Raw genomic sequence first — 115,343 nt, 5'->3', positions numbered from 1 at the left:
GCAAGTCCATCGACTGGCCGATCTGCCAGTCAGTGACCATCGCGCACAGCTCTTCGGTCGGGCCATCGATGAAGGCTTGTTCTTCTTCGGTCAGTTGCACCTTGGGATAGGCCAGCAGTTTGTCCCAGTCCGGACGGCCGCTGAACAGCTCACCATCCCACCACACGGTGCCGGCATCGATCGCGTCGCGCTCGGTCTGCGACATCGGCGGCAGGGTTTTCTGGAACCAGTTGAACAGCGGCGCGGTGAAATGTTTGCGGCGCAGGTCAGGCAGCAGCAACGGCGCGGCGACCACCGCCAGCAGCACCCAGAACACCAGCAGCAGCCAGCCCGGTGCGTGACTGAAAATGCCCATTGCCAATAAGTAGACGGCAACGATGCCCAACGCGGGCAGCGGGGCGATACGCCGGTGGGCGATATACGCCACGCCGACAATCAAAACCAGTATCCACAACAACAGCATATTTCAGTCCTCCGTGAACCAAGGCAAATCGACCCTCCAGAGCTTAGACCGCATCTGCAAAACCGGGTGGTCAGACCAAGGTGATTGAAATCGTGGGAAACCCCGGATGGTGTTCGTAGGTTCGGTGGGCAACACGTGTGGGAAATCGTTCGGTGATCCCGCGTCTTTGCGTCCAAGTTTGGCCGAAACGTCGTTATCTCTGTGCTTGAGCTGTCGCTAGACTCCAGTTTCATCAAGGAGATTGTCGTCATGCACGAATATCTGAGTCCCGGCCGCTTCACCGATAGTGACCACCCGGCGGTGGTGGAGTTCGCTGAACGACACCGGGGTGCCAGCCGCGACCCGGTCGAGCAGGCGATCAATCTTTATTACGCCGTGCGCGAAGCGGTGCGCTACAACCCTTACACCTTCAGCCGTGATCCGCAAACCCTGCGTGGCAGCTATGCATTGGCGGCGGGGGAGAGTTATTGCGTGCCCAAAGCCACGCTGCTCGCCGGTTGCGCGCGGCATTGCGGGATCCCGGCGCGGATCGGTCTGGCCGACGTGAAGAATCATTTATCGACGCCACGTCTGCTCGAATTGCTGAAAAGCGACATGTTCGCCATGCACGGCTACACCGAGTTTTTCCTCAACGATCGTTGGGTAAAGGCCACACCGGCGTTCAACCAGAAACTCTGCGAACTGTTCAACGTCGCGCCGCTGGAATTCGACGGCATCAACGACAGTGTTTTCCATCCGTTCAACCGTGATGGCGCGCAATTGATGGAGTACCTGGTCGATCACGGCCAGTTCACCGATGTGCCGGAAACCTTCTTCTTCGAACACCTGGAAAAATGCTATCCGCACCTGTTCGGCGATCAGCAGCCACAACTGTTGGGTGACATGCACAGCGATGTAAGCCGCGTCTGATCCGGCGTATGCTGGCCGCCCACTCATTTGAAAAGAGGCGGTAATGCTGAAGATCTGGGGACGGAAAAACTCATCGAATGTCAGGAAGCCATTGTGGGCTGCCGAGGAACTCGGTCTGGCTTACGAGGCGATCGATGCCGGTGGCGCGTTCGGTGTGGTCGACACGCCGGAGTACCGGGCGATGAATCCGAACGGGCGTGTGCCGGTGATTGAAGACGACGGTTTCGTGCTGTGGGAATCCAACGCCATCGTGCGTTATCTGCTGGCTAAATATGCGCCTGATAGCGCTTGGTATTCAGCGGATCCGCAAGCCCGCGCCATCGCTGACAAGTGGATGGACTGGACCAGTTCGAGCTTTGCCGGGCCGTTCCGCACAGTGTTCTGGGGCGTACTGCGCACCCCGGCGGACAAGCAGGACTGGCCTGCGATCAACGCCGCGATCAAGGAATGCACCGAGTTGCTGAGCATGGCCGACGAGGCGCTGGTCAGCCAACCGTACCTGTCCGGAAAAGACATCGGCATGGGCGATATTCCACTGGGCAGTTTCATTTATGCCTGGTTCGAGATGCCCATCGAACGCGCCCCGCAACCGCATCTGCAAGCCTGGTACGAGCGCCTGAAGCAGCGTCCGGCCTACAAAAAAGCCGTTATGACCGCGTTGACTTAATACCTACTATCGACACACTTGACTGTACTTGTACGGCGGCGGCAAGCACCATTGCGCACTTGCGCTGCGGTTGGATCCATCGCCGCCGTCTCCTTTCTCCCTTCCATGGTGCGTAAATCAGATATGAGTTCCGCTCTGTCCATCCGGCAGCTAACCAAAACCTACGGCAACGGGTTCCAGGCCTTGAGTGGTATCGATCTGGACGTCGCCGAAGGTGACTTTTTCGCCTTGCTCGGCCCCAACGGTGCCGGCAAATCCACGACCATCGGCATTCTCTCGACCCTGGTCAACAAGACCAGCGGCAGCGTGAATATCTTCGGTCATGACCTCGACAAGAATCCAGCGCAGCTCAAGCGCTCGATCGGCGTGGTGCCGCAGGAATTCAACTTCAATCAGTTTGAGAAGACCTTCGACATCGTCGTCACTCAGGCCGGTTACTACGGCATTCCGGCGAAGATCGCCAAGGAACGCGCCGAGCAGTACCTGACGCAACTGGGCTTGTGGGACAAGCGCGATGTGCCGTCGCGTTCGCTGTCCGGCGGCATGAAGCGCCGTTTGATGATCGCCCGCGCGCTGGTGCACGAACCGCGTCTGCTGATCCTCGATGAACCGACCGCAGGCGTCGACATCGAGTTGCGCCGCTCGATGTGGACGTTCCTCACCGAGTTGAACCAGAAAGGCATCACCATCATCCTCACCACGCATTATCTGGAGGAGGCTGAGCAGCTGTGCCGCAACATCGGCATTATCGACCACGGCACCATCGTCGAGAACACCAGCATGAAACAGTTGCTGGGCCAGTTGCACGTCGAAACCTTCTTGCTCGATCTGAAAAACGACTTGAGCGTCACGCCGCAATTGCTCGGCTACCCCGCGCGGTTGATCGACAGCCATACCCTGGAAGTCCAGGTCGACAAATCCATGGGCATCACGGCGTTGTTCACTCAATTGGCGCAGCAGAACATCGAAGTGCTGAGCCTGCGCAACAAAACCAATCGCCTTGAGGAGCTGTTCGTGTCCCTGGTGGAGAAAAATCTGTCGAAGGTGGCGGTATGAGTTCTGAGTTACGTCCCAACCTCGTCGCCCTCAACACCATCGTTTATCGCGAGGTCCGACGCTTCACGCGGATCTGGCCGCAGACCCTGCTGCCGCCGGCGATCACCATGGTTTTGTACTTTGTGATCTTCGGTAACCTGATCGGTCGGCAGATCGGCGACATGGGTGGCTTCACCTACATGCAGTACATCGTGCCGGGGCTGATCATGATGTCGGTGATCACCAACTCTTACGGCAACGTGGTCTCGAGTTTCTTCGGCAGCAAGTTCCAGCGCTCCATCGAGGAATTGATGGTCTCGCCGGTGTCGCCGCACACGATCCTGATCGGTTATACCTGCGGCGGCGTGCTGCGCGGTTTGATGGTCGGCGTGATCGTGACGATTCTGTCGATGTTCTTCACCGATTTGCAGGTGCATCACCTCGGCGTGACGATTTTGGTGGTGGTACTGACGGCGACGATCTTCTCGCTGCTGGGCTTTATCAACGCCGTGTTCGCGCGCAACTTCGATGATATTTCGATCATTCCGACGTTCGTGCTGACGCCGCTGACTTATCTGGGCGGCGTGTTCTATTCGATCACCTTGCTGCCGCCGTTCTGGCAGACCGTATCGCTGGCCAACCCGGTGCTGCACATGGTCAACGCCTTCCGTTACGGCATTCTCGGTGTGTCGGACATCAAGATCGGCATCGCCATCACCTTCATGCTGGTGGCGACGGTGGTGCTGTACCTCGGTTGTGCGCGATTGCTGGTGAGTGGGCGCGGGATGCGTACCTGATCCACACGCAATCCCTGTAGGAGCTGCCGAAGGCTGCGATCTTTTGATCTTGAAGATCACAATCAAAAGATCGCAGCGTGCCGCAGCTCCTACAGATATTGGCCAGACCGCAAAAAACAAAAAGGCCTCCCATTGCGGAGGCCTTTTTGCATTGAGAATGTGTCGTTGGTCAACCCGTTGCTGCACATGGTCAACGCCTTCCGTTACGGCATTCTCGGTGTGTCCGACATCAAGATCGGCATCGCCATCACCTTCATGCTGGTGGCGACGGTGGTGCTGTACCTCGGTTGTGCGCGGTTGCTGGTGAGTGGACGCGGGATGCGTACCTGATCCACACACACACAATCCCTGTAGGAGCTGCCGAAGGCTGCGATCTTTTGATCTTGAAGATCACAATCAAAAGATCGCAGCGTGCCGCAGCTCCTACAGTTCGTGTCCAGATAAAACAAATCAAAACGGCCTCCCATCGCGGAGGCCGTTTTGCATTCAGGATTTGCGACTTTTCTTGCGCCGTGCCCACTGCCGCGCCACCCACCAACGCCAATACATCATCACCATAAAATAGGCGAGGGCACCGAGCACCAGTCCCACCACCACCGACCCCAGCAAAAACGGCTGCCACAACGTCGACAACTCACCGCTGATCCATTCCCAGGTCAACTCATCGGGCAGATGCCGCGCGGGTACATCCATCAACCACGCCCCGGCTTGATAGGTGCAGAAAAACACCGCCGGCATGGTGATCGGATTGGTCAGCCAGACCAGACTCACCGCAATCGGCATATTGCCGCGCACCATGACGGCAAGCGCAGCAGCCACCAGCATCTGCGCCGGAATCGGCAGGAAAGCGGCAAACAATCCGACCGCCATCGCCCGCGCGACCGAGTGGCGATTGAGGTGCCAGAGGTTCGGGTCATGCAGCAACTTACCGAGAAAGCGTAAGGATTTGTGTTCCCTGATGCTCGTCGGGTCGGGCATGTAACGTTTGAATAAGCGCCGGGGCATAAGGCTTCTCGGTCGGTTAAGGCGGCAAGTATGTCTGGATTCGATGAACCGCCCATTCAGACTTTGTGACAATTGTTGACGGCGCGAGTGCGCAACACCCGCTATGCCTAAGAACGGGACTCTCAAGGACGGGCTTATGCGCACAGGGATGATGGCGCTGGCAGTCGGTCTGCTGGCCCCGATGTTTTTACCGGCATTACCGCCGGTCGGGTTGATGCTGGTGTTGCCGGTGGTGGGTTTGATGCTGCTGCCGTTTCGCACCTATCCATTGGCGTTTTTATTGTTTGGCTTTACCTGGGCTTGTGTCAGCGCGCAATGGGCGCTGAATGATCGATTGCCCGCGCATCTCGACGGTGAAACCCGTTGGCTCGAAGGGCGGGTGGTTGGCTTGCCGCAAAATGCGGACGGCGTGGTGCGTTTCGAACTGGCCGATGCGCACTCGCGACACGAAAAACTGCCGTCGCTGCTGCGTCTGGCCTGGTACGCCGGGCCGCCGGTCAACAGCGGCGAGCGTTGGCGATTGGCGGTCAAACTCAAGCGTCCAGTTGGTTTGCTCAATCCGGATGCGTTCGATCACGAGGCGTGGCTGCTCGCGCAACGTGTCGGCGCGACCGGCACAATCAAGGATGGCCAGCGCCTGAGTGAAGCACGCTGGGCCTGGCGCGACAGCATTCGTCAGCGCTTGCTGGCAGTGGACGCGCAAGGTCGCGCCGGAGCATTGGCGGCGCTGGTGCTGGGCGACGGTTCGGGGCTCAGCCGTGAGGATTGGCAGATTTTGCAGGACACCGGCACCGTGCATTTGCTGGTGATTTCCGGGCAGCACATCGGTTTGCTGGCGGCGGTTATGTACCTGCTGGTCGCCGGGCTCGCGCGTTTTGGACTGTGGCCATTGCGCTGGCCATGGTTGCCGTGGGCCTGCGGATTGGCGTTCGCGGCGGCGCTGGGGTACGCCTTGCTCGCTGGTTTCGACGTGCCGGTGCAGCGCGCCTGCGTGATGGTCGGATTGGTGTTGTTGTGGCGCCTGCGCTTTCGTCATCTGGGTGCATGGTGGCCGCTGCTGCTGGCGTTCAACGGCGTTCTGTTGCTGGAACCGCTCGCCAGTTTGCGTCCGGGTTTGTGGTTGTCGTTCGCGGCGGTGGCGGTGTTGATTTTCACCTTTGGCGGCCGCTTGGGCGCGTGGCGTTGGTGGCAAACGTGGACGCGGGCGCAATGGTTGATTGCCATCGGTTTATGCCCGGTGCTGCTGGCGCTGAACCTGCCGATCAGTCTGAGCGGGCCGCTGGCGAATTTGCTCGCGGTGCCCTGGATCAGTCTGGTGGTGTTGCCGCCGGCGCTGCTCGGCACTGTGTTGTTGCCGCTACCCTATGTCGGCGAAGGACTGCTGTGGCTGGCCGGAGGTTTGATCGATTGGCTGTTTCGCGCGCTGGCACTGATTGCCGGGCAATGGCCTGCGTGGATTGCACCGTCGATATCGATCTGGGTGTGGATTCTCGGCAGTCTCGGCGCCGTGCTGTTGCTATTGCCACGCGGGGTGCCGCTGCGACCACTGGGCTGGCCGTTGTTGCTGATTCTGGTGGTGCCGCCGCGCGAGCGACTGGACGAAGGACTGGCCGATGTCTGGCAGCTCGATGTCGGCCAAGGCCTGGCGATCCTGATCCGAACCCGCCATCACACGCTGCTGTACGACGCCGGCCCGCGCTTCGGCGATTTCGATCTCGGTGAACGCGTGGTGCTGCCAGCCCTGCGTAAACTCAGCGTGGACAATCTTGATGTGATGCTGCTCAGTCACGCCGACGCCGATCATGCCGGCGGTGCGCTGGCGATTGCGCGGGGCATGAAAGTCGTCCGTGTATTGAGCGGCGATCCGCCGGGCCTGCCTGCCGAATTGAGCGCTGAGGCCTGCGAAAGTGGCGAGCAATGGCAGTGGGACAGCGTGCGTTTTCAACTGTGGATGTGGGCGGACGCCCGCGACAGCAATCAGCGCTCCTGCGTGTTGCAGATCGAAGCCAACGGCGAGCGTTTGCTGCTGACCGGCGATATCGATGTGCATGCCGAGCGCGTTCTGCTCGACAGTCCGTTGGCGGTGCCAACGCAATGGCTGCAATCCCCGCACCATGGCAGTCGTAGCTCATCATCCATGGCCCTGCTCAACGCGCTGAAGCCCGAAGCCGTGCTGATCTCCCGAGGCCACGGCAACGCCTTCGGCCATCCGCACCCGACCGTGCTGGCGCGTTATCGCAAGCAAGGCCTGCGCATCTACGACAGCGCCGAGCAGGGTGCCATTCATCTGCAACTGGGCCGCTTTCAAGCGCCATGGACGATGCGTCAACAGCGGCGTTTCTGGCGCGATCCGCCTGCGCTCGCCCGTTGATCGGTGCCAGCATGGATGGCACATCACGGTCGTCGGAGCGGCGGGTCTTAATCGCGGATCGGTATGGTAAAGTGGCGCACTTTTTCGAGGGGACTGTCACTGTGTGGGAATTGGTCAAATCCGGCGGCTGGATGATGTTGCCGATCATTCTGAGCTCCATCGCGGCCATGGCGATTGTCGCCGAGCGCCTGTGGACCCTGCGCGCCAGTCGCGTCACCCCCGAGCATCTGTTGGGCCAGGTCTGGGTCTGGATCAAGGACAAACAGCTCAATAAAGAAAAACTCAAGGAATTGCGCGCCAACTCGCCGCTGGGGGAAATCCTCGCCGCGGGTCTGGCCAACTCCAAGCATGGTCGCGAGATCATGAAAGAGTGCATCGAAGAGGCCGCCGCCCGCGTCATTCACGAGCTCGAACGCTACGTCAATGCGCTGGGCACCATCGCCGCGATGTCGCCGCTGCTGGGGCTGTTGGGTACGGTGCTGGGCATGATCGACATTTTCAGCGCCTTCACCGGTTCCGGCATGACCACCAACGCCTCGGTATTGGCCGGTGGTATCTCGAAAGCGCTGATCACCACGGCGGCTGGCCTGATGGTCGGTATTCCGGCGGTGTTCTTCCACCGGTTCCTGCAACGCCGCATCGACGAGTTGGTGGTCGGCATGGAGCAGGAAGCGATCAAACTGGTTGAAGTGGTGCAGGGCGACCGTGACGTCGATCTGGCCGAGGGCCGCGCGTGAAATTCCGTCGCAAACCACGGGAAACGATCGACATCAACCTCGCGTCGCTGATCGACGTGGTGTTTATCCTGCTGCTGTTTTTCGTCGTGACCACCACGTTTACCCGCGAAACCCAGTTGCGCGTTGATCTGCCGGAAGCCGTCAGCGGCTCGCCCGCCGAAGATCAGCAGCTCAAGCAGATCGACGTGGCCATCAGCGCTGAGGGCGTGTTTTCGGTGAACAACAAGATTCTGCCGAAAAACGATCTGGCGACGTTGATGGACGCGATGCAGAAAGAATCCAACGGTGACACCAATATGCCGTTGTCGATCAGTGCTGACGGCAAGACTCAGCACCAATCCGTGATCACCGCCATGGACGCGGCCGGCAAGCTCGGTTTCAGCCATCTGCGCATGACCACTGTCGAGGCGGCGCCCAAATCCTGATGAGCCTGTCCGATCGCTTGCTCGCCGCGTGGTATCAGGGGCACCCGGCCCTGACACTGTTACGGCCGCTGGAAATGTTGTATCGCCGCGTGGTGGTCAACAAGCGTCAGCGTTTTCTCGATGGCCGGGGCGAAATTTATCAGCCGCCCGTGCCATTGATCGTGGTCGGCAATATCACCGTGGGTGGCACCGGCAAAACGCCGATGATCCTTTGGTTGATCGAACACTGCCGGCGCAGCGGTTTGCGGGTTGGTGTGGTCAGCCGTGGTTACGGGGCGAAGCCTCCGCAATTGCCATGGCGCGTTGACGCGGATCAAACCGCTGACATCGCTGGCGACGAGCCACTGCTGATCGTCCAGCGCACCGGCGTGCCATTGATGATCGATCCCGATCGCAGCGCCGCCGTCAAAGCCTTGCTCGCCAGCGAACCGCTGGATCTGATTCTCTCCGACGATGGCATGCAGCATTACCGTCTGGCGCGAGACCTGGAGCTGGTGTTGATTGATGCCGCTCGCGGTCTCGGCAACAAGCGCTGCCTGCCGGCCGGGCCGTTGCGTGAGCCGATCGAACGTCTGCAGAGCGTCGACGGCGTATTGTTCAACGGTGCCACCGAAGATCGCGACGACGGTTTCGCTTTCCATCTGCAACCGACCGCGCTGGTTAATCTGCGCAGTGGCGAGCGCAAGTCGCTCGAGCATTTTGCGCCGGGTCAGAGCGTCCACGCGGTCGCCGGGATCGGCAATCCGCAACGTTTCTTCAATACCCTCGAAGCGCTAGACTGGCGCGCAGTCCCGCATGCATTTGCTGACCACGCTGAATACAGCGTGCAGGCGTTGAATTTCACACCGTCATTGCCGTTGGTGATGACCGAAAAGGACGCGGTGAAGTGCCGTGCCTTCGCTGCTGCCGACTGGTGGTATCTGGCGGTCGATGCCGTGCCGTCGCCGGCCTTCGTGGCCTGGTTCGACACACAGCTGATGCGCCTGATGCCCGATCGGCTTTTGCCTTAACTCATTTATCAGGGAAAGTTCATGGACACCAAATTGCTCGACATCCTCGCGTGCCCGATCTGCAAAGGCCCGCTCAAGCTCAGCGCCGACAAGACCGAACTGATCAGCAAGGGTGCCGGCCTGGCGTACCCGATCCGCGACGGCATTCCGGTGATGCTCGAAAGCGAAGCCCGCACCCTGACCACCGACGAGCGTCTGGATAAATGACCACCGCGTTCACCGTTGTCATCCCGTCGCGTTACGCCTCGACCCGTCTGCCCGGCAAACCGCTGCTGGACATCGCCGGCAAGCCGATGATCCAGCACGTCTGGGAACAGGCGAGCAAAAGCAGCGCGAGCCGCGTGGTCGTCGCGACTGACGATCCGCGCATCGTCGAGGCCTGCAAAGGCTTTGGCGCCGAAGTGGTGCTGACCCGTGAAGATCACAATTCCGGCACTGATCGTCTAGCTGAAGTCGCAGCGAAACTGGGCCTTGAGCCCGATGCGATCGTGGTCAACGTGCAGGGCGACGAGCCGCTGATTCCGCCGAGCGTGATCGATCAGGTCGCTGCCAACCTGGCCGCACACACCGAAGCGCGCATGGCCACGCTGGCCGAGCCGATCGAAGACGTGGAAACCCTGTTCAATCCGAACGTGGTCAAGGTCGTCAGCGACATCAACGGTCTGGCGCTGACCTTCAGCCGCGCGACTTTGCCATGGGCACGCGATGCCTTCGCCAAAAGCCGCGAGCAACTGCCGGAAGGTGTGCCGTACCGTCGCCATATCGGCATTTATGCCTACCGCGCCGGGTTCCTTCAGGACTTCGTGAGCTGGGGCCCGTGCTGGCTGGAAAACACTGAATCCCTCGAGCAACTGCGTGCGCTGTGGCACGGCGTGCGTATTCATGTTGCTGACGCGTTGATCGCGCCGCCGACTGGTGTCGATACCGTCGAAGACCTCGAGCGCGTTCGTCGCCTGCTGGGGGCCTGATGCGCGTTCTGTTTGTGTGCCTGGGCAACATTTGCCGTTCGCCCACGGCTGAAGGCGTGTTACGCCACAAGTTGCGCGCCGCAGGGCTGGCGGATCAGGTTGAAGTGGCGTCCGCCGGCACCGGTGACTGGCACGTCGGCAATCCGCCGGACAAACGCAGTCAGGCCGCCGCCAAAGTGCGCGGTTATGACCTGTCGGCGCAACGCGCGCAGCAAGTCAGCCGCGCCGATTTCGCCAGTTACGACCTGATTCTGGCGATGGACAACAGCAACCTGCGCAACCTCAAGGCCCTGCAACCGTCCACCGGCCGCGCCGAACTGGATCTGTTTCTGCGCCGTTATGCCGGGCTCGTCGATGAAGTGCCGGATCCGTATTACGACGGCGATCAAGGGTTCGAGCAGGTGCTGGATCTGATTGAAGCGGCTTGTGACCAATTGTTGATCGAAGTGAAGGGCCGGTTATGAGTTTGCAGGTGCAACCGCAGGTTTCCCTGAAACCGTTCAACAGTTTTGGCGTCGACGTTCGCGCGCAACTGTTCGCCGAAGCCCATAGCGATGGCGATGTTCGTGAAGCGCTGGCCTATGCCGTTGCTCATGATGTGCCGCTGCTGGTGATCGGCGGTGGCAGCAATTTGCTGCTCACGGCAGATATTCCGGCGCTGGTGCTGCGCATGGCTACACGCGGGATTCGTGTGATCAGCGACGACGGCAACCGTGTAGTGATCGAGGCAGAAGCGGGCGAACCGTGGCATCCGTTCGTGCAGCACACGCTGGCGCTAGGATTTTCCGGACTGGAAAACCTCAGCCTGATTCCTGGCACCGTAGGTGCTGCGCCGATGCAGAACATTGGCGCTTACGGTGTCGAGATCAAGGATGTCTTTGCCGGGCTCACCGCGCTGGATCGCCAGACCGGCGAGCTGCGCGACTTCAGCCTCGAAGAGTGCAACTTTGCCTACCGCGACAGCCTGTTCAAACAGCAGCCGGGGCGTTGGTTGATTCTGCGCGTGCGTTTCAAACTGGATCGCGTCGCCCATCTGCATCTGGAATACGGCCCGGTGCGTCAGCGCCTGACCGAGCAGGGCATCGAACAACCGACGCCGACCGACGTCAGCCGCGCGATTTGCAGCATCCGCAGCGAAAAACTGCCGGATCCTGCGGTGCTCGGCAATGCCGGCAGTTTCTTCAAGAACCCGCTGGTGTCGGCGGCCATCGTCGCGCAGATCAAAGCGCAGCACCCGGATGTGGTGGCTTATGCGCAGCCGGACGGGCAGATGAAGCTGGCGGCGGGCTGGCTGATCGAACGCGCCGGTTGGAAAGGTTTCCGTGAAGCCGATGCCGGCGTGCACAAATTGCAGGCGCTGGTGCTGGTCAATTACGGCGCGGCGACCGGCCTGCAATTGCTCGATCTGGCGCAACGTATCCAGAAAGACATTGCCGAACGTTTCAATGTCGACCTGGAAATGGAGCCCAATCGGTATTGAAGCAGCTGCGAGCTTCAAGCTTCTAGCGGCAAGCTACAATCTTGAGCGTGAGCCAGCTACTGCTTTTACTTGCAGCTTGAAGCTAAAAACTCGCCACTGAAAAGCCCTGTCTCAGCAGGGCTTTTTCGTTAATGTTGGGTTAACTTAGCGAGCTAACGATAACCGTCATTTGCTCCACCAAAGGCCCGGTGCAGACGTTCGCGTCGACACAAGAGAGCCTCATTAGCCTGAGTCGATCTGCGTGAACCACCGCCGATGCAACGGCGGCAGATTGCTCGACCCCATAACCACCAAAAATATGCGGGCGTGCCCATGATTACCCTGAAACTCAATGGCCAGGATCATTCTCTCGACGTCACGGAGGACATGCCGCTGCTTTGGGCGATCCGCGACGTTGCCGGTTACAACGGCACCAAGTTCGGCTGCGGCATGGGCCTGTGTGGCGCGTGCACCATTCATATCGATGGTTTGCCGGCGCGCAGTTGCATCACGCCGATCGGCTCGGTGATCGGGCAGAACGTCACCACCATCGACAACCTGCATGCCGATCCGGTCGGGCAAGTCGTCCAGCAAGCCTGGCTCGATACGGCAGTCGCGCAGTGCGGTTTCTGTCAGGGCGGGCAAATCATGTCGGCCACCGCGTTGCTCAAAACCAATCCAAACCCGAGCGACGAGCAGATCGAAGAAGCCATGGTCGGCAACATCTGCCGCTGCGGCACTTATAACCGCATCAAAACCGCGATCCGCCAAGCCTCCACGCATTTGAAGGAGGCGAAAGCATGAGTCGCCTTCCGAATGATTTCGCCCTGAGCAATCTCAGTCGCCGCGGTTTCCTCAAAGGCGTCGGCGCGACGGGCGCGTTGGTGCTGGCCGCGAGTTGGGGTTGGCAAGATGCGCTGGCCGACGAGAAAGAAAAGAAATTCGGCGCTGATGGCATGCCCAACGGCTGGATCGATGACCCGAAAGTCTACGTGAGCATTGCCGCTGACGGCACGGTCACCGTGGTCTGCAACCGTTCGGAGATGGGGCAGGGCGTGCGCACCAGTCTGACCATGGTCGTCGCCGATGAACTGGACGCCGATTGGGCCAAGGTCAAAGTGCAGCAGGCGCCAGGCGATGAAGTGCGCTTCGGTAATCAGGACACCGACGGTTCGCGCAGCATGCGTCACTGGTACGAACCGATGCGGCGTTGCGGTGCTGCAGCGCGGACGATGCTTGAACAAGCGGCGGCCACGCAGTGGAAAGTGCCGGTCGGCGAATGCCACGCGCAGTTGCACAAAGTCATTCACAAACCGTCTGGCCGTGAGCTGGGTTATGGCGAACTGGCCGCTGCCGCGAGTGCGTTGGCGGTGCCAGCGCGTGACAGCCTGCGCCTCAAGCAACCGTCGGAATTTCGCTACATCGGCAAGGAAGGCACCAAAGCCATCGACGGTGCCGATATCGTCAACGGCCGCGCGGTGTACGGTGCCGACGTGCATTTCGACGGCATGGTTTACGCGACCATCGCCCGTCCGGCGGTGTGTGGCGGCAAGGTCAAATCGCTGGATGACAGCGCTGCACTGAAAGTCCCCGGAGTGCTTAAAGTGCTCCAGATTGAAGGTCGTCCACTGCCTTCTGAATTTCAGCCATTGGGTGGCGTGGCGGTGGTGGCCAGCAATACCTGGGCTGCAATCAAGGGCCGCGAAGCGCTGAAGATCGAGTGGGACGACGGCCCCAACGCCAGTTACGACTCGATCGCCTATCGCAAGGAACTCGAAGCCGCGTCGCTGAAACCCGGCAAAGTGGTGCGCAACACCGGCGATATCGACAAGGCGCTGAGCGGCGCTGCCAGCACACTCGAAGCTTCGTATTATTTGCCGCATCTGGCGCAGGCACCGATGGAGCCAATGGTCGCCATCGCCCGTTACAAGGACGGTGTCTGTGAAGCCTGGGCACCGAGTCAGGCGCCGCAAGTCACCCGCGAACGCATTGCCGAACGCCTCGGGCTGCCCTTCGACAACGTCACCTTCAATGTCACGCTGCTTGGCGGCGGTTTCGGGCGCAAGTCGAAACCGGACTTCGTCGTTGAAGCGGCGATTCTCGCCAAAGAATTTCCCGGCAAGGCCGTGCGAGTGCAGTGGACGCGTGAAGATGACATCCACAACTCGTACTTCCACACCGTGTCCGCCGAATATTTGAAAGCAAGCGTCGGCAAGGACGGCATGCCGTCCGGCTGGTTGCATCGCACCGTGGCACCGAGCATCACCGCGCTGTTCGCGCCGGGCATGAACCACGAAGCGGCGTTCGAGCTGGGCATGGGCTTCACCAACATGGCCTACGCCATTCCCAACGTACGTCTGGAAAACCCCGAAGCGACCGTGCACACGCGGGTCGGCTGGTATCGCTCGGTGTCGAACATTCCTCATGGTTTCGCCATCCAGAGTTTCGTCGATGAGCTGGCGCACAAGGCCGGTGAGGATCCGCTCAAGTACCAGATCAAACTGCTCGGCCCGGATCGGCAGATTGACCCGCGCACCTTGAGCGAAGAGTGGAATTACGGCGAATCCCCCGAGCGTTATCCGATCGATACCGGGCGCATGCGCACCGTGCTGGAAACCGCTGCCAAAGCCGCCGGTTGGGGGCGTAAATTACCCAAGGGCCGTGGCTTGGGGCTGGCGGTGCATTACAGCTTCGTCACCTATGTGGCGGCGGTGATCGAAGTCGAGGTTAAAGACGATGGCACGCTGATCGTGCACAAAGCTGACATCGCCGTGGATTGCGGGCCGCAGATCAACCCTGAGCGGATTCGCTCGCAGTTCGAAGGCGCCTGCGTGATGGGCCTCGGTAACGCGGTGCTGGGTGAAATCAGCTTCAAGGACGGCAAGGTTCAGCAGGACAACTTCCATATGTACGAAGTGGCGCGCATGTCGCTGGCGCCGAAGGAGGTCGCAGTGCATCTGGTGACGCCGCCGGGCGACGTGCCGTTGGGCGGTGTCGGCGAACCGGGTGTGCCGCCGATTGCGCCGGCACTGTGCAATGCGATTTTTGCTGCCACGGGCAAGCGCATTCGTAACTTGCCCGTGCGTTATCAACTGCAGGATTGGCAGAAGGCGGACGCCTGATGGACAGTGTCGACCTCAATGTTCTGCGCAGCGTGCTCGAATGGCGCCGCGCCGGGCAGCGGGTGGTGTTGTTTAGCGTCGTGCAAACCTGGGGCACCGCGCCTCGGGCGCCCGGTGCGATGCTCGCCCTGCGCGAGGATGGCGTGGTGATCGGTTCGGTGTCGGGCGGCTGCGTCGAGGATGACTTGATCGCCCGCCTGCACGATGGACGGATTGCCAGCGACGGGCCGCCGGTGCAACTGATCACCTACGGCGTGACCCGCGAAGAAGCGGCGCGGTTTGGCTTGCCTTGCGGCGGTACGCTGCGCCTGACCGAAGAGCGGGTTGGCGATCCGCAGTGGGTCGCCGAGCTGCTCGCGCGTTGTGAAGCCCACGAAATCGTCGCCCGCGAACTGAATATCGAAACCGGTGAAGTGGTTTTGACAGCGGCGAGCAAAACCGATGCTCTGGAGTTCGACGGCAAGCTTCTGCGCGCGATTTACGGCCCGCGCTGGCGCTTGCTGTTGATCGGTGCCGGGCAATTGTCACGCTACGTGGCGGACATGGCGCGACTGCTGGATTTCGAAGTGCTGATCTGCGATCCGCGCACTGAGTTCGTTTATGGCTGGGAAGAGCAGCACGGTCGCTTCGTTAAGGGTATGCCGGATGAGGCGGTGTTGAACATTCAGACCGATGAGCGCACAGCGATTGTCGCGTTGACCCACGATCCGCGTCTGGATGACATGGCCTTACTGACCGCGCTGGATTCGCCGGCCTTCTACGTCGGCGCACTCGGCTCGCGGGTCAATAGTTTGAAGCGCCGGGAGAATCTGGCTCAGCTAGGCTTGTCGGTAGAGGCGATTGCTCGATTGCATGGGCCGATCGGTCTGCACATCGGCAGTCGTTCGCCGGCGGAGATTGCCTTGTCTTTGCTCGCAGAGATTGTCGCGATCAAAAACGGCGTTGAGTTGAAGCAGAAGAAACCCGTGGAGGGCGCATGAGCCGAACCATTGGCGTGATTGTGTTGGCCGCAGGCGAGGGCAGTCGCTTTCGCAAAGTGGCGGGTGCGGACAAGGATAAGTTGCTCGCCGATTGCGCCGGTCGCGATGGCGCGGTGCGCTCGGTGATCGAGCAGGTGCTGGTGAATTTGCCGGCGAGCCTCGACAAGCGTGTACTGGTCACGACGGAAGAACGACCGCAAGCGATGCGTATGGCTCAGGCGTATGGCTGTGAAGTTGTGACGATTGGCACGACCGGCATGGGCGACAGCATTGCGGCGGGAATTGCGACGTGCCCGCAAGCGGATGGCTGGCTGATTGTGCTGGGGGATATGCCGTTTATCTTGCCCTCGAGTATTGAGCGGGTTGTTGCGGCGATGGCTGATGATGCGGTGAGCGTGCCGGTGCAGGACGGTGAGTTTGGGCATCCGGTGGGATTTGGCCGGTCGTTTGGTGCGGGGTTGCTGGCGTTGAGCGGTGATCGCGGGGCCCGTCCTTTATTCAAGCAGGGCAGGGTGGTTGAGGTGGCGGTGGATGATCCCGGGGTGTTGTGGGATATCGATGTGCCAGAGGCTTTGGTTTTTAAATAACAGCAAGATCAAAAGATCGCAGCCTTCGGCAGCTCCTACAAGGGAACGCATTTCAAATTGTTGGAGCTGCCGAAGGCTGCGATCTCTTGATCTTTAAATGGCATAAAAAAAGCCCCGCCAGGCTTTCACCGGGCGGGGCTTTTTTACAGCTTCAGGAATCAGACGAGAGGTTTAGGCTCGTGTTCTTTTTCCTGGGCTTCTTCGTGATGCTCTGCTGCGTCTTGAACGGAGCGAGGCGCTTCAGCGATGACTGCTTCAACAACCGCTTGTTCAGCGACGACTTCTGCAACCGGAGCAGCAGCGGCAGCCTGTTCGGCTTCCTTCTGCAGGCGCTCTTCTTCACGCTTGCGACGACGCACTTCACGAGGATCGTTCGGTGCGCGACCGTTTGCAGCCAGAGCGCTGACCGGAGCCACTTCAGCCACCGGAGCAGGAGCTTCGACAACTACCGGCGCTTCGACGACTGCAGCTGGTTCAGCAACAACCACTGGCTCGGCAGCTTTGGTCTCTTCAACCACTGGAGCTTCGGCAACAGGCGCTTCGTACGCTGGTGCTTCGAACACTGGCGTCTCAACAACCGGCGCTTCAACCACTGGCGCTGGCGTTTCAGCGACAACCGGCTCGGCGACCCAGTTGAAAGCGGTCTGCTCTTCGCGAACTTCACGCACGGTTTCGGTCACGGTTTCAGCGACGGTTTCAACCACCGGCTCAGCAACCACGACTGGCGCCGGCTCTACCTGAGGCAGTGTTTCCTGAACAGGAGCCACTTCGACTTCCGGAGCAGCATCCACTTCTACTGGAGTGGTCGCTTCAACAACCGGCGCTTCCACTGGAGCGTTTTCCTGAACAGCAGCGGTGGCGCGTTCGGCTTGCTCAAAGGCTTGGGCTTCGGCCGGAGCGCTGATCACGGTGCTGGCAACGGCTGCGGTAACAGCCAGGCCGGCGGCCAGATCGGCAGTGCTTGGCTCTTCAGCGTTTTCGCCGGCTTCGGATTCTTCCGAACCTTCGATCACGTTGCCGTTGGCATCACGCTGACGCTCACGACGGTTGCTGCGACGACGCTGACCGCGCGAACGACGACGTGGGCGATCGCCTTCGGCGCTCTCCGAACCGTCTTCCGGCAGTTGCTCTTCGTTGGTGTTCACTTCTTCTTCAGCGACGGCAGCAGCGGCCTGTTCGGCGCGCGGTTGACGCTCTTCACGCGGCGGACGCGGTGCGCGCTCTTCGCGTGGCTGACGAACCGGACGCTCTTCAGCAGCCACCTCGGTGGTCACGGCAGGAGCGGCGTCGAGTGGCTCGCGCAGTTCACGTACACGTTCTTCACGCTCGCCACGTGGCTTGCGATCTTCACGCGGAGCGCGCGGTGCACGTTCTTCACGCGGCGCACGTGGCGCACGTTCTTCACGGGCGGCTGGCGCTGCTTCGGTACGGGCTTCACGCGGCTCGCGAACTTCACGGGCTTCACGAGGTTGACGCTCTTCACGCGGCTCGCGTGGGGCGCGTTCTTCACGCGGTGCACGCTCTTCGCGCGGTTTGCGTTCTTCATCGCGGCGACCATTACGGTTGCGGCTCTGTTGACGACCGTTGCGACGCTCTTCGTTACGGGCTGGACGCTCGGCAGCCGGTTTTTCAACCACGGCCGGAGCAACTGGCTCTTCTTTGGTAGCGAACAGGCTGACCAGCGACTTCACCAGACCTTTGAACAGGCTTGGTTCTGGCGCGGCAGCCGGAGCCGGCGCAGCAGCAGCAGGTGCGGCCACTTCGGTCGGCACCGGAGCGTTGGCGCGAGCCGGTGCAGTTTTGACCGCGGCTTCCTGGCGAACCAGGGTGCGGGTCGCGGCGGCTGGCTGAACTTCTTCAACTTCAGCAGCGGCGGCAGCGATTTCGTAGCTGGACTGGTTGGTCGCGGCTTCCGGGCTGTCGTCACGCAGGCGCTGAACTTCGAAGTGCGGCGTTTCGAGGTGATCGTTCGGCAGAATGACGATGCGAGCACGGGTGCGCAGTTCGATCTTGGTAATCGAGTTGCGTTTTTCGTTGAGCAGGAACGCGGCCACCGGGATCGGCACTTGTGCGCGAACTTCGGCGGTGCGGTCTTTCAGGGCTTCTTCTTCGATCAGGCGCAGGATCGCCAGCGACAGCGATTCAACGTCACGAATGATGCCGGTGCCGTTGCAACGCGGGCAAACGATGCCGCTGCTTTCGCCCAGCGATGGACGCAGGCGCTGACGCGACATTTCCAGCAGGCCGAAGCGCGAGATGCGGCCGATCTGCACGCGAGCGCGGTCGGCTTCCAGGCATTCGCGGACTTTCTCTTCCACGGCGCGCTGGTTCTTGGCAGGGGTCATGTCGATGAAGTCGATGACGATCAGGCCGCCGATGTCGCGCAGGCGCAACTGACGGGCGATTTCTTCGGCGGCTTCAAGGTTGGTTTGCAGAGCGGTTTCTTCGATGTCGCTGCCTTTGGTGGCGCGCGCGGAGTTGATGTCGATGGACACCAGGGCTTCGGTCGGATCGATAACGATGGAGCCGCCGGAAGGCAGTTCAACGACGCGCTGGAAAGCGGTCTCGATCTGGCTTTCGATCTGGAAACGGTTGAACAGCGGCACGCTGTCTTCGTACAGCTTGATCTTGCTGGCGTACTGCGGCATCACCTGGCGGATGAAGGTGAGGGCTTCGTCCTGGGCTTCAACGCTGTCGATCAGCACTTCGCCGATGTCCTGGCGCAGGTAATCGCGGATGGCCCGGATGATCACGTTGCTTTCCTGATAGATCAGGAATGGCGCGGAGCGATCCAGCGAGGCTTCTTTAATAGCCGTCCACAGTTGCAGCAGGTAATCGAGGTCCCACTGCATTTCTTCGCTGCTGCGGCCAAGGCCGGCAGTGCGCACGATCAGACCCATGTCGGCCGGTGCAACCAGACCGTTCAGCGCTTCACGCAGTTCGTTGCGCTCTTCGCCTTCGATGCGACGGGAGATACCGCCGGCACGCGGGTTGTTCGGCATCAGCACGAGGTAACGACCGGCCAGGCTGATGAAGGTGGTCAGGGCTGCGCCCTTGTTGCCACGTTCTTCTTTTTCGACCTGAACGATGACTTCCTGGCCTTCGCTCAGGACGTCCTTGATGTTGACGCGGCCTTCGGGGGCTTTCTTGAAGTATTCGCGGGAGATTTCTTTGAGGGGCAGGAAGCCATGGCGCTCAGAGCCAAAATCGACAAAGGCAGCCTCAAGGCTTGGTTCGATGCGAGTGATACGGCCTTTATAAATGTTGGCCTTCTTCTGCTCGCGTGCACCGGATTCGATGTCCAGGTCGTAGAGGCGTTGGCCATCTACCAGTGCAACACGCAACTCTTCGGGTTGAGTTGCGTTAATCAGCATTCTTTTCATGTAGTACCGTCGGTTTCCGGGCTGCCGGAAACGGCGTTCGGCACACACGACTTCTCACGGTCGGTGTCAGGTGCGTCGGGAGTGGTTGGCCATTCCCGTGTCCAGCGATATGCGGCCAATTGGGCCGATATAGCGACGTACGCGTCCTGCTTGCTGTGGCTACTTAAGCACTCAGTCAGGAGGAGGAATCAACCGTGGCTGTGGACGAGATGAAGCGTCTTGATAAAGCCTATTGCTACACAGTCCAGCGGTTGTGCATCTCCACCCTACACGTATCCCTGATAATTCGGGTGCTGCCGCGCGCAGAATCCGCAGCGGGTTGGCATTTACCGTGAGCTCCGAAAGGGGAGGTCACGCATCATGGCTAATCAGGCGGTGTTTCCGAAGCTTTCGCTCGGGGTCATCTGCGGTTGACTGCACTTTGTGAACTGGCCGTGAATATCTGCCTGTCAGGCGAGTAAAAACTCTGCTCGACGGTGTAATTCAGGCCTCATGTCACCTGCGCTTGTTACAACTGCAAACTCCACCGTTACGTAGCAAAAGCCCCGTAGGACGGCCTCGCGTCCTGGTGAATTGCGATGGTCAGGGCCGGTTTTTGACCGTGGTGCCGCTGTCCAGGCCGCTTTTGGCGGCGTTCGCGACTATAGCAGCAATGATTAAGTGCTTCAATTCCATAAAAATTGTTATCATCCGCGGCATGACAACTACTGCCCCTTCGACTCCAGGCGTTCAATTGCTTGAAGTCTCGCCGGAGTATGCCGGCCAACGAATCGACAATTTCCTTCTCGCCCGGCTCAAAGGCGTGCCCAAGACCTTGATTTACCGCATTTTGCGCAAAGGCGAAGTGCGCGTGAACAAGGGTCGAATCAAGCCCGAATACAAGCTGCAGGCCGGCGATATCGTGCGCGTGCCGCCCGTTCGCGTGCCTGAGCGCGACGAACCGGTGCCATTGGCCCAGGGTCTGTTGCAGCGCCTGGAAGCCTCGATTGTCTTCGAAGACAAAGCCCTGATCGTGATCAACAAGCCCGCGGGCATTGCGGTTCACGGCGGTAGTGGCTTGAATTTCGGTGTGATCGAAGCCTTTCGTCAGTTGCGCCCGGATACCAAAGAGCTGGAGCTGGTTCACCGTCTCGACCGTGACACCTCCGGCCTGCTGATGATCGCCAAAAAGCGCAGCATGTTGCGTCACCTCCACGAGCAATTGCGTGGTGATGGCGTCGACAAGCGCTACATGGCGCTGGTGCGTGGCAACTGGGCGACCTCGATCAAGAAAGTCAGCGCGCCATTGCTCAAGAGCAACCTGCGTTCCGGCGAGCGCATGGTCGAAGTCAACGAAGAAGGCAAAGAAGCCCTGACGATGTTCAAGGTGCTGCGCCGCTTCGGTGATTTCGCCACCATGGTCGAAGCCAAACCGGTTACCGGTCGCACCCACCAGATTCGCGTGCACACCTTGCATGCTGGCCATTGCATTGCTGGCGACAGCAAGTATGGCGATGAAGATTTCACCAAGGAAATCCGTGATCTGGGCGGCAAGCGTCTGTTTCTGCACGCTTACATGCTGACCGTGCCGCTGCCGGATGGCGGCAAGCTGACCTTGCAGGCGCCGGTCGACGAAATGTGGGCCAAGACCGTGGAGCGATTGAGTGCGCCCATCTGATTACAAGCTGCTGATTTTTGATTGGGACGGCACGCTGGCCGATTCCATCCATCGGATCGTCGAGGCGATGCACTCGGCATCCGGGCGTTCCGGTTTCGAGTTGCGCGATGATTTCGCCGTCAAAGGCATCATCGGCCTGGGCCTGCCTGAGGCGATCCGCACCTTGTATCCCGAGATCAGCGACGCCGAAATGACCTTGTTTCGCGAGTATTACGCTGATCACTACATCGCCGCCGAAGCCGTGCCTTCGCCGTTGTTCGAAGGGGTCGTCGAGTCGATGGCGTCGTTCCGCGAGCAGGGTTATCACCTGGCTGTGGCCACCGGCAAGAATCGCCGGGGTCTGGATCGAGTGCTCAAGGCCAATGGCTGGGAAGATTATTTCGATATCACCCGCGCTGCCGATGAAACTGCGAGCAAGCCGCACCCTCTGATGCTGGAGCAGATCCTTGCTCATTGCGGCGTGCGCGCCGAACAGGCGCTGATGGTTGGCGATTCGTCCTTCGATCTGCTGATGGCGCGTAACGCGGGGATGGATTCGGTGGCGGTCAGTTATGGCGCGCAATCGATCGAATCGCTGCAGCAGTTCGAGCCGCGCCTGTCGATCGACCGTTTTTCCGAATTGCATGCCTGGCTGGCGCAGCAGGCTTAATACGTTTTTGCTGGGGTGGATGGCATGACCGACGAATGGAAAGCACCAGCCAAGGCAGATGCCGACGGCGGTGACGAGAAAAGCTGGAAGCTGCTGGAGAAGACTCTCCTGGCCGGCGTGCAAGAGCAGCGCCGTTCGCGGCGCTGGGGGATCTTCTTCAAGCTGCTGACGTTTGTTTATCTGTTTATTGCGCTGATCCTGTTCACGCCGCTGATGGACATGGAAAAAAGCGCCACCCGTAGCGATAACTACACCGCGTTGATCGATGTCACCGGGGTGATCGCCGATAAGGAGCCGGCCAGCGCCGATAATATTGTCGGCAGTCTGCGCGCAGCGTTTGAGGACAAGAAGGTCAAAGGTGTCGTCCTGCGTATCAACAGCCCGGGCGGCAGTCCGGTGCAGTCAGGTTATGTGTATGACGAGATCAAGCGCCTGCGCGGCCTGCACCAGGATATCAAGGTGTATGCCGTGATTTCCGACCTGGGTGCCTCCGGTGCTTATTACATCGCCAGCGCGGCGGATCAGATTTATGCCGACAAGGCGAGTCTGGTCGGTTCGATCGGGGTGACGGCGGCCGGTTACGGTTTTGTCGGCACCATGGAGAAGCTTGGCGTTGAGCGTCGCACGTACACCTCGGGCGAGCACAAGTCGTTCCTCGATCCGTTCCAGCCGCAGAAGCCGGATGAAACGGCGTTCTGGCAGACGGTGCTGGATACCACGCACAAACAGTTCATCAATAGCGTCAAGCAGGGTCGTGGTGATCGTCTGAAGGACAAAGAGCATCCGGAGCTGTTCTCCGGGCTGGTCTGGTCGGGCGAGCAGGCGCTGCCGTTAGGTTTGATCGATGGGCTGGGCAATGCCAGCTCGGTTGCGCGTGACGTGATTGGCGAGAAAGAACTGGTGGATTTCACCGTTCAGGAATCGCCGTTTGATCGCTTCTCGAAAAAGCTTGGCGCCAGCGTGGCTGAGCAGTTGGCGATGTGGATGGGTTTCCACGGGCCTTCGTTGCGTTAATTCGTTGTAAAGATCAAAAGATCGCAGCCTGCGGCAGCTCCTACAGGGTTTTACATTCCCTTGTAGGAGCTGCCGAAGGCTGCGATCTTTTGTTTTTAAGGAATCTGCACACCCTCAGCCAATAACATGTCAATCAGCCGAATCAATGGCAGGCCGATCAGGCTGGTCGCGTCCGGCCCTTCAGTAGACTGAAACAAGCTCACCCCCAACCCTTCGGCCTTGAAGCTGCCAGCGCAGTCATAAGGCTGCTCGATACGCAGATAGCGCTCAATGCGCGCCTGATCGAGCTGGCGCATGTGTACGGTAAACGGCACGCAGTCGACTTGGCATTCACCGGTCTGGCTGTTGAGCAGTGCCAGGCCGGTCAGGAAGGTCACACTGGCGCCGCTGGCGGCCATCAGTTGCTCGCGGGCCTTCTCGAAGGTGTGCGGCTTGCCGATGATCTGCTCGCCGAGCACGGCAACCTGGTCAGAGCCGATGATCAAGTGCGCAGGATGACTGTCGGCCAGTGCCCGGGCTTTTTGTTCGGCGAGGCGTTTGACCAGTTCGATGGCTGGCTCGCCCGGACGATGACTTTCATCGATATCCGGCGAGGAGCAGACGAACGGCACGTGCAGTCTGGCGAGCAATTCGCGACGATATGTCGAGCTTGAAGCGAGTAATAAAGGCAGCATTCGTGTCTCCTGAGGCAGGTGCGAATTCTAGCGGAGGCGTGCAAGTGACGGACAGGGAACAATTTCCTTTGACATGGGTGGGTGCATCCCTATAATGCTGCGCCTATGTTGAATGACCCGATTCCACCTCACGTTGACCCGCGCAAATTGGCTGATCGTGGCACCACCCTTCAAGGTGAATTGCTGCTAGCCGATTTGAAGAGACTCTGCGACCCGCTTTCCGACGATGTCGGTACGGTGCAGGCGAAATTCGTTTTTGAACGAGATGAACGTAAATCTGTGGTGATCCACAGCTTTATCGACACCGAGGTCAAAATGGTTTGCCAGCGTTGTCTTGAGCTGGTCACCCTGCCGATCCACAGCGAATGCAGTTATGCTGTGGTGAAAGAGGGTGCGAATACCCAGTCGTTGCCGAAAGGTTATGACGTGCTGGAACTGGGCGAAGATCCATTGGATCTGCAGTCACTGATCGAGGAGGAGCTTCTGCTCGCCTTGCCCATTGTGCCTGCTCATCATCCGGAAGAATGCCAGCAGCCGGCGGGTCTCGATGAGCCCGAACCGAGCGAGGACGAGTCAACGCGGTCCAACCCGTTCAGTGTATTGGCGCAGTTAAAGCGTGACCCAAACGTTTAGGAGTTAATCAATTATGGCTGTTCAGCAGAACAAAAAATCCCGCTCTGCCCGTGACATGCGCCGTTCGCACGACGCTCTCGAGGCTAGCACCCTGTCTGTAGAAAAAACCACTGGTGAAGTTCACCTGCGTCACCACGTATCGCCAGAAGGCGTATACCGTGGCCGTAAAGTGATCGACAAGGGCGCTGACGAGTAATCACTTGTCCGCTCAAGTCATCGCGATTGACGCAATGGGCGGGGACTTCGGTCCCCGCAGCATTGTTCAGGCCAGCCTTGCTTGCCTTTCTGCTACGCCCTCGCTGCACCTGACCCTCGTCGGTCAACCCTCCCTTCTTGAAGAATTGATCCACGGCCAATCGGCTGCCGATCGCGCGCGCCTGACGATTGTGGGTGCCAGCGAAGTCATCACCATGGACGAAAAACCGACTCAAGCCTTGCGTGGCAAGCCGGACTCGTCGATGCGTGTCGCCCTGGAGCTGGTGCGTGATGGCAAGGCGCAAGCCTGTGTCAGTGCCGGCAATACCGGTGCGTTGATGGCGCTGTCGCGATTTGTGCTGAAGACCTTGCCGGGTATTGATCGCCCGGCGATGGTGGCGGCGATTCCGACGCAGAAGGGTTTTTGCCAGTTGCTCGATCTGGGTGCCAATGTCGATTGCAGTGCCGAGCATCTGCTGCAATTTGCGGTAATGGGTTCGGTGGCGGCGCAGACGCTGGGGATTAATCGTCCGCGTGTGGCGCTGCTGAATATCGGCACTGAAGACATCAAGGGTAACCAGCAGGTCAAGCTGGCGGCAACGTTGTTGCAGGCTGCTCGTGGCATCAACTACATCGGCTTCATCGAAGGCGATGGGTTGTATCGCGGCGAGGCGGATGTGGTGGTGTGCGACGGTTTCGTCGGCAATATTCTGCTCAAATCCAGCGAAGGCCTGGCGACGATGATTGCTGCGCGCATCGAGGCGCTGTTCAAAAAGAATCTGGCGTCCCGTGCAGTCGGTGCGTTGGCGTTGCCATTGATGAAGCGTTTGCAGGCGGATCTGGCGCCGGCGCGACACAATGGCGCAAGCTTTCTCGGCTTGCAGGGCATCGTCGTGAAAAGTCACGGTTCGGCCGGTGTTCAGGGCTTCCAGAGTGCGATCCAGCGTGCGCTGATCGAGATTCAAGAGAACTTGCCCGAACGTCTCCACGGTCGTCTGGAGGATTTGTTGTCTTAGGCGTTTTCGTCGGACAATGCTTAAATGTGACCGCCCGGTTCAAAGGGCCATCCAACTGTCAGTTTCTTGCGTCCCCAAGCGGGGCGTCATTTTCCGACGACAAGATCATTAGGGGCTTGTTACATGTCTGCTTCCCTCGCATTCGTCTTTCCAGGACAGGGTTCGCAGTCCCTCGGCATGCTGGCCGAGCTGGGCGCGCAATACCCGCTGATCCTCGAAACATTCCAAGAAGCCTCCGCTGCTCTGGGCTATGACCTGTGGGCACTGACCCAGCAGGGCCCGGAAGAGCTGCTCAATCAAACCGATAAAACCCAACCGGCCATTCTGACCGCTTCGATCGCCCTGTGGCGTCTGTGGCTGGCAGAAGGTGGCGCGCGCCCGGCCTTTGTTGCCGGTCACAGCCTGGGCGAATACAGCGCGCTGGTTGCTGCTGGCAGCCTGACGCTGGCTGACGCGGTCAAGCTCGTTGAGCGCCGTGGTCAACTGATGCAGGAAGCGGTTCCGGCCGGGCAGGGTGGCATGGCCGCCATCCTCGGTCTGGAGGACGCTGACGTGCTGGCAGCCTGCGCCGAAGCTGCGCAAGGTGAAGTGGTCAGCGCCGTCAACTTCAACTCGCCTGGCCAAGTCGTTATCGCCGGTGCCAAGGCTGCCGTTGAGCGCGCCATCGAAGGCTGCAAGGCCCGTGGTGCCAAGCGCGCGATGCCGCTGCCGGTAAGCGTGCCGTCGCACTGCGAATTGATGCGTCCGGCCGCCGAGCGCTTTGCCGAATCCATCGCCGCTATTAACTGGCAGGCGCCGCAGATTCCGGTGGTACAGAACGTCAGCGCGCAAGTGCCGGCTGATCTGGAAACCCTCAAGCGTGATCTGCTCGAACAACTCTACAAGCCAGTCCGCTGGGTTGAATCGGTACAGACGCTGGCAGCCAAGGGCGCGACCAATCTGGTCGAATGCGGCCCGGGCAAAGTCCTCGCCGGTCTGAACAAACGTTGCGCTGAAGGCGTGGCGACTTCCAACCTCAATACCCCAGACGCTTTCGCTGCCGCTCGCGCAGCGCAAGCCTGAATCAGGAGAAACTTGCATGAGTCTGCAAGGTAAAGTTGCACTGGTCACCGGCGCAAGCCGTGGCATCGGCCAGGCCATCGCGCTGGAACTGGGTCGTCAGGGCGCCATCGTTATTGGCACCGCGACCTCGGCTTCGGGTGCTGAGCGCATTGCTGCAACCCTGAAGGAAAACGGTATTCAGGGCACTGGCCTTGAGCTGAACGTGACCAGCGATGAATCGGTCAGCGCTGTGCTGGCGAGCATTCAGGAGCAGTTCGGTGCACCAGTGGCGATCCTGGTCAATAATGCCGGCATCACCCGCGATAACCTGATGATGCGCATGAAAGACGATGAGTGGTACGACGTGATCGATACCAACCTGAACAGTCTATTCCGCCTGTCCAAGGGCGTTCTGCGCGGCATGACCAAGGCGCGCTGGGGTCGAATTATCAGTATTGGCTCGGTAGTGGGTGCCATGGGCAACGCTGGCCAAGTAAACTATGCAGCCGCCAAGGCCGGTCTGGAAGGTTTCAGCCGTGCCATGGCGCGTGAAGTCGGTTCGCGTTCGATTACGGTCAACTCGGTAACCCCAGGGTTTATCGACACCGATATGACCCGCGAACTGCCTGAAGCACAGCGTGAAGCCTTGCAGACGCAGATTCCGCTGGGTCGTCTGGGACAAGCTCAAGAGATCGCGTCTGTGGTCGCTTTTCTTGCATCCGACGGTGCGGCATACGTCACTGGGGCTACAATCCCGGTGAACGGTGGGATGTACATGTAAGTAAAATGTGACGGATTGCTTCAAAAAAATGTCATACGAGCTGTCTAAAATCCGTTATAAAGCTGCAATCTATTTATAGGCAGAGGGCCACCGGGTTTGAGGAGTGAAGCTTTCAGTTGAAAAGCTGAAAAGTCTTTCTATACACTTACCCACTGGCCAGCTGCCTGAATTTGTCCATTAGGAGTGAAAACAAGGTATGAGCACCATCGAAGAGCGCGTCAAGAAAATCGTTGCCGAGCAACTGGGTGTTAAAGAAGAAGAAGTGGTTAACACCGCTTCCTTCGTAGAAGACCTGGGTGCCGACTCCCTTGACACCGTTGAGCTGGTGATGGCTCTGGAAGAGGAATTCGAGACCGAAATCCCTGACGAAGAAGCTGAGAAGATCACTACTGTACAAGCTGCAATCGACTACGTTACTAGCCACCAGGCGTAATAGTTTGTAATCGTTGTTTGCTGTCATGGAAAAACCGCACTGCCATCATGGCGTGCGGTTTTTTCTTTAGGCCTGATGCAAAGTCGTCGTCATTTGAAAAAGGAGAGTGCTGTGTCGCGTAGACGCGTCGTAGTCACCGGTATGGGTATGTTGTCGCCACTGGGCACGGATGTGCCGAGCAGTTGGCAGGGCATTCTGGCTGGCCGCAGTGGCATTGGTCTGATCGAACACACCGACCTTTCTGCCTATTCCACCCGCTTTGGCGGCTCGGTAAAGGGCTTCAATGTCGAGGAATACCTGTCGGTCAAGGAAGCACGCAAGCTCGACCTGTTCATTCAGTACGGTCTCGCCGCCGGCTTTCAAGCCGTGCGCAACTCCGGTCTGGAAGTCACCGACGCCAACCGTGAACGCATTGGCGTGGCCATGGGTTCGGGTATCGGCGGTCTGACCAACATCGAAGAAACCAGCCGTACCCTGCATGAGACGGGCCCGCGTCGAATCTCGCCATTCTTCGTGCCAGGCTCGATCATCAATATGATTTCGGGTTTTCTGTCCATCCATCTGGGTGCACAGGGGCCTAACTACGCCATCGCCACTGCATGCACCACCGGTACGCACTGCATCGGCATGGCCGCGCGCAACATCATGTACGACGAAGCCGACGTGATGATTGCCGGCGGTGCCGAAATGGCCGCGTGCGGTCTGGGCATGGGCGGCTTCGGCGCGTCCCGTGCGCTGTCGACCCGCAACGACGAGCCAACCCGTGCCAGCCGTCCGTGGGACAAGGGCCGTGACGGTTTCGTCCTGTCCGACGGTGCCGGTGCACTGGTGCTTGAAGAACTCGAACACGCCAAGGCACGTGGCGCGACCATCTACGCCGAGCTGATCGGTTTCGGCACCAGCGGCGATGCGTTCCACATGACCTCGCCACCGGCCGATGGCGCGGGTGCAGCACGCTGCATCACCAATGCGCTACGCGATGCGAAGATCAACGTCGACCAAGTGCAGTACATCAACGCCCACGGCACTTCGACTCCGGCCGGCGACCTTGCCGAAGCCAACGCGATCAAGTCGGTGTTCGGTGAGCACGCCTACAAGCTGGCGGTCAGCTCGACCAAGTCGATGACCGGCCACCTGTTGGGCGCGGCGGGCGCGGTTGAAGCGATCTTCAGCGTGCTGGCGATCAACAGCCAAGTGGCACCACCGACCATCAACCTCGATGAGCCGGACGAAGGCTGCGATCTCGATTTTGTGCCGCACACTGCGCGCAACATGGACATCGATGTCGTGCTGTCCAACTCCTTCGGTTTTGGCGGCACCAACGGCACCCTGGCGTTCCGTCGGTTCGCAGGCTGATGGACTGCTGGGTCGACGGTCAACCGGCTGACGCTCTGTCGCTGAAAGATCGCGGCCTGGCTTACGGCGATGGTCTGTTCGAGACCATTGCTGTGCGTGGCGGCCAACCGATCCTGCTCGATCGGCATCTGACGCGACTGGCCGATGGCTGTTCGCGTCTGGCCATCGCCGCCGATATCGAGTTGATTCGTCATGAGCTGCTGAGCTATGCGGCAGCGATGGGCGAGGGCGTGCTCAAACTCATCCTCACCCGTGGCGACGGTTTGCGCGGTTATGCGCCCGATCCTGCGGCGCCGGGCCGACGCATTCTGCAAGGCAATCCACCGGCGGCTTATCCCGTTGTTCATGCTGAACAAGGCGTTCGCCTGTTTCCGTGCAGCACACGCTTGGCTATCCAGCCGCTGCTTGCCGGACTCAAACACCTCAACCGACTCGAACAAGTAATCGCCCGCGCCGAATGGCAGGACAGCGAGCATGCTGAAGGCTTGATGCTCGATCAGGCTGGTCGGGTCATCGAAGGGGTGTTCAGCAATGTGTTTCTGGTGCGAGACGGTGTGTTGATCACGCCCGATCTGAGACGCTGCGGTGTCGCCGGGGTGATGCGCGCCGAAATATTGTTTCAGGCCGAGTCATTGGCCATCCCCACGCAAATCGCCGACATCAGCCTCGAACAGCTGCAATGGGCTGATGAAGTGTTCCTCTGCAACAGTGTTTATGGCGTGTGGCCGGTACGCGCCTACGCTGCACTGAGCTGGCCGGTTGGCCCGCTCACCCGTAAACTGCAAACCATTGCCCGCGCGCTACTGGATGCCTGATTCGTGAGACGTAAACTTTTGCTGCTGCTGGAAACCGGACTGGTTCTGGCAGGGCTGTTGTTGGGCGCCAGCGCCTGGAAGATTCACTCCGCACTGGAACAACCCCTGAACATCACGCAGGAAGAGCTGCTGGATGTGCCGAAAGGCTCTACCCCCACCCGTACTTTCCTCGAACTCGAAACCGATGGCGTCATCAAGGACGCGTTCTGGCTACGGGTTTACTGGCGCTTCAACCTCGCCGGCACACCGATCCACAGCGGTGAATACCGCATGCAGCCGGGCATGACCGTTAACGGTCTGATCGATTCGTGGAAGCGCGGCGACGTGGTTCAGTACAGCCTGACCCTGGTCGAGGGCTGGAACTTCCATCAAGTGCGTGCTGCATTGGCCAAGGACGAGAAAATCGAGCAGACCCTGAGCGGTTTGAGCGACAGCGACGTAATGGCGAAGATTGGCCACAAAGGCCTGTTTCCGGAAGGGCGTTTCTTCCCTGACACCTACCGCTTCGTGCGCGGTATGACCGATGCCGAGTTGCTGAAAAAGTCCTTCGACCGTCTCGATGAAGTGCTGTCCAGCGAATGGGAAAAACGTGCGTCTGATGTGCCTTACCGGGAGCCATATCAAGCGCTGATCATGGCCTCGCTGGTCGAAAAAGAAACCGGCGTCCCGCAAGAGCGCGGGCAGATTGCCGGGGTCTTCGTACGGCGGATGGCGTTGGGCATGCAGTTGCAGACCGACCCGACGGTGATCTACGGTTTGGGTGATCGCTACACCGGCAAGCTGACCCGCGCGCATTTGAAAGAGCCGACGCCTTACAACACCTATGTGATTCCCGGCCTGCCGCCGACGCCAATTGCGATGGTCGGGCGTGAAGCGATTCATGCGGCGCTGAATCCGGTCGATGGCACCAGCCTGTATTTCGTCGCGCGTGGCGACGGCAGTCATGTGTTCTCGGATGATCTCGATGCGCATAACGCGGCGGTGCGTGAGTTTCAGCTCAAGCGTCGTGCGGATTATCGTTCCAGCCCGGCGCCTGCAGTTACACCGGAATCTGCGCAAGATCCGATTCCTGCAGCATCACCGGATACCGCGCCGGAAGCGTTGCCGCAAGTTCCCGCCGAGGAACCTGCGCCAACCCCGGCACCTGACGCCGCTGCACCCTCTAACGCGCAATGACTTTGACTAAGGACTGCCTGTGACTGGCTTGTTTATTACTCTGGAAGGCCCGGAAGGCGCCGGCAAAAGTACCAACCGCGAATACCTCGCCGAGCGTTTGCGCGCCGCCGGTATCGAAGTGGTGCTGACCCGTGAGCCCGGCGGTACGCCACTGGCCGAGCGGATCCGCGACGTGCTGCTGACCCCGGCCGACGAAGTCATGAACCCGGATGCCGAGTTGTTGCTGGTGTTCGCGGCGCGCGCTCAGCACTTGGCCGAAGTGATTCGTCCGGCGCTGGCCCGCGGTGCAGTGGTGCTGTGCGACCGTTTCACCGATTCGACGTATGCCTATCAGGGCGGCGGTCGTGGCTTGTCGCTGGAGCGCATCGCCACGCTGGAGAACTTCGTGCAGGGCGATCTGCGTCCTGACCTGACCTTGATTTTCGATCTGCCGGTGGAAATCGGCCTCGCTCGCGCCAGCGCCCGTGGTCGTCTCGATCGTTTCGAGCTGGAAGGCCGGGCGTTTTTCGAGGCGGTGCGCAATGCGTTTCTGAAGCGCGCTGAAGCCGATCCTGCGCGCTATGTGCGCATCGACGCCGGCCAACCATTGGCCAAGGTTCAGCAATCGCTGGATACCTTGCTGCCGAACTTGCTGGAGCTGGCCCGTGGCTGAGGCCTACCCATGGCAGGACAGCCTCTGGCAGCAACTGGCCGGGCGTAAGCAGCACGCGCACGCGTATTTGCTGCACGGCCCGGCCGGGATCGGCAAGCGCGCGCTGGCCGAGCGCTTGATGGCGAGCCTGCTGTGCCAGCGTCCGACCCCGGAAGCGTGCGGCGAGTGCAAATCCTGCATGCTGCTCAGGGCCGGCAGTCATCCGGATAATTACATCCTCGAACCGGAAGAGGCCGACAAGGCGATCAAAGTCGATCAGGTGCGTGATCTGGTCAGTTTCGTGGTGCAAACCGCGCAACTGGGCGGGCGCAAAGTGGTGCTGATCGAGCCGGTCGAGGCGATGAACATCAACGCCGCCAACGCCTTGCTGAAAAGCCTTGAAGAACCGTCCGGCGATACTGTGTTGCTGTTGGTCAGCCATCAGACCAGCCGTTTGCTGGCGACGATCAAAAGTCGTTGCGTGCAACAGGCCTGTCCGCTGCCGAGCGAGGCGATGAGCCTGCAATGGCTGGCTCAGGCGTTGCCGGACTGTTCGGAAGATGAGCGTGTCGAACTGCTGACGCTGGCGGCCGGTTCGCCCTTGATGGCGGTCAGTCTTCAATCCCAGGGTGCGCGCGAACAGCGCGCGCAAGTGGTCGAAGGCGTGAAGAAGTTGCTCAAACAGCAGCAATCGCCGACGCAACTGGCCGAAGAGTGGAAAAGCATTCCGATGCTGCGCCTGTTCGACTGGTTCTGCGACTGGTCGAGCCTGATCCTGCGTTATCAACTGACTCAGGATGAAGCGGGCCTCGGCCTGACCGATATGCGTAAAGTTGTGCAGTACCTGGCGCAGAAAAGTGCGCAGGGCAAAGTCCTCGAGATTCAGGACTGGATTCTCGCGCAGCGGCAGAAAGTCATGAGCAAGGCCAACCTCAATCCGGCGTTGCTGCTGGAGGCATTGTTGGTGCAATGGGCGGGATTGCCTGGCCAAAGATAAGAATGTGTACCTAGACTCTGAACATCAGCAGTGGAGGTCAACATGAATGAACCCGTCAGCCCGGGGCCGCGTAATGGCATCTTGTCCCTGACCATCAAGGACAAGTCGGTGCTTTACGCCGCCTACATGCCGTTCATCAAGAACGGCGGTCTGTTCATCCCGACCAACAAGAGCTACAAGTTGGGCGACGAGGTGTTCATGCTGCTGAACCTGATGGACGAGGCGGAGAAGATTCCGGTGGCCGGCAAGGTCGCCTGGATCACGCCCAAAGGTGCGCAGGGCAATCGCGCCGCCGGTGTCGGCGTGCAGTTTAATGATGGCGACAACACCGCGCGCAGTCGCATCGAAACCCATCTGGCCGGAGCCCTCAAGTCCGACCGTCCCACTCATACGATGTAAGTAGCCGTCCTTTTTATGCTCGTAGATTCCCATTGTCACCTTGATCGCCTCGACCTCGCCGCCCATGACGGTTCGCTGGATGCCGCACTCGATGCCGCCCGGCAGCGCGGGGTAGGGCACTTTCTGTGCATCGGCGTCAGTGCCGACAACGCTGCCGACGTCAAAGCCCTTGCTGAGCGTTACGACGACGTCGATTGCTCGGTCGGCGTGCATCCGCTGGATGTGCAGCCGGGCGCTGCGCCTGCGCTGGATTGGTTGCTGCACGAACTCAATCACTCGAAAGTGGTGGCGATCGGCGAAACCGGTCTGGACTATCACTACGAGCCGGAAGCCGCTGAGTTGCAGCAGGAGTCATTTCGTCTGCACCTGCAAGCGGCTCAGCAGACGGGCAAACCGGTGATCATCCACACCCGTGGCGCGCGGGCCGATACCCTCGAATTGTTGCGCGAAGCGGCGTTGCCTCAGGCCGGTGTGCTGCATTGCTTCACCGAAGACTGGAACATGGCCAAGGCTGCGCTGGACATGGGTTATTACATTTCCCTGTCGGGGATCGTCACGTTCCGCAATGCCGATGCGTTGCGCGATGTCGCGAGCAAAGTCCCGGCGGATCGCTTGCTGGTGGAAACCGACTCGCCGTACCTGGCGCCGATCCCGTACCGCGGCAAGCCAAACCTGCCGCAATACGTGCGTGAAGTCGCGGAATTCCTCGCGATGCTGCGCGGTGAGAACTACGAGCGCTTTGCCGAGCAGACCACCGAGAACTTCAAACGCCTGTTCCCGCTGGCCTCCGTTAAATCTGCCATGTAGGAGCTGCCGCAGGCTGCGATCTTTTGATCTTGATTTTGACAGGCAAGGGCAAAAGATCGCAGCCTGCGGCAGCTCCTACAGGTGTGATGTTCGGGTAGCTTGGGTAAGGGTCAAATCGCAGGCAAAAAAAACCCGGGTTCTGGGGGGTGAATCCGGGTTAAGACCATTAGGAGTAAAACAAAGGCACGCGGTCCGTTGGTACCTTTATCGGCGCGACACTTGGGGGAGATGTCGCCCGACAGTTCAAGTATTGATCAGTCTGGCGTGCAGTCCAGTGAGCCGGTCGGGGTTTTTAAACAAATTTGGAATACGTTTGCTTCAGTTGAGTTCTCATTGCGTCCAAAACGTTCTCAAAATGAACAAGAAACGCAGATATGGTCGGATGATCCGTGCATTTTTGCGCAAGTTAGGCATAATACGCGGCTTCGAATTTTGACCCTTCAGACCTTTTCTTATGCACAAAGAACCTCGTAAGGTCCGTGAGTTTCGTCGCCGCGAGCAAGAAATTCTCGATACCGCGCTCAAGCTGTTCCTCGACCAAGGTGAAGACAGTGTCACCGTCGAGATGATTGCTGATGCCGTCGGTATCGGCAAAGGCACGATCTACAAGCACTTCAAATCCAAGGCGGAAATCTACCTGCGCCTGATGCTCGATTACGAGCGCGATTTGAACGAGCTGCTGCATTCGGCCGACGTCGACAAGGACAAGGAAGCGCTGTCCCGCGCCTATTTCGAATTCCGCATGCGCGACCCGCAGCGCTATCGCCTGTTCGATCGCCTCGAAGAGAAGGTGGTCAAGGGCAATCAAGTGCCGGAAATGGTCGAAGAGCTGCACAAGATCCGTGCCTCGAACTTCGAACGTCTGACCCTGTTGATCAAGGGCCGCATCAGCGAAGGCAAACTCGAAGACGTGCCGCCGTACTTCCACTACTGCGCATCCTGGGCGCTGGTGCACGGCGCGGTGGCGCTGTATCACTCGCCGTTCTGGAGCAACGTGCTGGAAGATCAGGAAGGTTTCTTCCAGTTCCTGATGGACATTGGCGTGCGCATGGGCAACAAGCGCAAGCGCGACCCGGAAACCCCAAGCAGCTGAGCCATTCAGCCGCCTTATTGCGCCATGATTTCGCTACATGTCGCAGTACCGCAGGAATATACTCAGGCATAGGGCTTGCTAAAACTTGATTTGTGAGTCAAGTTTTAGCGGCTCGAAATTTTTCCGCCGGAGTGATCATGATCGTTGACCGTCAAGGCAGGCGTTTTCGCAATTTGCGCATCAGCCTGACCTCAGCCTGCAATTACGCGTGTACCTACTGCGTGCCCAACGGCAAGCGGCTGGTGGCTGCGCAGGATGAACTGTCGGCCGAAGCCATGGCGCGCGGCGTTGAGTACCTGATCGAAGCGGCCGGTATCGAGCGCTTGCGCATCACCGGCGGCGAGCCGCTGGTCAGCCCGAAACTCGAATCGTTCATGACCGCCGTCGGCAAGATGGGCCTGGAAGACATCAGCCTGACCACCAACGGCCAACTTCTCGCCAAGAAACTCCCGCTGCTGGTCGATGCCGGTATACGCCGGATCAACGTGTCCCTCGATACCCTCGACGCTGGCGCTTTCCGCAGCATCGCCCGTGGCGGCGATCTGGCCACCGTGCTTGATGGCATGGATCAAGCCGCCGCCGCGGGGATGAAGATCAAGGTCAACATGGTGCCGTTGCGCGGGCAGAACCTTGATCAAGTGATGCCGCTGCTTGATTACTGTCTGCAACGAGGTTTCGAACTGCGCTTCATCGAATTGATGCGCATGGGCCACCTGGCCAAAGACTCCAATGCCTTCCTGCAACAATTCGTCAGCCTTGAGCAATTGCTCAGCCTGATCGGCGAGCGCTACGAGTATGCGCAGACTGATGCGCCGATCGATGCCACCGCTGTGCGCTATGCGATTCCTGGCCTGGGCAACTTCGGCGTGATCGCCAACGAAAGCGTGCCGTTCTGTCGGACATGCTCGCGCTTGCGACTGTCGTCGACGGGTTGGCTGCATGGCTGCCTGTCGTCGAGCAACCGCCACTATGTCGGTGATCTGCTTGATAAGCCGCGTCATCAGGCGTTGCCAGCGCTGCAGCGTTTGTTGGTCAAGGCGTTGGGCGACAAGCAGGAAGTGGCGTTCTCTGGCGGTGCGACCGTCATGAAGATTATCGGCGGCTGATCAGCCGCTTTCGCGAGCAAGCCCGCTCCCACCTTGGAATGTGTTCCTGTGTGGGAGCGGGCTTGCTCGCGAATACGATCTAACTAACAACACAACGAAAAAACAGAGCTGGCGCAAAAGCTGCATCCAACGGCCATTCGCCGGTTTTCCGTCACCGGCCTCTGGAGGAATAGGATGCGTAGCCTGGTTTTGCTGCTGGCCGTTTTGGCGCTTGGCGGCTGTATGACTGTCAGCGATATGGCCGAAGGCACTCGCTACCAGATGAGCGACGCCGGTTTGCTCGATCACAGCGACAGCCGTCGCGTGAACAACTTCCGCATTCAGCCTGATTCGTTCATCTACATCGCCCAAGGCGCGTTCGCCCCGCCGGGCGGTTCTTACCCTCGTCCAAACGTGGTCGCCGAAGAAGCCTTCAAGGGTTTCGTCGAATACTTCCCGATGGTGCGCCGCGCTCGCGCGCCGGAAGGCCTCGATCAAGCGATGGGCGAAGCACGCGATGCCGGTGCTCATTACCTGCTGTACACGCGTTTCGCCAAGGCTGACGATCGCATTGGTAACTCTGATGAATGGCTCGATGAAGAAGCGGTCGACCGTCTCGGCATTGACGGTGGCGTGATTCAGATCATGTTGATCGAGACCAGCACCCAGTATTTGATTGATACTGCACGCATCAAAAGTCGTGGCGGTTTACTGACGTTCCACGACAATAAACCCGAAGACCTCATTGGCCCGCCGCTGGCACAGTACGCGCGCAGCCTGTTGGGGATCGGCGACCAATAAATTCAAGGAGAACGCCATGAGTGGCCCGCAAAAAGCCAATGACCTGTTGGGACAAATCCCCAAAACCAAAGGCTTGCCGCCGGTGCACTTGTGGAACCCGGACTTCTGCGGCGACATCGACATGCGCATCGCCCGCGACGGCACCTGGTATTACCTGGGCACGCCGATCGGGCGCAAACCGATGGTCAAACTGTTCTCGACGATCATGCGCCGCGATGGCGATGATTATTTCCTGATTACCCCGGTCGAGAAGGTCGGGATCAAGGTCGACGACGCGCCGTTTGTGGCGATTGCCGTTGAGGTGGAAGGCGAGGGTGAGGCGCAGCTTTTGCGTTTTACCACCAATGTGGATGAGACGGCTGAGGCCGGGCCTGAGCATCCGATCCGCGTCGAGATTGATCCGACGACGCAAGAGCCTGCACCTTATGTGCATGTGCGTACCAATCTTGAGGCGTTGATTCACCGCAATGTGTTCTACCAAATGGTGGAATTGGCGGTCAGCCGCGAAATCGATGGCCAGCGCTGGCTGGGCGTGTGGAGCGGCGGCGAGTTCTTCCGCATCGGCCTCGAACCCTGAGACACACATCCCCCCTGTAGGAGTGAGCCTGCTCGCGATAGCGGTTGATCAGTCAATCCTTGTGGTGACTGACACTCCGCAATCGCGAGCAGGCTCACTCCTACAGGGGATTTTGTTGACACCCAATCATATGATGATTAGCTTTACCACCCATCGCACTCCGCTTTGAGGTGTTCATGTCCAGCAGCTTCCACGCATCCACGGTTGACTGGCTCGGCAGCTGGATCGCCGCCGGCCAGGTCAAACCTGGGCAGACCATCAAGGTCGAGGCGGATCTGGGTGAACAGCTCGGCGTCAGTCGCACGGTGATCCGCGAAGCAATCAAAACCCTCGTCGCCAAAGGCATGCTCGAAGTCGGGCCGAAAGTTGGCACCCGCGTGCTGCCGGTTCGGCGCTGGAATCTGTTCGATCCGCAAGTCGTCGGTTGGCTGTCGCGCAACGGCTTGCCGGAAAACTTCGTCGATGACCTGCTTGATCTGCGCCGCACCATCGAACCGATGGCCGTACGCTGGGCCTGCGAACGCGCCACCTTCGAACAGATCGAAGCCGTTCAACTGGCCTACAACGCCCTCGAACGCGCGGTCGACAGCGGCATCGATTACAACCGCGCCGATCAGGTCTTTCACGAATGCATCCTCGCGGCCAGTCACAATCAATTCATTGAACAAATGGTGCCGGCGCTCGGCGCGTTGTTGGCGGTGTCGTTTGAAGTGTCTGCCGCCGATCCCGATGAACTGCGCCGCACATTACCGATCCACAAAGACATGGCCGACGCCATCGCTGCCCGGGATTCCGCACGAGGTGTGTGGGCGTGCATGACTTTGATCGATAACGCCGACCTGGCGATCAAACGTTTTTACCCGAAAGTCATGGCCGACAAAAAAGCCAGCTGAACACACAAAGACCCATTGTAGGAGCAAGGCTTGCCCGCGAATGCGTAGTGTCAGTCAGCCAAGATGCCGGATCAAACGGCCTCTTCGCGGGCAAGCCTTGCTCCTACAAATCTGTGTGCAAAACAACAATAACTGAGGAATGGATATGCCGTGCACCGCCCTGACCCAACACCGCGCCCAACTCGGTGAAGGCCCGTTCTGGGACGCGCCGACCCAGGCGTTGTACTGGGTCGACATCGCCGGCAAACAGGCCCTGCGCCTGATCGGCCAGAACGTACAAATCTGGCAAATGCCCGAGCACGTTTCCGCGTTCATCCCCTGCGCCAGCGGCGATGCGTTGGTCACGCTCAGCAGCGGCGTCTATCGCCTCGACCTCGATTCCCCCGGCCTCGAACCGCGCCTGACCCTGTTCTGCGTCGCCGACCCGCAACCCGGCAATCGTCCCAACGAAGCGCGTTGCGATGGCCAAGGCCGTTTGTGGCTCGGCACCATGCAAAACAACATCGGCGAAAATGGCGAAGACCTGCCGATCACTCGCCGCTCCGGTGGCCTGTTCCGCGTCGATGCGGATCAACGCGTCACGCCATTGCTGCGCGGTTTGGGCATTCCCAACACGCTGCTGTGGAGTGACGACGGCACCACAGTTCTGTTCGGCGACAGCATGGACAGCACGCTACATCGCTATTTCATTCAAACGGACGGCCATCTCGGTGCCGCCGAAACCTGGTACGGCCCCGACCAACAGGGCGGCCCGGACGGTTCGGCGATGGACGCCGAAGGTTACGTGTGGAATGCCCGTTGGGATGGCAGCTGCCTGCTGCGCCTGACGCCTGAGGGCAAAGTCGAGCGCAAAATCGAGTTGCCTGTCAGCCGCCCGACCAGTTGCGTGTTCGGTGGCGATGACCTGAAAACACTGTACATCACCAGCGCCCAGAGCCCGCACAACCATCCTCTGGACGGTGCAGTGCTGTCGATGCGCGTTGATGTACCGGGAAAACTCTGTACGCGCTTTGCTGGTTAAATCCCAAAATATGGGATGCAAAATTATATATTGAGATTATTTGGCCGACGGGTTTATAGTCGGCTCCAGCAGTAACACGCACTCACACTTAAAAAGAACAAAACAGGTGAAGTGATGCAGCGAATCTCCATCGCACTCCCACGCGGAGTCCGCGTCTCGCAACGGCCCCATGCCGTCAGCGCCGCCTGCCTGTTTTGTTTCAAACGCCTTCCGAACCGGACATCGTCAGCTGTCCGGTTTTTTTGTGCTTGCGGAACAGGAGTCGAGATCCATGGCTGAACCCCTTTCCCTGCCGCCGGTGCCTGCACCGCCGAAGGGCGAGCGTCTGAAAGACAAAGTGGTCTTGCTGACCGGCGCTGCGCAAGGCATCGGTGAAGCGATCGTTGCTGCGTTTGCCTCGCAGCAAGCGAAACTGCTGATCAGCGATATTCAGGCCGAAAAAGTTGAGAAGGTTGCCGCCCACTGGCGCGAGCAGGGCTGTGACGTGCAGGCGCTCAAGGCTGATGTGTCGCGCCAGCACGATCTGCACGCGATGGCCAAACGCGCCGTTGAGCTGCACGGGCGTATCGACGTGCTGGTCAACTGCGCCGGGGTCAACGTGTTTCGTGATCCGCTGGAAATGACCGATGAAGACTGGCATCGCTGCTTCGCCATCGACCTCGATGGTGCCTGGTTCGGCTGCAAAGCCGTGCTGCCGCAGATGATTGAGCAGGGTGTCGGCAGCATCATCAACATCGCCTCGACCCATTCCAGCCACATCATTCCCGGCTGCTTCCCGTACCCGGTGGCCAAACATGGTTTGCTTGGGCTGACCCGCGCCCTCGGCATCGAATACGCGGCGAAAGGCATTCGCGTCAACGCCATCGCGCCGGGCTACATCGAAACCCAATTGAATGTTGATTACTGGAACGGTTTCGCCGACCCGCACGCCGAACGTCAGCGCGCCTTCGATCTGCACCCGCCGAAACGCATCGGTCAGCCGCTGGAAGTGGCGATGACTGCGGTGTTTCTGGCCAGTGATGAAGCACCGTTTATCAACGCGTCATGCATCACCATCGATGGTGGCCGCTCGGTGATGTACCACGACTGAGCGCTGCAGCTTTCACGCGGATAGATCCGGGTGAAATCCAATCATCATACGATATGACTATTTTCAACAGGCTTTGCAGCAGTACGTGTCACGCCACCACACCTGTGGCGAGGGAGCTTGCTCCCGCTCGGCTGCGCAGCAGTCGTAAATTCGGGCTATGCGGTATGTCTGATTGACCGAGGTAACCGGTTTTAGGGCCGCTTCGCAGCCCAGCGGGAGCAAGCTCCCTCGCCACAAGCTGTTTAATTTGCTCAAAAAAAATAACAAGGAGTCAGCTTATGAAACGTCGTTTCGGGATTCGTACCCTGTGCACTACCGCCCTGGCGGTCACTGCATTCAGCCTGAGCAGTTCGCTGCTCGCTGCCGACACCGTGAAAATCGGTTTTCTGGTCAAGCAGGCGGAGGAGCCGTGGTTCCAGACCGAGTGGGCTTTCGCCGAGAAAGCCGCCAAGGACAAGGGCTTCGAACTGATCAAGATCGCCGTGCCGGATGGCGAGAAAACCCTATCCGCCATCGACAGTCTCGCCGCCAACGGTGCCAAGGGCTTCGTGATCTGCCCGCCGGACGTGTCGCTCGGCCCGGCGATCATGGCCAAAGCCAAACTCAATGACCTGAAAGTGATTGCCGTCGACGACCGTTTTGTCGACGCCAACGGCAAGTTCATGGAAGACGTGCCGTACCTCGGCATGGCTGCGTTTGAAGTCGGCCAGAAGCAAGGCAACGCGATGGTCGCCGAAGCGAAAAAACGCAACTGGGACTGGAAAGACACCTACGCGGTGGTCAACACCTACAACGAACTCGACACCGGCAAGAAGCGCACCGACGGCTCGGTGAAATCCCTTGAAGACGCCGGCATGCCGAAGGATCACATCCTCTTCGCCGCGCTGAAAACCCTCGACGTACCGGGCAGCATGGACGCCACCAACTCGGCGCTGGTGAAACTGCCGAGCGCGGCGAAAAACCTGATCATCGGCGGCATGAACGACAACACCGTGCTCGGCGGCGTGCGCGCTACCGAAGCTGCCGGTTTTGCTGCGACCAACGTGATCGGCATCGGCATCAACGGCACCGACGCCATTGGCGAACTGAAAAAGCCTAACAGCGGCTTCTTCGGCTCGATGCTGCCGAGCCCGCACATCGAAGGCTACAAAACCGCCGAGATGATGTACGAGTGGGTCACCACCGGCAAAGAACCGCCGAAGTACACCGCCATGGACGACGTCACCCTGATCACCCGCGAGAACTTCAAGCAAGAGCTGGAAAAAATCGGCTTGTGGAACTGATGCAGCGACGGCCCGGGCAGCCGGGCCGTTTTTCGGTGTGAAGAGGTGGCTTTATGCACGCGCAAGTAGAGACACAACAACACAGCTCCAGCGGCAGCCTGCGCTTCAACGGGATCGGCAAAACCTTTCCCGGTGTGAAGGCGCTGGACGCCATCAGCTTCGTCGCGCATCCGGGGCAGGTTCATGCCTTGATGGGCGAGAACGGCGCCGGCAAATCGACCCTGCTGAAAATCCTTGGTGGCGCTTACATCCCGAGCAGCGGCGAGTTGCAGATCGGCGAGCAGACCATGGCGTTCAGGTCGACCGCTGACAGCATCGGCAGCGGCGTCGCGGTGATTCACCAAGAGCTGCATCTGGTGCCGGAAATGACCGTCGCCGAAAACCTGTTTCTCGGCCATCTGCCGGCGAGTTTCGGTTTGATCAATCGCGGTGTGTTACGCCAGCAAGCGTTGAATTGCCTCAAAGGCCTGGCCGACGAAATCGATCCGCAGACCAAAGTCGGACGCCTGTCCCTCGGCCAGCGGCAACTGGTGGAAATCGCCAAAGCGCTGTCGCGCGGCGCGCATGTCATCGCCTTCGACGAACCGACCAGCAGCCTCTCGGCCCGTGAGATCGACCGCTTGATGGCGATCATTGGTCGTCTGCGTGACGAGGGCAAAGTGGTGCTCTACGTGTCGCACCGGATGGAAGAAGTATTCCGCATCTGCGACGCGGTCACGGTGTTCAAGGACGGTCGCTACGTGCGCACCTTCGAGGACATGAGCCAGTTGACCCATGATCAACTGGTGACCTGCATGGTCGGTCGCGACATTCAGGACATCTACGATTATCGCCATCGTCCACGCGGCGCCGTGGCGCTGAAGGTCGATGGCTTGCTCGGCCCGGGCCTGCGTGAGCCGATCAGTTTCGAAGCGCACAAAGGTGAAATTCTTGGCTTGTTCGGATTGGTCGGGGCAGGGCGCACCGAGCTGTTTCGCCTGCTTAGCGGCCTTGAGCGCAACACCGCCGGACGCCTCGAACTGCGTGGCCATGAACTGAAATTGCGCTCACCGCGCGACGCGATTGCCGCCGGGATATTGCTCTGCCCGGAAGATCGCAAGAAGGAAGGCATCATCCCGCTGGCCAGCGTTGCCGAGAACATCAACATCAGTGCCCGTGGCGCGCATTCGGGGCTCGGCTGCCTGATTCGCGGTTTGTGGGAAAAGGGCAATGCCGACAAACAGATCAAAGCGCTGAAAGTGAAAACGCCGCACGCCGGTCAGCAGATCAAATTCCTTTCCGGCGGCAATCAGCAGAAGGCCATTCTCGGTCGCTGGCTGTCGATGCCGATGAAAGTTCTGCTGCTCGACGAACCAACGCGCGGCATCGACATCGGCGCCAAAGCGGAGATCTACCAGATCATCCACAACCTCGCTGCCGAGGGCATTTCGGTGATCGTGGTGTCCAGCGACCTGATGGAAGTGATGGGCATTTCCGACCGCATTCTGGTGCTCTGCGAAGGCGCCCTGCGCGGCGAAATCAGCCGCGACCAGGCTAACGAATCCAACCTGCTGCAACTGGCTTTGCCGCGCCACCGCGCTGACGGCGTGGCGAACTGAGAGGTGACTATGATGACAACCCAAAACGAAACCCTGCCCAAAGAGCGCAAACCGCTGGACATGCGCCGCTTCCTTGATGACTGGGTCATGTTGCTGGCGGCGGTGGGCATTTTCGTTGCCTGTACGCTGCTGATCGACAACTTCCTTTCGCCGCTGAACATGCGTGGTCTGGGCCTGGCGATTTCCACCACCGGGATCGCCGCGTGCACGATGTTGTACTGCCTGGCGTCGGGGCATTTCGACTTGTCGGTGGGCTCGGTGATTGCCTGCGCCGGCGTGGTCGCGGCAGTGGTGATGCGCGACACCAACAGCGTGTTTCTTGGTGTCAGTGCGGCGTTGGTGATGGGCCTGATTGTCGGGTTGATCAACGGGATTGTGATCGCCAAGTTGCGGGTCAATGCGTTGATCACGACGTTGGCGACCATGCAGATTGTTCGCGGTCTGGCTTACATTTTTGCCAACGGCAAAGCGGTGGGCGTGTCGCAGGAATCGTTCTTCGTGTTTGGTAACGGCCAGTTGTTTGGCGTGCCGGTGCCGATCCTGATCACGATCGTGTGCTTTCTGTTTTTCGGCTGGCTGCTGAATTACACCACCTACGGGCGCAACACCATGGCCATCGGTGGCAACCAGGAAGCAGCGTTGCTGGCGGGCGTGAACGTTGATCGCACCAAGATCATTATCTTTGCCGTGCACGGCGTGATTGGTGCGCTGGCGGGGGTGATTCTGGCGTCGCGGATGACCTCGGGGCAGCCGATGATTGGACAGGGGTTTGAGCTGACGGTGATCTCGGCTTGCGTGTTGGGCGGGGTGTCGTTGAGCGGCGGGATTGGCATGATTCGGCATGTGATTGCCGGGGTGCTGATTTTGGCGATTATCGAGAATGCGATGAACCTGAAGAATATTGATACCTTCTACCAGTACGTGATTCGCGGGTCGATTCTGCTGCTGGCCGTCGTCATCGATCGCCTCAAACAACGCTAAGATCAAGAGCCCCTCACCCCAGCCCTCTCCCAGAGGGAGAGGGGGCCGATCGAGGTGTCTCGCGTAATCCGTCGACCTGAAAGACCTCGGCGATTATGGATTCGGCACCGCACTTTCAAGTCAGCGTACTTCCACAATATCCCCCATTCAGTCCCCTCTCCCTCCGGGAGAGGGCTAGGGTGAGGGTGCTTTTGACCTTCAACCTTCCGTCACTTCCCCTAAATTTCCCTTGCTCGCCCGAACCCGTTTCGGTTATCACTTTGTACATGATTAGACAGGTACGATTTGACAAGAAACAACGGGTGGTCGACGAACTCGTCCGGCGCATCGAAAGCGGCCTCATGGAGGACGGCTTTCTGTTGCCCGGCGAGCATCAGTTGGCTCAAGAATTCAAAGTCAGCCGAGGCACGCTGCGCGAAGCGCTGGCCGAACTGAAGCGGCGTAAATATATCGCCACACAAAGCGGGGTCGGCTCGATCGTCACCTTCGACGGTGTCGCCCTCGACCAACGCAGCGGCTGGGCGCAGGCGCTGGCCGACAGCGGCGCGATGATCAATACCGAAGTGTTGCGTCTGGAAGCCGTGACCCGGCCCGATCTGCTCGCGCGTTTTGGCACTGACCAATTCATCACCCTCGACCGTCGTCGCCGTTCCACCGAAGGCACGCTGGTGTCCCTTGAACGTTCTTTGATGCCGGCCACCGGCGGCCTGGAAAGCCTGCCGCGCGTCGGTCTGATCGACAATTCCCTGACCATCACCCTGGCGGCCTACGGCTACGTCGGCGAGCGCGGCGATCAATGGATCGGCGCCGAACCGCTGAATGCCGTCGACGCTGAACTGCTCGGTCGTGCGGAAGGCACGGTGTTCCTCAAGGCCCTGCGCACCACTTATGACCGGCAGAACCGTTTTATGGAGCTGGTCGAAAGCCTGCTCGACCCGGTGCATTTCCGTCTGCACCTGCAATTTGGAGAAGCAAAATGACCCCGCTCAACCGTGCCCTCGGCGCTTTCTATGGCCTGGCCCTCGGCGACGCGCTGGGCATGCCGACGCAATCGCTGAACCGCGAAACCATCAAGGCGCGCTTCGGCCAGATCACCGATCTGCAAGATGCCGGGCCATTACAACCGATTGCCGCGAACATGCCTAAAGGCTCGATCACTGATGACACCGAACAGGCGATTCTGGTCGGCGAATTATTGGTTGAAGGCAATGGCCACATCGAACCGGCCATCCTCGCGCAACGCCTGATCGAGTGGGAAGCCGCGATGCAGGCCAAGGGCTCGCAGGACTTGCTCGGCCCGTCGACCAAACGCGCGATCGAAATGATCCTCGCCGGCCACTCGCCGGAAGAGGCCGGGCGTTACGGCACCACCAATGGTGCAGCGATGCGCATTACACCGGTCGGCATCGCCGCAGATGTCGCCAATCCTGAGCGCTTTATTGGCGCCGTGGTGCAGGCCTGCCAGGTCACTCACAACACCACGCTGGGGATTTCCAGTGCGGCGGCGGTGGCGGCGGTGGTGTCTGCGGGCATCAACGGCATGGATTTGGGCGAGGCGTTGAACCTCGGTCAGCAAATCGCTCAGCAAGCGGAAGCGCATGGTCACTGGGTTGCCGGTGGGCGTATCGCTTCGCGGATCAGTTGGGCGCGCAGCATCAGCGTCGACAGCGACAACGCGTTGCTCGCCGATCTGCTCTACGACGTGATCGGTACATCGGTGGCGTCGCAGGAATCGGTGGTGGTCTCGTTCGCGCTGGCGCAGCAAGTGGCCGTCGGTGAGATGAGCGCGTTTGATGCGCTGTGCATGGCCGCCAGTCTCGGTGGCGACACCGACACCATCGCGGCGATTCTTGGGGCGATGCTTGGGGCCTGCCTGGGTCTTGAGAGTTGGCCTGTCGAGATGATCGAGACAGTGAAAACCGTCAACGATCTGGAGCTGGAACCCCTTGTGAAAGGACTCCTCACTCTTCGCTGAGGACACCCATGTGTAGGAGTTGCCGAAGGCTGCGATCTGTTGATCTTCAGCAGTCTTCAGGCCGCCCCGAAATCGAGATCAAAAGATCGCAGCCTGCGGCAGCTCCTACAGGGGAGAGGCACAGGTATTGAATTGCCCATAAACACAAGAATGGCAAACAGGAGCATTTTTCATGAGTTCATCAAACGCCGGGCAAAGCGCCGGGCAACTGGAAACCCGCGGCATCGAACCGGTGCCGGAAGCCGAGTGCAACGGTCATCCGCTGCAACTGTTCTGGGTCTGGTTCGCCGCCAACATTTCCATCCTCGGTCTGCCGCTGGGCGCCACGCTGGTCGCGTTTCGCGGGTTGGCGATCTGGCAAGCCATCATCGTCGCGATCATCGGCGCTGCCGGATCGTTTGCCGTGGTCGGGATCATCTCGATTGCCGGCCGCCGTGGCCGTGCGCCGAGCCTGACGTTGTCGCGAGCGATCTTCGGCGTACGCGGCAATATCGGCCCGACGCTGGTCTCGCTGATGTCGCGTCTGGGCTGGGAAACGGTCAACACCACCACCGCGGCATTCGTGCTGTTGTCGCTTTGCTCGATCCTGTTCGGTTCGCCGGTTGAAGCGAAAAGCGCTCCGGTACTGACCCTGATCTTCATCGCCATTTTCGTCCTGCTGACCTTGTCGGTTTCCGGCCTCGGCCACGCGACGCTGCTGGTGATTCAGAAGTGGGCGACTTACGTGTTCGGCGCGCTGAACATTCTCGTCGGCGGCTTCCTCTGCGCCACCATCGACTGGAGCGCGGTGTTCAACGCCACGCCGGCACCGATGAGCGCAATGATCATCGGCATCGGCACCATGGCTGCCGGCACCGGCATCGGTTGGGCCAACGCCGGCGCTGACATGTCGCGCTATCAACATCGCAGCGTCAAAGCCGTACGCTTGGTCGCGTCGGCAGCATTCGGCGCAGGCATTCCGCTGGTGTTGTTGATCACCCTCGGCGGCTTGCTCTCGGTGGGCAACAACGACCTGGCTTCGGCGACTGACCCGATCGTGGCGATCCGCGACATGCTGCCAACCTGGATGGCCGTGCCTTACCTGATCACCGCATTCGGTGGCCTGCTGCTGTCGAACAACCTGTCGGTGTACTCCGCCGGTTTGACCACGCTGACCCTCGGTCTGAAGGTAAAACGCGTCTACGCGGTGGTGGTCGATATCGTCGCGATCTTCGCCGGTTCGATCTACTTCATGCTGATCGCTGACAGCTTCTACGGCCCGTTCATCACCTTCATTTCCTTGCTGGCAGTGCCGATCACCGCGTGGGTCGGGATCTTCATCGTTGACCTGATTCACCGTCACTACTACAGCCCGACAGACTTGCTCGACGTCAGCCCGCGCAGCGCCTATTGGTACAACGGCGGCATCGAGTGGCGCGCGTTCGGCGCGTGGGCGATTGCCATCGTACTCGGCTTCAGCTTCACCACCATCGGCACCACCGCTGAAAATGTCTGGTTCAAAGGCTTCCTGTCCGACTCGTGGCTGGGCCACAACGGCCTCGGCTGGATCGTGACCTTCGTGGTCGCCGGTGGCATTTACTTCGTCCTCGGCGGGGCGAAAGATCGCCGCGCCGCGCCAACCGAGAATGCTCATGCCTAAGATGCTGCACACCGGCCAGGTCATCATCGACCTGGTCATGGCCGTGGATAAACTGCCGCAGATTGGCGGCGATGTGCTCGCGCAGTCGGCTGGTTTCGAAGCGGGTGGCGGATTCAACGTAATGGCGGCGGCAGTGCGTAATGGCTTGCCGGTGGTGTACCTCGGTCGCCACGGCACCGGGCGTTTCGGCGATCTAGCGCGGGACGCGATGACTGTCGAAGGCATTCATATCGGCATCAAAGAACGTGCGCAGCGCGACACCGGTTTGTGCGTGGCGCTGACTGATGCGTCGGCTGAGCGCAGTTTCATTTCCTACATCGGCGCTGAGGGTGAAGTGACCGAGGACGATCTGAATAGCGTTGCCGCCGAGGCGGGCGATTACGTTTATCTCAGCGGTTACAGCTTGCTTCACGAAGGCAAGGCGCAGGCGTTGCTCGACTGGACGCTGGCGTTGCCGGGCTCGGTCAACGTGGTCTTCGATCCGGGCCCGCTGGTGGAATCGCCGGATTCGCCGATGATGCAGGCGCTGCTGCCACGCATTGATGTGTGGACGAGCAACAGCGTTGAAGCGCTGCGGTTTACCGGTGCTGAAGACATTGCGCTGGCGCTGGATCGGCTGGCTGAGCATCTGCCCAAAGAGGTGTTGATGGTGGTGCGCGACGGGCCGCAGGGTTGCTGGATTCATCAGGCTGATGAGCGTCGGCATGTGCCGGGGTTTACTGTGAAAGCGGTGGACAGCAATGGCGCTGGCGATGCGCATGCCGGGGTGTTTGTTGCCGGGTTGGCGCAGGGTTTGAGTGCGCATGAAGCGGCGCGACGGGCGAATGCGGCGGCGGCCATTGCGGTGACACGCTGGGGGCCGGCGACCTCGCCGGGGACGGCTGAGGTGGACGCGTTTATCCGCGAGTCTGGCGGTGCTCGATAGATAGCTTTCGCGAGCAAGCCCGCCCCCACATTGGATCTGTGTCGCACCTAAATCCCCTGTAGGAGCTGCCGAAGGCTGCGATCTTTTGATCTTGAAAGAGGTAAAAGATCGCAGCCTGCGGCAGCTCCTACAGGGGGATGTGTCAACTGGCCTTGCGCAGCGCCTCGATCAACTCTTGCTTACGCATCGAAGACCGCCCCGGAATTTTCTTGGCCCGGGCCTCCTTCATCAAACTATCAACCGTCTGCGCATCCCGCGAAGCCGTGCTGTTACGCGAATGTCCCTCGCGACTGGCCACTGCCCGTCGCGACGACTCTTTGCGATCTTCAGACTTGGCACTCGCCGGTTTCTTGCGCCCGGAACCGCCGGCCTTGTCGCCGCCGCCCGATTGTTTGTTCACCGTCGCCCAGGCTCGCGCTTCGGCTTCATCCTTAGACACGCCGTTATTTTCGTAGCTGTCTTCGATGTGCTCGGCTTTGCGCTTTTGCTCGGCGGTGTATTTTTCTTTGCTTCCACGAGGCATGGGATTTCTCCTTGCATCCGTAGATGAATTGCCATGTAGGAGCTGCCGAAGGCTGCGATCTGTTGATCTTCAAAATCAAAAGATCGCAGCCTGCGGCAGCTCCTACATAATTTACGATCACACGATCACACGATCACACGATCACACGATCACACGATCACATTGCTCAGCTATCGAGCTTACGCGCCGCTTCAACCCCGGCCGCGCTGAGCTTGATCGGCAGGTTCAGCGAATGTTCGCCGGCTTCGTTGCAGGTCACATGGCCGTGGTGAATCAGTCCGCGATCCTGCAAAGCGGCGAGGGCGCCGGCCACGACTTTCTCGCCCCGGTAATTGTCCAGCACCTCCTTGCCCAGTCCACTCGGGTGGGCGTGCAGCAGGCGGGTGAGGACTTCTTTTTCCAGGTTTTTATCGACGTTCATGGTTACCTCTTCATTGGATTGAATAGGACGCTCGCGTCGGCGAACTACTGACCGGAGCCTTCGGAACCGGAACCACCCGTGGTGGATTTAGAGCCGACGCCGGGGCCGGCGTTGTCGGGCATGCCGGGGGCGTCGGGGGTGTTCATGCCGCCCTGACGACCCGGGTCACTGCCCTGCGTGCGCGGATCAGTACCGGTGGCCGGCGGCTGATTGATCAACGGCACGCCCGAACCATCGGTGTTCATGCCGGGAGCACTGTTGATGGCGGGGGCGCGAGGCGGGGTCGGGTCGGTAGGGCCGGTGCCTGCCGCGGTGGCGGATGCGGCGAACACCGCAGGGCAGAGCAGGGTGCTGAATACGAAAGCGGTCAACCTTGACGAGATCATAGGGCTTCTCCAGTGATTGGAATCCTTACCTGTCGTTGGTCTGCCCTCGCTGCGGATTGGTGCCTGATGAACGACGAACGGTCTAAATCGCCTCCGCCGTTTTCACGTTGAGGCGACGCCAGAGCAGGCGGCCCAAGGTGATAAGCCAGTTGATCAAGGCCACCGCCAATACCGTGAGCAACAACGTCGCCATGCCATGTTCAACGATGATTTTCCCGGCCAGCAACGGAAAGCCAAACACGCCGATAAAATACGAAAGGCTGAACAGCAGCAGCGCTTGCGAAGTGGTACCCGTCGGTGCTTCGTTCGCCGCGAGTCCGTTGATCACCGAATAGGTCAGACCATAACCAACGCCGAGCGTCAGCGCCGCCAGCAGATAGGTAAATCCGCTGTGCACACCAAACGCGAACAGCACGATCGAGCCGAGCATCAGCCCGGACAACAGACACGAAGCGCGCAGCGGATCACGCTTGACCACGTAACCAGCGATCAACATCCGGCTGCTGATGGCCGCACTCATGAAACCGAGGAAGAACAGCGAATAATCCAGCGAGCGCGCCCCCGCATAACTGGTCTGAAAACTCGACAGCCCGCCGAACACACAGCCGCCGAGCCCGACCATGATGATCGGAAACACGGCGCGCGAGCTGAGCACTTGGCGGGTCGCTTGCCAACTGATTCTCGCGGCAGACGTGGCTTGCGTGCTTTTCAGTCGGGCGCCGAGACGCCAGAACAGCAGCACGCCGATCAGGCTCGCCAATGCCGCCAGATAAAACGCCGACGTCACCGGCAACCCCAGCGCACTGGCTGCGCGCCCGAGTAACGGGCCGCTGCCGATGCCGGTCATCATGCTGCCGGAGAGCAGCGCGAAGTACTTGGCCCGCTGCGCCGGAGTTACCAGACTGGCAACAATAATCGGCCCCAACGTGTAAAAAACACCCCAGCCCAACCCCAGCAGCAAACCGAAAAACAGCAGCAGATGCCCGAACCCCGGCGTCATCGCAAAACCCAGGCTCGCCGCTACCAGCAACAACCCGAACAGCGCAATCGACCGCGCCGCACCGAGCATGTCCGACAAATGCCCGGACACCAGCACCGCGACGAATGTACTGAGCATCGCCGCCGAAATCACACTGCCGGCATCGTGTTCATTACCGCCGCGTGAACCGATCAACAGCGACAGCAAAAACGTCGAGCCATACGACAGCGACAACAGATAACTGGCGAGACAGAACAGGCCGAACAACTTGCCTGACACCTGGGGTGTTGCTTGCGACATGACGCGGTTCCTTGACCGGGAAAATTGAGCGTCATCTGTTTAACACGTCGGGCCTGTGGGTTAGGTGCGCGGTTGGCGAAGTCAGGTTCAGCACAGGCCGGAGTAACCATTCAGACGATGCCGATTTCTTCCATCAGTTGCTCCATAAAACCCTTCAGACGCTCATGACGTATCTGCGCCAGACGCTGGCCGGCGACAGTCTGGAAACCGTCGGCGAGGTGCAGCAGTTTGGTCTGGAAGTGGTCGAGGCAAAAACGCTTGTCGTCGTAATCGCGATGTTTTGCTTGCGGATCTTGCGGGTCATACAGCGCCGATCCCATGCGCCCGGCGATATAAAACGTGCGGGCGACGCCAAGCATGCCCAGCGAATCGAGGCGGTCAGCGTCCTGGACGATCTTCGCTTCGAGGGTGAGCGGGGTGATGTTGGCGGAGAAGCTGTGCGCTTCGATGGCGTGGCCGACGCTGGCGATTTTATCGCTGGGCCAGTTCTGTTCGGCGAGCACTGACGACGCTTTTTCTGCGGCCTGACGCGAGGCTTGTGAACGCAGCGGCGAGTTCTTTTCGACGGCCACGCAATCGTGCAGCAGCACGGCCGCGAGCAAGACCTCGAGATCGCCACCTTCTGCTTCATGCAACGTGCGCACGTTGTGCCAGACCCGCTGCAAATGCGCGAGGTCGTGCGCGCCGTCGTCGGATATTTCCAGAGCGTGGGGCAGTAACCCGGCGGCCAGTGAAATCAGTGGTGCAAAAGCAGCATCGTTCATAAGCATCCTTGCAGATTTAAGGAGATCTAACGTTCGTGGTACCCCTGTGGTGAGGGGATTTATCCCCGACGGGTTGCGAAGCAGCCCCTTTTTTTTGGGGGCGCTGCGCACCCCATCGGGGATAAATCCCCTCACCACAAGGTTCTCTACCAGGTTTGGAGTGTGACGAGCAGCGCCCACGGCCTTAGTATGGCGTTTTCCTTTTCCGACAAGGCCCGTCCATGACGATCGAAATCCGCCCGGCGACCCCCAGCGATGCCCCGCAAATCCTCGCCTTCATCACTGAACTCGCCGATTTCGAAAAGGCCCGCCACGAAGTCATCGCCAGCGTCGCCGACATCGAACGCAGCCTGTTCGGCGAAGGCGCCACCGCCCACGGTCTGATCTGCCTGCGCGACGGCTTGCCGATCGGTTTCGCCGTGTTCTTCTTCAGCTACTCAACCTGGCTCGGCAGCAACTGCCTGTACCTCGAAGACCTCTACATCACCCCCGAACAACGCGGCGGCGGCGCCGGCAAAACCCTGCTGCGCCACCTGGCAAAAATCGCCTGCGACAACGACTGCGGCCGTTTCGAATGGAGCGTCCTCGACTGGAACACGCCAGCGATCGACTTCTACAAATCCCTCGGTGCGCAACCGCAGGAAGAGTGGGTGAGGTATCGCATGGACGGCAAGGTATTGCGTGAGTTTGCTGAAGGTAACTGAATCCCTAAAAAGATCGCAGCCTGCGGCAGCTCCTACAGGGAATGATGAAAACTCTGTAGGAGCTGCCGAAGGCTGCGATCTTTTTTTGCTTTTGTCTCACAATATGGGATCAACATTTATATATTGAGATTTTGCTGCTGCAAGGTTTATAGTCCATCGCACTCACTGCCAAAAACAAAACAGGTGAAGCGATGCTGGCGCAATTGATCGCGCTCGATTGGGGGACGACCTCATTACGTGCTTACAAACTCGCGGCGGACGGTGTGGTGCTGGAGCAGCGCTCGCTGTCGTCCGGGATCATGCAGTTGCCCAAGACCCCGCGAATCATCAACGGTCGCGAATGCGCCGATGGTTTTGAATTGGCTTTCGATGAAGCCTGCGGCGACTGGCTCGATGCGCAGCCGGATCTGCCGGTGATTGCTTGCGGCATGGTCGGCAGTGCGCAGGGCTGGCGTGAAGCGGCCTACTGCGAGACGCCGGCGAACGTCGCCAACCTCGGAAACTCCCTACAAACAGTTATCAGCATTCGCGGCACCGTCGTGCATATCGTGCCGGGTGTGATTCAGCGTTCCCGTTTGCCGAACGTGATGCGCGGCGAAGAAACCCAAGTGCTTGGTGTTCTGCAGAATCTGCCGGTCGAGGCGGGCACTGATCTGTTGATCGGTCTGCCGGGCAGTCATTCGAAGTGGGTCGACGTGGTCGATGGCTGCATCACCCGTTTCGACACGTTCATGACCGGCGAAGTGTTCGCCGTGCTCAGCGAACACAGCATCCTTGGCCGCACCCAGCAAGTCAGCGCGACGTTCGATGCTCAGGCATTTGACCGTGGTGTGCAGATCGCGCAGTCGGCGGACGGCGAACTCGGCGTGCTGTCGACCTTGTTCAGTGCCCGCACGCTGGGCCTGACCGGTGAACTGAGCCCAACGGCGCAGGCGGATTATCTGTCCGGCCTGATGATCGGCCATGAATTGGCCGCACTGGCCAGCGCTCAACGCCGACGCCGCAACAACCCGAATCTTCCTTCGATCATCCTCATCGGCAACGCGCAACTGTGTGTGCGCTACCGCCGTGCCCTCGACGCCTGTGGTTTCACCAAGGTGACGCTGGCCGAGCAGGCCACCGAGCGTGGTTTGTGGCAACTGGCGCTGGCCGCCGGACTGATCGATTCCTCATCCCGTTAACCCTGACTGGAGGCCTGACATGCTCAAGCAAGCATTGGCGCAAAACGGTCTGATCGCGATTCTGCGTGGCCTGCACCCGCAGGAAGCCGCCGCTGTCGGAGAAGTCCTGTATGCCGCCGGATTTCGCGTCATCGAAGTACCGCTAAATTCCCCATCGCCGTACGAAAGTATCCGCATCCTGCGCAAGACCTTGCCCGCCGATTGCCTGATCGGTGCCGGCACAGTGTTGACGCCGGAGCAGGTCGAGTTGGTGAAAGAGGCCGGCGGCCAAGTGATCGTCATGCCGCACAGCGATGCCAAGGTGTTGCGCGCGGCGAAAGCGGCGGGGCTGTTTCTGTCGCCGGGTGTTGCGACGCCGACCGAAGCGTTTGCGGCGCTGGCGGAGGGCGCGGACATTCTCAAGCTGTTCCCGGCCGAGCAGATGGGTCCGGCAGTCGTCAAAGCCTGGCTTGCGGTGTTGCCGTCCGGGACGGTGCTGGCGCCGGTTGGCGGCATCACGCCGGACAACATGCAGGCGTTTATCGACGCTGGCGTGAAAGGTTTCGGCCTCGGTTCCGGCCTGTTCAAACCGGGCATGACCCCGGAGCAAGTGGCGGTGAATGCCAAGGCCTACGTGGCCGCATGGAAGGCCCTTCGCTAAGTATTCTGGCGCTGCGTGCGCTATCCCAATAAGAGAGACAAGTAGATGAAAATCACCAAACTCACCACCTTCATCGTTCCGCCGCGCTGGTGCTTCCTCAAGATCGAAACCGACGAGGGCGTGACCGGTTGGGGCGAGCCTGTGGTTGAAGGGCGCGCGCACACCGTTGCCGCCGCTGTCGAAGAATTGTCCGATTACCTGATCGGCAAAGACCCGCGCAACATCGAAGACATCTGGACGGTGCTGTATCGCGGCGGTTTTTACCGTGGCGGCGCGATCCATATGAGCGCACTGGCCGGCATCGATCAGGCGCTGTGGGACATCAAGGGCAAAGCCCTCGGCGTGTCGGTGAGTGATCTGCTCGGCGGCCAGGTGCGCGACAAGATTCGTGTGTATTCGTGGATCGGCGGCGACCGTCCGGCCGACACCGCGCGTGCGGCGAAAGAGGCGGTGAGCCGTGGATTCACTGCGGTGAAAATGAACGGCACCGAAGAGCTGCAATTCCTCGACTCCTTCGAGAAAGTCGATCTGGCACTGGCCAACGTTGCCGCCGTGCGTGACGCGGTCGGGCCGAACGTCGGTATCGGCGTCGACTTCCATGGCCGCGTGCACAAGCCGATGGCCAAGGTGCTGATGAAGGAACTCGATCCATACAAACTGATGTTTATCGAAGAACCGGTGCTCAGCGAAAACTACGAAGCGCTGAAAGAGCTGGCGCCGTTGACCAGCACACCGATTGCCCTCGGCGAACGCTTGTTTTCGCGTTGGGACTTTAAACGCGTGTTGAGCGAAGGTTACGTCGACATCATCCAGCCGGATGCTTCCCACGCCGGCGGCATCACCGAAACCCGCAAGATCGCCAACATGGCCGAAGCCTACGACGTCGCGCTGGCGCTGCATTGCCCGCTGGGGCCGATTGCGCTGGCGGCGTGTTTACAACTGGACGCGGTTTGTTACAACGCGTTTATCCAGGAGCAAAGCCTGGGCATCCATTACAACGAGAGCAATGATTTGCTCGACTACGTGAAAGATCCGCGGGTGTTCGATTACGACAAAGGCTTCGTGAAGATTCCGAACGGGCCGGGATTGGGCATCGAGATCAACGAGGAATACGTGATCGAGCGTGCGGCTGTTGGCCACCGCTGGCGCAACCCGATCTGGCGCCATGCCGATGGCAGCTTTGCCGAGTGGTGATTTGTCTCTGACACACCCGATGAGATCGTTCCCACTCTCTGCGTGGGAATGCCTCAATGGACGCTCTGCGTCCGCTTTTGGGACGCAGAGCGTCCCGGGCTGCATTCCCACGCGGAGCGTGGGAACGATCAGGCCTCAGGCCGACCTCAATAAACATAAAAAGAGGCTCTCCCCATGCAACCGCAAACCCTCACCGGGCAGGCGTCTTTAGTCGCGCCCAGCCGCAAGCGGTTTTTCATCATGGTGTTGCTGTTTATCACCGTGGTCATCAACTACCTCGACCGCAGCAACCTGTCGATTGCCGCGCCGGCGCTGACCAGCGATCTGGGCATCGACCCGATCCACGTCGGCCTGATCTTCTCCGCGTTCGGCTGGACCTACGCCGCTATGCAGATCCCCGGCGGCTGGCTGGTCGATCGCGTGCCGCCGCGCATTCTCTATAGCGTCGCATTACTGCTGTGGTCGATTGCCACGGTGATGCTCGGTTTCGCCGCCAGTTTCATCGCGCTGTTCGTGCTGCGCATGGCCGTCGGCGCGCTGGAAGCACCGGCCTATCCCATCAACAGCCGCGTTGTAACAACCTGGTTCCCCGAGCGTGAACGCGCCACGGCCATCGGTTTCTACACCTCTGGGCAATTCGTCGGCCTGGCATTCCTGACCCCGGTACTCGCTTGGCTGCAACACGAATTCGGCTGGCACATGGTGTTCGTCGCGACCGGCGCTGTCGGCATTATTTGGGCGGCGATCTGGTACGCGGTGTATCGCGAGCCACGGGATTTCAAAGGCGCCAACGAAGCCGAAATCGACCTGATCCGCGAGGGCGGTGGTCTGGTTGATATTCAAAAAGAATCGGCCAAGGTCAAAGCCAAATTCAGCTGGACCGATCTCGGCATCGTTCTGACCAAACGCAAATTGTGGGGCATCTACCTCGGCCAGTTCTGCCTGAACTCGACGCTGTGGTTTTTCCTGACGTGGTTCCCGACGTACCTGGTGAAATATCGCGGTATGGACTTCATCAAGTCCGGCCTGCTCGCGTCGCTGCCGTTTCTTGCCGCGTTCGTTGGCGTGTTGTGCTCGGGGTTCTTTTCCGACTTCTTGATCCGTCGCGGCTACACCGTCGGCTTTGCGCGCAAGTTGCCGATCATTGGCGGGCTGCTGATTTCCACCTCGATCATCGGCGCCAATTTCGTTGAGTCGACGCCGCTGGTGATTGCCTTTCTGGCGCTGGCGTTCTTCGGTAATGGCCTGGCCTCGATCACTTGGTCGCTGGTTTCGACCTTGGCCCCGGCACGCTTGCTCGGCCTGACCGGCGGGGTGTTCAACTTCATCGGCAACCTGTCGGCGATCACCACGCCGATCGTGATCGGCTTCCTCGCCAGCGGCGATTCGTTCGCGCCGGCAATCACTTATATCGCGGTGCTCGCATTGATCGGTGCTTTGTCCTACGTGCTGCTGGTCGGCAAGGTCGAGCGTATCGAGTTGTAGTGGTCTGCGTCGGGCGACCATAATGCCGCCCGTTCCCTCGCTCAACGGTAAAGGCTGGATATGCAGGAAGACGCTCCGGAAAAAACCAAGGACGCCGCGCCCACCGGCACCCAGACGCTGTTGCGCGGCCTCGGTGTGGTGCAAGCGGTGGCCAGTGGCGCCCGCGATCTCAAGGAAATTGCCCGACTGATCGGCACCACGCGCAGCACCACCCATCGTCTGGCCAGTTGCCTGGTCGATGAACGCTACCTGCGCGTGGTGCCGCAAGTCGGTTATCTGCTCGGGCCGAAGCTGATCGAACTGGGTTTCCAGGCACGCGAAGAGTTGCCGCTGGTGAGCCTGGCCGGGCCGTATCTGGACGAGTTGTCGGCGCTGACCGGCGACACTGTGCACTTGGGCATCCGTGAAGGCGATGAAGTGCTGTATCTGCTGAAGAACCCGGGGCGCAATGGCCCGGAAATGCGTTCGCGGGTCGGCCATCGCATGCCGTTGGCGCGCACCGGGATTGGCAAGGCGTTGATGCTCGATGACTCGCCGAAAGACTGGCAGCGGCTGTACGACATCAGCCTGCCAGCGGGTGGGAAAAGTCAGTTCTGGCCGCAGCATCCCCAGCAGTCGTGGGAACAGCTTGAGCAGCGCATGACCGAGTACGTCGCCGGTGGCTACGCCTTCGATCTGGAAGACAACGAACCGTCGATCCGCTGCGTGGCGGCGCCTATTCGCGATGCGAGCAAGGGCATCGTGGCGGCGATCAGTATCGCCAGCACTGTGCCGTACATGCCGTTGGAAAAAATGGCCGAGCTGATTCCCCTGATCAAAGGAGTCACAGCCCGGCTCTCGGCGGAGCTTGGCTTGAAGGTTTAAGCGGGTTTAAACCTTGAGCGTCGCCATGTCGATGACGAAACGGTACTTCACGTCGCCGGCGATCATGCGCGCGTAAGCCTCGTTGATCTGGCGAATGTCGAGCATTTCAATGTCGCAGGTGATGTTGTGCTCGGCGCAGAAATCCAGCACTTCCTGGGTTTCGGCGACGCCACCGATCAGCGAACCGGCCAGGATGCGACGGCCCAATACCAGTTTGGCGGCATGCACGGGCGGATCGATCGGTTCGATCAGGCCAACCAGAATGTGCACGCCGTCGAAACGCAGGGTGTCGAGGTACGGGTTGAGATCGTGCTGCACCGGAATGGTATCGAGCAGGAAGTCGAAGTAACCGGCAGCCGCTTTCATCTGCTCGGCATCAGTGGAAACGATCACATGATCGGCACCCTGACGACGACCTTCTTCAGCTTTGCTCGCCGAGCGGGTGAACAGGGTGACTTCGGCGCCCATGGCTTTGGCGAACTTGATGCCCATGTGGCCCAGACCGCCCATGCCGAGAATCCCGACCTTGTCGCCAGCCTTGACGCCGTAGTGCTTGAGTGGCGAGTAGGTGGTGATGCCGGCGCACAGAATCGGCGCGGCGCTGGCCAGTGCCAGTCTTTCCGGAATGCGCACGACGAAGTGTTCGCTGACGACGATACTGTCCGAATAACCGCCCATGGTGTTGCTGCCATCCACCCGATCCGGGGTGGCGTAGGTCATGGTCGGGCCTTCGAGGCAGTATTGTTCAAGGTTCGACTGGCAGGCTTCGCAGGTGCGGCACGAGTCGACCATGCAGCCAACCCCGACCAGATCGCCTACTTTGTGTTGGGTGACATTCGCACCGATCGCGGTGACTTTTCCGACGATCTCGTGGCCGGGCATCAACGGGTAAACAGCGATGCCCCATTCATTGCGGGCCTGGTGGATGTCGGAGTGGCAGACGCCGCAGTAGAGGATCTCGATCGCGACGTCGTCGGCGCGTGGGCTGCGACGTTCGAATTTCATCGGGGCGAGGGGCGTGGTGGCCGATTGGGCGGCATAGCCGATGGCGGTGTACATGTGAAACCTCGCAAAAGCAGGAACAAGTGAGGCGGCGCATTCTGGGCGTCGACTGACAGTCCGGCCATGACGATTCCTCCGGGTCTCATGCCTAATCCTCCGGCATGCGGGTTTGATTGGCCGCAGCGGCAAAGGGATCTGCCATCATGCTTTCATCGCCTTTTTCCGCCCTATTTTCAGTGAAGAGTTTTGATGCAATTAACCCGTCATCTTGATGCCAATGCCCGGCTGGTTTCGTTGATCGAACCGCTGGCGCTGCGCGATGGTTATTCCCCGACCGGGTTGCCCGGTGTGCAAGTGTTGCGCGCCAGTTGCGACGTCGCCCGTGGGCCGCACATTTATGAACCGAGCCTGATGATCATCGCCCAGGGCAGCAAACTGGCGTTCCTCGGGCCGCGGACGATGGAATATGGTGCCGGGCATTACCTGATTCAGGCGCTGCCGGTGCCGTTCGAGTGCGAGACATTTGCCTTGCCGAATGCGCCGTTGCTCGGCGTGAGCGTGGCGATTGATCGGGTGTTGCTCGGTGAACTGGTGTTGGCCATGGGGCTGGCGCCGGGGCGGCATATTCCGGCGCAGACGCCGGAGTCGATGACCTCGGTGGTGCTCGACGATGACATGCGTGGCTGCGTCGAGCGGCTGTTGAGTTGCCTGCACGATCCGCTGGAGTGCCAGATTCTCGGGCCGGCGCGAGTGCGTGAATTATTGTTCGTCGCGTTGCGCGGGCCGCAGGCGGATGTGTTGCGCGCGTTGGTCGAGCAGCAGGGGCAGTTTGCGCGGGTGGCGGCGTCGATCAGTCATCTGCATGCGCATTACACCGAGCCGTTGAATGTCGAGACACTGGCCGGTTGCGCGAACATGAGCGTGTCGACGTTTCATGAACATTTCAAACGCAGCACGTTGTTGTCGCCGGTGCAGTATCTGAAGCGTTTACGCTTGTTGAAGGCGCAGACGTTGCTGGTGGCGGAGGGCTTGGGCGTGGCGCAAGTGGCGCATCGGGTCGGGTATCAGAGTACGTCGCAGTTCAGTCGCGAATATAAGCGCTACTTCGAGCGCAGCCCGGGCGACGAGCGCGCTGCCTGATTCCACGCATATCCCTCGTAGGAGCAAAGCTTGCTCGCGAAAGCGGTGTGTCAGTCAACATTGTTGATATCTGATACACCGCTTTCGCGAGCAAGCTTTGCTCCTACAGTTCGGTGGTGTTAGAGGAATTCTGGGCAACAAAAAGGCCCCCGGTTCGGGAGCCTCGTTGTTCAGCGGTTCGACTTACATATTCGGGTAAGTCGGGCCGCCAGCGCCTTCCGGCGTGACCCAGGTGATGTTCTGCGAAGGATCCTTGATGTCACAGGTCTTGCAGTGCACGCAGTTCTGGGCGTTGATCTGGAAGCGCTTCTCGCCGTCTTCCTTGGTGATCACTTCGTACACGCCGGCCGGGCAGTAGCGCTGAGCCGGTTCGTCGTACAGCGGCAGGTTTTTGCTGATCGGGATGCTCGGGTCTTTCAACTTCAAGTGGCAAGGTTGTTCTTCTTCGTGGTTGGTACCGGAGATGAACACCGAGCTGAGTTTGTCGAAGCTGAGTTTGCCGTCCGGCTTCGGATAGTCGATCTTCTTGCAGTCCGCCGCGAGCTTGAGGCAAGCGTAATCCGGCTTGGTGTCGTGCAGGGTGAACGGCAGTTTGCCGCCAAAGATGTTCTGATCCAGCCAGTTGAAACCGCCGCCAACGATGGCGCCGAACTTGTGGATCGCCGGGCCGAAGTTGCGGCTGGCGAACAGTTCGTCGTAGAGCCAGCTCTTCTTGAACGCGTCCACATAAGTGGTCAATTCTTCAGTGCCGTCCTTCTCAGCGAACAACGCGTCAGCTACCGATTCAGCGGCGAGCATGCCCGACTTCATCGCGGTGTGGCTGCCTTTGATCTTGGCGAAGTTCAGGGTGCCGAGGTCGCAACCGATCAGCGCGCCGCCCTTGAAGACCATTTTCGGCAGCGAGTTCAGGCCACCCTTGCAGATCGCGCGAGCGCCGTAGCTGATGCGCTTGCCGCCTTCCAGGTACTGCGCCAGCACCGGGTGATGCTTGAGGCGCTGGAACTCGTCGAACGGCGACAGGTACGTGTTGCTGTAGGAAAGATCGACGATCAGACCGACCACCACCTGATTGTTTTCCAGGTGATAGAGGAACGAGCCACCGGTGTTCTCGGTGCCCATGATGTCCAGCGGCCAACCGGCAGTGTGCACCACCAGACCTGGTTGATGCTTGGCCGGGTCGATTTCCCAGATTTCTTTCAGGCCGATGCCGTAATGCTGAGCGTCGGCGTCGCTGTCGAGGTTGTAGCGCTGGATCAGTTGCTTGCCGATGTGGCCACGGCAGCCTTCGGCGAACAGCGTGTATTTGCCACGCAGTTCCATGCCCGGGGTGTACAGGCCTTCCTTCGGATTGCCTTCGCGGTCGACGCCGAGATCACCGGTGATGATCCCGCGCACCACGCCTTGCTCGTCGATCAGCGCTTCCTGAGCGGCGAAGCCCGGGTAGATTTCTACGCCAAGGTTCTCTGCCTGCTGGGCCAGCCAGCGGCACAGGTTGCCGAGGGAGATGATGTAGTTGCCTTCGTTGTGCATGGTCTTGGGCACAAAGAGGTCTGGAATTTTTTGCGCGCTTTCGGCGTTTTTCAGCACGAAAATATCGTCGCGGGTGACTGGCGTGTTCAGCGGGGCGCCGAGTTCTTTCCAGTCCGGGAACAGTTCGTTCAGAGCGCGTGGTTCGAACACGGCGCCGGACAGGATGTGTGCGCCGACTTCGGAGCCTTTTTCGACCACGCAGACGCTGATTTCCTTACCGGCTTCGGCGGCCTTCTGCTTCAAACGGCAGGCGGCGGACAAGCCAGCGGGGCCGGCACCGACGATGACCACGTCGAATTCCATGTATTCGCGTTCCACAGGCTATCTCCTACTCAAGGCTCACAGTTTTTTTTCTAATTTGGAGGTTCGATCTCGCATCCGAATTGCCTTTACGTTAACGTCAAAGGGAATATCGGGAAACCCACCTTTCTCTCTAGGCGGCGCATTATATCTACACCACTCTCAGCGTCCAATACAAACGTTTGTTTGAATTGGCTCCAGCCCAGAGAAATCAAAGAAGCGCGGCTTATGAATGGTCATTTTGCTGTATTGACCGGAATAGGCGTTCCGGTCAAGATACGGGCGGTTTTGCGCTCGTCGTAGGCAGACTGGCGGTTTCAAGAGCACCTCTAAAGACAGGGCGTAGGCAGAAAGGGTGATGCGCAGCGCAGGTCTGGCGCGCAGTTTACACACCGCGAAGTTGAATGACTGAATGGTCACCACTGACGAACGGTCACGCACTTCGCAACGTGAAATCATCCCGAGTACAAGCCGGCGTTTTTAGAGGTGCCCTTGTAGCCCGATGAGCATCAACCGCCAGGTTCGCCTAGGCGACTTTCTTTTCACCGGAGAGTAACGAGGAATCCATGAAGGTTCTTGTAGCTGTCAAACGCGTTGTGGATTACAACGTCAAGGTTCGCGTCAAGGCGGACAATTCCGGCGTAGACCTCGCCAACGTCAAGATGTCGATGAACCCGTTCTGCGAAATCGCAGTGGAAGAAGCCGTACGCCTGAAAGAGAAAGGTGTTGCGACTGAAATCGTCGTCGTCTCCATCGGCCCGACCACCGCTCAGGAGCAGCTGCGTACCGCACTGGCTCTGGGTGCCGACCGTGCCATCCTCGTCGAATCCGCTGAAGATCTGACCTCGCTCGCCGTGGCCAAGCTGCTCAAGGCTGTGGTCGACAAGGAACAGCCTCAACTGGTGATCCTGGGCAAACAGGCCATCGACAGCGACAACAACCAGACCGGCCAGATGCTCGCTGCATTGAGCGGCTACGGTCAGGGCACGTTCGCCTCGAAAGTCGAAGTCTCTGGCGACAGCGTTGCCGTGACTCGCGAAATCGACGGCGGCGCGCAGACGGTTTCCCTGAAACTGCCGGCGATCGTCACCACCGACCTGCGTTTGAACGAGCCGCGTTATGCGTCCCTGCCAAACATCATGAAAGCCAAGAAGAAGCCTCTCGAAGTGCTGACTCCGGACGCTTTGGGCGTTTCCACCGCCTCCACCAACAAGACCCTGAAAGTCGAAGCGCCGGCTGCACGCAGCGCAGGCATCAAGGTCAAGTCGGTGGCTGAACTGGTCGAGAAACTGAAAAACGAAGCGAAGGTAATCTAATCATGACTATCTTGGTAATCGCTGAACACGACAACAAAGTGCTGGCCCCGGCCACACTGAACACCGTGGCTGCTGCTGCCAAAATCGGCGGCGACATCCACGTTCTGGTTGCAGGCCAAGGCGCTGGCGCCGTGGCTGAAGCCGCAGCGAAAATCGCTGGCGTGAGCAAAGTCCTGAACGCTGACAACGCCGCTTACGCGCATCAGCTGCCGGAAAACGTTGCTCCGCTGGTCGCTGAGCTGGGCGCTGGTTACAGCCACATCCTGGCTGCCGCCACTTCCAACGGCAAAAATATCCTGCCGCGCGTTGCTGCGCAGCTGGACGTTGACCAGATCTCCGAGATCATCTCGGTCGAAAGCGCTGACACCTTCAAGCGCCCGATCTATGCCGGTAACGCCATCGCTACCGTGCAATCGACCGCTGCGATCAAAGTGATCACCGTGCGTGCCACCGGTTTCGACCCGGTTGCTGCTGAAGGTGGTTCGGCGGCTGTTGAAGCAGTCGGCGCTGCACACGACGCGGGCACTTCGAGCTTCGTTGGCGAAGAACTGGCCAAGTCCGATCGTCCAGAACTGACCGCTGCCAAGATCGTCGTTTCCGGCGGCCGTGGCATGCAGAACGGCGACAACTTCAAACACCTGTACGCCCTGGCCGACAAGCTGGGCGCTGCGGTGGGTGCTTCGCGCGCCGCCGTCGACGCAGGTTTCGTACCGAACGATATGCAGGTCGGTCAGACCGGCAAAATCGTTGCGCCTCAGCTGTACATCGCCGTCGGTATCTCCGGCGCGATCCAGCATTTGGCCGGTATGAAAGACTCCAAAGTGATCGTTGCGATCAACAAGGACGAAGAAGCGCCGATCTTCCAGGTGGCCGATTACGGTCTCGTGGCGGATCTGTTCGAAGCAGTACCTGAGCTGGAGAAGCTGGTTTAAACCGGCAGCTTCACTTATAAAGAGCCCGACCTTTTGGTCGGGCTTTTTTTTGTCTTGGATTTGAGTGGGAGCGTTTCGCCATGGATCTGCGCTGCGGATGGTTGTTGGGTTTGGCCCTGTTGCCCGGTTTGGCCGTGGCCGCCGGCAAGTGCGAGCGCCTCGTCGTCACCGGCAGCCCGGATGCGCCGCCGTACCTGTGGCAGGATCCACAAAATCCCAAGCAACTGATCGGCGCCAGTGCCGACCTGCTTCAACAAGTGGCCAAGGATCTCGGCATCAAGGTCGAGTTGCTCTACGCCGGCAAACGCTCGCAAGCCCTCGACGAAGTGCGCAGCGGGCGCATGGACATGCTCGCCGACGCGCCGCTGATCTTCAACGAGCTGGAAAACCTCGACTACATCTACCCGCCACTGCTGGAAAACGACTACCTGGTGTGGACGCGCAAAGGCTCGACACTGGTCTATAGCGAAGCCAAAGACCTGCAGGGTCACGCAGGCGCGTTGTCGGAAAAGTCTCGAATGACGCAAGGATTCAGTACTTTCGCCGAGCAGAATCTGGCCCTGACCAAGACAGCCAACCTCACCCAGGCCCTGCAGAAATTGCTCCTCGGTGAAGTGGAATATGTACTCGCCGGCCGCTACTCGGGCATGGCCGCCGCGCAGGCATTGGGCATGGCCAATGATCTGCTGGCGTTCGAGCAACCCATCGACCGCCCGGGCCTGTTCCTCGCGGTTTCCCACAACTCGGCCTGCAACGATCCGTGGTTGCGCGGACAGCTAGCCAAAAAGATGACAGAATTGCCCGCGTCCGGACTGACGGAAGCCGTGCTGCAACGCAATATCGAGCGCTGGAAGGCGCAGCAGCAACAGCCGCAACAACCTGTCAGTGCCCCAAAACAGTAGGGATTCTTAGTGAGTATTCGACCTCTTTTCGCGGCGATGGCCGTTCTGGCTCTGGCCGGTTGCGCCAGTGATCCGGCACCCAACGAACAAATGCGCCTCACCGAGCAGGCCATCACCCAGGCCAAGGCTGTCGGTGCCACCGCTGATGATGTGCCGGAAATGAAACTGGCCGAAACCAAATACGATCGAGCCAAGGGCAACATGGCCGACGAGTCCTACCGCAATGCGCGGATGCGTTCCGAGCAGGCCGAACTGGATGCGCGTCTGGCCGAGGCCAAAGTGCTCACGCAAAAAAGTGAAGAACAGGTGAATGTGCTCAACACCCGCATCGTCCGTCTGCGCAAGCAACTGGGAGATGCTCAATGAGCCTCAAGTCGAAAGTCCTTGGCGGTCTGATCCTCGCCGGTTGCGCCAGTCTTTACGGCTGCGCCGGTCAACACAGCGAAACGGCATTGCAAGAGGCGGGTGCTGACTTTCAGAAAGTCAAAGAAGACTCGAACGTGCTGCGCATCGCGCCGAAAGACGTGATCCGCGCCGGGGAATCCCTGGCCCGCGCCGATCGCCTGTCGACCTATTGGGGCAGCGGTTCGGACGTGGTGCATTACGCCTACCTGAGCCAGCGCTACAGCGAAATCGCCCGCGAGCACACCAATCAGGTGCTCAACGAAGAACGCATCGCCAAGCTCGAACTCGAACGTCAGCGCCTGCAACTGGCCCTGCGCGAATCGAAACTGCTCAGCGTGCAGCAACAAGGCAAATGGCTCGAAGAGCAGATCGTCGCATTGGCCACTACGCAGACCGACCGTGGTCTGGTGATGACCCTCGGTGACGTGTTGTTCGACACCGGTGAAGCGGAGCTGAAAAACTCGGCCAACCGTGTCGTGCTGAAAATCGTCCAGTTCCTGCAACTGAACCCGAAACGCGTAGTGCGCATCGAGGGTTACACCGACAGCACTGGTGGCAAGCAGGAAAACCTCAAACTGTCTCGCGACCGCGCGCAAGCGGTGGCCGACGTGCTGATGGATCTCGGTATCGAGGACAAACGCATTCAGGTCGAAGGCTACGGCGACGAATACCCGGTGGACGTCAACGCTTCCGAGCGTGGGCGGGCACAGAACCGTCGCGTGGAAATTGTCTTCTCCGACGAAAAAGGCCAGCTCGGCGCCGCCCGCTAAGCAACGCAAAACCCTGTAGGAGCTGCCGAAGGCTGCGATCTTTTGACTTTTCTTTTTGAAGATCAAAAGATCGCAGCCTTCGGCAGCTCCTACACAGTTCCCACAAAAGCCCGGCCTGTCATGCAGCGCCGGGCTTTTTTACGTCTGTCGATTGGCTCGCAAATCGGTACAGTCGGGGGCAGACACTGCACTGTATGGTCGAGTATTGTGGCAACTGTCCCAGTACACTTCTAAACTGTTCCGGTATTGTTTCACACAAGAATAAAATGCCCGTGAAATCGAGTGCTGCGTCATGACCAATCTCTTGCTCTACCAACGTATTGCTCAACAACTGGCCGAAGACATCCGCCGTGGTGTCTATCAACCGGGGGAGCGCGTGCCTTCGGTGCGCAAGATGAGTTCGCAGCTCAACGTCAGCCATGCCACGGTGTTGCAGGCGTACGCCAATCTCGAAGATCAGGGGCTGATTCGCGCCCGTCCGCAGTCCGGTTATTACGTCCACCGGACCCCCGCACTGACCGCGCCAACGCCAGACATTGCCCGAGTTGAACGTCCGGGTCTGGTGACGCGCAGCAGCATCATTCAACAGGTTTTGGTCGAGTCGCGCCGCGAAGGTGTGTTCCCGTTGGGTGCCGCCGTGCCGAGCGTCGATTATCTGCCGGTGCGCGCACTGCATCAGCAACTGGCCAAAGTCACCCGATTCCACAGCCCGCGCGCGTTCAGTTACATGTTCAGCCCCGGTTTCGAACCGTTGCGCCGGCAGGTGGCGATTCGCATGCGCGACGCCGGTGTCGTCGTCGATCCGTCAGAAGTGGTGATCACCCACGGTTGTGTCGATGCCTTGCAGATGTCGCTGCGCGTGCTGACCCGCCCGGGTGATCTGATCGCCGCTGAGTCGCCGACTTATTACGGCTTGCTGCAACTGGCTGATCTGCTTGGCTTGAAAGTCATCGAAATCCCGAGTGATCCCGCCACCGGCATGAGCCTCGAAGCTCTGCAACTGGCGGCCAACCAATGGTCGATCAAAGCGCTGGTGCTGACCACGCGCTTGAGCAATCCGTTGGGTGGCACCATGCCCGAAGAGCGCCAGAAACAGTTGCTGCGACTGGCCTCGGATTTCGATATCCAGATCGTCGAAGATGACATCTATGGCGAATTGATGTTCGAGCAGGGCAAGACCAAAGCGCTCAAGGCTTACGATCGACTGGATCGGGTCATTTACTGCTCGAGTTTTTCCAAGACCTTGTCGCCCGGCGTGCGTATCGGCTGGATGATTCCCGGTAAGTATCAGCAGGAAATCCAGCGTCTGCAGACCTTCAGCACCCATTCAGCCTGCAGTGTCACGCAGATGGCGATTGCTGCGTATCTGGAAAACGGCGGCTATGACCGGCATTTGCGCTACATCCGTCAGGAGTACCGCAAGAATCTCAGCGCTTTCCAGTTGGCGGTGCAGCAGTATTTCCCAGAGGGCACGCAAATGACCCGGCCCACGGGTGGTTTCATTCTTTGGGTGAGCTTGCCGGGGAGGGTGAATACGCAGGATTTGCACGTGCGCGCCTTGCAGCAGGGCATCAGCATCGCGCCGGGGCTGATCTTCAGTAATACCGAGCAGTTCAACCACTGTATCCGCCTGAATTGCGGCATTCCGTGGAACCGCGAGGCGGAGCGGGCGTTGATGACTCTGGGCTTGCTGGCAACGCAACTGTGTCAGGAAACGGCGGGCGGTTTCTGAACGAACGGCGCGTCATGCTTGTCATGTGACGTGCAACAGGCCAGCATATGGCCCTCTGCCGTTAATGTCGTTGGAGTTCATGAAAGCGATTTTTCCTGCCGCCTGGGTTGTGCTTTGCCTGCTGATGATCGGCCATGTGCCCGATGTCATGGCGTCTGGCCCGGAAAAACCGGCAGCGACCACGCCGGCGAAAAAAGCGCCGGCAGTGAAGAAGGCCGCAGCTGCGAAACCAGCCCAGCAGAAAATCGTGAAAAAACGCCCACCGGTGGCTTCCAAATCGAAGTCCGCCCGTGAAGTGGCGAAAACCCCGCTGCCGTCGACCAAACTCGATCTGAGCCTGCCCAAAGACATGGTTCAAGAGTTGAAGCCTAAGGGCTCCGTCGAGATGCCCAAGCGCGAGCCGATCCTGCCGCAGATGTTCGGCGAGAAAAACACCGGGTTCCAGCTCAATGGCCGTTTGCTCAGCAACGAAATGCAGTTGCAGCTGCGCAACGAAGAGCGTCGGGAAGTGGAAGGCGCGGCGCTCGATTTCGAATTCAAGCAATAAACAGCATGTTGCTGTGACCCGCAGACCAGACGCTTTGTCGGAGACTGGTCAGTCACATTCAGTAATCGCTAAAAACCCCGGTTCAGGCAATTTAAAACAGCCGTTTTAGCGGTTACTCTGTTCCGCGTCCCTTTTACACATCGCCCGTCGCGAGGAATTGTTCGTCATGAAATGCCGTGAAGGCTGTGGCGCTTGCTGCATCGCCCCCTCCATCAGTTCGCCGATTCCCGGCATGCCTGATGGCAAACCTGCCGGCGAACGTTGCGTGCAACTCTCGGTCGAAAACCTGTGTAATATTTTCGGCCGCCCCGAGCGCCCGGCAGTCTGTTCCGGCTTCTCTGCCGACATCGAAGTCTGCGGCAGCAGCTCGGAAGAAGCGATCAGGCTGATCGGCTGGTGGGAACAAATGACGGCGGCGTGATGTGTCAAACGAACGGAACTTCAACAATAAGGAATAAGACTATGGGTTCGCTGCATCGTATCGCTGTGTTGTGTGGTTTGACCGCTGTGCTGGCCACCTCGGTTGCCCAGGCGGAAGACTGGAAAGTCGCCAAGAACGAAGACGGCATCAAAGTCTCCCTGAGCGAAGTGCCGGGTTCGGACTACAAGTCCTATCAGGGCGTCGCGCTGATGAAGACCACCGTCGCCAAACTGCGCGCGCTGCAGGAAGACGTCTCCGGTGCCTGCGCCTGGATTCACGAGTGCAAGACCCAGAAATTGCTCAAACACGAAGGCGATCAGAGCTGGACTTACACCCAGTTCAACACGCCTTGGCCAGTCACCCCGCGTGACTCGGTACTTAAGGTCACCACCGTTGAAGGCGCCGACGGCAGCCTGACCCGCAACCTGGAAGGCCTGCCGAAGTACATTCCGGAAGAAAAGGGCTTCGTTCGCGTTGAACAGGTCAAAGGCTTCTGGAAGTTCGTACCAAAAGGTGATCAGGTTGAAGTGACTTACCAGGTTCACACCGAGCCAGGCGGCAGCGTGCCGGCGATGGTTGCCAACAAGTTCGTGGTCGACGCACCGTTCAACACCCTCAAAGCTCTGAAAGAACGCGCCGAGAAGTAATCAGCCCGCTCTACACAAAACGCCCCGACCGATTCGGGGCGTTTTGTTTTGTATCTATATTGTGTTTCCAGATATGCGTTGCACGAAATTTTCACAAAGTGTTCCAGACAATTCGCCCGCGCTGTTTGCACGTTGCCGCTGTCTGCTGCCGCTTGAAATGAAACTGTCTGGCGGCGGGGCAGTAATCAATGGCAATGGTGCGAACGATCGTGCAACATTTGCGCACCGCGCACGCCCCGGGGCCTGGAATGGCCAATAGAGGGCAGGGCGCCGCTGTATTTTTGCAACTTCAACTAATGGGTCCTAAAACGACATGGCAAACCCGGACGCCCTGAATCAGCAGCGATCTTCTGCTCGCCTGCTGCAACCGACCGTCAAATCGCATCTGGCCTACACGCTGCTTTGTGCGCTGGTCATGATGGTGATGTTTTCCGTGCTGCGCCTCGCGCTGCTGGTCTACAACCGCGAGATGATCCTCGATACCCCCGCTTCGACGTTCCTCGAAGCTTTCGCCAACGGCCTGCGTTTCGACCTGCGCCTGGTGGTTTACCTGTGCATTCCGTTGGTACTGGCGCTGTTCAGCGCACGGGCCATGGCAGCACGCGGTTTCTTCCGTCTGTGGCTGACCATCGCTTCGAGCATCGCGCTGTTCCTCGGCCTGATGGAGATGGACTTCTACCGTGAGTTCCACCAGCGCCTTAACGGTCTGGTGTTCCAGTACGTGAAAGAAGACCCGAAAACCGTGATGAGCATGCTCTGGTACGGTTTCCCGGTGGTGCGTTATCTGCTGGCGTGGGTCGTCGGCACGGTGATTCTGACCTTGGCGTTCAAAGGCGCTGATCGTGCAACGCGTCCGCGCGGGCCGTTCAGCGGCGGTACCGTCAGCACCCGTCAGGTGGCGCCGTGGTACACCCGCGCTGCGGTATTCGTGGTGTGCCTGTTGATCTGCGTGGTTGCCGCGCGTGGCACCCTGCGTCAGGGCCCGCCAATGCGTTGGGGTGATGTCTACACCACCGATTCCAACTTCGCCAACCAGCTCGGCCTCAACGGTACGCTGTCGCTGATCGCCGCTGCGAAAGACCGCATGGGCGAAGACCGCGACAACATCTGGAAAGCCACACTGCCGCAAGAAGAAGCGCAGAAAGTGGTGCGCGAGATGCTGGTGATGCCGGACGACAAACTGGTCGATGCCGACATCGCTGCCGTGCGCCGTGATTACACGCCGCCGGCCGACAAGACCCTGCCGATCAAGAACGTTGTCGTGATCCTGATGGAAAGCATGGCCGGTCACTCGGTCGGTGCATTGGGCGCGCCGGGCAACATCACGCCGTACCTCGACAAACTGTCGAAGGAAGGTCTGCTGTTCGACCGTTTCTTCTCCAACGGCACGCACACCCACCAGGGTATGTTCGCGACCATGGCCTGCTTCCCGAACCTGCCGGGTTTCGAATACCTGATGCAGACCCCGGAAGGCAGTCACAAACTGTCCGGCCTGCCGCAGTTGCTCAGCCACCGTGATTACGACGACGTGTATGTCTACAACGGTGACTTCGCCTGGGACAACCAGTCGGGTTTCTTCAGCAACCAGGGCATGACCAACTTCGTTGGCCGTAACGATTTCGTCGATCCGGTGTTCTCCGATCCAACGTGGGGCGTGTCCGACCAGGACATGTTCGATCGCGGTCTGGTCGAGTTGAAGGCGCGTGAAAACGGCAAGCCTTTCTATGCGTTGCTGCAAACCCTGTCCAACCACACGCCATACGCCTTGCCGTCGCCATTGCCGGTCGAGCGCGTCACCGACCGTGGCAGCCTCAACGAACACTTGACCGCCATGCGTTACTCCGACTGGGCATTGGGTCAGTTTTTCGAGAAGGCGCGCAAAGAGCCGTACTTCAAAGAAACCCTGTTCGTCATCGTCGGCGACCACGGTTTCGGCAATGAGCGTCAGATCACCGAAATGGATCTGGGCCGCTTCAACGTGCCGATGCTGATGATCGCGCCGGGCATCCAGGAGAAGTTCGGCACCCGTGACCACACCGTGGGCACACAGATCGACATCGTGCCGACCATCATGGGTCGCCTCGGTGGCGAAGTGCGTCACCAGTGCTGGGGCCGTGACCTGCTGAACCTGCCGGAAGGCGACACCGGTTTCGGTGTGATCAAGCCGTCGGGCAGCGAGCAGACCACTGCCATCGTCACCGCAGACCAGATTCTGGTACTGCCGAAAGACAAGGACATGTCGGCGAAGGTCTATCAGTACCAACTGGGCGCCACCCCAAGTGCCGAGGTTATTCCGGATGCACCACGCGCTGCCGAGTTGAAACACAAACTCGAAGCGTTCCTGCAAACGGCGACCAAGAGCCTGATGGACAACACCGCCGGTGTGATTAACGGCAAGCCGGACTAAGCGCTGTAAAGTAAAAGTCCGCGCAATAAAAAAGAGGCCCTGAAAAGGGCCTCTTTTTTTTGCCGGCTAGAGGGTTATATCCGACCCAGTAGCAACAGCACCAACAGCACGACCAGCACCACACCGATGATGCCCGACGGACCATAACCCCAACTTCTGGAGTGCGGGAAGACCGGCAGACCACCGATCAGCAACAGGATCAGGATAATGATAAGAATTGTGCCCATGTCGATTTCCTTGTTGAGAGAGTTCGAGAAGTCTTGGTGTTCAAGGGGCGACTGGAGACTAAGTAATTCCAGACGGCTTACAAAATCCGACTGGTGCGAATGAAAGAAAATTCAATGTTTTTTTAATGTATTTGGATTTCAGGCTTATTTCCTTTAAGGCCAAAGATCAACAGATCGCAGCCTTCGGCAGCTCCTACAGGAATTCGTGTACGGCGCGATCTTTTGATCCTCCATTCAGCAACTTGATGGAGCGTGGGCGCACACACAACCTTCGCTACACTCCGCGCATCTTCCCCAGAACAACAAGGCTGTCTGCTATGCAAAATCGCATGATGATCACTGGCGCGGGCTCAGGCCTGGGTCGCGAAATCGCGCTGCGCTGGGCGCGTGAAGGCTGGCAACTGGCCTTGTCCGACGTCAGCGAACCCGGCCTGCAGGAAACCCTGAAAATGGTGCGCGAGGCGGGCGGCGACGGCTTCATCCAGCGCTGCGATGTGCGTGATTACAGCCAACTCACAGCCTTCGCACAGGCTTGCGAAGAAAAACTTGGCGGCATCGACATCATCGTTAACAACGCCGGCGTCGCGTCAGGCGGTTTCTTCAGCGAACTGTCGCTGGAAGACTGGGACTGGCAGATCGCGATCAACCTGATGGGTGTGGTCAAGGGTTGCAAAGCGTTCCTGCCGCTGCTCGAACAAAGCAAAGGCAAGATCATCAACATCGCCTCGATGGCCGCGCTGATGCAGGGCCCGGCAATGAGCAACTACAACGTCGCCAAGGCTGGTGTCGTGGCGCTTTCGGAAAGTCTGTTGATCGAACTGGCACAACAAGAAGTCGGCGTGCATGTGGTCTGTCCTTCGTTCTTTCAGACCAACTTGCTTGATTCTTTCCGTGGCCCGACCCCGGCAATGAAGGCGGCGGTCGGCAAGTTGCTAGAGAGTTCGCCGATTACCGCAGCGGACATCGCCGACTACATCTACCAGCAAGTCGCTGCCGGCGAGTTCATGATCCTGCCTCACGAACAAGGGCGCATGGCGTGGGCGATCAAGCAGAAAAACCCGCAACTGCTCTACAACGAAATGACCTCGATGGCGGAGAAAATGCGCGCCAAGGCCAAACAGAACAACGGCTGACCTTGCCCGTAGCGGATTGCGTCGTTAGGGTGACCGCAATGGTCACCCTGTCGAGACGCGTCAATGCTCAATTACTTGTGGTTCTTCCTCGCGGCGCTGTTTGAAATCGCCGGTTGTTACGCTTTCTTCATGTGGCTGCGTCAGGGCAAAAGTGCGTTGTGGGTGATCCCGGCGTTGCTCAGCCTGACGTTGTTCGCATTGTTGTTGACCCGTGTTGAAGCCAACTATGCCGGTCGCGCCTACGCCGCTTATGGCGGGATCTACATCGTCGCGTCGATTGGCTGGCTGATGGTGGTCGAGCGAGTTCGCCCGTTGGGTTCGGACTGGATCGGCGTGGCGCTGTGCGTGATCGGCGCCAGCGTGATTCTGTTCGGGCCGCGGTTTTCCGCTGCCTGAATTGCTCGATTTGTCGGAAGCGTCTGACAGCCAAGGGCTTGCCAAGCTGTAGGGCAAGACTGAATTGCCGGCCACACATTGTGGCGCGCCAGCAAGCCGCGCATCTTCAGGGTTTGCCACCCCCTGAAGGACGAACCTCATGCTTGTACTCAGCCGTGTTGTCGGTGAGTTGATTTCCATCGGCGACGATATTTCCCTGCGCGTGCTGTCCGTCAACGGCTCCAGCGTGCGCTTTGGCGTCGAAGCGCCGAAGAAGGTCAATGTGCACCGCGCCGAAGTCTATGAACGAATCCAGCGCAAGCAGGCCCGCGAAGGGGCCCGCTGAGGATTTCAGTCGAACAGGTGCTTGGGCACGTCGTGCTTGAGCATCAACTGGCACTGCTCGCTTTCCGGGTCGAAGACGATCAACGCCTGGCCTTTGGTCAGCGCCTGACGTACGCGCAGCACGCGGGTTTCCAGCGGCGTGTCATCGCCGTTGTCGGTGCCGTCGCGGGTGACGAAATCTTCGATGAGGCGGGTGAGGGTGTCGACTTCAAGAGCGTCGTAAGGGATGAGCATGGGCACCTCGGCTGAATCAATGTCGGGATGCTACGGCGATTGCCGGTTGGCTGCCAGTTTTGTGTAGTCAGTACCGGCCTCATCGCGAGCAAGCTCAGCTCCTACAGGAAACGCGGTCAACTGTAGGAGCCGAGCTTGCTCGCGAAGGCGGCCTAATGGTCACATTAATTGTCGGAGCGCTGCCCTACCAGACTATCCACCGGCGGCACCCGCGTTTCGCTCTCCATCTGCGTGTCATGTTCAATCTGATGACTGAAGCGATCCAGCGAAGCATTCGCCGGCGCCGCATCACTGGCAAACACCGGTGGGCTCAAGATGTACGCGCCCAACAATCGGCTCAGCGCGGCCAGACTGTCGATGTGCGTACGCTCATAACCATGTGTCGCATCACAACCAAACGCCAGCAGAGCGGTACGAATATCGTGCCCGGCCGTCACCGCCGAATGCGCATCGCTGAAGTAATAACGGAACAAATCGCGCCTTACCGGCAACTCGTTTTCACTGGCCAGCCGCAACAAGTGTCGCGACAGATGATAATCATACGGCCCGCCGGAATCCTGCATCGCCACGCTCACCGCGTGTTCGCTGGAGTGCTGTCCCGGCGCGACCGGCGCAATGTCGATGCCGACAAATTCACTGACGTCCCACGGCAATGCCGCCGCCGCGCCACTGCCGGTTTCTTCGGTGATGGTGAACAGCGGATGGCAATCGATCATCAATTCCTGACCGCTGTCGACGATGGCTTTCAGCGACGCCAGAAGCGCAGCAACGCCAGCCTTGTCATCGAGGTGACGGGCGCTGATGTGGCCACTTTCGGTGAACTCCGGCAGCGGGTCAAACGCCACCACGTCGCCAACGCTGATGCCCAGCGAATCGCAATCGGCCTTGGTCGCGCAGTAGGCGTCCAGACGCAGTTCGACGTGATCCCAACTGATCGGCATCTCATCCACCGCGGTGTTGAACGCATGCCCGGACGCCATCAACGGCAACACACTGCCGCGAATCACACCGTTGTCGGTGAACAGGCTGACACGACTGCCCTCGGCGAAACGGCTCGACCAGCAACCGACGGGGGCGAGGGTCAGGCGACCGTTGTCTTTCACCGCGCGGACGGCGGCGCCGATGGTGTCGAGGTGCGCGGAGACTGCGCGGTCAGGGCTGTTTTTCTTGCCCTTGAGCGTGGCGCGAATGGTGCCGCGCCGGGTCATTTCGAACGGGATGCCGAGTTCTTCGAGACGCTCGGCGACGTAACGCACGATGGTGTCGGTGAAACCGGTCGGGCTGGGAATGGCGAGCATTTCCAGGAGGACTTTTTGCAGGTAGTTGAGATCCGGTTCGGGGATTTGTGGGGTCATGGAAACTCCTGATGGGTTGAGCACTGATCGTTCCCACGCTCTGCGTGGGAATGCAGTCCGGGACGCTCTGCGTCCCAAATGGACGCGGAGCGTCCGGTGAGGCGTTCCCACGCAGAGCGTGGGAACGATCAGGAAGGGGTTAAATGGCCGGCTGACTGTGCGGAAACAACAAATCAACAAACCGCTCCGCCGTCGGCTGCGGTTCATGATTGGCCAACCCGGCGCGCTCGTTGGCCTCGATAAACACGTACTCCGGCTGATCCGCCGCCGGCACCATCAAATCGAGGCCAACCATCGGAATGTCCAGCGCCCGCGCCGCACGCACTGCCGCGTCGACCAGCGTCGGATGCAGAATCGCCGTGACGTCTTCCAGCGTGCCACCGGTGTGCAGATTCGCGGTACGGCGCACAAACAAATGCTCACCCGCCGGCAGAATGCTGCTGTAGTCATACCCGGCCGCATGCAAGGTGCGCTGGGTTTCGTGATCCAGTGGAATCTTGCTCTCGCCACTGGTAGCCGCTTGCCGACGCCGACTTTGCGCCTCGATCAACGCGCCAATCGAATGCTGACCATCGCCAACCACTTCCGCCGGCTTACGAATCGCCGCCGCGACCACTTCAAAACCGATCACCAGAATTCGCAGATCGAGGCCTTCGTGGAAACTCTCCAACAGCACTCGGCTATCAAATTGTTTCGCCGCTTCGATGGCCTGCTGCAGCTCTTCGATGTTCTGCAGATCCACGGCCACACCCTGGCCCTGTTCACCGTCGAGCGGCTTGACCACCACCCGTTGATGCTCGTCGAGAAAGGCCAGATTGTCGTCGGCATTGCCCGCCAGTTGCTGCGACGGCAGATTCAGACCGGCCGCTTTCAGTACTTTGTGCGTCAGGCTTTTGTCCTGACACAGACTCATGCTGATCGCGCTGGTCAGGTCGCTCAGCGATTCACGGCAACGCACGCGACGGCCGCCATGGCTGAGCGTAAACAACCCGGCGTCGGCGTCATCCACTTGCACATCAATGCCGCGCCGATGCGCTTCTTCAACGATGATCCGCGCATACGGATTGAACTGCGCCTCCGGCCCAGGGCCAAGAAATAGCGGTTGATTGATACCGTTTTTGCGTTTGATCGCGAAGGTCGACAGGTTGCGAAAACCGAGCTTGGCGTAGAGGTTTTTCGCCTGACGGTTGTCGTGCAACACCGACAGATCGAGATAGCTCAAACCGCGACTCATAAAATGCTCGACCAGATGACGCACCAGCACTTCGCCGACACCCGGCCGTGAGCACTGCGGATCAACCGCCAGGCACCACAGGCTGCTGCCGTTTTCCGGGTCGTTGAACGCCTTGTGATGATTCAGGCCCATGACGCTGCCGATCACCGCGCCGCTGTCCTCATCCTCGGCCAGCCAATACACCGGGCCGCCCTGATGGTGCGGGGTGAGCAGGGTGCTGTCGATCGGCAACATGCCGCGCGCCTGATACAACAGATTGATCGCCTGCCAGTCCGCCTCGTTCTGCGCCCGGCGAATGCGGAACCCGCGAAACACGCGGGTGGCCTGACGGTAATCGCTGAACCACAAACGCAACGTGTCGGACGGATCGAGAAACAGCTGCGTCGGTTCCAGCCCGAGAATCTGCTGCGGCGCAGCCACGTACAGCGCGATATCGCGTTCGCCGGGCTGCTCGTTGAGCAGTTCCTGCGCCAACGACGCCGGGTCAGGAAAGGTGTGGCCGATCAGCAACCGGCCCCAACCGCAATGCACCGCGATCGGCTCGGCGGCCAGCGCGCTGCCGTCTTCAGCCAAGCGTGCCTGCAAGCGTTCATAGGACGGAGTCTGACCGCGAATCAGCCGTTGGTTGATGGCCGTGGCGTGGGGTTTCATCGATCAGATTCCTTGTTCACTGAGCCACAGGTTCAGAGCAGCCAGTTGCCACAGTTTCGAACCGCGCAACGGCGTCAGTTGGCCTTGCGGGTCGGTCAGCAATTTATCGAGCATGGCCGGGTTGAACAGGCCGCGATCCTGACTCGGATCGAGCAGCAGTTCGCGCACCCAGTTCAGCGTGTCGCCTTGCAAATGCTTGAGGCCAGGCACCGGGAAATAGCCTTTTTTGCGGTCGATCACTTCACTCGGAATGACCCGGCGCGCGGCTTCTTTCAGCACCTGTTTGCCGCCATCCGGCAGCTTGAATTTGCCCGGCACACGGGCCGACAGTTCAACCAGTCGGTAGTCGAGAAACGGCGTACGCGCTTCCAGGCCCCAGGCCATGGTCATGTTGTCGACACGTTTGACCGGGTCATCGACCAGCATCACCGTGCTGTCCAGACGCAGCGCTTTGTCCACTGCAGCGTCGGCGCCGGGCTGTGCGAAATGTTCCTTCACGAAGTCGCCGGCAGCGTCATTCGCGGTCAGCCATTTCGGTTGTACGGTGGCGGCGTAGTCGTCGTAACTGCGGTCGAAAAACGCGTTGCGATACGCCGCGTACGGGTCGGCCGCGCCGTCGACTTGCGGGTACCAGTGATAACCGGCGAACAACTCATCCGCGCCCTGGCCGCTCTGCACCACCTTGCAGTGCTTGGCTACTTCACGCGACAGCAGATAAAAGGCGATGCAGTCATGGCTGACCATCGGCTCGCTCATCGCGCGGAACGCGGCGGGCAGTTGCTCGATGATTTCTTTTTCGTCGATGCGCAGCTGATGGTGCTGCGTGCCGTAGTGTTTGGCGATCAGATCGGAGTACTGGAACTCGTCACCGCGCTCGCCGCCGGCATCCTGAAAACCGATGGAAAAGGTCGACAGATTCTCCACGCCGACTTCACGCAACAGACCGACGAGCATGCTCGAATCGACACCGCCGGACAGCAGCACGCCGACATCGACGGCGGCACGTTGACGAATCGCCACCGCTTCGCGAGTGCTGTCCAGCACGCGGTCGACCCAGTCTTCCAGCGTCAGATTTTTCTCGTCGTCGTGTGGGCCGTAAGGCAGTGTCCACCAGGTTTTCTGCTCGGTGGTGCCATCGGCTTCAACGCGCATCCAGCTCGCTGGCGGCAGTTTTTCGATGCCAGCCAGCAAGGTGCGCGGCGCAGGCACCACGGCGTGGAAATTCAGGTAGTGATTGAGCGCCACCGGATCGAGGATCGGGTTGATGTCGCCGCCCTTGAGCAGCGCCGGCAGGGCCGAGGCGAAACGCAAACGCTGACCGGTACGCGACAGGTACAGCGGCTTCACGCCGAGACGGTCACGGGCGATAAACAGACGCTTGGCATCGCGCTCCCAAATGGCAAAGGCGAACATGCCATTGAGTTTAGGCAGCAGCGCTTCGCCCCAGGCGTGATAGCCCTTGAGCAGCACTTCGGTGTCACCGCCGGAATAGAAGGCATAACCCAGCGCTTCGAGCTCAGCGCGCAATTCCGGGAAGTTATAGATCGCGCCGTTGAAGGCCAGCGACAGGCCGAGTTGATTGTCGACCATCGGCTGCGCCGAACCGTCCGACAAGTCCATGATTTTCAGGCGACGATGGCCCAGGGCAATCGGCCCTTGAGCATGAAAGCCCCACGCGTCAGGGCCGCGAGGCGCCAGGTGATGGGTGATTCGCTCGATGGCTGCAAGGTCTGCAGGTTGTTGATCAAAACGTAACTCGCCAGCTAATCCGCACATAAAGTCCTTACCGGTTTTTCCGTTGGGGAGGGTATTTCTTCAGCGGCCGACATGGCCGGTACTCAGAAACTGACCCGGTGCGGTTGTGGGAGTTTTAGAACGATGAGTTATAAGCGCGTGTATCCGACAGCGCGTAATGACAAAGCGAGCGCCGCACCACTTACCAAATGATCGAATTCAAATGGCGGTATATAGATATTTTATCGGTGCAAAAAACTGTTGAATAACCCCGGTTTCAGCCGTTTTTTTAGGTTTTTTATTTTTCCTCGGTGTTGATATGGTCGTCGTTCGAACCCGCAATAAAGGACTATTGCAGATGCCGACCACAGAAATAAAAACGCAGTCTCAAGATCTGACTTTGAACACGTTGCTCGACGCCACTGGCGATCTGGACAGCGCCGAAGCCTTGCAAAAAAACCTGCCCGCTTTTTTGCTGAAATGTTCAGCCACCCAACTCGCGGCGATTGATCGAACCACTCGAGAGTTGCATGCCGTTCAACTGACAGTCGAAAAGGAGCTGGCCACGCTCAAGCCGTTGCACTCCTTTTGTATCGATGAACTGACCGTTGCGCTGCGCCAGAAATGGCCGGTGGATTTCGACGTAGAAAAGGATTTTCTGAGCCTGCCCGGTGCCGATTGCGGCTGCGAGCCGATATCGACAGATGAAAACGGCGTAAAAACCTTTCCGGCGGCCACGCAGACGTTGCTACAGGCCGCCATGCAGAATTTCACCGAAGAGGAAGCAGCAGGCGGATTTCCCGTCGGCAGTCAGGTCGTCGTACAAAGCACTCCGGGCGGCGTAAGCGGTTTGACGGTGGCAGCCTATGCCGGGCTATGCCGTGAGCTGGATCTTGGTAAACGCTATCAGGCGCATTTTCAGCAGGTTTTCGGGCCTTTGGAGGGTGACGACAAGGCCGTGGTGCGCAACGCCATGGTTCACGACATTGCGAGCATGAAAAAGCTGTTGTTGCAATTGGACACCCAACTCGCCGCCATCAAAAATCACATCACCCCTGCCGGTTTGCAGACTGTGCAACGGCTTATTGACGCCGAGGGTGTGGTGTCGGCGGCAACGCTGCTCTACAACAAACAGACACTGATGATGCAAGGCCTGGAGATTTTCGACAGCTGCGTCTGGGGTGTCGTGGTGTTTTGCGCCCATTCGTTCGAATCGCATCCTCAGGAACCGTGCCTGGTGTATATGGCAGGAGAGCCCGAGCGCGCGTTGTACGAATACCCGAGCTTCAATGCGTTCAAACAGTACCTGACGCAAAAGTTGAAGGATCGGCGCTACAAGGATTACTTCGCCAACAGCATTGATGAAGATGATAAGGCAGATTTTTTCAAGGCTGTCGCCGATTCCGCTGAGTTGGGATCCATCAAGTCGTTGCCGATCACGGTGCCGCTGTTCGAGTTCATGATGCAAAGTCACGTAGGCAAAATGCAGGTTGATGCACGCAAACTGGCGGTGCCGACCGCCGACATTGATGACGATGCACGCCGCAAACGTCTGCTGGATTTTCTCCAGCTCGGTGTCACCGTCGCCTCCGTAGCAGGATTTTTTGTACCGGTGCTCGGCCAACTGATGATGGGCGTTGCGGTAGGGCAATTGCTTGGCGAGGTGTATGAAGGCATCGAGGACTGGCAGCGGGGCGACCAGCAGGAAGCGCTGTCACACCTGCTCAGCGTGGCGGAAAATATTGCACTGATGGGCGTGTTCGCGGGTGGCCAGAAAGTCGTTGGCACGCTCGGACGCCATCTGGTGCGTTCACATCCGGCGTTCTTCGGCCAGTTCACCGCGATATTCAATCAGGCCGGCAAACCACGCCTGTGGAAACCTGATTTAAGCCCTTACGAGCATGACCTTCCGCGCGGATTCACGCTGGCTGAAGGAACCGAAGAACTGCATCAGATCGGCAGCACGGAGTACGGCCGCGTCGGGCACCGGATTCTTGCGGGCACTTTCGATTCGGCATCGCGTACCTGGCGCCTGCAACACCTTGGACGCCCTGAAGCGTTCTCCCCTGTACTTGAACGTCACGTCGAAGGTGGCTGGCGCACTCCGGCCGAAGACACAGAACAGTGGCGCAGCGCGGCGTATACCCTCAAACGCATCGATCCACAGCTGTGTGATTTTACCGATGCCGAACTGGACATGATGCGCAGGATCAGCGGCGACCGCTACGAAGCGTTGCAGCGTGCCTTGCACGACAATCTGCCGCTGTCATCCCGGCTGCGCGACAGCGTGGAGCGACTGCGTACGGAGCGACGGTTACGCGTGCTCATCGCCGAGCTTGAGCGGGGCGAAACCCACTCAGGGCAACCTGTGCATGAACAGTTGCGTGCGTTGTCGAAGCTGCCCGGCTGGCCCACAGACCGTTACATCGCGGTCACCGATGCCGCGGGCGAAGTCACCGCAACCTACCCTCTCACTGCGGTGCGCGATGATCGTCTGAGTGTGGTGATCACTGAAGATCAATTGGCCGAAGGTCAATTGCTGCAAACGGTAATCGATGGTTTGTATCAGAAGGAAGTCGATGCCTTGCTGGGGGGCAATCCCGGTCGTCAGAACGAGCGCGAGATTCTCGCTAAAAAACTCGGCTCACGGCTCAAGGCTGATCGTCCGGCGGTGTTCCAGCGAATGTATGAACGCTACGACCGGATCGAGGCTGACGATGTGCAGAAGCTGCGCAATACGTTTGTCGAGCTGCCGGCGCGCCATGCGCAGCGTCTTATCGATCAAGCGCCGAGTGTCGAGCGTCTGCACCTGCGTTCTAGCGGTCGAGTGCCTGTCGGTCTGGCGCAGAAGGTCAGGGCCGCGACCCATCAGGTACGTGTTGATCGTGCGCTGATCGGGCTTCATTTGCCGGCAATGGCCAACCCGGACACTGAAAAACTGGCCATACAGTTACTGCCCCGTCTGAGCGGCTGGGATGCACAACTGCGGCTTGAGGTACGAGAAAAAACCCTGAAAGGGCCTTTGCTGGAAGCGATTGGTGTCGCGCCGGCGACGCCCTTGAACACCCGCACTTTGGTTAAATCCAATGGCGGTTATGAGGTGTTTGATGGCGACAGCAAATCGCTGGGACGGGTTGAGGCGGGGGCTGACGAGCGCTATCAAGTCATTCTCAAGGCGCTGACTCCTGCGCAACGTGCCGCCGCCGGTTTCCCCGATCCGGTGCCTGCTGATGGGGCTCGACTACGCAACAAGCTGCTTGAAACTGCACTGGACGAGCGCGAGGTGACTGCGCGGATATTGATCTCCGGCAAGTCTGAGCCGGTTGTTTTCGAGCCGGCTTGTGTGCAGGCCGATCAGGTGATGACGACGACTCATCCGCGAGCATTGCTGCGCAAAGTCTTGAGGCTTTTCCCCAGCTACACCGAGACCCAGGCCAGCCAATTGATCGATCAGTTGGGCAACGACCCGCTGACCCGGGCAACCGGTGTTAAAGCGTTGCGTGAGGATCTGCGCAGCCTGCGCGATGCACTGGAACTCTGGAGCGAGGATGAGCCCGCGATAAGGGCGCTCGGCGGGGATGGGCAAGAGGTGCGTCATAGTCGCAAAGCCACCGCTGAACTGATTGAGGACAGTTTTCGGCGACTCTTATGGGTCAGAGACGCCAATGGCCAGCCCGTTTGTACCTTGAATCTGGACGGCATGCGAGTCGGCAAACTGCCCACCCTGCCACCTGGTCTGAAGTTCGACCACATCAAACGATTGTCGTTGAGGAACATGGAGCAAGGCGACGATATCGCGTATTTCCTTCGCTCGTTCAAGCAAGTTGAAACGCTGGAGCTTGATCGCAATAAGCTCACTCGGCTGCCGGAAATGCTGTCGTTCATGCCTGATCTGGGTCGGTTGAGCCTGGCGGGTAACCAGATCAGGCTGACCGAGCAGACGCTGTTGAAGCTGAGCCAGTTGCGCACGCTTCACAGTTTGAATCTGAGCGGCAATCCGCTGGGGGCAACCCCGGATGTCAGTCATATGTTGAAATTGCGCTCTCTGGCACTGCGCGAGACCGGTGCTACGGAATTGCCCAAAGGTGTGGCACGCTTGCCGGATCCGGACTGGGTGGATTTGCGCAACAACGAAATAAAGGTATTGCCGGATTGGCTCTTCACAACCCCGCGCCGTTTCAGTGAGGCACTTAACCTGCGATTCAATCCATTGTCCGACGTCAGCAACACGCACCTGTCCAATTACCGGGAAAACATCGGCGTCGGCATGGGCTATCTGGATAACGATAATGCCCGTCTCGATGAAAACCAGGCGCGATCGCTCTGGTTCACTGACGGCGCGGGGGAGGACTGGAATCGTCGTAACCGAATCTGGACGGCATTGAAGGATGATCCGAGGGCCGAAGGATTATTCCATTTGCTGGCGGAACTCAGTCATACCGCCGATTCCGAGAAAGCGACCAAGGACATGCATCGACGGGTCTGGGCAGTACTCGAAGCGGCGGAGCAGCGAGCGCCGTTGTACGAACAGATCCTCGATCTGGCGGCCAATCCGATCAACTGTACGGACAGTGCGGCGATAAACTTCAGTCATCTGGAAATCGCCGTTGAAGTCGACAGGGTGATCAACCCTGCTGAAGGTCGGGTAAATGGTGCCAAACCCCTGATCAAACTCGGCCGTGGTCTGTTCCGCCTGGATCAGTTGAACCAGATCGCTCAAGAACATGCTGACAAGAATCCGACCGCCGATCCTTTGGAGGTCAACCTCGCGTATCGCACCGGCCTCGCCGATGACCTGGATTTGCCGGGGCAGCCGCGGTTCATGCGTTATGCATTACTGGGCGGTGTGACCCGTGCTGATCTGGACATTGCGAAGAACAGGATCATTACGGCTGAAGCTTCAGCGCAGTGGGTGACGTTCCTGCAGCGCCAGTCATTCTGGTGCGATTACCTCAAACGCACGTTCAGTCGCCAGTTCTCCAACATTGACGAGACGTTTTCACCGCAGCTGGATGCCGTATTTGAACAGGCGAGCACACTCAGTTCCGCCGATTATCTCAGCCAGATGGATGCGATCAGGTTCCAGCGGGAGCTGGCTGAGGAAGCTGTGCTGACACGCCTGACCGACGATGCGATACGTTTGGTTAATCTGGGGATCTGCGCCTTGCCCCAAGGGTAAAAGCTACTTGCCGCGAATCAGACGGCGCAGCGCAAAGCGATTGGGATGGCACGCCTCAGCGACACTTCGCGGCAGCGGCAACGGTTCGTTGTCGAGCCAGGCGGCGAGCAATTCACCCGACAGCGGTGCGGTGATCAGACCGCGAGAACCGTGGCCGCTGTTGACGTAGAGCCCGTCAAGCCACGGGCAGGCCACGTCCGGAACCTGGCGGGCATCTTTGGCTAACGTGGCGAATGCCTGATCGAACGCTTCGCGGTCGGCGAGGGGGCCGACGATCGGCAAATAGTCGGGGCTGGTGCAGCGGAATGCGGCGCGGCCCTGAAGGTTTTCGACAGGCTGTTCGCTGATGTGCAGACGCGACACGAGGTCGCTGGAGATTTCTTCGAGCATCGCCAGATTGCCTTCGTGTTCGGCGATGGTCGGGGTCAGGTCGTCGCTGTTGAAATCGAAGCTCGCACCGAGGGTATGTTCGCCCAAACGTGCCGGGGCGACGTAGCCTTCGGCGCAAACCACGGTAGTCAGGGCCTGGCTTTCTGCGGTCTCGGCAAGGCGAGTGATTTGTCCGCGAATGCGCTTGAGCGGCAGCTCGGCACTTTGCGCAAAACGTTTGATCTCGGCGGCGCCGGCCAGCACCACGACCGATGCGCTGGCCAGTAAGCGGTAACCGTCGAAAGCTTGCCACTGATCGTCGACTTTGCGCAGTTCCAGTACGTCGCGATGGCTGAGCAGTTCGATGTTCGGTTGCGCCGCTTGCGCCTGACACAGCGCCGGCGGATGCACCCAGCCGCCCTCGGGATAGTACAAACCGCCGTGAACCAGACCGATGCCGGCGCGGTGTTGCGCTTCGGGCTGATCGAGCCATTGCAGTAAATCTTCGGGGAAGGCTGCGGCCAATTGTGCGTGGCGCTCGGCTTCCTTGGCGTTGAACGCCAGTTGCAGCACGCCGCAATCGTCCCAATCGGTGCCGCGTTGCAGGGTTTCCAGCAAGCGACGGGTATAGCCGAAACCGCTGACGATCAATTGCGATAACGCGGTGCCGTGGGCGGAGAGCTTCAGATACAGCACGCCCTGCGGATTGCCCGAGGCTTCTTGCGCCACGCCATCGTGGCGCTCCAGCAAGCTCACTTGCCAACCGCGCGCGGCGAGGCTGGAAGCGGTGGCGCAACCGGCCAGTCCGGCGCCGATTACCAGTGCACGACGTTCGCCTGCCACTGGGGCAGGGCGGGCGAACCACGGTTTTACCGGGGCGGGTGGCGCAACGTCTGACGGCCAACCGAGGAACTCGCCACGCAGAATTTCCCACTTATGGCCAATGCCCGGCGTGCGCTTCATTTTGAAGCCGGCGGCGTTGAGCAAACGGCGTACCCATCCGGTGCTGGTGAAGGTGCTGATGGTCGAGCCGGGTGCCGCGAGTCGTGCCAGTTCGACGAACAGTTCCGCCGTCCACATGTCGGGGTTTTTCGCCGGGGCGAAACCGTCGAGAAACCATGCATCGATCTGCGCATCGAGTTGCGGCAATTGCTCCAGCGCATCGCCGATCAGCAGGGTCAGCGTCACGCGACCGTCGGCCAGGGTGATGCGCTGAAAGCCTTGATGGATGGCTACGTAATGCTTGAGTAATTGATCGGCCAACGGTTTGAGTTCTGGCCACAAGGCCAATGCCCGTTGCAGATCGGCCGGGCTCAGCGGGTATTTTTCGACGCTGACAAAATGCAACCGCGCCCCGGCCACGGTGTGTTGTGCGAACAACTGCCAGGCACAGAGAAAATTCAGCCCGGTGCCAAAACCGGTTTCGCCGATAACCAGACGACCGTTTGCCGGCAGCGCAGCAAAACGCTCGGCCAAGCGGTTTTGTTCGAGGAACACATAGCGGGTTTCATCCAGACCGGACTTGTCGGAAAAATACACGTCATCAAACACTCGCGAACGCGGGCGTCCCTGTTCATCCCAATCGAGTTGGGCGTGGGGCAATACGGGTTTCATGGCAGGCTCGGCAACGACAAGGCGGCCATTCTAGCCGATCGGGCGAGGGGTGCTTGATCCATGGCAAGGTCTGATCCAGGGGGCCATGGAAAATGTCAAAAGATCGCAGCCTTCGGCAGCTCCTACAGGGTGGATTGCATTCCAGTGTAGGAGCTGCCGCAGGCTGCGATCTGTTCAGAGGTTGTCATCATCCGCTAGTCTTGCTGAACCCTGGAAGGAGCCGTCCAATGTTTGAATCCGCTGAAATCGGTCACGCCATCGACAAAGACACCTACGAGGCCGCCGTCCCGGCACTGCGTGAAGCGCTGCTGGAGGCCCAGTTCGAGTTGCAGCAACAGAAGCGTTTCCCGGTGATCATTTTGATCAACGGCATCGAAGGCGCGGGCAAGGGCGAGACGGTCAAGTTGCTCAACGAGTGGATGGATCCGCGCCTGATCGAGGTGCGCACCTTCGACCAACAGAGCGACGAAGAACTCTCGCGGCCACCGGCCTGGCGTTACTGGCGGATGCTCCCGGCCAAAGGGCGGATGGGGATTTTCTTTGGCAACTGGTACAGCCAGATGCTCCAGGGGCGGGTGCACGGTTTGTTCAAGGATCCACGCCTGGATCAAGCGATCGCTGGCGCCGAGCGTCTGGAAAAGATGCTCTGCGATGAAGGCGCGCTGATTTTCAAATTCTGGTTTCACCTGTCGAAGAAGCAGATGAAGGCACGGCTCAAAGCGTTGGCCGACGATCCGTTGCACAGCTGGCGCATCAGCCCGCTCGACTGGCAGCAATCGGAAACCTACGACAAATTCGTCAAATACGGCGAGCGCGTGCTGCGCCGCACCAGTCGCGATTACGCGCCGTGGCATGTCATCGAAGGCATGGACGCAAATTACCGCAGTCTGGCCGTCGGCAAGATTCTCCTTGAAGGTTTGCAAAGTGCGCTGAAACGCCCGGACGTGCATCCCCACGATGTCAGCGCCGCGCCGCTGGGCACACCGGTTGATCATCTGAACCTGCTCGACAGCCTCGACCTGACCCAGCGTCTGGACAAGAAAGATTACGAAGAGCAACTGATCACCGAACAGGCGCGATTGTCCGGTCTGATGCGCGACAAACGCATGCGTCGCCATGCACTGGTCGCGGTGTTCGAAGGCAACGATGCGGCGGGCAAGGGCGGGGCGATCCGTCGGGTGGCGGCGGCGCTCGATCCGCGCCAATACAACATCGTGCCGATTGCCGCGCCGACCGAAGAGGAGCGTGCGCAACCGTACCTTTGGCGTTTCTGGCGACATATTCCGGCGCGCGGCAAATTCACCGTGTTCGACCGTTCGTGGTACGGCCGAGTGCTGGTGGAGCGCATTGAAGGTTTCTGCACACCGGCGGACTGGCTGCGTGCGTATGGCGAGATCAATGACTTCGAGGAGCAGCTGGCCGACGCCGGGGTGATCGTCGTCAAGTTCTGGCTGGCGATCGACAAGGACACGCAGATGGAGCGTTTCAAGGAGCGTGAAGAGATCCCGTTCAAGCGCTTCAAGATCACCGAGGACGACTGGCGCAACCGCGACAAGTGGGACGATTACCGTGCCGCCGTCGGCGATATGGTCGATCGCACCAGTTCCGAGATCGCGCCGTGGACGTTGGTTGAGGCCAATGACAAGCGCTGGGCGCGAGTGAAAGTGCTGCGCACGATCAACCGCGCACTCGAAGACGCGTTCGAGAAATCCGACAAGCACGCGAAAAAGCACAAGGACTGAACCGATGGACACGCATACGCGGGGTGAATGATTGTCGCAGTCGGCAATGGGGTGGACTTATGCTCGGTTCACTCTCAACCGACAACAATAATGAGGTATGCCATGCGTGAAGTGGTGATCGTCGACAGCGTGCGGACTGGCCTGGCCAAATCCTTTCGCGGCAAGTTCAACCAGACCCGCCCCGATGACATGGCGGCGCACTGCGTCAACGCGCTGCTGACGCGCAATGACATCGACCCGGCCAGCGTCGAGGATTGCATCGTCGGCGCCGGCTCCAACGAAGGCGCGCAGGGCTACAACATCGGCCGCAACGTCGCGGTGCTCTCGCGTCTGGGCACCGGCACCGCCGGCATGACGCTCAACCGTTTCTGCTCGTCGGGCTTGCAAGCGATTGCGATTGCCGCCAACCAGATCGCCTCGGGTTGCAGCGACATCATCGTCGCCGGCGGCGTCGAGTCGATCAGCCTGACGATGAAAAGCGTCAACACCGATCACCTGATCAATCCGCTGCTCAAGCAACAGTCGCCGGGCATCTATTACACGATGGGCCAGACTGCCGAAGTGGTTGCGCGACGTTATGGCGTCAGCCGTGAGGCGCAGGATCGCTATTCATTGCAGAGCCAGATCCGCACCGCGCAGGCGCAGGCGGCCGGGCTGTTCAACGATGAAATCGTGCCGATGTCGGTGAAATATCGCGTTGAAGACAAGAACACTGGCGAAGTGCAAATTCTTGACGGCGTGGTTGATCGCGATGACTGCAACCGTCCGGACACCACCTATGAAAGCCTCGCCGGGTTGAAACCGGTGTTCGCTGAAGACGGTTCGGTGACGGCGGGCAACTCGTCGCAATTGTCGGATGGCGCGTCGATGACGCTGGTGATGAGTCTGGAAAAAGCCCTGGAATTGGGGCTGAAGCCGAAAGCTTTTTTCCGTGGGTTTACCGTGGCCGGTTGCGAGCCGGACGAGATGGGCATCGGCCCGGTGTTCTCGGTGCCAAAACTGCTCAAGGCGAAAGGTTTGCAGGTGGCGGACATTGATCTGTGGGAACTCAATGAGGCGTTCGCTTCGCAGTGCCTGTACAGCCGTGATCGGCTGGAGATCGATAACGACAAGTACAACGTCAACGGTGGCTCGATTTCGATTGGCCACCCGTTCGGCATGACCGGGTCGCGGCAGGTCGGGCATCTGGTGCGGGAGTTGCAGCGGCGTAATTTGCGTTACGGGATTGTGACGATGTGCGTGGGCGGCGGGATGGGTGCGACGGGGTTGTTTGAGGCGGTGCGTTAAACCGCTGAATTTGCGTTGCCTGTTCGGGCCTCTTCGCGAGCAAGCCCGCTCCCACAGTTGAACGCGATTCCATGTGAGGAATGCGATCGAATGTGGGAGCGGGCTTGCTCGCGAAGGCAGCGCCAAGGCCTAACGGCTGGAATCCAGCCCCTGCATCCGCGCAATATAAGCCTGGATTTCCTTCTCAATCTGCTCGGCACTCTCAAACGGCCCCTCAAGGGTGTTTTCCCGAGTGCTGAAATACAGTTCGCCATTGACCCGGCACACGCGGTCGCTGCGAAAGTGCGTGGCGGGGGCGTTGTCTTGGGCGCGCATGCCTAACATGATCGGTCTCCTTGGCTGAGGCGCTGGACGGGATCCAATCAGCTTATGCCTGAAGCACTTAACCCGCGCGGCCAGCCGATCAACGGCAGCGCGTCAATTTAATGCTGCGACCTGCACAGTTTCATTCACGTCCTGGCCCCAACTGTCCCTGTGTCGCGCCCGGCGGCACGCCTAGAATGAGCACACTCGTCAGCAGGCTTTTGGGGTTCGCATGCACATTTCATCCGGTCGCTGGGTTTACGGCTTGTTCCTGGCGCTGCTGACCGCGTTTCTGTGGGGCATCCTGCCGATCAAACTCAAACAGGTGTTGCTGGTGATGGATCCGGTCACGGTGACCTGGTTTCGCTTGATGGTGTCCGGCAGTTGCCTGTTCATTTATCTGGCCGCGGTCAAACGCCTGCCGAGCCGCAAAGTGCTGGGGCCCAAGGGTGGCTGGCTGGTGCTGATGGCGGTGCTCGGCTTGGTCGGCAACTACGTGCTGTATCTGATGGGCCTCAACCTGCTCAGCCCCGGCACCGCGCAACTGGTGGTGCAGATGGGCCCGATCATGTTGCTGATCGCCAGTCTGTTTGTGTTCAAGGAGCGTTTCAGCATTGGCCAAGGCATTGGGTTGTTGGTGCTGCTGGTCGGTTTTGTGCTGTTTTTCAATCAGCGTCTGGCGGAGTTGCTGACCTCGCTGTCGGATTACACCGCCGGCGTGTTGTTGGTGCTGCTGGCGTCGACGGTGTGGACGTTTTACGCGCTGGGTCAGAAGCAATTGCTGACGGTGTGGAATTCGTTGCAGGTGATGATGGTGATTTACCTGTTCTGCGCGTTGTTGCTGACGCCGTGGGTGCACCCGCTCGAAGCGTTGGAGTTGAGCCCGTTGCAGGGTTGGTTGCTGCTGGCGTGCTGCATGAATACGTTGATTGCCTATGGCGCGTTTGCCGAAGCGCTGGCGCACTGGGAGGCGTCGCGGGTCAGTGCGACGCTGGCGATTACGCCGTTGGTGACGTTTGGCGCGGTGGCGATCGCGGCGGGGATCTGGCCGGAGTACGTGCATGCCGAGCAGATCAATGGGCTTGGGTATGGCGGGGCGGTGCTAGTGGTATTGGGCTCGGCGCTGGTGGCGTTGGGGCCTTCGTTGATTGCCGGGCTCAAGGCGCGGCGGATGCGTATGGCCTGAAGATCAAAAGATCGCAGCCTGCGGCAGCTCCTACAGAGAACGCATTCCAATGTAGGAGCTGCCGCAGGCTGCGATCTTTTGTTTTTAGCCCTTGGCCCCAGCCTCAATCATGTTTTCCGGCCGCACCCACGCATCAAACTCTTCATCGGTCAGATAGCCCAACGCCAACGCCGCCTCACGCAACGTCAGCCCCTCGCTGTAAGCCTTCTTGGCGATTTCCGCCGACTTGTCATAACCAATGTGCGGGTTCAACGCCGTCACCAGCATCAACCCACGCTCCAGATGCCGCGCCATGACTTCCGCATCCGGCTCCAGCCCAGCAATGCAGTGCTGCTGGAAGTTGCTGCAGCCATCGCCAAGCAGGCGGATCGATTGCAGCAGGTTGTGGATGATCACCGGTTTGTACACGTTCAACTGCAAGTGACCCTGACTGGCGGCGATGCCGATCGTCACGTCGTTGCCTAGCACCTGACAGGCCAGCATCGACAGTGCCTCGCACTGCGTCGGATTGACCTTGCCCGGCATGATCGAGCTGCCCGGCTCGTTGGCCGGCAAGCGCACTTCGGCAAAACCGGCGCGTGGGCCGGAGCCTAGCAACCGCAAATCGTTGGCGATTTTCATCAGCGCCACGGCGAGGGTTTTCAGCGCGCCGGAGAGGCTGGTCAGCGGCTCATGGCCGGCGAGGGCGGCAAACTTGTTTGGCGCGGTCACGAAGGGCAGACCCGATAGCGCCGCCAGTTCGGCAGCAATCGCTTCACCAAAACCGTGCGGCGAGTTCAGCCCGGTGCCGACGGCGGTGCCGCCCTGTGCCAGTTCACACACCGCTGGCAGCGCGGCACGGATCGCCCGTTCGGCGTAATCCAGCTGCGCGATAAAACCGGACAATTCCTGACCGAAGGTGATCGGCGTCGCGTCCATCATGTGCGTGCGCCCGGTTTTCACCAGTTTCATATGGCGCGCGGCGAGTTCAGCGAGGCCACCGGACAGCTCGGCAATTGCCGGCAGCAGTTGTTCCTGCACGGCTTGCGCGGTGGCGATGCTCATGGCAGTGGGGAAGCAGTCATTGGAGCTTTGCGAGCGGTTGACGTGATCATTCGGGTGCACCGGGGTTTTGCCGCCGCGCGGATTGCCGGCCAGTTCGTTGGCGCGACCGGCGATCACCTCGTTGACGTTCATGTTGCTCTGGGTGCCGCTGCCGGTCTGCCAAACGACGAGCGGAAACTGGTCGTCATGCTTGCCGTCGAGGACTTCGTCAGCGGCCTGTTCGATCAGGCGGGCGATGTCGGCGGGCAGGTCGCCGTTGCGGTCGTTGACCCGGGCGGCGGCTTTCTTGATCAGGGCCAGGGCGTGCAGCACCGGCAGCGGCATGCGTTCCTGTCCGATGGCGAAGTTGATCAGCGAGCGTTGCGTCTGAGCCCCCCAGTAAGCATCGTCCGGGACGTCGATCTGGCCCAGGCTGTCGGTTTCGATACGGCTCATCGTGCACACTCCTGTTGGTCTGTTTGCGCAGTTTAGGCCGGGTTCGGCCCGGGTGGTTCCATCGAATCGATTGTTGACCGGTAAAACCCCGCCAATCAAGCGCGGCAAGGCTTGGGGGGTTGAGCCGCAGCGATTTTTAGGCGCAGAATGGTCGCCCTTGGGGTTTTACCTCGCTTTGCTTAAAAGGAAACTCGATGACTCGTCTTCGTGCCATCTGTACCGCGGTTGCACTGGTTTGCGCCAGCGGCCAGGTGCTTGCCGATACCGCCAGCCACAACGCCAGTGCCGAAGCTTTCCTGACACTGGCCCACGCTGACAAACTGGGCACTCCGGTGTACATGCAAGTGCAGCAAATGTTCGCTCAGCGCTTTGAGCAGACCAAAGCCCCTGAAGCTAAAAAAGCCGTGCTGGAAACCTATCAGGCCAAGGCCAACGCCGCGCTGGATCAGGCCATTGGCTGGAACAAGCTGAAGCCGGACATGGTCAAGCTCTACACCACCAACTTCAGCGAATCCGAGCTGAAAGATCTGGTCGCGTTCTACCAGTCGCCACTGGGTAAAAAAGTCCTGGAAAAAATGCCGCAGCTGACTCAGCAATCGGCCCAGATGACCCAGGCCAAACTGGAAAGCGCGGTACCGGTAGTCAACAAGCTGCTGGAAGACATGACCAACGAGCTGGCCCCGAAAGGCGCTGCTCCGGCCAAGAAAAAGCCGTAAGCGGAGTTGGTGATGAGCATGCAACAACGCATCGAATCTACGCTGGGCCTGTTACAGCCTGAGCATCTGCAAGTGCTGGATGAAAGCCACATGCACAGTCGCGGGTTGCAGACCCACTTCAAGGCAGTGGTGGTCAGCGCGCAGTTCGAAGGCCTGAACCGGGTCAAGCGCCACCAGAAAGTCTACGGCACGCTCGGCGAGCTGATGGGCGAGTTCCATGCGTTGGCGCTGCACACCTACACCCCGCAGGAATGGGCAGAGACCGGCGCCGCCCCGGCATCGCCGACCTGTGCCGGCGGAAGCAAACACTGATTTTGGATGTGGCGGGATTTTTGTGGCGAGGGGATTTATCCCCGATGGGTTGCGAAGCAGCCCCAAAAGCCACAGAACCCAATCTCCCTGAAAGACCGCATTCTCAGGGTTCGGGGCCGCTTCGCAGCCCATCGGGGATAAATCCCCTCGCCACAGGTTTTGTGTTGTCACAGAAGACTCAGTACATCCAAAACACATCGTGTTTTTGCTAGAATCCGCAACGCGCCGCTCACCCGGCGCGTTTTTTTTTGAATCCGGTTCACCCTTTGCGAGGGTAGCCACCTGGAGAAATACCCATGACACAACCGATTGTCGTGGCGGCACTGTATAAGTTCGTCACCCTCGAAGATTACGTCAACCTGCGCGAGCCCCTGCTGCAAGCGATGGTCGACAACCAGATCAAAGGCACCCTGCTGATTGCCGAAGAAGGCATCAACGGCACGGTGTCCGGCACTCGCGAAGGCATCGACGGCCTGCTCGCCTGGCTCAAGAACGACCCACGCATGATCGACATCGATCACAAAGAGTCGTACTGCGACGAGCAGCCGTTCTATCGCACCAAAGTCAAACTGAAGAAAGAAATCGTCACCCTCGGTGTCGAAGGCGTCGATCCGAACAAAAAGGTCGGCACCTACGTTGATCCGCAAGACTGGAACGCGTTGATCAGCGACCCTGAAGTGCTGTTGATCGATACGCGCAACGATTACGAAGTGTCGATCGGCACCTTCGAAGGCGCCATTGATCCGAAAACCACCAGTTTTCGCGAATTCCCTGACTACATCAAAGAACACTTCAACCCGGCCGTGCACAAGAAGGTTGCGATGTTCTGCACCGGCGGCATTCGCTGCGAGAAAGCCTCGAGCTACATGCTCAGCGAGGGCTACGAAGAGGTTTACCACCTCAAGGGTGGCATTCTGAAGTACCTCGAAGAGGTGCCGCAGGAAGAAACCAAGTGGCAGGGTGACTGCTTCGTGTTCGACAACCGCGTGACCGTGCGCCACGACCTCAGCGAAGGCGACTACGATCAATGTCATGCCTGCCGCACACCGGTCAGCGTTGAAGATCGCGCCAGCGAGCATTACGTCGCCGGCATCAGTTGCCCGCATTGCTGGGACAAGCTGAGCGAGAAGACTCGCCGCAGCGCAATCGACCGGCAGAAGCAGATCGAACTGGCCAAGGCGCGCAACCAGCCGCACCCGATCGGCTACAACTATAAGCAAGCATCCACCGAGGCTTAATCATGTCTGCACGCCTGCTCTATGTGATGGATCCGATGTGTTCGTGGTGCTGGGGTTTTGCTCCGGTGGCCAAGGCATTGGTGGAGCAGGCGCAGGCAGCCGGGGTCGAGCTGCATCTGGTGGTCGGCGGTTTGCGCACCGGCAGTGGCTCGGCGTTGGAGCCGACCACGCGGCGCTACATTCTCGAACACTGGCAAGCGGTCACCGAGGCTACTGGCCAGCCGTTCAAGTTCGACGGCGCGTTGCCCGACGGTTTTGTCTACGACACCGAGCCTGCCTGCCGTGCGATCGTCACCGCGCGCAGCCTGGCGCCGGATTGCGCATGGAAACTGGTCGGACTGATCCAGCACGCCTTCTACGCTGAAGGTCGTGATGTCACCCAAGCCAGCGTGCTGGTGGAACTGGCCGAGCAGGCCGGTGTGCCGCGTATCGAATTTGCTGCGCTGTTCGACCGTGCCGATCAGCACGAAGCCACGTTGGCCGATTTCAATTGGGTGCAGGATCTCGGCATCGCCGGGTTCCCGACCTTGCTAGCCGAGCGTAACGGTCAGCTGGCGCTGCTGACCAACGGCTATCAACCGCTCAGCGAACTGTCGCCGTTGCTCGGCCGCTGGCTGGAGCGCGCTGCCTGTGCCTGACCTGGCCGATGACACGCCAGCCGTAAAGCGTGTCGACCGGCTGAGCTGGGCAGAAGTCCGGCGTTTGGCTCTCACACACAAAAAATCCCTGTGGATCGCTAACGGCGTGGCTGTTCTGGCGACGCTGTGCAGCGTGCCGATTCCGCTGCTGCTGCCATTGCTGGTCGATGAAGTTTTGCTCGGCCACGGCGATGCGGCATTGAAAGTCATGAACCACGTGTTGCCCAGCATGTGGCAGCAAGCAGCAGGCTACATCGGCCTGATGCTGGTGGTGACGCTGACGCTGCGTTGCAGCTCGCTGTGTTTTGGCGTGTTGCAGTCGCGGCTGTTTGCGCGACTGGCCAAGGACATCGTTTACCGCATCCGCGTGCGCCTGATCGAGCGGCTCAAGCGGATTTCCCTCGGCGAATACGAAAGTCTCGGCAGCGGCACGGTGACCACGCACCTGGTCACCGATCTCGATACCCTCGACAAATTCGTCGGTGAAACCCTCAGTCGTTTTCTCGTAGCGATGCTGACCCTGGTCGGCACCGCGAGCATCCTCATGTGGATGCACTGGAAACTCGCGCTGCTGATTTTGCTGTTCAACCCGCTGGTGATTTACGCCACGGTGCAGTTGGGCAAACGCGTCAAACACCTGAAAAAACTCGAGAACGACAGCACCGCGCGCTTCACTCAGGCGCTGAGCGAAACCCTCGACGCGATTCAGGAGATCCGTGCCGGCAACCGGCAGGGGTTCTTCCTCGGCAGGCTCGGCCTGCGCGCGCAGGAAGTGCGCAATTACGCGGTCAACTCGCAATGGAAAACTGACGCCTCCAACCGCGCCAGTGGTTTGTTGTTTCAGTTCGGTATCGATATTTTCCGTGCGGCGGCGATGCTCACCGTGCTGTTTTCCGACCTGTCGATCGGGCAAATGCTCGCGGTGTTCAGTTACCTGTGGTTCATGATCGGCCCGGTCGAACAGCTGCTCAACCTGCAATACGCCTACTACGCGGCGGGCGGTGCGCTGACGCGGATCAACGAGTTGCTGGCGCGCGCCGATGAACCGCAGTATCCCGGCGGCGTCGATCCGTTCAAGGGTCGCGACACTGTTGGTATTCAGGTGCAAGGCTTGAGCTTCGGTTACGGCGATGAACTGGTGCTGGATCAGCTCGATCTGTCGATTGCCCCCGGTGAGAAAGTCGCGATTGTCGGTGCCAGTGGCGGCGGCAAAAGTACTCTCGTGCAATTGCTGCTCGGGTTGTACACGCCGCTGTCCGGCACCATTCGTTTCGGCGGTTCGACCCAGCAGGAAATCGGCCTCGACACCGTTCGCGAGAACGTCGCGGTGGTGTTGCAACACCCGGCGCTGTTCAACGACACCGTGCGCGCCAACCTGACCATGGGCCGCACGCGCGACGACGAAGCCTGTTGGCAGGCGCTGGAAATCGCCCAGCTCGAAGCAACCATCCGCGCCTTGCCGGATGGCCTCGACAGCATCGTCGGCCGCTCCGGCGTGCGCCTCTCCGGTGGTCAGCGCCAACGTTTGGCGATTGCGCGGATGATCCTCGCCGAGCCAAAAGTGGTGATCCTCGACGAAGCCACCTCGGCCCTCGATGCCGCCACCGAATACAACCTGCATCAGGCCATGGCGCGCTTTCTCAACGGTCGCACCACGCTGATCATTGCCCACCGTTTGTCAGCGGTGAAGCAGGCCGATCGCGTGTTGGTGTTCGATGGCGGGCAAGTGGCTGAAGACGGCGATCATCAACAACTGATCGCCGATGGTGGTTTGTACGCCAAGCTCTACGGGCATTTGCAGCGCCACTGAGTTATCGGCATCCATGCCGCTTGCCGTGAGCCCAAACGCCTCCTAGTCTAGGAAGGTGGTCTGATCGGAAGGGATGATCAGGCAGTGCCATACAAGGGATCCCATGAAGCAAAAGCGGACGCTCGGAACGCCACGTTTGTTGGGCATCGTCTGGCCTTTCATTGCCGTCGTGTTGTTTCAGGCGTTATTGGGCGGTGTGAGTCTTTATGTCCTGTCGGCCGTGCGTGGTTACGTGGCGGGCGAGAGCCTGTGGTCGAAAGGTCAGAAAGACGCCATTTATTACCTCAACCTGTACGCCGACAGTCGTGACGAGGCGATCTTCCTCAAGTATCAGGACGCCATTGCCGTGCCGCAGGGCGGTCATCAATTGCGCGTCGCCCTGGATCGTCAGCCGCCGGATCTGGAATCCGCGCGTGAAGGCATTCTCAAGGGTGGCAACCACCCGGATGACGTCTCCAGCCTGATCTGGCTGTACCTCAATTTTCGTCATTTCAGTTATCTGGAAAGGGCGATCGACCGCTGGACGGTGGGCGATGCCTATCTGGTGGAGCTGGATAACGTGGCTCGCGAGATGCACCACAGCATCACCGAGAACACCGCGTCCGATGCGGATGTTCGCCTCTGGAAAGCGCAGATTTTTGATATCAACGACGGCGTGACGCCGGCGGCCAAAGCGTTCAGTGATGCTTTGGGTGAAGGCTCGCGGGTGATTCTGCGGCTGTTGCTGTTTACCAATCTCGCCACCGCGCTGGGGTTGATCGTGCTGGCGCTGTTGCGCACACGCAAGTTGCTCAAACAACGCCACGCGTTTGCCGAAGCCCTGCAACTGGAAAAAGATCGTGCGCATGTCACGCTGCATTCGATTGGCGACGGGGTGATTACCACCGATGTCGACGGCGCTATCGATTATATGAACCCGGCTGCCGAGGCCCTGACCCACTGGAAAGCCGAGCAGGCTGCCGGCTTGCCGTTGGCGGCATTGTTCAATTTGCTCGATGACAACGCGCAGGCCGAAGGGCTGACGCTGATTGAACACATTCTCAGCGGCCAGCTCAGTGGTGGCAGCGAACACTCCAAACTGATTCAGCGACTCGACGGCAGCACGGTGTCGGTGACGCTGGTCGGCGCGCCAATCCGTAATGCCGGCAAAGTCAGCGGTACGGTGCTGGTGTTGCACGACATGACCCAGGAGCGGCAATACATCGCCAATCTGTCGTGGCAGGCGACCCACGATGCGCTGACCGGGCTGGCCAACCGTCGCGAGTTCGAATATCGCCTGGAGCAAGCGCTGCACAATCTCTCGCGGCAGGGCGGGCGACATGCGCTGATGTTCCTCGATCTCGACCAGTTCAAACTGGTCAACGACACCTGCGGTCACGCGGCGGGCGATGAGTTGTTGCGGCATATCTGCGCGTTGCTGCAATCAGGCCTGCGCGAGGGCGACACCCTGGCGCGGCTGGGTGGCGATGAGTTCGGGATCTTGCTGGAGAACTGCGCGCTGGAGGCAGCGGAGAAGATCGCCGACAGCCTGCGCCAGACCGTGCAGAACCTGCATTTCGTGTGGAAGGGCCGGCCATTTCTGACCACCGTCAGTATCGGCCTGGTGCATGTCGGTCAGACGCCGACCACCCTCGAAGCGTCGCTGCGCGCCGCCGACATGGCCTGCTACATGGCCAAGGAAAAGGGCCGCAATCGGGTGCAGGTCTATCACGCCGACGATTCGGAGCTGTCCCTGCGCTTCGGCGAGATGGCCTGGGTGCAACGCTTGCACATGGCACTGGAGGAAAACCGCTTCTGCCTGTACGCCCAGGAAATCGCTCCGCTGGGCGGCATTCAGGATGGCCGCGCGCACATCGAAATTTTGCTGCGCCTGCATGATGAATCCGGCCGGATGATTCTTCCGGACAGTTTCATTCCGGCCGCTGAACGTTATGGATTGATGAGTCAGTTAGATCGTTGGGTTGTGCAAAACGTATTTAAGGTTATTGCTCAATGTATTGCAGAAGAACATGAAGGCCCGTTGGCGATGTGTGCGATTAATCTGTCAGGCATTACTATAGGAGATGACGCGTTTTTGCACTTCCTGAGGGAACAGTTTGTTAACTATGCCATCCCGCCTGAAATGATTTGTTTTGAAATTACAGAAACCAGTGCTATTTCAAATTTAGGCAGTGCAATACGTTTTATTAATGAACTCAAAGGCTTAGGTTGTTACTTTTCGCTGGATGACTTTTGTGCCGGAATGTCTTCATTCGCTTACTTGAAACATTTACCTGTAGACTTCCTGAAGATCGACGGGAGTTTCGTAAAGGATATGCTGGACGACCCGATTAACCGCGCAATGGTCGAAGTGATCAATCACATCGGGCATGTCATGGGTAAGCAGACAATTGCCGAATTTGTTGAAACAACCCAGATCGAACAAGCCTTGCTTGAGATCGGAGTTGATTACGCTCAGGGTTACGTTATTGAGCGTCCGCAGTTGTTTACCTGTGACAGTTTGCAAAGTCGGCCCGCCAGACCGCAACCGCTGTTATTCAAAGCGCCTGGCACGTTCCGTTGAAATCTCTTGCCGATCCTTATAATCACAAATCAAAAGGAGCCGAACAGTGATCGACACATTCAACCGAACCGGACCACTCATGGAAGCTGCAAGTTATCCTGCCTGGGCACAACAGCTCATTGAGGATTGCAGCGAGAGCAAGCGCCGGGTTGTCGAACATGAGTTGTACCTGCGCATGCGTGATAACAAGCTCAGCGCAAAAACCATGCGTCAGTACCTTGTCGGGGGCTGGCCGGTAGTTGAGCAGTTCGCGTTGTACATGGCGCAGAACCTGACCAAAACCAAGTTTGCCCGGCATCCGGGTGAAGACATGGCGCGGCGCTGGTTGATGCGCAATATCCGCGTCGAACTCAACCACGCCGATTATTGGGTGCACTGGAGTCGCGCGCACGGTGTCAGTCTCGAAGACCTGCAAGCACAACAAGTGCCGCCGGAACTGCATGCCTTGAGTCATTGGTGCTGGCACACCAGTTCCGCCGATTCGCTGATCGTGGCCATTGCCGCCACTAACTATGCAATTGAAGGCGCAACGGGTGAGTGGTCAGCGGTGGTGTGTTCCACGGGCGTCTACGCCGCCGCGTTCCCGGAAGAGGATCGCAAGCGCGCGATGAAGTGGCTGAAGATGCATGCGCAGTACGATGATGCGCATCCATGGGAGGCGCTGGAGATCATCTGCACGCTGGCGGGGATGAACCCGAGCAAGGCCTTGCAGACCGAGCTGCGTCAGGCGGTGTGCAAGAGCTACGACTATATGTACCTGTTCCTCGAACGGTGCATGCAACTGGAAACGTCCGAGCGATTGCTTGTAAGCCGTGAGCGCAGGGCTGTAGTTACGCAATAAAAAATGTGGGAGCGGGCTTGCTCGCGAAAGCGGTGTGTCAGTCAACTGATTTGCTGACTGACACTATGCCTTCGCGAGCAAGCCCGCTCCCACACTGTTTTGTGCTGTAGGTAAAATCCTAGCCCGCCATTGCCAAGCGGTTACGACCTTCGCGCTTGGCCACATACAGCGCACTGTCCGCGCGGCGCAACAGGCTCTCCGCCGATTCCCCCGGCAGCAGCGTCGAACAACCCAGACTCACCGTCAACTCGATCAACTGGCCATCGGCGTAATACTCGGCAGCCTGCGCCGCATAACGCAGTCGCTCGCCAACCATCGCCGCCGCCTCGCGGCTGGTGTTCGACAGCAGAATCAAAAACTCTTCACCGCCATAACGAAAGACCATGTCGACGTTGCGCAACTGACCCTTGATCGACGCCGCCACGGCTTTGAGCACGTCATCACCGGCGCTGTGCCCATGGCTGTCGTTGACGCGTTTGAAGTGGTCGATATCCAGCATCAACACAGACAGTGGCTGCCCGTGCCGGCGCGACATGTCGATCTCGCGTTGCAGGGTCTGCTCCATGGCAATGCGGTTGCCGGCGCCGGTCAGCGGATCTCGCAGAGCACTTTGCGTCGCGGCGCGGTAGAGCAGGGCGTTGCGCATCGGATACAGCAGCGACGACAGCAGTGATTCGAGGTTGCCCTGATCCTGTTCGTTGAAACGCTGATTGCGGCGGAACACCAGTTCGCCCATGTGCTCGCCTTCGTGGCTCAAGCTGTAGCTGACCGAATGGTGACCACGAGCGCCGAACTCCAGGCGCAGGTCGCTGCCCTGGTGCACGTAGCTCAAGGCGTCCAGCGGCACGAGGCGTTGAACCTCACGGAAAAACAGCCCGAGGATACGTTGCGGTTCAAGACTGGTTTGCAGTTGCAGGCTCAGTTGCTGGCGCAGCTGCGCAAGACTGGTCGGTCGCTCCAGCAAGGGAGGCAGTTGACCGAAGCCCAGGCGTTGCAATTTGGCGCTGTCGAAGTCAATTGCATTGGTCTGGGAGGGTGATTTCATATGGCGTGAACCCTTAGCAGTAAGTCTGTCTTACAGGCTGGGTGAGAGCGGCTATGGGCTGCGCGTCATACTGATCCATCAGTCCCGTAGGACGTTTGGCGTAAGTTTAGTCTGCCTGATGACGATTAGTAAGCTATCGAAATCGGCCTCGCCCCATTGCCTTCACGCGGCTTGCTTTGAGGAAAATTAGAGCGAAAGTCGTGCCATTCGGTTCATATTTGTTAAAACCGTTCTTATTCAATGGCTTGCGAGCTCGCGGGGAAAATTCGCGCTGGATAATTGACTAAATTGTGACGGCCGCGAGCGGCAAATGTTGGCCGCGACGGGAATCCGCCGCGGTAACAAAGCCGACGTATGGCACTACTGAGCGTTGAAAGCCTGGCCGTTGATGCCGGTGCTGTCCGGGCCCATCAGATACAGATAGACCGGCATGATCTCTTCTGGCGTCGGGTTGTTCAGCGGATTTTCCCCCGGATATGCCTGAGCACGCATGCTGGTGCGAGTGGCGCCGGGGTTGATGCTGTTGGAGCGTACTGGCGCAACGGATTCGAGTTCGTCGGCAAGGGTTTGCATCAAACCTTCGGTGGCAAACTTCGACACGCCATAAGCGCCCCAATAGGCGCGGCCCTTACGACCGACGCTGCTGGAGGTAAAGACAACAGAAGCATCCTGCGACAGCTTGAGCAGCGGCAGCAGGGTGCTGGTCAGCATGAACATGGCGTTGACGTTGATCTGCATGACGCGCATGAAATTCTCGCCGGACAACTGCTCGATCGGCGTGCGCGGCCCGATGATCGAGGCGTTGTGCAGCAGGCCGTCGAGGTGGCCGAATTCAGCTTCGATCATCGCTGCCAGTTCATCGTACTGATGGGGCAGGGCGGTTTCGAGGTTGAACGGAATCACCGCCGGCTGCGGATGCCCCGCCGCTTCGATGTCGTCGTAGACCTGCGTCAGATTGGCTTCGGTCTTGCCCAGCAGCAACACGGTCGCGCCGTGAGCGGCGTAGGTTTTCGCCGCAGCCGCGCCAATGCCACGACCGGCACCGGTGACCAGAATGACCCGATCCTTGAGCAATTCGGGACGAGCGGAGTAATCAAACATAAAAACCTCACAATCCATTAATAGCTAAAAGATCGCAGCCTGCGGCAGCTCCTACAGGACAGTAAATATTTGTAGGAGCTGCCGCAGGCTGCGATCTTTTGACCTTGATCAGCAACTGCAAAGCGCGCTATCGAGCACCTTGCGCAGCTCCGACGGATGATCCACCACCACGTCCGCGCCCCAATGCCGCGGGTTGTCGTCCGGGTGGATGTAGCCAAACGTCACCGCCGCGGTTTTCGTGCCGGCGTCGCGCCCCGATTCGATATCGCGCAGATCATCGCCCACAAACAGAACTGTCGACGGATCCAGATCAAGCATCTTGCACGCAAGGATCAACGGTTCCGGATCCGGCTTGCTGTTTTTCACGTGATCCGGGCAGATCAGTAGCGCCGAACGTTCTGCCAGCCCCAACTGCTGCATGATCGGCTCGGCAAAGCGCAGCGGCTTGTTGGTCACCACGCCCCAGATCAGATTGGCCTTTTCGATGTCGGCGAGCAGTTCGCCCATGCCGTCGAACAGCTTGCTGTGTACGGCGCAACCGACCAGATAGCGCTCAAGGAACTCAAGGCGCAATTCCTCGAAGCCCGGCGATTCCGGATCCATCGAGAACGTCACCGCGACCATGGCTTTGGCGCCGCCGGAAATCTCGTCGCGAATGTGCTTGTCGTTGATCGGCGGCAGGCCGCGATCGGCGCGCATTGCCTGGCAGATGGCGATGAAGTCCGGCGCCGTGTCGAGCAGGGTGCCGTCCATGTCGAAGAGAACCGCTCTGATGGCCATCGGCTTACTCCTCGCGCAGGGTCTGGATCATGTAGTTGACGTCAACGTCGCTGGCCAGTTTGTAGTGCTTGGTCAGCGGGTTGTAGGTCAGGCCGATGATGTCTTTGACGGTCAGGCCGGCCATGCGGCTCCAGGCGCCGAGCTCGGACGGGCGGATGAATTTCTTGAAGTCGTGGGTGCCGCGCGGCAGCAACTTCATGATGTATTCAGCGCCGACGATCGCGAACAGGTACGCCTTCGGATTACGGTTGATGGTCGAGAAGAACACCTGGCCGCCCGGTTTGACCATGCGGAAGCAGGCACGGATCACCGAGGAAGGATCCGGTACGTGCTCGAGCATTTCAAGGCAGGTGACGACGTCGAACTGCTCAGGCATTTCTTCGGCGAGGTCTTCGGCAGTGATCTGGCGGTATTCGACGTTGACGCCAGACTCAAGCTGATGCAATTGCGCGACCGCCAGCGGCGCTTCGCCCATGTCGATACCCATCACCGTGGCGCCACGCTGGGCCATGGCTTCGCTGAGGATGCCGCCGCCGCAACCGACGTCGAGGACTTTCTTGCCGGCCAGATTGACCCGCTCGTCGATCCAGTTGACGCGCAGCGGGTTGATGTCGTGCAGCGGTTTGAATTCGCTTTCACGATCCCACCAGCGATGGGCCAGGGCTTCGAATTTTGCGATTTCGGCGTGGTCGACGTTACTCATGTTCAATCCTCTAAAACTTGAAAAAGGCTGTAGCCCCGGTTTGTGTTCCGGGGTTTTTACGATTCTTTGTGGCCGCTGATGCGCTGGCCCCAGGCCCGGGCGGTGGCGCCCAGTTGTGCTTCGTCCAGTCGCGTCAGGCGGCGGTCGTCGAGCAGTTGTTTGCCGGCGACCCATAGGTGCTTCACGCAATCGCGGCCGGTGGCGTAGATAAGCTGCGACACCGGGTCATACACCGGTTGCTGGGCCAGACCGGACAGATCGAAAGCGACGATGTCGGCGGCTTTGCCGATTTCCAGCGAGCCGACTTGCGCTTCGATGCCCAGCGCGCGTGCGCCGTTCAGGGTGGCCATGCGCAGCGCACGATGGGCGTCCAGCGCGGTGGCCGAACCGGCGACGGCTTTCGCCAACAGCGCAGCGGTGCGGGTTTCGCCGAGCAAATCCAGATCATTGTTGCTCGCCGCGCCATCGGTGCCGACCGCAACGTTCACCCCAGCCTGCCACAAACGCTCGACCGGGCAGAAGCCGCTGGCCAGTTTGAGGTTGGATTCCGGGCAATGGATCACGCTGGTGTTGCTTTCTACCAGCAACGCCAGGTCATCATCGCTGATCTGGGTCATGTGCACGGCCTGGAAGCGCGGGCCGAGCAGGCCCAGGCGGCCGAGGCGGGCCAGCGGGCGTTCGCCACGCTGCTCCAGAGCTTGCTGGACTTCGAACGCAGTTTCGTGGACGTGCATGTGGATCGACGCGTCCAGCTCCTCGGCGATCACGCGGATTTTTTCCAGATTCTCGTCGCCGACGGTGTACGGTGCATGAGGGCCGAAGGTGATCTTGATGCGTTCGTGATGCTTCAAGTCGCCGAACAACTCGACGCCCTGACGAATGGCTTCATCGGCACTGCTCGCGCCCGGGATCGGGAAATCAAGGATCGGAATCGCGATTTGCGCGCGAATGCCGCTGTTGTGCACGCGCTCGCTGGCGACTTTCGGGAAGAAGTACATGTCCGAGAAGCAGGTGATGCCGCCTTTGATCTGCTCGGCGATGGCCAGATCAGTGCCGTCGCGGACGAAATCTTCATCGACCCATTTCGCTTCGGCCGGCCAGATGTGGTTTTCCAGCCAGGTCATCAGCGGCAGATCATCGGCCAGGCCGCGGAACAGCGTCATCGCCGCGTGACCGTGCGCATTGATCAGGCCGGGGGCGAGCAGCACATCCGGCAATTCACGGACTTCGCTGGCGTTACACTTCAATGCTTCGGCGCGCGGGCCGATAAACACGATGCGACCGTCGCGGATGCCCAGGCCATGCTCCTTGAGCACAACGCCAGCGGGTTCGACGGGTACCAGCCAGGTCGGCAGCAATAATAAGTCGAGCGCAATGGCAGGTTTCGGCATCGAGGGTCGGTTCCAGTGCTTTTGTAAAGGATGGCGAAGTATACCCGAGCGTCTTCGCGGGGGGATCGCTATAATCGGCGGCTTTTGTTCATGAGTGCGGGGTGTGGGATGCGCGATCGACTGTTGGCTGCGGAGAAAGTGAAGGCCATCGATTGGCGAGACGGCGCGCTGCACCTGCTGGATCAGCGTATTTTGCCGTTCGAAGAAACGTGGATTGCCTACACCAGCGCCGCCGGCGTGGCTGAGGCGATTCGCTCGATGGTGGTGCGTGGCGCGCCGGCCATCGGCATCAGTGCGGCCTACGGCATCGTGCTCGCCGCGCGCGCGCGGATCGCTGAAGGTGGCGACTGGTACGCGGCGCTGGAAGAGGATTTCGCCTTGCTGGCTGATTCCCGTCCGACCGCAGTCAATCTGTTCTGGGCGCTGGGTCGTATGCATGATCGACTGGATCGCCTGAAAGAAAACGCCGATCCGCTGGCGGCGCTGGAAGCTGAGGCGATCGCCATTCATGAAAGCGATCGCGAAGCCAACCTGACCATGGCGCAGCTCGGCGTCGACCTGATCCGCAAGCATCAAGGCAATGCTCAGGCGATTCTGACCCACTGCAACACCGGCGCGCTGGCGACGGGCGGTTTCGGTACCGCGCTGGGTGTGATTCGCGCAGCCTTTATTGAAGGCATGGTCGAGCGCGTTTACGCCGACGAAACCCGTCCGTGGCTGCAAGGCTCGCGTTTGACCGCGTGGGAACTGGCCAACGAAGGCATTCCGGTGACCCTGAACGCCGACTCCGCTGCTGCACACATCATGAAAACCAAAGGTGTGACCTGGGTGATCGTGGGCGCCGACCGCATCACTGCCAATGGTGACGTGGCGAACAAGATCGGCACCTATCAACTGGCGGTCAACGCCATGCACCACGGCGTGCGTTTCATGGTGGTGGCGCCGAGTTCGACCATCGACATGAACCTTGCCAGCGGCGACGACATCCCGATCGAAGAGCGCGATGGCGCCGAGTTGCTGGAAGTCGGCGGCAAGCGCGTCGGTGCCGACGTTGAAGCGTTCAACCCGGTGTTTGACGTGACGCCGGCGGATCTGATCGACGCGATCGTCACCGAGAAGGGCATTGTCGAGCGCCCGGATACCGCGAAAATGGCCCAGTTGATGTGCCGCAAACGCCTGCATTGATGCGGTGACACTCAATGTAGGAGCTGCCGAAGGCTGCGATCTTTTGACTTTGTTTTTAGAAGACAAAGTCAAAAGATCGCAGCCTTCGGCAGCTCCTACAGGTGTGCGCACCCCTAAATGTCAATAAACATCGTTAAACCGAGCCCCATTTCTGCATTCAAAGAAGCTCTAAGCCTCTCTCGTCCCCGTTAAGCCTGTCACCGGTCAACTAACTATGCTCCATGCGCATCTGGGGGATAGGTGCGTGGCGGCCTTTGTGATAACATCCGGCGTTTTCCGAGGCAGCTTCACGAAGCTGTCTTTACTGCGCAAATCCACGCTCCAATGTTGATTTGTCGTAAGTCGGCGCATGGCACTCGGCCGGCCCCGACGAGCTTCGTTGGTCCCATATGGATATGACGAAGTTTCACCAGAAAAAGGAATCAGGCTTCTCATGGGCGAACTGGCCAAAGAAATCCTCCCGGTCAATATCGAAGACGAGCTGAAGCAGTCCTACCTCGACTACGCGATGAGCGTAATCGTCGGCCGTGCACTGCCGGATGCGCGCGATGGCCTCAAGCCCGTGCACCGTCGCGTACTGTTCGCGATGAGCGAGCTGGGTAACGACTACAACAAGCCGTACAAGAAATCTGCCCGTGTTGTCGGCGACGTGATCGGTAAGTATCACCCGCACGGTGATACCGCGGTGTACGACACCATCGTTCGTATGGCCCAGCCTTTCTCCCTGCGCTACCTGCTGGTAGACGGTCAGGGCAACTTCGGTTCGGTCGACGGCGACAACGCTGCGGCGATGCGATACACCGAAGTGCGCATGACCAAGCTGGCGCACGAACTGCTGGCTGACCTGCACAAAGAAACCGTGGACTGGGTGCCGAACTACGACGGCACCGAAATGATCCCGGCGGTCATGCCGACCCGTATCCCCAACCTGCTGGTCAACGGCTCCAGCGGTATCGCCGTGGGCATGGCGACCAACATCCCGCCGCACAACCTCGGTGAAGTCATCGACGGTTGCCTGGCGCTCATCGACAACCCTGAGCTGACCGTCGATGAACTGATGCAATACATCCCCGGTCCGGACTTCCCGACCGCCGCGATCATCAACGGTCGCGCCGGTATCATCGAAGCCTACCGCACCGGTCGCGGGCGTATTTACATGCGCGCTCGTTCGATCATTGAAGACATCGACAAGGTCGGTGGCCGTCAGCAGATCGTCATCACCGAACTCCCTTACCAGTTGAACAAGGCGCGTCTGATCGAGAAGATCGCCGAGCTGGTTAAAGAGAAGAAGCTGGAAGGCATCACCGAACTGCGCGACGAGTCCGACAAGGACGGTATGCGGGTCGTGATCGAACTGCGTCGCGGCGAAGTGCCTGAGGTGATCCTCAACAACCTCTACGCCCAGACCCAGCTGCAATCGGTATTCGGCATCAACATCGTTGCGCTGATCGACGGCCGCCCACGCATCCTGAATCTCAAGGATCTGCTGGAAGCCTTCGTCCGTCACCGTCGCGAAGTGGTTACCCGCCGTACCGTGTTCGAACTGCGCAAAGCGCGCGAGCGTGGTCACATCCTCGAAGGTCAGGCCGTTGCCCTGTCGAACATCGACCCGGTTATCGCCCTGATCAAAGCGTCGCCGACCCCGTCGGAAGCTAAAGAAGCGCTGATCAGCACGCCGTGGGAATCCTCGGCCGTGGTCGCGATGGTTGAACGTGCCGGTGCCGATTCGTGCCGTCCGGAAAATCTCGATCCGCAATACGGTCTGCGCGAAGGCAAATACTTCCTGTCGCCAGAACAGGCGCAAGCCATTCTGGAACTGCGTCTGCACCGTCTGACCGGTCTGGAACACGAAAAACTGCTGGCCGAGTATCAAGAGATCCTCAACCAGATCGGCGAGCTGATCCGCATCCTCAACAGCGCTGTGCGCCTGATGGAAGTGATCCGCGAAGAGCTGGAAGTGATTCGTGCCGAATACGGCGACGTGCGCCGCACCGAGATTCTCGATGCCCGTCTCGATCTGACCCTGGGTGACATGATCCCGGAAGAAGAGCGCGTTGTGACCATCTCCCACGGTGGCTATGCCAAGACCCAGCCATTGGCTGCGTACCAGGCTCAGCGTCGTGGCGGCAAAGGCAAATCGGCGACCGGCGTCAAGGATGAGGACTACATCGCTCACCTGCTCGTTGCCAACAGCCACACCACGCTGCTGCTGTTCTCCAGCAAAGGCAAAGTGTACTGGCTCAAGACCTACGAAATCCCGGAAGCGTCCCGCGCTGCCCGTGGTCGTCCGCTGGTCAACCTTCTGCCATTGAGCGAAGGCGAATACATCACCACCATGCTGCCGGTCGATCTCGAAGCCATGAAGCGTCAGGCTGAAGAAGAAGAGGCTGAAGGCGTTGAGGTTGATGTAGAGGAAATCGAAAACAGCAACGAGACCGACGAAGAACGTCGTGCCCGTATCAAGGCTGCTGATCGTAAAAAAGCGCCGTTCATCTTTATGTCGACCGCCAACGGTACGGTCAAGAAGACGCCGCTGGTAGCCTTCAGTCGTCAGCGCAGCGTTGGTCTGATCGCGCTGGAACTGGACGAAGGCGACATCCTGATCTCCGCGGCTGTCACCGACGGCGAGCAGGAAATCATGCTGTTCTCCGACGGCGGCAAAGTTACGCGCTTCAAGGAATCCGAAGTTCGCGCCATGGGCCGTACCGCCCGCGGTGTGCGTGGCATGCGTCTGCCAGAAGGGCAGAAGCTGATCTCCATGCTGATTCCGGAAGAAGGCAGCGAAATTCTCACTGCTTCCGCGCGCGGCTACGGCAAGCGTACGGCGATCACCGAGTTCCCTGAGTACAAGCGTGGCGGTCAGGGCGTTATCGCCATGGTCAGCAACGAGCGTAACGGCCGTCTGGTCGGTGCGGTTCAGGTGCAGGACGGTGAAGAAATCATGCTGATCTCCGATCAGGGCACCCTGGTGCGTACCCGTGTCGACGAAGTGTCGAGCCTGGGCCGTAACACCCAAGGTGTGACGCTGATCAAACTGGCCAAGGATGAAACCCTGGTCGGTCTGGAGCGGGTTCAGGAGCCTTCGGAAGTCGAAGGCGAAGAGCTTGAAGGGGAAGAGGGCGAGGAATTCGAAGGCACTGTCGTAAACGACGATGCTGGTGAAGATCAGCAACTCGACGCCGCAGCAGACGAAGAACCGCAAGAATAAGCGGACAAGCAAGGGGGCGGATGAGAATTCGCCCCCTTGTTATTTGTCCTGTTTGAAAATTTGCAACACTGTACGGGATCGTTCCCACGCTCTGCGTGGGAATGCCGCTCGGGACGCTCCGCGTCCCATGACGCAGAGCGTCATTGGATGCATCCCCACGCAGAGCGTGGGAACGATCATCCGCAGACCAAAAGATTTAAGTGACCACCAAATCAGAGCGAGATTGGATGTGAGCAAGCGAGCCTATAACTTCTGCGCCGGTCCTGCGGCGCTTCCTGAAGCTGTCCTGCAGCGCGCCCAGGGTGAACTCCTTGATTGGCACGGCAAGGGTCTGTCGGTCATGGAAATGAGCCATCGCAGCGATGAGTTCGTGTCCATTGCCACCCAGGCCGAGCAGGATCTGCGTGACCTGCTGAATATCCCTTCGAACTACAAAGTGCTGTTTCTGCAAGGTGGCGCCAGCCAGCAATTCGCGCAGATTCCACTGAACCTGCTGCCTGAAGGCGGTTCTGCCGACTATATCGACACCGGTATCTGGTCGCAGAAAGCCATCGAAGAAGCCTCGCGCTACGGCCACGTCAACGTCGCCGCCACCGCCAAGCCTTACGACTATTTCGCCATCCCGGGCCAGAACGAGTGGAACCTGTCGAAAGACGCCGCTTACGTTCACTACGCACCGAACGAAACCATCGGCGGTCTGGAATTCCAGTGGATCCCGGAAGTCGGTGACGTGCCGCTGGTGGCTGACATGTCTTCCGACATTCTGTCGCGTCCTGTCGATATCTCGCGTTTCGGCATGATCTACGCCGGCGCCCAGAAGAACATCGGCCCGAGTGGCATCGTCGTCAACATCATCCGCGAAGACCTGCTCGGCAAGGCGCGTGCGCTGTGCCCGACCATGCTCGACTACAAAGTCGCCGCAGATAACGGCTCGATGTACAACACCCCGCCGACCCTGGCCTGGTACCTGTCCGGTCTGGTGTTCCAGTGGCTGAAAGAGCAGGGCGGCGTTGACGCGATCGCCAAACTCAACGACGTCAAACAGCGCACGCTGTACGACTTCATCGACGCCAGCGGCCTCTACAGCAACCCGATCAACAAATCGGATCGCTCGTGGATGAACGTGCCATTCCGTCTGGCCGATGATCGTCTGGACAAGCCGTTCCTGGTCGGTGCCGAAGCGCGCGGTCTGCTTAACCTGAAGGGTCACCGCTCCGTGGGCGGCATGCGCGCCTCCATCTATAACGCTGTCGACATCACTGCGGTCAACGCGCTGGTGGCGTACATGGCTGAATTCGAGAAGGAACACGGCTGATGTCCGAGCAAGAACTCAAGGCATTGCGCGTTCGCATTGACGCTCTGGACACCAAAGTCATGGAGCTGATCAGTGAGCGTGCGCGTTGCGCCCAGGAAGTCGCGCGAGTAAAGATGGCCTCGCTGGCCGAAGGCGAAGTGCCGGTGTTCTATCGTCCTGAGCGTGAAGCTCAGGTGCTCAAGCGTGTGATGGAGCGCAATCAGGGGCCGCTGGGCAACGAAGAGATGGCGCGGTTGTTCCGTGAAATCATGTCGTCGTGCCTGGCGCTCGAGCAGCCGCTGAAAGTGGCTTACCTCGGCCCTGAGGGCACCTTCACCCAAGCGGCAGCCATGAAACACTTCGGTCACGCGGTGATCAGCAAGCCAATGGCGGCGATCGACGAAGTGTTCCGTGAAGTCGCCGCCGGTGCGGTGAATTTTGGCGTGGTGCCGGTGGAAAACTCCACCGAAGGCGCGGTCAACCACACATTGGACAGCTTTCTCGAACACGACATGGTCATCTGTGGCGAAGTCGAGCTGCGTATTCACCATCACCTGTTGGTCGGTGAAAACACCAAGACCGACAGCATCAGCCGCATCTATTCCCACGCGCAGTCGCTGGCCCAGTGCCGCAAGTGGCTGGACGCGCACTATCCGAATGTCGAGCGCGTCGCGGTGTCGAGCAACGCCGAGGCGGCCAAGCGGGTCAAAGGCGAGTGGAATTCGGCGGCGATTGCCGGTGACATGGCGGCCGGTCTGTATGGCCTGACGCGTCTGGCCGAGAAGATCGAAGACCGTCCGGACAACTCGACGCGCTTCCTGATGATTGGTAACCAGGAAGTGCCGCCGACCGGCGACGACAAGACGTCGATCATCGTGTCGATGAGCAACAAGCCCGGCGCGCTCCACGAGCTGCTGGTGCCGTTCCACGACAACGGGATCGACCTGACCCGCATCGAAACCCGTCCATCGCGCAGCGGTAAATGGACCTACGTGTTCTTCATCGACTTCGTCGGCCACCACCGTGATCCGTTGATCAAAGGTGTGCTGGAAAAGATCAGTCAGGAAGCAGTAGCACTCAAAGTGCTGGGTTCCTACCCGAAAGCAGTTCTCTAAGGGGTGGTAGCAAATGAGTGGCAACTTCCTCGCTCTGGCACAGCCGGGCGTGCAACAACTTTCGCCGTACGTTCCGGGCAAGCCTGTGGACGAACTGGCGCGCGAGCTGGATCTGGATCCGGCAAAAATCGTCAAACTGGCGAGCAATGAAAATCCGCTGGGCGCCAGTCCAAAAGCCTTGGCGGCGATCCGCGAAGAGCTGGCCGAGCTGACCCGTTATCCGGATGGCAACGGTTTCGCGCTGAAATCCCTGCTGGCCGAGCAATGCCGTGTCGAGCTGAACCAGGTCACCTTGGGCAACGGTTCCAACGACATTCTTGAGCTGGTCGCGCGCGCCTATCTGGCACCGGGCCTCAACGCGGTGTTCAGTGAGCACGCGTTTGCGGTGTACCCGATCGCCACTCAAGCGGTCGGCGCTCAGGCCAAAGTGGTGCCGGCGAAGGATTGGGGGCATGACCTGCCTGCAATGCTCGCGGCCATCGACGCCAACACCCGCGTGGTGTTCATCGCCAACCCGAACAACCCGACCGGCACCTGGTTCGGCGCTGAAGCGCTGGACGAGTTCCTGCAGGATGTTCCGGAGCATGTGCTGGTGGTGCTGGACGAGGCTTACATCGAATACGCCGAAGGCAGTGATTTGCCGGACGGTCTGGATTTCCTCGCCGCTTACCCGAACCTGCTGGTGTCGCGCACTTTCTCCAAGGCTTACGGTTTGGCGGCATTGCGCGTTGGTTACGGCCTGTCGACCCCGGTTGTCGCCGATGTGCTCAATCGTGTTCGTCAGCCATTCAATGTCAACAGCCTCGCTCTGGCGGCAGCCTGCGCAGCGTTGAAGGACGAAGAATATCTGGCGCAAAGCCGCCAGCTCAACGAATCGGGCATGCAGCAGCTGCAGGCCGGTTTCCGTGAGCTGGGCCTGAACTGGATCGAATCCAAGGGCAATTTCATCTGCGTCGATCTCGCACAAGTTGCAGCCCCGGTATTCCAGGGTTTGCTGCGCGAAGGTGTGATCGTGCGTCCGGTGGCCAACTACGGCATGCCGAATCACCTGCGAGTGACAATCGGTCTGCCAGCGGAAAACAGCCGCTTCCTCGAAGCGCTGCGCAAGGTTCTGGCTCGTGGGTGATGTCACTGCACTGCAATCTGCTGCACCTATGATCGGTCGCCTTGTGGTGGTCGGTCTGGGGTTGATCGGTGGTTCGTTTGCCAAAGGCTTGCGTGAAAGCGGCGTATGCCGTGAAGTGGTCGGGGTCGATCTCGATCCGCAATCGCGCAAGCTCGCGGTCGAGTTGGGTGTGGTCGATCGTTGTGAGGATGACTTGGCGGCTGCATGCCAGGGAGCTGACGTGATTCAACTGGCGGTGCCGATTCTGGCCATGGAAAAAGTGCTAGCGCGTTTGGCGAGCATGGATCTCGGGCAGGCGATTCTGACTGATGTCGGCAGCGCCAAAGGCAATGTGGTGCGCGCGGCAACCGAAGCGTTTGGCGCGATGCCGCCGCGTTTCGTGCCGGGCCATCCGATCGCCGGTTCCGAGCAGAGCGGGGTGGAAGCTTCCAATGCCGAACTGTTCCGTCGTCACAAAGTGATTCTCACGCCGCTCGAGCAAACCGATCCGGCCGCGCTGGCGGTGGTTGATCGTCTGTGGCGCGAATTGGGCGCCGACGTCGAGCACATGCAGGTCGAGCGTCACGATGAAGTGCTGGCCGCGACCAGTCATCTGCCACACTTGCTGGCTTTCGGTCTGGTCGATTCGTTGGCCAAGCGCAATGAAAACCTTGAGATCTTCCGTTACGCTGCCGGTGGTTTTCGCGATTTCACAAGAATCGCCGGAAGCGACCCGGTGATGTGGCACGACATCTTCCTCGCTAACCGCGAGGCTGTTCTGCGCACACTCGATACATTTCGCAGCGACCTCGACGCCTTGCGCGACGCGGTCGATGCAGGGGATGGGCACCAATTGTTGGGCGTCTTTACGCGCGCCCGGGTTGCCCGCGAGCATTTCAGTAAAATCCTGGCCCGCAGGGCCTATGTGGACGCTATGAATTCCAACGATCTGATCTTCCTGGCTCAACCTGGTGGCCGCCTGTCCGGTCGGATTCGCGTACCGGGCGACAAATCCATTTCCCACCGTTCGATCATGCTCGGTTCGCTGGCCGAAGGCGTCACCGAAGTTGAAGGCTTCCTTGAGGGCGAAGACGCCCTGGCGACCTTGCAGGCGTTCCGCGACATGGGCGTGGTCATCGAAGGCCCGCACCACGGCCGCGTGACCATCCACGGTGTCGGCCTGCACGGTCTGAAACCGGCGCCGGG

The 115,343-nt window shown here is 59.6% G+C and carries 107 protein-coding genes and 1 pseudogene (2 of these 108 running past the window's edge); 84 read left to right on the top strand and 24 right to left on the bottom strand.

The window, feature by feature from the left end; genetic code table 11:
- A protein-coding gene (locus KFS80_RS01560) for an acyl-CoA dehydrogenase (RefSeq protein ID WP_212543799.1) crosses the window boundary here: on the bottom strand, positions 1-463 show its beginning. 1,985 nt of this gene lie to the left of the window's left edge; 463 of the gene's 2,448 nt are visible here — the first part of the coding sequence; its start codon is at positions 461-463; its stop codon lies beyond the left edge, outside the window.
- Between the two features lie 249 nt (positions 464-712).
- On the opposite strand from KFS80_RS01560, the gene KFS80_RS01555 reads away from it, so the two are divergent.
- The 5 genes and pseudogenes from KFS80_RS01555 to KFS80_RS01535 all read left to right on the top strand — a co-directional run.
- A complete protein-coding gene (locus tag KFS80_RS01555) occupies positions 713-1,372 on the top strand; it encodes a transglutaminase-like domain-containing protein (RefSeq protein WP_212543798.1) in 660 nt (219 codons plus the stop codon).
- A gap of 43 nt (positions 1,373-1,415) precedes the next feature.
- Entirely contained in the window at positions 1,416-2,039 is a 624-nt protein-coding gene (locus KFS80_RS01550; protein WP_212543797.1) for a glutathione S-transferase family protein, read from the top strand.
- 123 nt (positions 2,040-2,162) lie between these two features.
- Positions 2,163-3,095, top strand: coding sequence for an ABC transporter ATP-binding protein (locus KFS80_RS01545; RefSeq protein WP_053122667.1), 933 nt, complete (start codon positions 2,163-2,165; stop codon positions 3,093-3,095).
- The gene (locus tag KFS80_RS01540) at positions 3,092-3,871 is read left to right on the top strand and encodes an ABC transporter permease (RefSeq protein ID WP_053122664.1); all 780 of its coding nucleotides are present in this window, start codon (positions 3,092-3,094) and stop codon (positions 3,869-3,871) included. The genes KFS80_RS01545 and KFS80_RS01540 overlap by 4 nt, the downstream gene beginning before the upstream one ends.
- A 153-nt stretch (positions 3,872-4,024) precedes the next feature.
- Positions 4,025-4,201: pseudogene (locus KFS80_RS01535) on the top strand (ABC transporter permease); the annotation flags it as partial.
- 156 nt (positions 4,202-4,357) lie between these two features.
- Here KFS80_RS01535 and KFS80_RS01530 read toward each other — a convergent pair.
- A complete protein-coding gene (locus KFS80_RS01530) occupies positions 4,358-4,876 on the bottom strand; it encodes a DUF2062 domain-containing protein (protein ID WP_212543796.1) in 519 nt (172 codons plus the stop codon).
- 136 nt (positions 4,877-5,012) lie between these two features.
- Here KFS80_RS01530 and KFS80_RS01525 point away from each other — a divergent pair, with 136 nt between their 5' ends.
- From KFS80_RS01525 to KFS80_RS01470, 12 genes are all read left to right on the top strand, one after another.
- Complete coding sequence (locus KFS80_RS01525; RefSeq protein ID WP_212543795.1) at positions 5,013-7,247, top strand: DNA internalization-related competence protein ComEC/Rec2; 2,235 nt, start codon at positions 5,013-5,015, stop codon at positions 7,245-7,247.
- Between the two features lie 101 nt (positions 7,248-7,348).
- Entirely contained in the window at positions 7,349-7,984 is a 636-nt protein-coding gene (locus KFS80_RS01520) for a MotA/TolQ/ExbB proton channel family protein (protein WP_007908216.1), read from the top strand.
- A complete protein-coding gene (locus KFS80_RS01515) occupies positions 7,981-8,409 on the top strand; it encodes an ExbD/TolR family protein (RefSeq protein ID WP_053122649.1) in 429 nt (142 codons plus the stop codon). The genes KFS80_RS01520 and KFS80_RS01515 overlap by 4 nt, the downstream gene beginning before the upstream one ends.
- Positions 8,409-9,419: a tetraacyldisaccharide 4'-kinase gene (gene lpxK, locus KFS80_RS01510; protein ID WP_212543794.1), complete on the top strand. Its 1,011-nt coding sequence runs from the start codon at positions 8,409-8,411 to the stop codon at positions 9,417-9,419. Before KFS80_RS01515 ends, lpxK begins: the two co-directional genes overlap by 1 nt.
- A 21-nt stretch (positions 9,420-9,440) precedes the next feature.
- Positions 9,441-9,626 (top strand): Trm112 family protein, encoded by a 186-nt coding sequence (locus KFS80_RS01505; protein ID WP_003174668.1) that lies wholly within the window; start codon positions 9,441-9,443, stop codon positions 9,624-9,626.
- A complete protein-coding gene (kdsB, locus tag KFS80_RS01500) occupies positions 9,623-10,387 on the top strand; it encodes a 3-deoxy-manno-octulosonate cytidylyltransferase (RefSeq protein WP_053122642.1) in 765 nt (254 codons plus the stop codon). Before KFS80_RS01505 ends, kdsB begins: the two co-directional genes overlap by 4 nt.
- Positions 10,387-10,851, top strand: coding sequence for a low molecular weight protein-tyrosine-phosphatase (locus KFS80_RS01495; protein WP_053122639.1), 465 nt, complete (start codon positions 10,387-10,389; stop codon positions 10,849-10,851). The genes kdsB and KFS80_RS01495 overlap by 1 nt, the downstream gene beginning before the upstream one ends.
- Positions 10,848-11,867 (top strand): UDP-N-acetylmuramate dehydrogenase, encoded by a 1,020-nt coding sequence (gene murB, locus KFS80_RS01490; RefSeq protein ID WP_053122636.1) that lies wholly within the window; start codon positions 10,848-10,850, stop codon positions 11,865-11,867. The genes KFS80_RS01495 and murB overlap by 4 nt, the downstream gene beginning before the upstream one ends.
- Before the next feature lie 312 nt (positions 11,868-12,179).
- On the top strand, positions 12,180-12,650 hold the full coding sequence (locus KFS80_RS01485) for a (2Fe-2S)-binding protein (RefSeq protein WP_053122632.1): 471 nt from the start codon (positions 12,180-12,182) through the stop codon (positions 12,648-12,650).
- The gene (locus KFS80_RS01480; protein ID WP_212543793.1) at positions 12,647-14,968 is read left to right on the top strand and encodes a xanthine dehydrogenase family protein molybdopterin-binding subunit; all 2,322 of its coding nucleotides are present in this window, start codon (positions 12,647-12,649) and stop codon (positions 14,966-14,968) included. The genes KFS80_RS01485 and KFS80_RS01480 overlap by 4 nt, the downstream gene beginning before the upstream one ends.
- Positions 14,968-15,948: an XdhC family protein gene (locus KFS80_RS01475; protein WP_212543792.1), complete on the top strand. Its 981-nt coding sequence runs from the start codon at positions 14,968-14,970 to the stop codon at positions 15,946-15,948. The genes KFS80_RS01480 and KFS80_RS01475 overlap by 1 nt, the downstream gene beginning before the upstream one ends.
- Positions 15,945-16,535 carry a nucleotidyltransferase family protein gene (locus KFS80_RS01470; RefSeq protein WP_212543791.1) on the top strand — a complete coding sequence of 197 codons (591 nt, stop codon included), beginning with the start codon at positions 15,945-15,947 and terminating at the stop codon, positions 16,533-16,535. Before KFS80_RS01475 ends, KFS80_RS01470 begins: the two co-directional genes overlap by 4 nt.
- 158 nt (positions 16,536-16,693) lie before the next feature.
- Here the strand turns inward: KFS80_RS01470 and rne are convergent, their stop codons facing one another.
- A complete protein-coding gene (gene rne / locus KFS80_RS01465; protein ID WP_212543790.1) occupies positions 16,694-19,918 on the bottom strand; it encodes a ribonuclease E in 3,225 nt (1,074 codons plus the stop codon).
- A 697-nt stretch (positions 19,919-20,615) separates the two neighbouring features.
- On the opposite strand from rne, the gene rluC reads away from it, so the two are divergent.
- Genes rluC through sppA form a run of 3 tightly spaced genes read left to right on the top strand, consistent with a single transcriptional unit; the run spans position 20,616 to position 23,238 of the window.
- Positions 20,616-21,575 carry a 23S rRNA pseudouridine(955/2504/2580) synthase RluC gene (rluC, locus tag KFS80_RS01460; RefSeq protein WP_045123283.1) on the top strand — a complete coding sequence of 320 codons (960 nt, stop codon included), beginning with the start codon at positions 20,616-20,618 and terminating at the stop codon, positions 21,573-21,575.
- A complete protein-coding gene (locus tag KFS80_RS01455; protein WP_053122618.1) occupies positions 21,562-22,224 on the top strand; it encodes an HAD-IA family hydrolase in 663 nt (220 codons plus the stop codon). Before rluC ends, KFS80_RS01455 begins: the two co-directional genes overlap by 14 nt.
- A gap of 24 nt (positions 22,225-22,248) precedes the next feature.
- Positions 22,249-23,238, top strand: coding sequence for a signal peptide peptidase SppA (gene sppA / locus KFS80_RS01450; protein WP_212543789.1), 990 nt, complete (start codon positions 22,249-22,251; stop codon positions 23,236-23,238).
- Between the two features lie 95 nt (positions 23,239-23,333).
- Here the strand turns inward: sppA and KFS80_RS01445 are convergent, their stop codons facing one another.
- The gene (locus tag KFS80_RS01445) at positions 23,334-23,912 is read right to left on the bottom strand and encodes a Maf family protein (protein WP_212543788.1); all 579 of its coding nucleotides are present in this window, start codon (positions 23,910-23,912) and stop codon (positions 23,334-23,336) included.
- Between the two features lie 105 nt (positions 23,913-24,017).
- On the opposite strand from KFS80_RS01445, the gene KFS80_RS01440 reads away from it, so the two are divergent.
- From KFS80_RS01440 to KFS80_RS01310, 27 genes are all read left to right on the top strand, one after another.
- Positions 24,018-24,545 (top strand): YceD family protein, encoded by a 528-nt coding sequence (locus tag KFS80_RS01440; protein WP_008086273.1) that lies wholly within the window; start codon positions 24,018-24,020, stop codon positions 24,543-24,545.
- Between the two features lie 13 nt (positions 24,546-24,558).
- Complete coding sequence (gene rpmF, locus KFS80_RS01435) at positions 24,559-24,741, top strand: 50S ribosomal protein L32 (RefSeq protein ID WP_003179396.1); 183 nt, start codon at positions 24,559-24,561, stop codon at positions 24,739-24,741.
- Positions 24,742-24,745: 4 nt separating this feature from the next.
- Positions 24,746-25,756 (top strand): phosphate acyltransferase PlsX, encoded by a 1,011-nt coding sequence (plsX, locus tag KFS80_RS01430; RefSeq protein ID WP_082341469.1) that lies wholly within the window; start codon positions 24,746-24,748, stop codon positions 25,754-25,756.
- A 123-nt stretch (positions 25,757-25,879) separates the two neighbouring features.
- A complete protein-coding gene (fabD, locus tag KFS80_RS01425; protein ID WP_212543787.1) occupies positions 25,880-26,818 on the top strand; it encodes an ACP S-malonyltransferase in 939 nt (312 codons plus the stop codon).
- A gap of 16 nt (positions 26,819-26,834) precedes the next feature.
- Positions 26,835-27,578 (top strand): 3-oxoacyl-ACP reductase FabG, encoded by a 744-nt coding sequence (gene fabG, locus KFS80_RS01420; RefSeq protein WP_007908254.1) that lies wholly within the window; start codon positions 26,835-26,837, stop codon positions 27,576-27,578.
- Positions 27,579-27,774: 196 nt separating this feature from the next.
- Complete coding sequence (gene acpP / locus KFS80_RS01415) at positions 27,775-28,011, top strand: acyl carrier protein (RefSeq protein WP_003175607.1); 237 nt, start codon at positions 27,775-27,777, stop codon at positions 28,009-28,011.
- A gap of 111 nt (positions 28,012-28,122) precedes the next feature.
- Entirely contained in the window at positions 28,123-29,367 is a 1,245-nt protein-coding gene (fabF, locus tag KFS80_RS01410; RefSeq protein ID WP_053122604.1) for a beta-ketoacyl-ACP synthase II, read from the top strand.
- A complete protein-coding gene (gene pabC, locus KFS80_RS01405; RefSeq protein ID WP_212543786.1) occupies positions 29,367-30,182 on the top strand; it encodes an aminodeoxychorismate lyase in 816 nt (271 codons plus the stop codon). The genes fabF and pabC overlap by 1 nt, the downstream gene beginning before the upstream one ends.
- 3 nt (positions 30,183-30,185) lie before the next feature.
- Complete coding sequence (mltG, locus tag KFS80_RS01400; protein WP_212543785.1) at positions 30,186-31,358, top strand: endolytic transglycosylase MltG; 1,173 nt, start codon at positions 30,186-30,188, stop codon at positions 31,356-31,358.
- Between the two features lie 19 nt (positions 31,359-31,377).
- The gene (gene tmk, locus KFS80_RS01395) at positions 31,378-32,010 is read left to right on the top strand and encodes a dTMP kinase (protein ID WP_212543784.1); all 633 of its coding nucleotides are present in this window, start codon (positions 31,378-31,380) and stop codon (positions 32,008-32,010) included.
- Entirely contained in the window at positions 32,003-32,986 is a 984-nt protein-coding gene (locus KFS80_RS01390) for a DNA polymerase III subunit delta' (RefSeq protein ID WP_212543783.1), read from the top strand. Before tmk ends, KFS80_RS01390 begins: the two co-directional genes overlap by 8 nt.
- A gap of 42 nt (positions 32,987-33,028) precedes the next feature.
- Positions 33,029-33,385, top strand: coding sequence for a PilZ domain-containing protein (locus KFS80_RS01385; RefSeq protein WP_007950801.1), 357 nt, complete (start codon positions 33,029-33,031; stop codon positions 33,383-33,385).
- Between the two features lie 15 nt (positions 33,386-33,400).
- On the top strand, positions 33,401-34,192 hold the full coding sequence (locus tag KFS80_RS01380; RefSeq protein WP_212543782.1) for a TatD family hydrolase: 792 nt from the start codon (positions 33,401-33,403) through the stop codon (positions 34,190-34,192).
- A gap of 454 nt (positions 34,193-34,646) precedes the next feature.
- Positions 34,647-35,285 (top strand): TetR/AcrR family transcriptional regulator, encoded by a 639-nt coding sequence (locus KFS80_RS01375; protein WP_007908276.1) that lies wholly within the window; start codon positions 34,647-34,649, stop codon positions 35,283-35,285.
- A 137-nt stretch (positions 35,286-35,422) separates the two neighbouring features.
- A complete protein-coding gene (locus tag KFS80_RS01370; RefSeq protein ID WP_159811500.1) occupies positions 35,423-36,391 on the top strand; it encodes a GTP 3',8-cyclase MoaA in 969 nt (322 codons plus the stop codon).
- Positions 36,392-36,565: 174 nt separating this feature from the next.
- Entirely contained in the window at positions 36,566-37,171 is a 606-nt protein-coding gene (locus tag KFS80_RS01365) for a DUF4823 domain-containing protein (RefSeq protein WP_053122582.1), read from the top strand.
- 16 nt (positions 37,172-37,187) lie between these two features.
- Positions 37,188-37,748: a DUF1285 domain-containing protein gene (locus tag KFS80_RS01360; RefSeq protein WP_212543781.1), complete on the top strand. Its 561-nt coding sequence runs from the start codon at positions 37,188-37,190 to the stop codon at positions 37,746-37,748.
- 176 nt (positions 37,749-37,924) lie between these two features.
- Complete coding sequence (locus tag KFS80_RS01355; protein WP_053122577.1) at positions 37,925-38,641, top strand: FadR/GntR family transcriptional regulator; 717 nt, start codon at positions 37,925-37,927, stop codon at positions 38,639-38,641.
- A 145-nt stretch (positions 38,642-38,786) separates the two neighbouring features.
- Entirely contained in the window at positions 38,787-39,662 is an 876-nt protein-coding gene (locus KFS80_RS01350) for an SMP-30/gluconolactonase/LRE family protein (RefSeq protein WP_212543780.1), read from the top strand.
- Positions 39,663-39,933: 271 nt separating this feature from the next.
- Positions 39,934-40,752, top strand: coding sequence for an SDR family oxidoreductase (locus tag KFS80_RS01345; RefSeq protein ID WP_159811504.1), 819 nt, complete (start codon positions 39,934-39,936; stop codon positions 40,750-40,752).
- A 278-nt stretch (positions 40,753-41,030) separates the two neighbouring features.
- Positions 41,031-42,035, top strand: a complete 1,005-nt coding sequence (locus KFS80_RS01340; RefSeq protein WP_008087257.1) for a substrate-binding domain-containing protein — start codon at positions 41,031-41,033, stop codon at positions 42,033-42,035.
- A 53-nt stretch (positions 42,036-42,088) separates the two neighbouring features.
- Entirely contained in the window at positions 42,089-43,633 is a 1,545-nt protein-coding gene (gene araG, locus KFS80_RS01335; protein ID WP_212543779.1) for an L-arabinose ABC transporter ATP-binding protein AraG, read from the top strand.
- 12 nt (positions 43,634-43,645) lie between these two features.
- Positions 43,646-44,614, top strand: a complete 969-nt coding sequence (gene araH, locus KFS80_RS01330) for an L-arabinose ABC transporter permease AraH (protein ID WP_026000669.1) — start codon at positions 43,646-43,648, stop codon at positions 44,612-44,614.
- Between the two features lie 266 nt (positions 44,615-44,880).
- Positions 44,881-45,594, top strand: a complete 714-nt coding sequence (locus tag KFS80_RS01325; RefSeq protein WP_212543778.1) for a GntR family transcriptional regulator — start codon at positions 44,881-44,883, stop codon at positions 45,592-45,594.
- A complete protein-coding gene (locus KFS80_RS01320; protein ID WP_212543777.1) occupies positions 45,591-46,589 on the top strand; it encodes an ADP-ribosylglycohydrolase family protein in 999 nt (332 codons plus the stop codon). Before KFS80_RS01325 ends, KFS80_RS01320 begins: the two co-directional genes overlap by 4 nt.
- A 172-nt stretch (positions 46,590-46,761) precedes the next feature.
- Positions 46,762-48,228 carry a purine-cytosine permease family protein gene (locus KFS80_RS01315; protein ID WP_053122564.1) on the top strand — a complete coding sequence of 489 codons (1,467 nt, stop codon included), beginning with the start codon at positions 46,762-46,764 and terminating at the stop codon, positions 48,226-48,228.
- Positions 48,221-49,153: a PfkB family carbohydrate kinase gene (locus KFS80_RS01310; protein WP_212543776.1), complete on the top strand. Its 933-nt coding sequence runs from the start codon at positions 48,221-48,223 to the stop codon at positions 49,151-49,153. Before KFS80_RS01315 ends, KFS80_RS01310 begins: the two co-directional genes overlap by 8 nt.
- A 142-nt stretch (positions 49,154-49,295) precedes the next feature.
- On the opposite strand, the gene KFS80_RS01305 is transcribed toward KFS80_RS01310, so the two are convergent.
- The 5 genes from KFS80_RS01305 to KFS80_RS01285 all read right to left on the bottom strand — a co-directional run bounded on the left by KFS80_RS01305 (position 49,296) and on the right by KFS80_RS01285 (position 52,526).
- Complete coding sequence (locus KFS80_RS01305; RefSeq protein WP_212543775.1) at positions 49,296-49,676, bottom strand: Rho termination factor N-terminal domain-containing protein; 381 nt, start codon at positions 49,674-49,676, stop codon at positions 49,296-49,298.
- Positions 49,677-49,842: 166 nt separating this feature from the next.
- Positions 49,843-50,097 carry a hypothetical protein gene (locus tag KFS80_RS01300; protein WP_053122559.1) on the bottom strand — a complete coding sequence of 85 codons (255 nt, stop codon included), beginning with the start codon at positions 50,095-50,097 and terminating at the stop codon, positions 49,843-49,845.
- A gap of 44 nt (positions 50,098-50,141) precedes the next feature.
- Complete coding sequence (locus tag KFS80_RS01295; RefSeq protein ID WP_212543774.1) at positions 50,142-50,483, bottom strand: hypothetical protein; 342 nt, start codon at positions 50,481-50,483, stop codon at positions 50,142-50,144.
- An 82-nt stretch (positions 50,484-50,565) separates the two neighbouring features.
- Entirely contained in the window at positions 50,566-51,762 is a 1,197-nt protein-coding gene (locus KFS80_RS01290) for an MFS transporter (RefSeq protein WP_212543773.1), read from the bottom strand.
- A 110-nt stretch (positions 51,763-51,872) separates the two neighbouring features.
- Positions 51,873-52,526: an HD domain-containing protein gene (locus KFS80_RS01285; protein WP_212543772.1), complete on the bottom strand. Its 654-nt coding sequence runs from the start codon at positions 52,524-52,526 to the stop codon at positions 51,873-51,875.
- A gap of 221 nt (positions 52,527-52,747) precedes the next feature.
- Here KFS80_RS01285 and KFS80_RS01280 point away from each other — a divergent pair, with 221 nt between their 5' ends.
- From KFS80_RS01280 to KFS80_RS01255, 6 genes are all read left to right on the top strand, one after another.
- Positions 52,748-53,230 (top strand): GNAT family N-acetyltransferase, encoded by a 483-nt coding sequence (locus KFS80_RS01280; RefSeq protein ID WP_212543771.1) that lies wholly within the window; start codon positions 52,748-52,750, stop codon positions 53,228-53,230.
- Between the two features lie 191 nt (positions 53,231-53,421).
- A complete protein-coding gene (locus KFS80_RS01275; RefSeq protein ID WP_212543770.1) occupies positions 53,422-54,411 on the top strand; it encodes a 2-dehydro-3-deoxygalactonokinase in 990 nt (329 codons plus the stop codon).
- A gap of 19 nt (positions 54,412-54,430) precedes the next feature.
- The gene (locus tag KFS80_RS01270) at positions 54,431-55,051 is read left to right on the top strand and encodes a 2-dehydro-3-deoxy-6-phosphogalactonate aldolase (protein ID WP_008085516.1); all 621 of its coding nucleotides are present in this window, start codon (positions 54,431-54,433) and stop codon (positions 55,049-55,051) included.
- Positions 55,052-55,096: 45 nt separating this feature from the next.
- Positions 55,097-56,245, top strand: a complete 1,149-nt coding sequence (gene dgoD / locus KFS80_RS01265) for a galactonate dehydratase (RefSeq protein ID WP_030131992.1) — start codon at positions 55,097-55,099, stop codon at positions 56,243-56,245.
- Positions 56,246-56,419: 174 nt separating this feature from the next.
- Positions 56,420-57,730: an MFS transporter gene (locus KFS80_RS01260; RefSeq protein ID WP_053122535.1), complete on the top strand. Its 1,311-nt coding sequence runs from the start codon at positions 56,420-56,422 to the stop codon at positions 57,728-57,730.
- A gap of 60 nt (positions 57,731-57,790) precedes the next feature.
- Positions 57,791-58,594 carry an IclR family transcriptional regulator gene (locus KFS80_RS01255; RefSeq protein ID WP_053122534.1) on the top strand — a complete coding sequence of 268 codons (804 nt, stop codon included), beginning with the start codon at positions 57,791-57,793 and terminating at the stop codon, positions 58,592-58,594.
- 6 nt (positions 58,595-58,600) lie between these two features.
- Here KFS80_RS01255 and KFS80_RS01250 read toward each other — a convergent pair whose 3' ends face one another.
- Positions 58,601-59,653 (bottom strand): NAD(P)-dependent alcohol dehydrogenase, encoded by a 1,053-nt coding sequence (locus KFS80_RS01250; protein ID WP_053122532.1) that lies wholly within the window; start codon positions 59,651-59,653, stop codon positions 58,601-58,603.
- A 192-nt stretch (positions 59,654-59,845) separates the two neighbouring features.
- Between KFS80_RS01250 and KFS80_RS01245 the strand changes: the two genes are divergently transcribed.
- The gene (locus KFS80_RS01245; protein ID WP_053122530.1) at positions 59,846-60,736 is read left to right on the top strand and encodes an AraC family transcriptional regulator; all 891 of its coding nucleotides are present in this window, start codon (positions 59,846-59,848) and stop codon (positions 60,734-60,736) included.
- 183 nt (positions 60,737-60,919) lie between these two features.
- Here KFS80_RS01245 and KFS80_RS01240 read toward each other — a convergent pair whose 3' ends face one another.
- Positions 60,920-62,584: an electron transfer flavoprotein-ubiquinone oxidoreductase gene (locus KFS80_RS01240; protein ID WP_212543769.1), complete on the bottom strand. Its 1,665-nt coding sequence runs from the start codon at positions 62,582-62,584 to the stop codon at positions 60,920-60,922.
- A gap of 548 nt (positions 62,585-63,132) precedes the next feature.
- Here KFS80_RS01240 and KFS80_RS01235 point away from each other — a divergent pair.
- From KFS80_RS01235 to KFS80_RS01190, 10 genes are all read left to right on the top strand, one after another.
- On the top strand, positions 63,133-63,882 hold the full coding sequence (locus KFS80_RS01235) for an electron transfer flavoprotein subunit beta/FixA family protein (protein WP_007908338.1): 750 nt from the start codon (positions 63,133-63,135) through the stop codon (positions 63,880-63,882).
- Positions 63,883-63,884: 2 nt separating this feature from the next.
- On the top strand, positions 63,885-64,814 hold the full coding sequence (locus KFS80_RS01230) for an electron transfer flavoprotein subunit alpha/FixB family protein (RefSeq protein WP_007908340.1): 930 nt from the start codon (positions 63,885-63,887) through the stop codon (positions 64,812-64,814).
- Positions 64,815-64,894: 80 nt separating this feature from the next.
- Positions 64,895-65,716, top strand: coding sequence for a substrate-binding periplasmic protein (locus tag KFS80_RS01225; RefSeq protein WP_212543768.1), 822 nt, complete (start codon positions 64,895-64,897; stop codon positions 65,714-65,716).
- A 9-nt stretch (positions 65,717-65,725) separates the two neighbouring features.
- Complete coding sequence (locus KFS80_RS01220) at positions 65,726-66,082, top strand: DUF4398 domain-containing protein (protein ID WP_212543767.1); 357 nt, start codon at positions 65,726-65,728, stop codon at positions 66,080-66,082.
- Positions 66,079-66,891: an OmpA family protein gene (locus KFS80_RS01215; RefSeq protein WP_053122522.1), complete on the top strand. Its 813-nt coding sequence runs from the start codon at positions 66,079-66,081 to the stop codon at positions 66,889-66,891. Before KFS80_RS01220 ends, KFS80_RS01215 begins: the two co-directional genes overlap by 4 nt.
- 292 nt (positions 66,892-67,183) lie before the next feature.
- Positions 67,184-68,623: an aminotransferase-like domain-containing protein gene (locus KFS80_RS01210; protein ID WP_212543766.1), complete on the top strand. Its 1,440-nt coding sequence runs from the start codon at positions 67,184-67,186 to the stop codon at positions 68,621-68,623.
- A gap of 79 nt (positions 68,624-68,702) precedes the next feature.
- Positions 68,703-69,170, top strand: a complete 468-nt coding sequence (locus KFS80_RS01205) for a translation initiation factor 2 (protein WP_212543765.1) — start codon at positions 68,703-68,705, stop codon at positions 69,168-69,170.
- Positions 69,171-69,336: 166 nt separating this feature from the next.
- Positions 69,337-69,591 (top strand): YkgJ family cysteine cluster protein, encoded by a 255-nt coding sequence (locus KFS80_RS01200; RefSeq protein WP_053122516.1) that lies wholly within the window; start codon positions 69,337-69,339, stop codon positions 69,589-69,591.
- Between the two features lie 41 nt (positions 69,592-69,632).
- Entirely contained in the window at positions 69,633-70,238 is a 606-nt protein-coding gene (locus tag KFS80_RS01195) for an START domain-containing protein (RefSeq protein ID WP_053122514.1), read from the top strand.
- A 313-nt stretch (positions 70,239-70,551) separates the two neighbouring features.
- A complete protein-coding gene (locus KFS80_RS01190) occupies positions 70,552-72,645 on the top strand; it encodes an LTA synthase family protein (protein ID WP_212543764.1) in 2,094 nt (697 codons plus the stop codon).
- Between the two features lie 74 nt (positions 72,646-72,719).
- Here the strand turns inward: KFS80_RS01190 and KFS80_RS01185 are convergent, their stop codons facing one another.
- Positions 72,720-72,878 carry a DUF3309 family protein gene (locus KFS80_RS01185; RefSeq protein WP_169432680.1) on the bottom strand — a complete coding sequence of 53 codons (159 nt, stop codon included), beginning with the start codon at positions 72,876-72,878 and terminating at the stop codon, positions 72,720-72,722.
- Positions 72,879-73,189: 311 nt separating this feature from the next.
- On the opposite strand from KFS80_RS01185, the gene KFS80_RS01180 reads away from it, so the two are divergent.
- The 3 genes from KFS80_RS01180 (at position 73,190) to csrA (ending at position 74,726) form a co-directional block, all read left to right on the top strand.
- The gene (locus KFS80_RS01180; protein ID WP_053122510.1) at positions 73,190-74,005 is read left to right on the top strand and encodes an SDR family oxidoreductase; all 816 of its coding nucleotides are present in this window, start codon (positions 73,190-73,192) and stop codon (positions 74,003-74,005) included.
- 63 nt (positions 74,006-74,068) lie between these two features.
- Complete coding sequence (locus KFS80_RS01175; RefSeq protein ID WP_053122508.1) at positions 74,069-74,401, top strand: YnfA family protein; 333 nt, start codon at positions 74,069-74,071, stop codon at positions 74,399-74,401.
- 139 nt (positions 74,402-74,540) lie between these two features.
- Positions 74,541-74,726, top strand: coding sequence for a carbon storage regulator CsrA (gene csrA, locus KFS80_RS01170; RefSeq protein WP_053122506.1), 186 nt, complete (start codon positions 74,541-74,543; stop codon positions 74,724-74,726).
- 5 nt (positions 74,727-74,731) lie between these two features.
- Here csrA and KFS80_RS01165 read toward each other — a convergent pair whose 3' ends face one another.
- The 4 genes from KFS80_RS01165 to KFS80_RS01150 all read right to left on the bottom strand — a co-directional run bounded on the left by KFS80_RS01165 (position 74,732) and on the right by KFS80_RS01150 (position 79,975).
- A complete protein-coding gene (locus tag KFS80_RS01165) occupies positions 74,732-74,959 on the bottom strand; it encodes a YheU family protein (protein WP_003192759.1) in 228 nt (75 codons plus the stop codon).
- 164 nt (positions 74,960-75,123) lie between these two features.
- Entirely contained in the window at positions 75,124-76,314 is a 1,191-nt protein-coding gene (locus KFS80_RS01160) for an osmoprotectant NAGGN system M42 family peptidase (protein WP_212543763.1), read from the bottom strand.
- Positions 76,315-76,453: 139 nt separating this feature from the next.
- Positions 76,454-78,199: an N-acetylglutaminylglutamine synthetase gene (gene ngg / locus KFS80_RS01155; RefSeq protein WP_053122502.1), complete on the bottom strand. Its 1,746-nt coding sequence runs from the start codon at positions 78,197-78,199 to the stop codon at positions 76,454-76,456.
- Between the two features lie 3 nt (positions 78,200-78,202).
- Entirely contained in the window at positions 78,203-79,975 is a 1,773-nt protein-coding gene (locus tag KFS80_RS01150; protein ID WP_212543762.1) for an N-acetylglutaminylglutamine amidotransferase, read from the bottom strand.
- 316 nt (positions 79,976-80,291) lie between these two features.
- Between KFS80_RS01150 and KFS80_RS01145 the strand changes: the two genes are divergently transcribed.
- A complete protein-coding gene (locus KFS80_RS01145; RefSeq protein ID WP_212543761.1) occupies positions 80,292-85,112 on the top strand; it encodes an NEL-type E3 ubiquitin ligase domain-containing protein in 4,821 nt (1,606 codons plus the stop codon).
- Positions 85,113-85,115: 3 nt separating this feature from the next.
- Here the strand turns inward: KFS80_RS01145 and mnmC are convergent, their stop codons facing one another.
- A complete protein-coding gene (gene mnmC / locus KFS80_RS01140) occupies positions 85,116-87,095 on the bottom strand; it encodes a bifunctional tRNA (5-methylaminomethyl-2-thiouridine)(34)-methyltransferase MnmC2/FAD-dependent 5-carboxymethylaminomethyl-2-thiouridine(34) oxidoreductase MnmC1 (RefSeq protein WP_212543760.1) in 1,980 nt (659 codons plus the stop codon).
- A 227-nt stretch (positions 87,096-87,322) separates the two neighbouring features.
- On the opposite strand from mnmC, the gene pap reads away from it, so the two are divergent.
- Both pap and KFS80_RS01130 read left to right on the top strand, forming a co-directional pair.
- A complete protein-coding gene (gene pap, locus KFS80_RS01135; RefSeq protein WP_212543759.1) occupies positions 87,323-88,837 on the top strand; it encodes a polyphosphate:AMP phosphotransferase in 1,515 nt (504 codons plus the stop codon).
- Positions 88,838-88,939: 102 nt separating this feature from the next.
- Entirely contained in the window at positions 88,940-90,124 is a 1,185-nt protein-coding gene (locus tag KFS80_RS01130) for a thiolase family protein (RefSeq protein WP_212543758.1), read from the top strand.
- Between the two features lie 129 nt (positions 90,125-90,253).
- Here KFS80_RS01130 and KFS80_RS01125 read toward each other — a convergent pair whose 3' ends face one another.
- Positions 90,254-90,448: a DUF6316 family protein gene (locus KFS80_RS01125; RefSeq protein ID WP_212543757.1), complete on the bottom strand. Its 195-nt coding sequence runs from the start codon at positions 90,446-90,448 to the stop codon at positions 90,254-90,256.
- 211 nt (positions 90,449-90,659) lie between these two features.
- On the opposite strand from KFS80_RS01125, the gene KFS80_RS01120 reads away from it, so the two are divergent.
- Positions 90,660-91,613, top strand: a complete 954-nt coding sequence (locus KFS80_RS01120; protein ID WP_159811530.1) for a DMT family transporter — start codon at positions 90,660-90,662, stop codon at positions 91,611-91,613.
- Between the two features lie 84 nt (positions 91,614-91,697).
- On the opposite strand, the gene KFS80_RS01115 is transcribed toward KFS80_RS01120, so the two are convergent.
- A complete protein-coding gene (locus KFS80_RS01115; RefSeq protein ID WP_212543756.1) occupies positions 91,698-93,092 on the bottom strand; it encodes a class II fumarate hydratase in 1,395 nt (464 codons plus the stop codon).
- 194 nt (positions 93,093-93,286) lie between these two features.
- On the opposite strand from KFS80_RS01115, the gene KFS80_RS01110 reads away from it, so the two are divergent.
- From KFS80_RS01110 to KFS80_RS01080, 7 genes are all read left to right on the top strand, one after another.
- On the top strand, positions 93,287-93,808 hold the full coding sequence (locus tag KFS80_RS01110) for a DUF2059 domain-containing protein (protein ID WP_053122485.1): 522 nt from the start codon (positions 93,287-93,289) through the stop codon (positions 93,806-93,808).
- Between the two features lie 12 nt (positions 93,809-93,820).
- On the top strand, positions 93,821-94,120 hold the full coding sequence (locus tag KFS80_RS01105) for a BolA family protein (RefSeq protein WP_008079766.1): 300 nt from the start codon (positions 93,821-93,823) through the stop codon (positions 94,118-94,120).
- 296 nt (positions 94,121-94,416) lie between these two features.
- Positions 94,417-95,358 (top strand): oxygen-dependent tRNA uridine(34) hydroxylase TrhO, encoded by a 942-nt coding sequence (trhO, locus tag KFS80_RS01100; protein ID WP_053122483.1) that lies wholly within the window; start codon positions 94,417-94,419, stop codon positions 95,356-95,358.
- Between the two features lie 35 nt (positions 95,359-95,393).
- The gene (locus KFS80_RS01095) at positions 95,394-95,996 is read left to right on the top strand and encodes a DsbA family protein (RefSeq protein ID WP_212543938.1); all 603 of its coding nucleotides are present in this window, start codon (positions 95,394-95,396) and stop codon (positions 95,994-95,996) included.
- On the top strand, positions 95,989-97,806 hold the full coding sequence (locus KFS80_RS01090) for an ABC transporter ATP-binding protein (protein ID WP_212543755.1): 1,818 nt from the start codon (positions 95,989-95,991) through the stop codon (positions 97,804-97,806). Before KFS80_RS01095 ends, KFS80_RS01090 begins: the two co-directional genes overlap by 8 nt.
- Before the next feature lie 103 nt (positions 97,807-97,909).
- Positions 97,910-100,369 carry an EAL domain-containing protein gene (locus KFS80_RS01085; RefSeq protein ID WP_212543754.1) on the top strand — a complete coding sequence of 820 codons (2,460 nt, stop codon included), beginning with the start codon at positions 97,910-97,912 and terminating at the stop codon, positions 100,367-100,369.
- A gap of 79 nt (positions 100,370-100,448) precedes the next feature.
- Entirely contained in the window at positions 100,449-101,210 is a 762-nt protein-coding gene (locus KFS80_RS01080; RefSeq protein WP_218959131.1) for an iron-containing redox enzyme family protein, read from the top strand.
- Positions 101,211-101,328: 118 nt separating this feature from the next.
- Here KFS80_RS01080 and KFS80_RS01075 read toward each other — a convergent pair whose 3' ends face one another.
- The 5 genes from KFS80_RS01075 to KFS80_RS01055 all read right to left on the bottom strand — a co-directional run bounded on the left by KFS80_RS01075 (position 101,329) and on the right by KFS80_RS01055 (position 106,230).
- Positions 101,329-102,255, bottom strand: coding sequence for a GGDEF domain-containing protein (locus KFS80_RS01075; protein ID WP_053122473.1), 927 nt, complete (start codon positions 102,253-102,255; stop codon positions 101,329-101,331).
- A 360-nt stretch (positions 102,256-102,615) separates the two neighbouring features.
- Positions 102,616-103,356: a YciK family oxidoreductase gene (locus KFS80_RS01070; RefSeq protein WP_212543753.1), complete on the bottom strand. Its 741-nt coding sequence runs from the start codon at positions 103,354-103,356 to the stop codon at positions 102,616-102,618.
- Positions 103,357-103,464: 108 nt separating this feature from the next.
- On the bottom strand, positions 103,465-104,136 hold the full coding sequence (gene mupP, locus KFS80_RS01065) for an N-acetylmuramic acid 6-phosphate phosphatase MupP (RefSeq protein WP_038364376.1): 672 nt from the start codon (positions 104,134-104,136) through the stop codon (positions 103,465-103,467).
- Between the two features lie 4 nt (positions 104,137-104,140).
- Complete coding sequence (gene ubiG, locus KFS80_RS01060; protein WP_008079776.1) at positions 104,141-104,839, bottom strand: bifunctional 2-polyprenyl-6-hydroxyphenol methylase/3-demethylubiquinol 3-O-methyltransferase UbiG; 699 nt, start codon at positions 104,837-104,839, stop codon at positions 104,141-104,143.
- A gap of 56 nt (positions 104,840-104,895) precedes the next feature.
- Complete coding sequence (locus KFS80_RS01055; protein WP_212543752.1) at positions 104,896-106,230, bottom strand: TRZ/ATZ family hydrolase; 1,335 nt, start codon at positions 106,228-106,230, stop codon at positions 104,896-104,898.
- A gap of 108 nt (positions 106,231-106,338) precedes the next feature.
- Between KFS80_RS01055 and mtnA the strand changes: the two genes are divergently transcribed.
- The 6 genes from mtnA to KFS80_RS01025 all read left to right on the top strand — a co-directional run.
- A complete protein-coding gene (mtnA, locus tag KFS80_RS01050; RefSeq protein WP_053122467.1) occupies positions 106,339-107,415 on the top strand; it encodes an S-methyl-5-thioribose-1-phosphate isomerase in 1,077 nt (358 codons plus the stop codon).
- Positions 107,416-107,848: 433 nt separating this feature from the next.
- Positions 107,849-110,623 carry a DNA gyrase subunit A gene (gene gyrA, locus KFS80_RS01045; RefSeq protein WP_053122466.1) on the top strand — a complete coding sequence of 925 codons (2,775 nt, stop codon included), beginning with the start codon at positions 107,849-107,851 and terminating at the stop codon, positions 110,621-110,623.
- Between the two features lie 229 nt (positions 110,624-110,852).
- Positions 110,853-111,938, top strand: coding sequence for a 3-phosphoserine/phosphohydroxythreonine transaminase (gene serC, locus KFS80_RS01040; protein ID WP_053122464.1), 1,086 nt, complete (start codon positions 110,853-110,855; stop codon positions 111,936-111,938).
- Positions 111,938-113,032: a prephenate dehydratase gene (pheA, locus tag KFS80_RS01035; protein ID WP_007908404.1), complete on the top strand. Its 1,095-nt coding sequence runs from the start codon at positions 111,938-111,940 to the stop codon at positions 113,030-113,032. Before serC ends, pheA begins: the two co-directional genes overlap by 1 nt.
- Before the next feature lie 13 nt (positions 113,033-113,045).
- Positions 113,046-114,158 (top strand): histidinol-phosphate transaminase, encoded by a 1,113-nt coding sequence (hisC, locus tag KFS80_RS01030; protein WP_110720381.1) that lies wholly within the window; start codon positions 113,046-113,048, stop codon positions 114,156-114,158.
- A gap of 28 nt (positions 114,159-114,186) precedes the next feature.
- Positions 114,187-115,343, top strand: partial view of a bifunctional prephenate dehydrogenase/3-phosphoshikimate 1-carboxyvinyltransferase gene (locus KFS80_RS01025; protein WP_246541539.1) — the 5' portion only. It continues 1,051 nt past the right edge of the window; 1,157 of the gene's 2,208 nt are visible here — the first part of the coding sequence; it begins with the start codon at positions 114,187-114,189; its stop codon lies beyond the right edge, outside the window.

Source organism: Pseudomonas rustica (assembly GCF_018336155.1).
GTDB classification, from domain to species: Bacteria; Pseudomonadota; Gammaproteobacteria; order Pseudomonadales; family Pseudomonadaceae; genus Aquipseudomonas; species Aquipseudomonas rustica.
The sequence above is the reverse complement of the archived record's forward strand: the minus strand, read 5'-3'. Positions and strand labels throughout refer to the sequence as shown.

Coding starts and splice junctions, on each gene's coding strand:
- KFS80_RS01555 (WP_212543798.1), top strand. CDS start 713: ATGCACGAATATCTGAGTCCCGGCCGCTTCACCGATAGTGACCACCCG.
- KFS80_RS01550 (WP_212543797.1), top strand. CDS start 1,416: ATGCTGAAGATCTGGGGACGGAAAAACTCATCGAATGTCAGGAAGCCA.
- KFS80_RS01545 (WP_053122667.1), top strand. CDS start 2,163: ATGAGTTCCGCTCTGTCCATCCGGCAGCTAACCAAAACCTACGGCAAC.
- KFS80_RS01540 (WP_053122664.1), top strand. CDS start 3,092: ATGAGTTCTGAGTTACGTCCCAACCTCGTCGCCCTCAACACCATCGTT.
- KFS80_RS01530 (WP_212543796.1), bottom strand. CDS start 4,876: ATGCCCCGGCGCTTATTCAAACGTTACATGCCCGACCCGACGAGCATC.
- KFS80_RS01525 (WP_212543795.1), top strand. CDS start 5,013: ATGCGCACAGGGATGATGGCGCTGGCAGTCGGTCTGCTGGCCCCGATG.
- lpxK (WP_212543794.1), top strand. CDS start 8,409: ATGAGCCTGTCCGATCGCTTGCTCGCCGCGTGGTATCAGGGGCACCCG.
- KFS80_RS01505 (WP_003174668.1), top strand. CDS start 9,441: ATGGACACCAAATTGCTCGACATCCTCGCGTGCCCGATCTGCAAAGGC.
- kdsB (WP_053122642.1), top strand. CDS start 9,623: ATGACCACCGCGTTCACCGTTGTCATCCCGTCGCGTTACGCCTCGACC.
- KFS80_RS01495 (WP_053122639.1), top strand. CDS start 10,387: ATGCGCGTTCTGTTTGTGTGCCTGGGCAACATTTGCCGTTCGCCCACG.
- murB (WP_053122636.1), top strand. CDS start 10,848: ATGAGTTTGCAGGTGCAACCGCAGGTTTCCCTGAAACCGTTCAACAGT.
- KFS80_RS01485 (WP_053122632.1), top strand. CDS start 12,180: ATGATTACCCTGAAACTCAATGGCCAGGATCATTCTCTCGACGTCACG.
- KFS80_RS01480 (WP_212543793.1), top strand. CDS start 12,647: ATGAGTCGCCTTCCGAATGATTTCGCCCTGAGCAATCTCAGTCGCCGC.
- KFS80_RS01475 (WP_212543792.1), top strand. CDS start 14,968: ATGGACAGTGTCGACCTCAATGTTCTGCGCAGCGTGCTCGAATGGCGC.
- KFS80_RS01470 (WP_212543791.1), top strand. CDS start 15,945: ATGAGCCGAACCATTGGCGTGATTGTGTTGGCCGCAGGCGAGGGCAGT.
- rne (WP_212543790.1), bottom strand. CDS start 19,918: ATGAAAAGAATGCTGATTAACGCAACTCAACCCGAAGAGTTGCGTGTT.
- rluC (WP_045123283.1), top strand. CDS start 20,616: ATGACAACTACTGCCCCTTCGACTCCAGGCGTTCAATTGCTTGAAGTC.
- sppA (WP_212543789.1), top strand. CDS start 22,249: ATGACCGACGAATGGAAAGCACCAGCCAAGGCAGATGCCGACGGCGGT.
- KFS80_RS01445 (WP_212543788.1), bottom strand. CDS start 23,912: ATGCTGCCTTTATTACTCGCTTCAAGCTCGACATATCGTCGCGAATTG.
- KFS80_RS01440 (WP_008086273.1), top strand. CDS start 24,018: ATGTTGAATGACCCGATTCCACCTCACGTTGACCCGCGCAAATTGGCT.
- rpmF (WP_003179396.1), top strand. CDS start 24,559: ATGGCTGTTCAGCAGAACAAAAAATCCCGCTCTGCCCGTGACATGCGC.
- fabD (WP_212543787.1), top strand. CDS start 25,880: ATGTCTGCTTCCCTCGCATTCGTCTTTCCAGGACAGGGTTCGCAGTCC.
- fabG (WP_007908254.1), top strand. CDS start 26,835: ATGAGTCTGCAAGGTAAAGTTGCACTGGTCACCGGCGCAAGCCGTGGC.
- acpP (WP_003175607.1), top strand. CDS start 27,775: ATGAGCACCATCGAAGAGCGCGTCAAGAAAATCGTTGCCGAGCAACTG.
- pabC (WP_212543786.1), top strand. CDS start 29,367: ATGGACTGCTGGGTCGACGGTCAACCGGCTGACGCTCTGTCGCTGAAA.
- KFS80_RS01385 (WP_007950801.1), top strand. CDS start 33,029: ATGAATGAACCCGTCAGCCCGGGGCCGCGTAATGGCATCTTGTCCCTG.
- KFS80_RS01380 (WP_212543782.1), top strand. CDS start 33,401: ATGCTCGTAGATTCCCATTGTCACCTTGATCGCCTCGACCTCGCCGCC.
- KFS80_RS01375 (WP_007908276.1), top strand. CDS start 34,647: ATGCACAAAGAACCTCGTAAGGTCCGTGAGTTTCGTCGCCGCGAGCAA.
- KFS80_RS01370 (WP_159811500.1), top strand. CDS start 35,423: ATGATCGTTGACCGTCAAGGCAGGCGTTTTCGCAATTTGCGCATCAGC.
- KFS80_RS01365 (WP_053122582.1), top strand. CDS start 36,566: ATGCGTAGCCTGGTTTTGCTGCTGGCCGTTTTGGCGCTTGGCGGCTGT.
- KFS80_RS01360 (WP_212543781.1), top strand. CDS start 37,188: ATGAGTGGCCCGCAAAAAGCCAATGACCTGTTGGGACAAATCCCCAAA.
- KFS80_RS01355 (WP_053122577.1), top strand. CDS start 37,925: ATGTCCAGCAGCTTCCACGCATCCACGGTTGACTGGCTCGGCAGCTGG.
- KFS80_RS01350 (WP_212543780.1), top strand. CDS start 38,787: ATGCCGTGCACCGCCCTGACCCAACACCGCGCCCAACTCGGTGAAGGC.
- KFS80_RS01345 (WP_159811504.1), top strand. CDS start 39,934: ATGGCTGAACCCCTTTCCCTGCCGCCGGTGCCTGCACCGCCGAAGGGC.
- KFS80_RS01340 (WP_008087257.1), top strand. CDS start 41,031: ATGAAACGTCGTTTCGGGATTCGTACCCTGTGCACTACCGCCCTGGCG.
- araG (WP_212543779.1), top strand. CDS start 42,089: ATGCACGCGCAAGTAGAGACACAACAACACAGCTCCAGCGGCAGCCTG.
- araH (WP_026000669.1), top strand. CDS start 43,646: ATGACAACCCAAAACGAAACCCTGCCCAAAGAGCGCAAACCGCTGGAC.
- KFS80_RS01325 (WP_212543778.1), top strand. CDS start 44,881: ATGATTAGACAGGTACGATTTGACAAGAAACAACGGGTGGTCGACGAA.
- KFS80_RS01320 (WP_212543777.1), top strand. CDS start 45,591: ATGACCCCGCTCAACCGTGCCCTCGGCGCTTTCTATGGCCTGGCCCTC.
- KFS80_RS01315 (WP_053122564.1), top strand. CDS start 46,762: ATGAGTTCATCAAACGCCGGGCAAAGCGCCGGGCAACTGGAAACCCGC.
- KFS80_RS01310 (WP_212543776.1), top strand. CDS start 48,221: ATGCCTAAGATGCTGCACACCGGCCAGGTCATCATCGACCTGGTCATG.
- KFS80_RS01305 (WP_212543775.1), bottom strand. CDS start 49,676: ATGCCTCGTGGAAGCAAAGAAAAATACACCGCCGAGCAAAAGCGCAAA.
- KFS80_RS01300 (WP_053122559.1), bottom strand. CDS start 50,097: ATGAACGTCGATAAAAACCTGGAAAAAGAAGTCCTCACCCGCCTGCTG.
- KFS80_RS01295 (WP_212543774.1), bottom strand. CDS start 50,483: ATGATCTCGTCAAGGTTGACCGCTTTCGTATTCAGCACCCTGCTCTGC.
- KFS80_RS01290 (WP_212543773.1), bottom strand. CDS start 51,762: ATGTCGCAAGCAACACCCCAGGTGTCAGGCAAGTTGTTCGGCCTGTTC.
- KFS80_RS01285 (WP_212543772.1), bottom strand. CDS start 52,526: ATGAACGATGCTGCTTTTGCACCACTGATTTCACTGGCCGCCGGGTTA.
- KFS80_RS01280 (WP_212543771.1), top strand. CDS start 52,748: ATGACGATCGAAATCCGCCCGGCGACCCCCAGCGATGCCCCGCAAATC.
- KFS80_RS01275 (WP_212543770.1), top strand. CDS start 53,422: ATGCTGGCGCAATTGATCGCGCTCGATTGGGGGACGACCTCATTACGT.
- KFS80_RS01270 (WP_008085516.1), top strand. CDS start 54,431: ATGCTCAAGCAAGCATTGGCGCAAAACGGTCTGATCGCGATTCTGCGT.
- dgoD (WP_030131992.1), top strand. CDS start 55,097: ATGAAAATCACCAAACTCACCACCTTCATCGTTCCGCCGCGCTGGTGC.
- KFS80_RS01260 (WP_053122535.1), top strand. CDS start 56,420: ATGCAACCGCAAACCCTCACCGGGCAGGCGTCTTTAGTCGCGCCCAGC.
- KFS80_RS01255 (WP_053122534.1), top strand. CDS start 57,791: ATGCAGGAAGACGCTCCGGAAAAAACCAAGGACGCCGCGCCCACCGGC.
- KFS80_RS01250 (WP_053122532.1), bottom strand. CDS start 59,653: ATGTACACCGCCATCGGCTATGCCGCCCAATCGGCCACCACGCCCCTC.
- KFS80_RS01245 (WP_053122530.1), top strand. CDS start 59,846: ATGCAATTAACCCGTCATCTTGATGCCAATGCCCGGCTGGTTTCGTTG.
- KFS80_RS01235 (WP_007908338.1), top strand. CDS start 63,133: ATGAAGGTTCTTGTAGCTGTCAAACGCGTTGTGGATTACAACGTCAAG.
- KFS80_RS01230 (WP_007908340.1), top strand. CDS start 63,885: ATGACTATCTTGGTAATCGCTGAACACGACAACAAAGTGCTGGCCCCG.
- KFS80_RS01225 (WP_212543768.1), top strand. CDS start 64,895: ATGGATCTGCGCTGCGGATGGTTGTTGGGTTTGGCCCTGTTGCCCGGT.
- KFS80_RS01215 (WP_053122522.1), top strand. CDS start 66,079: ATGAGCCTCAAGTCGAAAGTCCTTGGCGGTCTGATCCTCGCCGGTTGC.
- KFS80_RS01210 (WP_212543766.1), top strand. CDS start 67,184: ATGACCAATCTCTTGCTCTACCAACGTATTGCTCAACAACTGGCCGAA.
- KFS80_RS01205 (WP_212543765.1), top strand. CDS start 68,703: ATGAAAGCGATTTTTCCTGCCGCCTGGGTTGTGCTTTGCCTGCTGATG.
- KFS80_RS01200 (WP_053122516.1), top strand. CDS start 69,337: ATGAAATGCCGTGAAGGCTGTGGCGCTTGCTGCATCGCCCCCTCCATC.
- KFS80_RS01195 (WP_053122514.1), top strand. CDS start 69,633: ATGGGTTCGCTGCATCGTATCGCTGTGTTGTGTGGTTTGACCGCTGTG.
- KFS80_RS01190 (WP_212543764.1), top strand. CDS start 70,552: ATGGCAAACCCGGACGCCCTGAATCAGCAGCGATCTTCTGCTCGCCTG.
- KFS80_RS01180 (WP_053122510.1), top strand. CDS start 73,190: ATGCAAAATCGCATGATGATCACTGGCGCGGGCTCAGGCCTGGGTCGC.
- KFS80_RS01175 (WP_053122508.1), top strand. CDS start 74,069: ATGCTCAATTACTTGTGGTTCTTCCTCGCGGCGCTGTTTGAAATCGCC.
- csrA (WP_053122506.1), top strand. CDS start 74,541: ATGCTTGTACTCAGCCGTGTTGTCGGTGAGTTGATTTCCATCGGCGAC.
- KFS80_RS01165 (WP_003192759.1), bottom strand. CDS start 74,959: ATGCTCATCCCTTACGACGCTCTTGAAGTCGACACCCTCACCCGCCTC.
- KFS80_RS01160 (WP_212543763.1), bottom strand. CDS start 76,314: ATGACCCCACAAATCCCCGAACCGGATCTCAACTACCTGCAAAAAGTC.
- ngg (WP_053122502.1), bottom strand. CDS start 78,199: ATGAAACCCCACGCCACGGCCATCAACCAACGGCTGATTCGCGGTCAG.
- KFS80_RS01150 (WP_212543762.1), bottom strand. CDS start 79,975: ATGTGCGGATTAGCTGGCGAGTTACGTTTTGATCAACAACCTGCAGAC.
- KFS80_RS01145 (WP_212543761.1), top strand. CDS start 80,292: ATGCCGACCACAGAAATAAAAACGCAGTCTCAAGATCTGACTTTGAAC.
- mnmC (WP_212543760.1), bottom strand. CDS start 87,095: ATGAAACCCGTATTGCCCCACGCCCAACTCGATTGGGATGAACAGGGA.
- pap (WP_212543759.1), top strand. CDS start 87,323: ATGTTTGAATCCGCTGAAATCGGTCACGCCATCGACAAAGACACCTAC.
- KFS80_RS01130 (WP_212543758.1), top strand. CDS start 88,940: ATGCGTGAAGTGGTGATCGTCGACAGCGTGCGGACTGGCCTGGCCAAA.
- KFS80_RS01125 (WP_212543757.1), bottom strand. CDS start 90,448: ATGTTAGGCATGCGCGCCCAAGACAACGCCCCCGCCACGCACTTTCGC.
- KFS80_RS01120 (WP_159811530.1), top strand. CDS start 90,660: ATGCACATTTCATCCGGTCGCTGGGTTTACGGCTTGTTCCTGGCGCTG.
- KFS80_RS01115 (WP_212543756.1), bottom strand. CDS start 93,092: ATGAGCCGTATCGAAACCGACAGCCTGGGCCAGATCGACGTCCCGGAC.
- KFS80_RS01110 (WP_053122485.1), top strand. CDS start 93,287: ATGACTCGTCTTCGTGCCATCTGTACCGCGGTTGCACTGGTTTGCGCC.
- KFS80_RS01105 (WP_008079766.1), top strand. CDS start 93,821: ATGAGCATGCAACAACGCATCGAATCTACGCTGGGCCTGTTACAGCCT.
- trhO (WP_053122483.1), top strand. CDS start 94,417: ATGACACAACCGATTGTCGTGGCGGCACTGTATAAGTTCGTCACCCTC.
- KFS80_RS01095 (WP_212543938.1), top strand. CDS start 95,394: ATGTGTTCGTGGTGCTGGGGTTTTGCTCCGGTGGCCAAGGCATTGGTG.
- KFS80_RS01085 (WP_212543754.1), top strand. CDS start 97,910: ATGAAGCAAAAGCGGACGCTCGGAACGCCACGTTTGTTGGGCATCGTC.
- KFS80_RS01080 (WP_218959131.1), top strand. CDS start 100,449: ATGGAAGCTGCAAGTTATCCTGCCTGGGCACAACAGCTCATTGAGGAT.
- KFS80_RS01075 (WP_053122473.1), bottom strand. CDS start 102,255: ATGAAATCACCCTCCCAGACCAATGCAATTGACTTCGACAGCGCCAAA.
- KFS80_RS01070 (WP_212543753.1), bottom strand. CDS start 103,356: ATGTTTGATTACTCCGCTCGTCCCGAATTGCTCAAGGATCGGGTCATT.
- mupP (WP_038364376.1), bottom strand. CDS start 104,136: ATGGCCATCAGAGCGGTTCTCTTCGACATGGACGGCACCCTGCTCGAC.
- ubiG (WP_008079776.1), bottom strand. CDS start 104,839: ATGAGTAACGTCGACCACGCCGAAATCGCAAAATTCGAAGCCCTGGCC.
- KFS80_RS01055 (WP_212543752.1), bottom strand. CDS start 106,230: ATGCCGAAACCTGCCATTGCGCTCGACTTATTATTGCTGCCGACCTGG.
- mtnA (WP_053122467.1), top strand. CDS start 106,339: ATGCGCGATCGACTGTTGGCTGCGGAGAAAGTGAAGGCCATCGATTGG.
- gyrA (WP_053122466.1), top strand. CDS start 107,849: ATGGGCGAACTGGCCAAAGAAATCCTCCCGGTCAATATCGAAGACGAG.
- pheA (WP_007908404.1), top strand. CDS start 111,938: ATGTCCGAGCAAGAACTCAAGGCATTGCGCGTTCGCATTGACGCTCTG.
- hisC (WP_110720381.1), top strand. CDS start 113,046: ATGAGTGGCAACTTCCTCGCTCTGGCACAGCCGGGCGTGCAACAACTT.